This window comes from Dactylosporangium sp. NPDC000244 (genome assembly GCF_040300725.1).
In the GTDB taxonomy this organism is placed as follows: domain Bacteria; phylum Actinomycetota; class Actinomycetes; order Mycobacteriales; family Micromonosporaceae; genus Dactylosporangium.
Genome location: NZ_JBEPEH010000021.1, coordinates 1 through 115,343, shown reverse-complemented (window position 1 = coordinate 115,343; position 115,343 = coordinate 1). Strand labels below are relative to the sequence as shown.

Here is a 115,343-nt window from a genome sequence, read left to right as displayed (position 1 = left end):
CTCGTGGCGCATCATCGCCGGTGACCTCGCCACGGCCGCCGCCGGCCGTGAGCTGCCCCCGGTCGGGACGTCGCTGCGCACCTGGGCGACCGGCCTCGCCGCGCTGGACCGGACGGCGGAGCTGCCCCACTGGCGGTCCACACTGGACGGACACGCGGCCGAGCCGGTCCGGGCCACCGCGGGCGACCAGCGGGAGCTGACCCTGCGGCTGCCCGCCGAGGAGACCCGGCCGCTGCTCACCACCGTGCCCGAGGCGTTCCACGCCGGCGTCCAGGACGTGCTGCTGGCCGGGCTCGCCCTCGCCGTGCGGCAGTGGCGGCCGGCCACGGCCGAGTCCGGGGTGCTGCTGCGCCTGGAGGGCCACGGCCGCGAGGAGCACCTCGTCCCCGGCGCCGACCTGTCCCGCACCGTCGGCTGGTTCACCGTCGACTACCCGGTGCGCCTCGACGCCGGCGGCGACGACCCCGCCACGGCGCTCAAGCGGGTCAAGGAGCAGCTGCGGGCGGTACCGGAGCACGGCATCGGCTACGGCCTGCTGCGCGACCGCCTCCCGGCCGCGACCCCGCCGATCCTGTTCAACTACCTCGGCCGGCTGGCCGCGGGCGCCGACGACGACTGGGTGGCCGCGCCGGAGGGCGACGCGCTCGAATCCGGGCTCGACCCCTCGTTCCCGGTCGCGCACGCCCTGGAGCTCAACGCGGGGACCCTCGACCTGCCGGGCGGCCCGGAGCTGGACGTGCGGCTGACGTACGTCCGCGGCGTCCTCGACGAACAGGACGTGCACCGCCTCGGCGAGCTGTGGCGCGCGGCCCTGCACCGCCTGCGCGCCGCCGCCCCGGACGGCGGGTTCTCCCCATCCGACCTGAGCCTGGTCTCGCTGAGCCAGGACGAGATCGACGAGTTCGAAGACGAGTGGAGGCTCTTGTGACCAGCCCGGCCGGACTGCAGGACATCCTGCCCCTGTCGCCGCTGCAGGAGGGTCTGTACTTCCTGTCCGCCTACGCCGACGGCGAGCCGGACGTGTACGTCGTCCAGCAGGTCCTCACCCTGGACGGCCCGCTCGACGTGGACCGGCTCCGGGCCGCGGCCCAGGCCGTGCTCGACGGGCACGCGAACCTGCGCGCCGCGTTCCGCCCGCGCAAGGCCGGCCAGCCCGTCGCGCTGATCCCGGCGCACGTGCCGGTCTCCTTCACCGTCTCGGACTCCCCGAGCGCGGCCGACGACGAGCTGCGCAAGCCGTTCGACCTGGCCCGGCCGCCGCTGCTGCGCTGGGTGCTCGTCCGCGAGGCGCCCGAGCGGCACCGGCTCGTCCTCACCGCGCACCACATCCTGCTCGACGGCTGGTCGGCCCCGCTGCTCGTGCGCGACCTGCTCACCCGCTACGCGGGCGGGGAGCCGCCCCGGACCCGGCCCTACAAGGAGTACCTGGCCTGGGTCGCCCGTCAGGACCGGGCCGCGGCCGAGTCCGCCTGGCGCGCCGCGCTCGACGGCCTGGAGGAGCCGACGCTCCTGCGCCCGGACGCCGGCCCGGTCGCGGCCGCCCCGGAGACGATCGAGCTGCGGGTCGGCGCGGCCGCGCTCGCGGCCCACGCCCGCGACCTGGGCGTCACCGTGAACACCGTCGTGCAGGGCGCCTGGGCGCTCGTGCTCGCCGAGCTGACCGGGCGCACCGACGTCGTCTTCGGCACCACCGTCTCCGGGCGCCCCGCGGGCCTGCCCGGCGTCGAGGACATGATCGGCCTGTTCATCAACACCGTGCCCGTGCGGGTTCGGCCCCGCCCGTCCGACACCTGGGGCGCCTACCTCACCCGTCTCCAGGCCGAGCAGGCCGCCCTGCTCGACCACCAGCACACCGGCCTCGCCGCCGTCCAGCGCCAGGCCGGGCTCGGCCCGCTCTTCGACACCCTGCTCGTCTTCGAGAGCTACCCGCTCGACGAGGAGGGCGTCCGCGACCTGGAGCGCGCCGCCGGGCTCCGCCTCGCCGGGGTGACCGGCCGCGACGCCACCCACTACCCGTTCACCCTCACGGCGGTCCCGGGCGAGACGCTGATCCTGGGCGCCGAGTTCCGCCCCGACGTCGTGGACCGCGCGACCGCCGGACGCATCCTGGCCCGCCTCGCGGAGCTCCTGCCGACCGCGCCGGACACCGTCCTGGGCCGGCTGTCCACTGTGGAGCACGTGGCGGGCGATACCGCGATGGACGTCCCGCCGGGCACGATCCTCGACGAACTCGCCGCGACCGTTGCCCGCACGCCCGGCGCGACCGCGCTGGTCTGTGACGGCGAGCGGCTGACGTTCGCCGAGCTGTCCGAGCGCGTCGACCGCCTGGCCCGGGTGCTGGTCGCGCGCGGTGCCGGGCCGGAGCGGACGGTCGCGGTCCTGCTGCCGCGCACCGCGGATGCGGTCGTGGCCTGGCTGGCGGCCCTGCGGTCGGGCGGCGTATACCTGCCGATCGACCCCGGCTACCCGGCCGAGCGCGTCGAGCTGCTCCTGGCCGATGCCCGCCCGGCCGTCGTGGTGACCCCGGAGCTGCTGACCGAGGACGCCGACGCCGACCTGCCCGCGATCCACCCGCGGACGGGCGCCTACCTGATCTACACGTCGGGGTCGACGGGCCGGCCGAAGGGGGTGGTGGTCGAGCACGCGAGTCTGATGAACCTGTTCCACCATCACCGTGAGCACGTGATGCCGGGCCACCGGGTGAAGGCCGCCCTGTCCGCCGCCACGGTGTTCGACACGTCGTGGGAGGGTGTGCTGTTCCTGGTGGCCGGGCATGAGCTGCATCTGCTGGACGATGAGACGCGGCGGGATCCGGAGCTGTTCGTCGGCTATGTGCGTGAGCATGGGATCGGCTTCCTCGACGTGACGCCGTCCCTGGCCGGTCCGCTGGTCGCGGCGGGGCTGCTGGACGAGCCGCCGTCGCTGGTCGCGCTCGGTGGGGAGGCGGCCGACCCGAAGATCTGGACGGCCCTGCGCGAAGCCACGACGGCGATCAACCTCTACGGCCCCACCGAGTGCACCGTCGACACGCTCATGGCCCGGGTGTCGGAGAGCGCCGCCCCGCTCGTGGGGCGGCCGATCGGCAACACCCGCGCGTACGTCCTCGACGCCTGGCTTCGCCCCGCCTCCCACGGTGAGCTGTACCTGGCCGGCGCCCAGCTCGGCCGCGGCTACCTCGGCCTCCCCGGCCTGACGGCGACCCGGTTCGTGGCCGACCCGTTCGTGGCGGGCGAGCGCATGTACCGCACCGGCGACGTGGTCCGCCGCACCGACTCGGGTGCCCTCGACTTCGTGGGCCGGGCCGACGACCAGGTGAAGATCCGCGGCTTCCGGATCGAGCCCGGCGAGGTCGCCGCGGTGCTGGCCGAGCACCCGGACGTGTCCCAGGCCGTCGTCGTCCCGCACGACGGCCGCCTGGTCGCCTACACCGTCGGCCCGGCCGGGAACCTGCGCGAGTGGGCCGCCGGGAAGCTGCCCGAGCACCTGGTGCCCGCCGCCTTCGTGAGCCTCGACCGCATCCCGGTCACCGTCGCCGGCAAGGTGGACCGGCGCGCCCTGCCCGCGCCCGACTTCGCCGCCCTGACCGGCGACGCCGCCCCGCGCACCGCGGCCGAGGAGATCCTCTGCGGCCTCTTCGCCGAGGTCCTGGGCCTGCCCGGCGTCGGCGTCGACGACGGATTCTTCGCCCTCGGCGGCGACAGCATCGTGAGCATCCAGCTCGTCGCCCGAGCCCGCGCCGCCGGGCTGCGCATCACCCCGCGCCAGGTGTTCGAGCTGCGCACCGTCGCCGCCCTCGCCGCCGTGGCCGCCCCGGCGACCGCCACGGCCGCCGCGAACGCCGGCGGGACCGGGGACGTGCCGCTCACCCCGGCCGTTCGCTGGCTGCTCGGGGCCGGGCCGTGGCGGCGGTACAGCCAGTCGATGGTCTTCCACGCCCCGCGCGACGGCCTGCGGCACGCGGTCCAGGGCCTCCTTGACCGCCACGACCTGCTCCGCGCCCGGCTCACCCCGGCCGGCCTGCACGTGCCGCCGGCCGGAACCGTGGACGCCGCGACCCTCATCCGCACCGGCACCCGGACCCTCGGCGAGGAGCTGGAGGCCGCGGCCGACCGCCTCGACCCCGAGGCCGGGATCATGCTCCAGGTCGTCCGGCTCGGCGACCGGGTCGCGTTCGTCGCGCACCACAGCGTCGTCGACGGCGTCTCCTGGCGGATCATCGCCGACGACCTCGCGAACCCGGCGCGCACCGCCCCGGCCGGCACCTCCTTCCGCGAGTGGGCCGTGGGCCTCGGCGCCGTGGAGACCGGGAGCCAGCGCGACTACTGGCGGGCGGTCGTCGGCACCGAGGCGGAGCCGCCGCTCGGCGACCGCCCCGTCGACCCGGCCCGCGACACGGTCGCGACCGCCCGCACGGTCACCGTCGACGCGGACGCCGGGCCGCTCGGCGCGCAGGTGGCCGACCGGCTGCTGACCGGCCTGGCGCTCGCGCTCACCCGGCGCTCCGGCCGCGACTCGGTGCTCGTCGAGCTGGAGGGGCACGGCCGGGAGGAGGAGCTCGTCCCCGGGGCCGACCTGTCGCGCACGGTGGGCTGGTTCACCACCGAGTACCCGGTCCGGCTCACCCCCGGCGATCCCGCCACCGCGCTCAAGCGCGTCAAGGAGCAGCTGCGCGCGGTCCCCGACCACGGCGCCCGCTACGGGCTGCTGGACCTCGGCGGCCCCGAGCCCCAGGTGGTGTTCAACTACCTGGGACGGTTCGACGGCGGCGACCCGGAGCCCGGCGACTGGGCGCCGGTCGGCGGGCTCGGCGGCGCGGCCGACCCGGCGATGCCGCTCGCCCGGGCGCTGGAGATCAACGCGTCCGTGACCGGCGGCCGGCTCACCGCCACGCTGACCTGTCCCGGCGGCGTCCTCACCGAGGCGGCCGTGCGGGCCATCGCCGCCGACTGGTTCGCGGCCCTGGCCGAGCTGCCCGCCGGGGACCCCGGGCTCACCCCGTCGGACCTGCTGCAGCCCGGCCTCGCCCAGGACGAGATCGAGGCCCTGGAGCGGCGCCCGGGCGGGCTCGCCGACGTGTGGCCGCTGACCCCGCTGCAGGAGGGCCTGGTCGTCCTGGCCGCGCTGGCCGAAGACGTCGACCCGTACGTGGTGCAGCAGGTCCTGGAGCTCGAGGGCCCGCTCGACGCGGCCCGGCTCCGGGCCGCCGGGCAGGCGCTCCTCGACCGGCACCCCGCCCTGCGCATCGCGTTCCCGGCCGGGCCCGGCGGCGTGCTGCGCCAGGCCGTGTCCGCGCGCGCCGAGCTGCCGTGGGCCGAGGTCGACCTGCGCGACCACCCGGAGATCTTTGAGCAGGACCGCACCCGCGCCTTCGACCTGGCGCACCCCCCGCTGCTGCGCCTCACGCTGGTGAGGCTGGGTGCCGAGCACCACAAGCTCATCCTCACCAACCACCACGCGCTGCTCGACGGCTGGTCCACGCCGCTCGCCGTCCGGGACCTGTTCGACCTCTACGCCGGGCGGACGCTCGCCCGGCCGCGGCCCTACGAGGAGTACCTGCGCTGGCTGGCCCGCGCCGACCGCGGCGCCGCCGAGCGGGCCTGGCGGGACGCGCTCGCCGGCCTCGACCAGCCGACCCTCGTGGCGCCCGGCGCGGGCGCGGTCCTCGACGCCCGCCCGGGCCGGCTGGAGCGCGAGCTGCCGGCCGAGCTGACCGCGCGGCTCACCGCGCTCGCGCGGGCCCGGCAGGTCACGCTCAACACCGTCGTCCAGGCCGCCTGGGCCGTGCTGCTGGTCCAGCTCACCGGCCGCACCGACGTCGTCTTCGGCACCACCGTCTCCGGCCGGCCCGCCCAGGTCCCCGGCGTCGAGGACATGATCGGCTTCTGTATCAACACGCTGCCGGTCCGGGTGCCGCTGGACCCCGCGGAGGGCTGGGACGCGCTGCTCGACCGGCTCCAGGCCGGCCAGGCGGCGCTGCTGGAACACCAGCACCTGCCGCTCGCCGCCATCCAGCGCCAGGCCGGGATGGGGGAGCTGTTCGACACGCTCACCATCTTCGAGAGCTACCCGCTCGACGGCGACGCGCTGCGCGACGCCACCGGCGCCGGCGGGCTGCGGATGACCGAGGTCACCGGCGACGACGCCCCGCACTACCCGCTCACCCTCGCCGTCGCGCCCGGCGACCGGCTCCGCCTCGGCCTGGCCTTCCGCGCCGACGTGTTCTCCGCGGCCGGGGCCGAGGACATCCTGGATCGGTACGCCGCCGTCCTCGCCACCCTCGCCGCCCGCCCGGCCGCCCCGATCGGCCGCGCCCTGGCCGAGTTCGGCGACGCGGGACTGTCCGGGGCGGAGTCCGGGCCGGCGCACCCGGTGCCGGAGACGAGCCTGCCGGACCTGTTCCGCGCCGCCGTGGCCGCGCACCCGGACGCCGAGGCCCTGCGCTTCGAGGACGCCTCCCTGACCTACGCCCAGCTCGACCGGAGCGTGGACCGCCTCGCCTCCTGGCTGCACGCCCAGGGTGTGCGGCCGGAGAGCGTCGTCGCCGTGGCCCTGCCGCGCTCGCTGGAGCTCGTCGTCGCGCTGCACGCCGTCCACCGGGCCGGCGCGGCCTATCTGCCGCTCGACCCCGCCCACCCGCGCTCGCGCAACGAGATGCTGGTCGCGGAGGCGGGGGCTCAGGTCGTACTGACGCCGGAAAACGTGCACGAGCACGGCCCGGAGTCGTGGGAGGCGCCGCGGGTCCGGCCCGGCTCGGCGGCGTACGTCATCTTCACGTCCGGCTCGACCGGCCGGCCCAAGGGCGTGACCGTCGAGCACCGGGCGATCGTGAACCGGCTGCTGTGGATGCAGGACACGTACGGCCTCGAACCGGGCGAGCGCGTCCTGCACAAGACGCCGGCCGGCTTCGACGTGTCGGTGTGGGAGTTCTTCTGGCCGCTCCTCGCGGGCGCCACGCTGGTCGTCGCCCGCCCCGACGGCCACCGCGACCCCGCCTACCTCGCGGCCCTGATCCGCCGCGAGTCCGTCACGACGCTGCACTTCGTCCCGTCCATGCTGCGCGCCTTCCTCGCGGAGCCCTCCGCGCACGGGGTGCCGCTGCGGCGGGTGATCGCCAGCGGCGAGGCCCTGCCCGGCGACGTGGCCGCCCGCTTCGGCGCGCTGCTGCCCGGGGCGGAGCTGCACAACCTGTACGGCCCGACGGAGGCCGCGGTCGACGTCACCTTCCACCCCGTCGACCCCGCCGCGACCGGCCCGGTCCCGATCGGTCGTCCACTGTGGAACACCCGGGCCGTGGTGCTGGACCCGTGGCTGCGGCCGGTCCCGGCCGGGGTGACCGGCGAGCTGTACCTCGGCGGCGTCCAGCTCGCCCGCGGTTACCGCGGCCGGCCGGGCCTGACCGCCGAGCGCTTCGTCGCCGACCCCTTCACCCCCGGCGAACGCCTCTACCGCACCGGCGACCTGGCCCGCGTCACCGCCGGTGGGCTCCTCGAATACGCGGGCCGGACCGACGACCAGGTGAAGATCCGCGGCCAGCGCGTCGAGCCCGGCGAGATCGCCGCGGTGCTGTCCGGGCACCCGGCGGTCCGCGAGGCCGTGGTGGTGGCCCGCGAGGGGCGGCTGATCGCCTATGTGGCCGGGGACATCGACGGCCTGGGCGAGTGGGTCGCGCGGCGGCTGCCCGAGCACCTGGTGCCGGCCGCGTTCGTGCGGCTCGACGCGCTCCCGGTCACCGCGAACGGCAAGCTCGACCGGGGCCGCCTGCCCGCGCCCGACTTCGCCGCCCGGGCCGGCGACGACGAGCCGCGCACCGAGGCCGAGGCGGTGTTCGCCGCGCTCGTCGCCGGCGTGCTCGGCCTGCCCCGGGCCGGGGTCCGCGACGGCTTCTTCGCCCTCGGCGGCGACAGCATCCTCGCCCTGCAGCTCACCGCCCGGGCCCGCGAGGCCGGCTGGCGCATCACCGCCCGGGACGTCTTCGCCCGCCCGACCGTCGAGGGCCTCGCCGCCGTCGCCACGCCCGTGGAGCGGGAGCGGCGCGACGCGTCGGCCGGCTGGGGCGACATCCCGGCCACCGCGATCATGCGCGAGCCGGGCGCGGCCGACCCGCGCCTGTCGCAGTCGATGCTGCTGCGGGCGCCGGAGGGGCTCACCGACGCCGAGCTGACCCGCCGCGTGCAGGCCCTGCTCGACCGCCACGACGTGCTGCGCGCCCGCTGGACCGGCGCCGGGCTGCACGTGCCGCCGCCCGGCACCGTCGCCGCCGCCGCGCTCGTCGGCGCCGCGGACCTCGACCCGGCCGCCGGGCGCATGCTGCGGGCGGTCCGCCGCCCCGACGGCGTGCTCCTGGAGATCCACCACCTGGCCGTCGACGCCGTCTCGTGGCCGATCCTGCTCGACTTCGACGCCACCGCGGAGCCGGGCACCTCGTTCCGCGAGTGGGCCCTGGCTTTGGCGGGCACGGACCGGACGGACGAGCTGCCCTTCTGGCGCTCCGTCCTGGCCGGGACCCGGGAACCGGCCGAGCCCGTCGCCCTCGACCCGGCCCGCGACACGCTCGGCACGCTGGAACAGGTCACGGCGACGGTGCCGGCCGTCGCACTGCCCGCCTTCGGGGCCAACCAGCAGGACGTCCTGCTCGCCGCCCTCGCCCTCGTCGAGCGGGACGTGCTCGTCGAGCTGGAGGGGCACGGCCGCGAGGAGGCGCTGCTGCCCGGCGCCGACCTGTCCCGCACCGTCGGCTGGTTCACCACCGTGCACCCCGTGCGGCTGTCCGCCGCGGGCGACGACCCCGCGGCCACGCTCAAGGCCGTCAAGGAGCAGCTGCGCGCCGCCCCCGACGGCGGCATCGGCTTCGGCCTGCTCCGCGACCGCCTGCCGGCCGCGACCCCGCCGATCCTGTTCAACTATCTCGGCCGGCAAGACGACGGCGGCGACGACGGCCCGTGGCGCCCGCTCGACGGCCTGCGCGGCGACGCCGGCGACCACCTCCCGGTCCGGCACCCGTACGCCGTCGAGGCCTCCACCGTGGACGGACGCCTCCACCTCTCCATCGCCTACCCGCGCCACGCCGTCGCCGAGTCCGACGCCCGGGCGCTGCTCGACGCCTGGACGGCCCAGCTCGAACGGCTGGCCGCCCTGGCGGACGGGCCCGGCGCGCTGACCCCGTCCGACGTCCTCGCCGACGTGGACCAGGCCGCCCTCGACGAGCTCGCCCGGCGGTTCCCGGGCCTGAGCGACGTGCTGCCCCTGACCCCGCTGCAGGAGGGCCTGTTCTACCTCCACCAGCTCGACCCGGCCGGGTACGCCGTGCAGCAGTCCCTGGACCTCGACGGCGAGCTCGACCCGGAGCGCCTGCGGGCCGCGGCGGCGACGCTGCTGGACCGTCACCCCAATCTGCGGGCCGCGTTCACCACGACCGAGCAGGGCCGCCCGGTGCAGCTCATCGCGCCGTCGGCCCCGGTGCCCTGGCGCCTGGTCGAGCAGGACGCCGAGGGCGAGGCCGACCGGGAGCGGTCCCGCCCGTTCGACCTGGAGCGGGCCCCGCTGCTGCGCATGCTGCTGATCCGGCGCGGCCCCGACCGGCACACGCTCGTGCTCACCCAGCACCACCTGCTCGTCGACGGCTGGTCCGGGCCGCTGGTCGCCCGGGAGCTCTTCGCCGCCTACGCCGGGGCCCTCCCGGCGCCCGCGCGCCCCTACCGCGACTTCCTCGCCTGGCTCGCCGCCGCGGACCGGGCCGCCGCCGAGACCGCCTGGCGCGACGCCCTCGCCGGGATCGCCGAGCCGACCCTGGTCGCGCCCGGCGCCACCGGCCGGCCCGGCGGACGGCCGGGCGAGCTGAGCGCCGAGCTGCCCCCGGCCGCGGCCGCGTTCGCCAAGGCGCGCGGGATCACGCTCAACACCCTGGTGCAGGGCCTGTGGGCGGTGCTGCTGGGCCGGCTCACGGGCCGGGCCGACGTCGTCTTCGGCGCCACCGTCGCCGGCCGCCCGCCGGAGCTGACCGGCTCCGCGGAGATGATCGGCCTGTTCATCAACACCGTGCCCGTGCGCGCCCGGCTGGCCGGCGACGAGAGCTGGGCGGCGTTCCTGACCCGGCTGCAGGCCGAGCAGGCCGCGCTCCTGGAGCACCAGCACCTCGGCCTCGCCCCGATCCAGCGCCTCGCCGGGGTGGGCGAGCTGTTCGACACGCTGGTGGTGTTCGAGAGCTACCCGGTCGACGAGGACCGGCTCGAGGACAGCCAGCGCGCCGCCGGGCTGAAGCTCGCCGAGGTGACCGCCCGCGACGCCACCCACTACCCGCTCACCCTCGTGGCCGCGGACGACGACGGGCTGCACCTCACGCTGGAGTACCGCCCCGACGTCTTCGACGCCGCGACCGCCCGGCTGCTGCTCGACCGGCTCGTCGCGCTCGCGGCCGAGGCGGCCGCCGATCCGGCCCGGCCCGTCGACCGGGCCGACGCCCTCACCGCGGCCGAGCGCCACCGGATCCTCGTGGACTGGAACGCGGGGCCGGTGGACGTGGTGCCGGCGACGCTGCCCGGGCTCGTCGCCGGCTGGGCCGCGCGGACGCCGGACAACACCGCCCTGGTGGTGGGGGAGCGGCGCTGGAGCTACGCGCAGCTGGCCGCGGAGGCCGAGGCGCTGGCCGGCGTGCTCGCCGCGGCCGGGGCCGGGCCCGGGAGGATCGTGGCGCTCGTGCTGCCCCGCGGGGAGCACATCGTGCCGGCGATCCTCGGGGCGATGGGCTCCGGGGCGGCGTACCTCCCGATCGACCCCGACTATCCGCCCGCCCGCATCGCGGCCATGCTCGCCGACGCCGGCCCGGTCCTCACTCTCGCCGTGCGGTCCACAGTGGACCTGCTGCCGCCCGGCACCGAGACCCTCGTGCTCGACGGGCGCCTGCACACGGCCGCCGCGACGCCGGAGCCGATCACGCCGGAGCACCCCGCGTACGTCATCTACACCTCCGGCTCGACCGGCCGGCCCAAGGGCGTGCTCGTGCCGCACCGCGCCGTGGTGAACCTGCACGCGAGCCACCGGGCGCGCATCCTGGGCCCGGCCGCCGAGCGCCTCGGCCGCCCGCTGCGCATCGCGCACAACTGGTCGTTCGCCTTCGACGCCTCCTGGCAGCCGCTGCTGGCCCTCCTCGGCGGCGACGAACTGCACCTGGTGACCGACGAGCCGCGGCGCGACCCGCGGCTGCTCGCCGCGCTCCTGCGCGACCGCGCGATCGACGTCGTCGAGGTGGCCCCCTCGCACCTGGAGCAGCTGCTCGCGGCGGGCTTCGACGCGGCCGGGCTGGCCGTGCTCGGCGTCGGCGGGGAGGCGGTGCCCGACCCGCTCTGGGCGGCGCTGGCGGCGCTGCCGGACACCGAGTCGTACAACTTCTACGGCCCGACGGAGTGCACCGTCGACGCGGTCGTGCAGCGGGTGAAGGAGGCGCCGCGGGCGCTCATCGGCCGGCCGGTCGCCAACCTCGCGCTCTACGTCCTCGACGCCCGGCTGCGGCCCGTCCCGCCCGGCGTCGCCGGTGAGCTCTACATCGGCGGCGCCCAGGTGGCGCTGGGCTACCTGGGCCGGCCCGGCCTGACCGCCGAGCGCTTCGTCGCCGACCCGTTCGCCGCAGAGCCGGGCGCGCGCATGTACCGCACCGGCGACGTGGCCCGCTGGACCGCCGACGGGCGGATCGACTACCTGGGCCGCGCCGACGACCAGGTGAAGATCCGCGGGCACCGGGTCGAGCCGGGGGAGGTCGCGGTCGCCCTGGCCGAGCACCCCGGCGTCGGCCGGTGCGTCGTGGTCGCCGAGAGCGGGCGCCTGATCGCCTACCTGGTCGCCTCCGTGGCCGGCGACGTCGACGGGCACGAGGTGAAGGCCTGGGCGGGGCAGCGACTGCCCGCATACCTGGTGCCGGCCGCGGTCGTCGTGCTCGACGCCATCCCGCTCACCGTCAACGGCAAGCTCGACCGGGCCGCGCTGCCCCGGCCGGAGCACGTGGCCGCCGGTCGCCCGCCGCAGGGCCCGGCCGAGCGGCGCCTGGCCGCGCTCTTCGCCGAGGCGCTGGGCGTCGCCGAGGTGGGTGCGGAGGAGAGCTTCTTCGACCTCGGCGGGGACAGCATCGCCGCGATGCGGCTCACCAGCGCGGCCCGGGCCGCCGGGGTGGAGCTCAGGCTGCGCGACCTGCTCGAGCTGCGCACGGTCGCGGCCCTCGCGGGGGTGACCGCATGAGCGGTCCGGAGCGAAGCGGAGGGGCCGCTCATCGTGAACACAGTTTCCTCATGCCGGCGCCGGAGCCTGCGGAGGTGACGGCATGAGCGGTCGGGAGCGAAGCGGAGGTGACGGCATGAGCCCGGTGGTGTTGCTGCGCTGGTGCCTGCGCCACGCGGCCCGCGGGGTCACGGCCTCCTGGGTGGGCGGGCTGGCGTACCAGGGCGGCCTGATCCTGCTCCCGTGGTGCCTCGGCCGCGCCCTCGACGAGGGCATCACGGCCGGCGACCGGCCCGCCCTGTTCCGCTGGGCCGCCGCGACCCTCGCCGTGTCCGCCGCGCTCACCGGCGCCGAGTTCGCGATGCGGTGGTGGGCCGCGCTCGCGGGCGTGCGGGCCGGCAACGCCCTGCTGCTGCGGCTCGCCGGGCGGGTGCTCGGCTGGGACGCGCGCACGGCCGGCGGCTTCTCCGCCGGGGACCTCGTCACCCGCGGCACCCGCGACGTCGAGACGATCATCGTGTGGATCGCCACCGTGCCGTCGCTCGTCAGCGGCGTGCTCGGCCTCGTCGCGGTCATCGCGGTCGTCGCCACGCTCGGCCCGGCCCTCGCGGCGGTCGGGCTGGCCACCGTGCCGCTGCTGGTCGCGGTGAACCTGTGGTACCCGCGGCGGTACGAGCGGGCCAACAGCGCCCTGTCCGCGGCCCACAGCGCCCGCGCCGACGCCGTCGAGGACCTGCTCTCGGCCAGCACCGCGGTCCGCGGCCTCGGCGGCGAGACCGAGCTCGTGCGCCGCCACCGGGCCGCGAGCGACACGGTCCGCGAGCGCACCCTGGCCCTGGCCCGGGTCGCGGCCTCCTGGGCCGCGCACGCGCCCTTCGTGCCGTGGCTGGCGACCGCGGCCGGCGTCGGCGTCGGCGGCCTGATGGTGCTGGACGGGGCGTTCTCCGTCGGCGGCCTGGTCTCCTTCGCCAGCTGGATGACGCTGCTCGGCCGCCAGGTGATGATGCTGACCTTCCGCTTCAGCCAGCTCGGCGACGCCTGGACGGCCGCGACCCGCGTCGGAGCGGTGCTCGGCGCCGGGGCGGGCGAGCGGCCGGGCACGGGCCGGGCGCCCGAGGACGGCGAGCTGGCCGCGACGGACCTGGTCGTCGAGCGCCCCGGCCGGGCGCCGCTGCGGCTGCCCGGGCTGACGGTCCACAGTGGATCCTTCGTGGCCGTGGTCGGTGGCGTCGGTACGGGCAAGACGACGCTCCTGCGCCTCCTGGCCGGACTCGAGGAGCCGAGCGCGGGCACGGTCCGGTTCGGCGGCACCGAGCTTCGGGAGCTGGACCCGGACGGCCTGCGGGACGCGATCACCATCGTCGGCCAGCGCCCCCTGCTGCTGTCCGGCACCATCGCCGAGAACCTGCGCCTCGGCCGCGACGGGCTCACCGACGACACCCTGCGCGAGGCGTGCCGGACCGCGGCCGTCGACGCCTTCGTCGACGAGCTCCCCGACGGCCTGGCGACCGAGGTGGGGGAGCGCGGCAACTCCGTCTCCGGCGGCCAGCTCCAGCGCCTCGCCCTCGCCCGCGGCCTGCTGCGCGGCGCCCGGGTGCTGCTGCTGGACGACGTGACCTCGGCCGTGGACGCCGCGACCGAGCGGCGCATCCTCGACGGCCTGCGCGCCCTGGACGTCACGATCGTCTTCGCCACGTCCCGCCCCGCGGTGGCCGCGGCCGCCGACCGCGTGATCGATCTCGGCGAGGCCGTGACCACGACGACCGGCAAGGAACTGGTGAGCAATGGCTGACGTCAGAAGGCTCGCCGAGGAGCCGGACCTGCGCCGGGTCCTGCGCCGCGCCTGGCCGCACCTGCGCGCGCACCGCGGCATCGTCGCCGCCGGGATCGCCGTCAACCTGGTGTCCACGCTCGCCCTGACCCTTGTGCCGGTGCTCATCGGCCGGGCCGTCGACCGGCTGCTCGACCACGACCGGCACGGGCTGCTCGTCACCGCGGGCGCCGTGCTCGGCCTGGTCGTCGCCCGGACCCTGCTGCTGCGCTGGTCGGAGCTGCTGCTCACCCGGGCCGGCGAGCGGGTCGTGCAGGGGCTGCGGGACCTGGTGGTGGAGCGGCTGGGCGCCACCCCGCTGCGCTTCCTCGAGGCGCACCGCGGCGGCGACCTGCTGCGCCGGGCCACCGTCGAGATCGCCGAGCTGGCCACCTTCGTGCGCAGCCAGCTGCCGGACCTGATCTCGCTGGGCGGGTACCTCGTCTTCACCGCGCTCGTGCTCGTCGGCTCCTCGTGGTCGCTCTTCGTGGTGCTGCTGGTCGTGTTCGGCCCGCCGATGTGGTGGATCACCCGGCGGTTCCGGGGCGCGGCCGAGCGCGCGTACCCGGCCGAGGCCGCCGCCCAGGCCGACCTCGCGGCCACCTTCACCGAGAGCCTGCAGGCCCGCGAGCAGCTGCGGATCGACGGCGCCACCGGCACCTGGCTCGGCCGCATGGAGCGGGAGACCGACGCCTACCTGCGCACGGCCCGGGCCGCCCAGCGCGCCGCGACCTGGATCGACGTCACGTGGGTGATCCAGGGCCTGACGAGCGCGGCCCTGCTCGTCGGGGGCGGCCTGCTGGCCGGCGCGGACCTGGTGACCGTCGGCGTGGTGGTGACGTTCGTCCTGGCCAGCCGCGACCTGTTCAGCTCGGTCGACGACTTCACCCTCGTGGCCGGCGAGATGCTCGAGTCCCGGGTCGGCCTGGCCCGCCTGCTCGACCTGCTGGAGGCCGCCGAGCCTCCGGCCCGGGTCAGCGTCGGCGCGGACGCGCCGCGGCCACCGCACCGGGGGCTCGTGGCGGAGGCGGTCAGCTACGCCTACCGCGACGGCGAGCCGGTCCTGCACGACGTCTCGGTGTCGTTCGCGCCCGGGGAGCACGCCGGGCTGGTCGGTGAGACCGGCTCCGGCAAGACGACCCTGGCCAAGCTGCTGTGCGGGCTCTACCGGCCCGACGGCGGCGCGGTCCGCCACGGCGGCGACGACCTCGCCGCGCTCGACCCGGCCGAGCTGCGGCGGCGGCTCGTGCTGATCCCGCAGCAGGTGCACGTCATCGCCGGCAGCCTCGCCGACAACCTGGCGCTCACCCCGGGCCGGCCGACCCGGGCCGGCTTCGCCGCGGCCGCCGACCGGCTCGGCCTCACCGGCTGGGTCGAGGGGCTGCCGGGCGGGTTCGACGCGCCGCTCGGGCGGCGGGGCGAGCGGTTCTCGGCCGGCGAGCGGCAGCTGGTCGGCCTGATCCGGGCCGCGATGATCGACCCGGACGTGCTCATCCTCGACGAGGCCACCGCCGACCTCGACCCGCGCACCGCGCACCGCATCGAGGCCGCCCTCGCCCGGCTGCGCGCCGACCGCACGGTCCTCGTCATCGCCCACCGCACCAGCACCATCGAGCGCCTGCCGAGGGTCGTCCGCCTCAGCGCGGGCCGGGTGGAGGAACCATGCCCCTGATCGACGTCGACGGCGTGCGGCTCAACGTGCAGGTGTCGGGCGACGGGCCCGCGGTGCTGATGCTCGCGGGCACCGGCGCGCGCGGCCGGACGTGGCATCTGTACCAGGTCCCGGCCCTCGTCGCGGCCGGCTACAAGGTGATCACGTTCGACGCCCGCGGCATCCCGCCCAGCGACACCCCCGGCCTGGTCACCGTCGAGGACCTGACCCGGGACGCCATCGCCCTTGCCGAATCTCATGGCCCGGTCCGGCTCATCGGCTCGTCGATGGGCGCGCGGGTGGCCGCCGAGGTGTGCCTCCGGCGGCCGGACCTCGTCGACCGGGCCGTGCTCATGGCCGCCTTCGGCCGCGAGAGCGTCTACCTCAGGGCGATGAGCGCGGCCGAACGGGCCGTGGCCGGCCTGGACCTGCCCCCGCAGTACCGGGCCGTGGTCCGCGCCGCGTTCAACCTCTCCCCGCGCACCCTCGCCGACGACCGCCTGGCCCGCGACTGGCTGGACGTGTTCGAGGCGCCGCTGGGCACCGCCGAGGAGAGCGACACCGAGCCGGCCACCGCGCCGGACCGGCTCGGCGACTACGGCCGCATCCGCACGCCCTGCCTGGTCGTCGGGTTCGCCGACGACCTGATCGCCGCCGCGGCGCTCGGCCGCGAGGTGGCCGCGGCCATCCCCGGCGCCCGCTACACCGAGATTCCCGACGCCGGGCACTACGGGTACCTCGAACAGCCCGGCCGCGTCAACGCCGAGCTCCTCCAGTTCCTGTCCACCAAGGAGACCGCATGACCCCCGCCCGCGACGTCGAGCTCGTCTGGCACGACCTGACCCCGAGGCTGCTCGAGGTCCGGCGCGTGCACCGGCTCAGCCCCGGCATGGTCCGCGTGACCTTCGGCGGCGAGCAGCTCGACGGCTTCTGCCACGCCGCCCCCGACGACCACGTGAAGGTGTTCTTCCCCGAGCCCGGCGCCGAGCTCCCGGTCATGCCGACGCTCGGCGAGGACGGCCTGGAGCCGCCGCCGCCCGGCTCGCCGCTGCCCGTCTACCGCGACTACACGGTGCGGTTCCTGCGCCCCGAGCGGCGCGAGCTCGACATCGACTTCGCGCTGCACGGCCACGGGCCGGGCGGGTCCTGGGCGGCGCAGGCGCGGCCGGGGCAGCGGCTGGGCATCCTCGGCCCGCGCGGGTCGAACCTGGTGCCGCTCACCTTCGACTGGTACGTCCTGGGCGCCGACGAGACCGCCCTGCCCGCGCTCGCCGCCTGGCTGGAGCGGCTCCCCGAGGACGCGCGGGCCATCGCCCGCATCGAGGTCGCGAACGCCGCCGAGGAGCAGCCGCTCACCACCCGCGCGGACGCCGACGTCCGCTGGCTGCACCGCGAGCGCGGCGAGACCCTCGCGGCCGAGCTGACCGGGCTCACGCTCCCGGCCGGCGACGGCTACGTCTGGGTCGCCGGCGAGGCGGGCGGCCTCAAGCCGATCCGCCGCCATGTGCGCAGCCTGGGTCATCACAAAGCATGGACAGAGATCGATGGTTATTGGAAGTGTGGGGTGGTGAACCTCGACCACCACGAAGGGGATGATCGTGAGTAGTCCGCTGCCCAGCCTCGCACCACACGTCCTGCTGGTCTTCCTGCTGCAGATCTCGCTGCTGCTGCTGGTCGCCCTCGCGCTCGGCCGCGTGGCGGTCCGGTGCAAGCTGCCCGCCCTCGTGGGCGAGCTGCTGACCGGCGTGATCCTCGGCCCGTCACTGCTCGGCAACTGGTCGCCCGGCGCGCTGCGGTGGCTGTTCCCCGACGACGCCAACCAGCTGCACCTCGTCGACGCCGTCGGCCAGATCGGCGTGCTGCTGCTCGTCGGGGTCACCGGCGCCCAGCTCGACGCCGCGATGATCCGCCGCCGGGGCATCACCGGCGTGCGGGTCAGCCTCTCGGGCCTGCTGCTGCCCCTGGCGCTCGGCATCGGCGCCGGGTTCCTCGTCCCGGTGGCACTGCTCACCGGCAAGACCGACCGGTGGGTGTTCGCGCTGTTCCTCGGCGTGGCCATGTGCGTGACGGCCATCCCGGTCATCGCCAAGACCCTGGCCGACATGGGCCTGCTGCACCGCGACATCGGGCAGCTGACCCTGGCCGCCGGCTCGGTCGACGACGCCATCGGCTGGTTCCTGCTCTCGGTCGTCGCGGCCGCGGCCACCACCGGGGTGCACGCCGGCGGGGTGGCGCTGTCGGTGGTGTACCTGCTGGGCTTCCTCGCCGCCGCGCTGCTGATCGGCCGCCCGCTCGTGCGGTGGGTGATGCGCCACGCCGCGCGCTCGAGCGAGGGCGGGGTCCGGGCCACCGCGGCCGTCATCCTGATCCTGCTCGGCGCGGCCGCGACCCAGTCGATGGGCATGGAGGCCCTCTTCGGCGCCTTCATCGCCGGCATCCTCATCGGGCAGACCCGGGAGCGTCCGGGGGAGCTCGACGCCGACCCGGGCCGCCCGCTGTGGACCGACCTCGCGCCGCTGCGCACGATCGTGCTCTCGGTGCTGGCGCCGATCTTCCTGGCCACCGCCGGGCTGCGCATCGACATGCGGGCCCTGGGCGACCCGAAGGTGCTCCTGGCCGGCATCGCGCTGCTGCTCATCGCGATCATCGGCAAGTTCGTGGGCGCGTACGCCGGGGCCCGGGCCAGCCGGTTGTCGCACTGGGAGGCGCTCGCCCTCGGGGCCGGCATGAACTCGCGGGGGATCGTCGAGGTCGTCGTGGCCACCACCGGCCTGCGGCTCGGGGTGCTGAGCATCGCCACGTACACGGTCGTCGTCCTCATCGCCGTCGTCACCTCGGTGATGGGCCCGCCGATCCTGCGCTGGGCCATGAGCCACGTCGACGTCACGGAGCAGGAGCGCTCGCGGGAGCAGTCGCTCGCCGCGACGACGGTCTAGGAGGGAGGAGCACCATGGACGGGATCGTGCTGGTGACCGGCGCTGCCCAGGGCATCGGCCGCGCCGTCGCCCGGGCGTTCGCGGCCGGCGGCACGCGGGTGGCGGCGCTCGACCGCGACGCGGAGGGCGTCGCGAAGCTCGCCGCCGAGCACGACGGCATCACCGCCTTCCCCGCCGACGTGCGCTCGGCGGCCGAGGTCGAGGACGTCGTCGCGGCCGCCGAGGCCGGGCTCGGCCCGATCACCGTCCTGGTCAACGTGGCCGGGATCCTGCGCACCGGCCCGGTGCTCGGCTACGCCGACACCGACTGGGCCGACACGTTCGCGGTCAACGCGAGCGGGGTCTTCCACGTCAGCCGCGCGGTGGCCCGGCGGATGCGCGTCCGCCGGGCCGGCGCCATCGTCACCGTCTCCTCGAACGCGGCCGGGGTGCCGCGGGCGGGCATGGCCGCGTACGCCGCGTCGAAGGCGGCCGCGACCCACTTCACCAAGAGCCTCGGGCTGGAGCTGGCGGAGTACGGCATCCGCTGCAACGTCGTCGCCCCCGGCTCGACGGACACCCCGATGCAGCGGGCCATGTGGGCCGGGCACCCCGGCGGGCCCGCGGCCGGGGCGGCGGCGGTCGTCGCCGGTGACCCCGCGGCCTACCGCACCGGCATCCCCCTCGGGCGCATCGCCGAGCCCGAGGACATCGCCGACGCCGTGCTCTTCCTCGCCTCCGAGCGGGCCCGGCACATCACCATGCACGAGCTGTACGTCGACGGCGGCGCCACGCTGCGCGCCTGAGCGCCATCCCGGCACACCCTGCCGGCCGAAGGGAGCACCACCCGTGACCACCGACACCGCCGCCGCGTCCGGCACCGAGACCGCCGCCGACCTCGTCGCCGCGTACCGGCCCGGCCGAAGTTCGCTGTTCGCGTCCCCGCGCGGCACGCTGCTGGCCGAGGGCACGTACTTCGCCGTCCCCCCGTCCGGCCGCCGCGACGCCCTCGCCGACCTCGACCGCCGGGTGCGGGCCGTGCTCGGCGTCGCCGAGGCGGCCGGGCACTCGGTGCGGGCCGTGGTCGGCGCGGTGCCCTTCGCCCCCGACGCCCACGCCCACCTCGTGGTGCCGATGCACCTGCGCCGCGGCGGCCCCGCCGGCCCCGAGCGGCCCGTGAGCCTCGAACGGCACGGCATCACCGGGCTGCACGCGGTGCCCGCGCCGGACCGGTACGCCGCCGCCGTCGGCCGCGCCGTCCGCCAGATCGGCGACGGGCACTACACGAAGGTCGTGCTCGCCCGCTCGCTGCGCGCCGACTCGCCCGGCTTCGACCCGGCCCCCGTGGTGCGGGCGCTCGCCGCGCGGGAGCCCGGAGGGTACACCTTCGGCGTCGACCTCGGCGCCGGGCGCACCCTGCTCGGCGCGAGCCCCGAGCTGCTCGTGTCCCGGCACGGCCGGCGGGTCGCGGCCCACCCCCTCGCCGGCTCGGCCGCCCGCAGCGCCGACCCGGCCGAGGACGCCCGCCGGGCCGCCGCCCTGCTGCGCTCCGAGAAGGACCGGCACGAGCACGCGGTCGTGACCCGGGCCGTCGCCGACGCGTTACGCCCGTTCTGCGCACAGCTCACGGTGCCCCCGGAGCCCTCCCTGGTGCGCACCGCCACCATGTGGCACCTGGGCACCCTGGTCACCGGGGCGGTCGCCGACCCGGCGACGAGCGCGCTGACCCTCGCGACCGCGCTGCACCCGACGCCGGCCGTCTGCGGCACGCCGACCGCCGCCGCCCGCGCCGCGATCGGCGAGCTCGAGCCCTTCGACCGCGGCTTCTACACCGGCATGGTCGGGTGGGTCGACGCGGCCGGCGACGGCGAGTGGGCGGTGACCATCCGCTGCGCGGTCGCCGATCCCGGCGGCCTCGACCTCTTCGCGGGCGCCGGGATCGTGGCCGGGTCCGACCCCGGGGCCGAGCTCGCCGAGACCTCCGCGAAGCTCGGCACCATGCTGGCCGCCCTCGGGCTGTCGACGGAGCGGGCCGATGTGGCCTGAGGACTTCCAGCGGGTGTACCGCGAGCGCGGCTACTGGACCGGACAGACGTTCGACGACCTGCTGCGCGAGCGGGCCGAGGCGCATGGCGACCGGATCGCGATCGTCGACGGCGAGCGCCGGGTCACCTACGCCGAGCTGCGGGACCGGGCGCTGCGCCTGGCCGCCGGGCTGCACGGCATCGGCATCCGCCGCGGCGACCGGGTCGTCGTGCAGCTGCCGAACACCGCCGAGTTCTTCGACGTCGTCTTCGCGCTGTTCCGCCTCGGCGCCCTGCCGGTCTTCGCGCTGCCCGCCCACCGCTCGGCCGAGATCGGCTATTTCTGCGCGCACACCGAGGCCGTCGCGTTCGTGACCACCGACGTGCGCGAGGGCTTCGACCACCGCACGCTCGCGGCCGCGGCCGAGCCCGCGACCCTCGTCGTCGCCGGGGACCCCGGTGGCCACGCCGGCCTCGCGACCCTCTACGGCGATGCGGACGACGTGGCCCGGCTGCCCGCGGGCCCGGCCGCGGACGAGGTCGCCTTCCTGCAGCTCTCCGGCGGCAGCACCGGGTTGCCGAAGCTCATCCCGCGCACGCACGACGACTACCTGTACAGCGTCCGCGCCTCCGCCGAGATCTGCGGGCTGGGTCCCGGCAGTATTTACCTGACGGCGCTGCCGGTGTCGCACAACTTCACCATGTCCTCGCCGGGCGTGCTCGGGACCCTGCACGCCGGGGGCCGGATCGTGCTCGGCCGCCGGCCCGACCCCGCGACCGTCCTGCCCCTCATCGAGCGGGAGCGGGTGACGATCACGGCGGTCGTACCCCCGCTGGCCCTGCTGTGGCTCGAGGCGGTCGAGTCCGCGACCACCGGGGGCTCGACCCGCCCGGACCTCGGCAGCCTCGAGGTGCTGCAGGTCGGCGGCGCGAAGCTGGCCGATACGGTCGCGGCCCGGGTCGGCCCGGTGCTCGGCTGCCGCCTGCAACAGGTGTTCGGCATGGCCGAGGGCCTCGTCAACTACACCCGGCTGGACGATCCCGACGAGATCGTGCTGCACACCCAGGGCCGGCCGATCAGCCCCGACGACGAGCTGCGGATCGTCGACGACGCCGACCGGCCGGTGCCGCCGGGGGAGGTCGGGCACCTGCTCACCCGCGGGCCGTACACCATCCGCGGCTACTGGCGCGCGGCCGCGCACAACCGCACCGCCTTCACCGCCGACGGCTTCTACCGCACCGGCGACCTGGTCCGCCGCCGGCCCGACGGCTATCTCGTGGTCGAGGGCCGCGCCAAGGACCAGATCAACCGCGGCGGCGAGAAGATCGCCGCCGAGGAGGTGGAGAACCACCTGCTGACCCACCCGTCGGTGCACGACGCCGCGGTCGTCGCGGTGCCCGACGCCTACCTCGGGGAGCGCAGCTGCGCCTTCGTGGTCGTCCGGCCCGGCGCCGCCCCGCCGACCCTGCCGGCCCTGCGCCGCCACCTGCGCGAGCGGGGCCTGGCGGCGTTCAAGATCCCGGACCGCATCCGGGTCGTCGATGCGTTCCCGGTCACCGGCGTCGGCAAGATCAGCCGGCGCGAACTGCGAGCCGCGCTGGCCGCGACTCAGAAAGGCTGAGCCCCGTGCTGCCCCGAATCACCCCGTACCCGGTGCCGACCGGCTTCGGCATCGCCCAGTCCAAGGTCGGCTGGCGCCCCGACCCGGCCCGCGCCGCGCTGCTCGTGCACGACATGCAGCACTACTTCCTGGCCCCGTTCGGCACCTCGGACCAGGCGCTGCTCGGCCGGGTCGTGGACAACATCAACACGCTGCGCAAGCACGCCGCCGAGCGCGGCATCCCGGTCGTCTTCTCGGCCCAGCCGGGCGGGCAGAGCCGGGCCGAGCGCGGGCTGCTGCAGGACTTCTGGGGCGACGGCCCGCCGCCGGACGAGCGGGCGCTCGCGATCGTCGACGCGCTCACCCCGGCCGAGGGCGAGCTGTGCGTGACCAAGCGCCGCTACAGCGCCTTCGCCGGCACCCCGCTGGCCGACATGCTGGCCGGGCGCGACCAGCTGATCATCACCGGCGTGTACGCCCACATCGGCATCCTCGCCACCGCGCTCGACGCGTTCGTGCGCGACATCCAGCCGTTCGTGGTCGCCGACGCGGTCGCGGACTTCAGCCCGGCCCACCACCGCGACGCCCTGCGTCACGTGCGGGACCGCTGTGGCGTCGTGGCCACCGCGGCCGAGATCACCGAGGGGCTGCAGTGAACCGAGTGAAAGGCGAACCCATGGACTCGACCGTGTACGACGTCGTCGGCATCGGCTTCGGCCCGTCCAACCTGGCGCTGGCGATCGCGATCGAGGAGTACAACGCCGGCCGCCCGGCCGCGGAGCACATCCGCGCGGTCTTCCTCGAGCGGCAGGACACCTTCGGCTGGCACCGCGGCATGCTGTTCGAGGACGCCACGATGCAGGTGTCGTTCCTCAAGGACCTCGTGACCCTGCGCAACCCGGCCAGCGGCTACAGCTTCGTGTCCTACCTGCACGCCAAGGGCCGCCTCGCCGACTTCATCAACTACAAGACGATGTATCCGCTGCGGGTCGAGTTCCACGACTACCTGGAGTGGGCCGCGAACCGGGTCGGCGAGCCGGTGCGCTACGGCCACACGGTGACCGACGTCGCCGTGGCCGCGGGCGGCGAGCTGCTCGAGATCGTGGCCGCCCATGCCGGCGGCGTGGTCCGGCTGACCACCCGCAACGCCGTCGTCGCGGCCGGGCTGGAGCCGAGCCTGCCGGCCGGGGTGGAGCCGGGAGAGCGGGTGTGGCACAACCTCGACATCCTGCACCGGGCCGAGACGTTCGCGGTCGATCCCGACGCGCCGCCCGAGCGGTTCATCGTCGTCGGGGCCGGGCAGAGCGCGGCCGAGTCGGTGGCGTTCCTGCACGAGCGGTACCCCTCCGCCGAGGTCTGCTCCGTGTTCTTCCGCTACGGCTACAGCCCGGCGGACGACAGCAACTTCGCCAACCGCATCTTCGACCCCGAGGCGGTCGACCTCTACTTCGACGCGCCCGCCGACGTGAAGCGGATGCTGTTCGACTACCACCGCAACACGAACTACTCCGTCGTCGACTCGGACCTCATCGAGGACCTCTACCGCCGGTCGTACCGTGAGCAGGTCCTCGGCCGCCGCCGGCTGCGGATGCTCAACGCCTCGCGGCTGACGCAGCTGCGGGCCCGGCCCGACGGGGTGACCGCGGTCGTCGAGCACCTGCCCTCGGGCGAGCACCTGACCCTGGAGGCGGACGCGATCGTCTACGCCACCGGGTACCGCCCCGTCGACGCGGCCCGCCTCCTCGGCGCGGCCGGGGCGCACTGCGACCGCGACGAGGAGGGGCTGCTGCGGGTCGGCCGCGACTACCGGGTTCGCACCGGCGACGGGCTGCGGGCCGGCGTCTACGTCCAGGGCGGCACCGAGCACGCCCACGGCATCACGTCGACCTTGCTCTCGGCGGTGGCGGTCCGCTCGGGCGAGATCGCCGCATCGATCGGCGCCGCGGTCGCGGACCGGTTGGCCGTCGGGCCGGAGGTGGGGCGACCGCTCGTGGGCACGGCGAAATAGCGGGGCGCGAACGTCCCGAATCCGAACCTAGCAGCCGGATCGCGACATGGCCGCGCGTTTCCCGGCCGGCAAAGGTCCGACCTCGGTCCTGACCTGTCCAATGTGGATTCGTCAGAGCAATAACGGCGCGAATATACGCACCTGAATCATCCGATCTGGGTGATCCTCTGGTTTGAAAGCCGGAGGAGGGATGCGCCGGAATGGCTGCGTGCGAGCGAATCGCGATGCGGCGGACCGTCATGCTGGGTTCGTTCATCGCCGTCGGAATCGGGTTCGTGCTGCTGGCCCTTGCTGATCGCGCGGAGGCGAAGACCACCGCCGATGCGAGCAAGGGCCCGGCCGCCGTCTCGGCACCGGCGAAGAGGGCCACGGCGGTCGCGACCAGGCCGGCCGCGCCGCCGAAGCCCGCGGCATCGAAGGCCGTCCCCGCCAATGCCGCCGAGCCATCGAAACCGATGCCATCGAAACCGATGCCCGCGAAAGCGGACACCGCGGCGACAACCGCCGCCGTCGCGAAGACCGTGAAGGCCGCGCAGCCGTCGCCGGCCGCCACCGTCGCGAAGACCGCGAGCCCCAAGGCGACGCCGCCGCCGGGCGGGGGCGTCGGGCACATCGAGGCCGCGCCGAACCCGCCCACGGGCCCCGGCGCGTCCGGCGGCGTCAACTCGATCACCGCCACCTGGGCCGGCTCCTCGGGCGCCTCCGGCTACACCGTGACGGCGACCATGGGTGCGACCACGAAGCAGTGCACCTCGCTCCTGCTGACGTGCACGATCTCGAACGTCCCGGCCGGCAGCTGGGTCGTGACCATCACGGCCACCGGCGTCGGCGGCACCTCGACCCCGGCCGCGGCCGGCACGGTCACCGTCGTCGATCCGGCCAACCCGCCCGGCATCCCGACCGGCGTCTTCGCCACCTCCGGCAACGGCCAGGCCGTCGTCGCGTGGACCGCCCCGGGCAACGTCGGCGCCGGCATCGCCTACTACACCGTGACGACCGTCCTCGGCACCGCCACGTGCACGACGACCGGCACCTCCTGCACCGTCGGTGGCCTGACCCCCGGCGGCTCGTACTCTTTCCAGGTCACCGCCACCGCCATCAACGGCGCCGGCTCCTCGCTGCCGAGCGTGGCCTCCCCGCTGGTCAACATCGGCCCGCCCAGCCCGCCGCTGTCCGTCGGCGCCGTGGCGCTGGCGAACTCGGCCCAGGTCTCCTGGCTCGGCCCGCTCAACGGCGGCGCCGGCATCGACCACTTCACGGTGACCGCGAGCCCCGGCGGCCAGACCTGCACCGCCCTCCTGCTCAGCTGCACCGTCACCGGGCTGGCGAGCGGCACGACCTACACCTTCTCGGTCGTCGCGAACGGCGTGGGCAACACCGGCAACTCGACCGCCGCCGTCACCAACGCGGTCACCCCCGGCCCGCCCGGCGCCCCGACGAACGTCACCGTCACCCCCGGCCTGCTGACCGCCACGATCACCTGGACGCCCCCGGCCTTCGCCGGCGCCGGCATCGACCACTACGTCGCCTACGCCAACCCGGGCCTGCTGCCCTGCGGCACCCTCACCGCCACCGACACCAGCTGCACGATCCTGAGCCTGCTGCCGGCGACCAGCTACACGGTGACCGTCGTCGCGGTCGGGGTCGGGCTCACCGGAACCTCGGTGGCGAGCGCGCCGTCGGCCGCGTTCACGCCCGGCCCGCCCGGGGCACCGACCGGCGTCGTCGCGACGCCGGGCAGCGCCTCGGCGACGGTGTCGTGGGCCGCGCCGGCCAACCCGGGCGCCGGCGTCAGCGGCTACACGGTGACCGCCTCCCCGGGCGGCGGGACCTGCGTCGCCGCAGGCACCTCGTGCACGGTGCCGCTGCTGACCCCCGGCACGGCGTACACGTTCACCGTCGTTGCCAACAGCCTCGCGGGCGCGTCCCCGGCCAGCGGCGCCTCCAATGCCGTGCGCCCCGGCCCGCCCGGCCGGCCGGCCACCGTGACCGCGGTCGCGGGCGACGGCGACGCGACGGTGTCGTGGACCGCGCCGGCGTCGACCGGCGCCGGCATCGACCACTACACGGTGACCGCCGTGCCCGGCGGGGCCACGTGCACCACCACCGGCACCGGCTGCGTGGTGGGCGGGCTGTCCAACGGCACCGCCTACGCGTTCACCGTCGTCGCCTACGGTGCGGCCGGGAGCGGCAACTCGCTCGCGAGCGTCGCATCGAGCCTCGTCGTGCCCGGGCCCCCGGACGCGCCGACGCTCGTCAGTGCCTCGCCGGGCGTCGGCACCGCGACGGTGTCGTGGACCGCGCCGCTCATCACCCGGGCCGGCATCACCGGCTACACGGTGACCGCCTCCCCGGGCGGGGGCACCTGCACCACGAGCGGCACCTCGTGCACCATCACGGGGCTGACCGCGGGGTCGCAGTACACCTTCGGCGTGGTGGCCACCGGGCCGGGCGGCACCTCGCCGTCGGCGTCGACGGCGGCCTCCACGACCGTCGGGCCGCCCGGCGTGCCCCAGGGCGTGCACGCCACCGCACTCGCCGGCGCGATCACGGTGTCGTGGACCCCGCCGCTGCTGTCCGGCAACCTGATCAGCGCGTACATCGCGACGGCCACGCCGGGCCTGAACACCTGCGTCACGGTGAACCTCTCGCAGCAGTGGTGCACGATCACCGGCCTCGACGACGGCACGCAGTACACCGTCGCGGTGGTCGCGGTCGGCCTGCTCGGCAGCGGCTCCTCGGCGCCGAGCGTCCCGAGCGCCCCGGTCGTGCCCGGCGCGCCCGACGCGCCCACGGCGGTGACCGCCACCGCCGGCGCCCGCAGCGCCGTGGTCTCCTGGACCGCCCCGGCCGTCGCCCGCGCCGGGGTCGACACCTACACCGTGACCGCGAGCCCCGGCGGCGCCACCTGCACTGCGGCCACCACGTCGTGCACGGTCACCGGGCTGGTGCCCGGCACCGCCTACACCTTCGGCGTGGTGGCCACCGGTGCCGGCGGCGCCTCGGCCGCGGCCACCACCGCGACGCCGGTCCGGCCCGGCCCGCCCGGCGTGCCGACCGGCGCCTCCGCCGTGGCCGGCCCCGGCTCGGCGACGGTGTCGTGGACCGCGCCGGCCAACCCGGGCGGCGGCATCGACCACTACACCGTGACCGCCGTCCCCGGCGGGGCCACCTGCACCACGACCACCACCGGCTGCACCGTCACGGGCCTGACCGACGGCGTGGGGTACACCTTCGTCGTCACCGCCAACGGCGTCGCCGGCACCGGCGACTCCGCCGCGAGCACCCCGACCACGCTGGTCGCCCCGGGCGCGCCCGACCCGGTGACGCTGGTCGTCGCCACGGCCGGCAACGCGTCCGTGAACGTCTCCTGGCTGGCCCCGCTCATCACCCGGGCCGGCGTCACCGGCTACACGGTGACCGCGAGCCCCGGCGGCGCCACCTGCACCACGGCGACCACCGGCTGCACCGTCACCGGGCTCACCGGCGGCACCGCCTACACCTTCACGGTCGTCGCGACGGGCCCCGGCGGCTCGTCGACGGGCGTCACGACGAGCGCGGTCACGCCCGGCCCGCCCGGCGCGCCGACCGCCGTCACGGTGACGCCCGGCGGCACCGCCACGACCGTGTCCTGGACCGCGCCGGCCAACCGGGGCGCGGGCATCGCCACCTACACGGTGACCGCCGCGCCCGGCGGGGCCACGTGCACCACCGCGCTCACCAGCTGCACCGTGAGCGGCCTGACGGCCGGCACCCCGTACACGTTCACCGTCGTGGCCAACGGCCTCGGCAGCACCGGCGCCTCGCCCGCCAGCGACCCGTCGAATGCCTCCACGCCGGGTGCGCCCGACGCGCCGACGGGCGTGAGCGCGACCCCGGGCGCCGGGATCGCGGCGGTGTCGTGGACCGCGCCGGCCGTCACCCGGGCCGGGCTCACGAACTACACGGTGACCGCCTCGCCGGGCGGGTCCGCCTGCACCACGGCCACCACCGGCTGCACGGTGGCGGGCCTGGCCAGCGGTACCGCCTACACGTTCACGGTGGTCGCGAACGGCCCCGGCGGCACCTCCGCCGGCGCCGCCTCGTCCCCGGTGGTCCCGGGCCCGCCCGGCGCGCCGACCGGCGTGACGGCCACCGGCGGCAACGGCACCCTGGCCGTGTCCTGGACCGCGCCCGCGAACCCCGGCGCCGGCATCGACCACTACACGGCGACCGCCACCCCGGGCGGGGCCACCTGCAGCACCGGCGGCACCTCGTGCACCATCACGGGGCTGACCGGCGGGGTGACGTACACCGTCGGCGTCGTCGCGGTCGGCACCGGCAGCACGGGCGCCTCCGCGGCCGGCTTCACCGGCCCGGCCACCCCGGGCGCGCCCGACGCCCCGACGCTCGTCGTCGCCACCGCCGGCAACGCGTCCGCGACCGTCTCCTGGCTCGGCCCGCTCATCGTGCGGGCCGGGGTCACCGGCTACACGGTGACCGCCTCGCCCGGCGGCGCGAGCTGCACCACGAGCGGCCTGTCGTGCACCGTCACGGGCCTGACCGGCGGCACCGCCTCCACGTTCACGGTCGTGGCGAACGGCCCCGGCGGAGCCTCGCCCGGCACCACCACGACCGCGGTCACGCCCGGCCCGCCCGGCAGCCCGGCCCAGGTCGCCGTCACCGGCGGCAACACCACGGCGACCGTGACCTGGAGCGCGCCGGCGAACACGGGCGCGGGCCTCGCGGGCTACACGGTGACCGCCTCGCCCGGCGGGGCCGCGTGCGTCGCCGGGCTCGTCGTGCGCTCGTGCATCCTCACCGGCCTCGCCAACGGCACCGCCTACCAGGTGACCGTCGTGGCCAACGGCGTCGGCCTGACCGGCGACTCGCCGCCGAGCGTCGCCGCCTCCGTGCAGCCCGGGGCGCCCGACGCGCCGAGCGCGGTCACCGCGACCGCGGGCAGCGGCGCCGCCACGGTCTCGTGGAGCGCGCCGGCCAACGTCCGCGCCGGGGTGAGCGCCTACACGGTGACCGCCGCGCCCGGCGGGGCCACGTGCACCGCGACCACGACGTCGTGCTCGGTGCCGGGGCTGTCCAGCGGTACGGCCTACACGTTCACCGTCGTCGCCACGGGCCCGGGCGGCAGCTCGCCCGCGAGCGCCCCGTCGCCGTCGACGGTGCCCGGCCCGCCCGGCGCGCCCGCGAACGTCACGGTGAGCGCCGGCAGCGGCAGCGCCACGGTGTCGTGGACGGCGCCGGCCAACGTGGGCGCCGGGATCGCCGGCTACACGGTGACCGCCTCCCCGGGCGGGGGCACCTGCACCACCGCCGGCACCTCGTGCACCGTCACGGGGCTGGGCAACGGGGTGGCGTACACCTTCTCGGTCGTCGCCAACGGCACCGGCTCGTCCGGCACCTCGGCCCCGGGCACCAGCGGCGCCGCCGTCTCCGGCCCGCCGGACGCGCCAACGCTCGTCGTCGCCACGCCCGGCAACGGCGCCGCCACGGTCTCCTGGCTCGCCCCGCTCAACACGCGGGCCGGCGTGACCGGCTACACGGTGACCGCCTCGCCCGGCGGCGCGACCTGCACGACGAGCGGCCTGTCCTGCACCGTCACCGGCCTGACCGGCGGCGCCGCCTACACCTTCGGCGTCGTCGCGAACGGCCCCGGCGGCTCCTCACCGGCCGGCGGCCCGTCCAACGCCGTGCGCCCCGGCCCGCCCGATGCCCCGACCGCCGTCACCGCGGTGGCGGGCAGCGGCAGCGCCGCGGTGTCCTGGACCGCCCCGGCGAACCCCGGAGCGGGTGTCGTCACCTACACGGTGACCGCCGCGCCCGGCGGGGCCACCTGCACCACGATCCTGCTCACCTGCACGGTCACCGGGCTCAGCGACGGCACCGCGTACACCTTCGGCGTCGTGGCCAACGGCGCCGGCGGCACCGGCTCGTCCGCCGCCGGCGACCCGTCGCCGGCGGTCACCCCGGGCGCGCCCGGCGCCGCCGGTGCCGTCACCGCCGTCGCCGGCTCGCGCTCGGCCACGGTCACGTGGACCGCGCCCTCCGACGCGCGGGCCGGGGTCACCGGCTACGTGGTCACCGCGAGCCCGGGCGGGGCCACCTGCGTCACGACGGGCCTGTCCTGCACCGTCGGCGGGCTGCTCGGCGGCACCGCCTACACGTTCACCGTCACGGCCACCGGCCCCGGCGGCTCCGGCACCCCGAGCGCGCCGAGCAACCCGGTGACGTCCGGCCCGCCGGACGCCCCGACCGGCGTCACCGTCACGCCCTCGGGCGGCACCGACGCGGTCATCGCCTGGACCGCGCCCGCGAACGCGGGCGCCGGCATCGACCACTACACCGTGACCGCGCTGCCCGGGGGCGCCACCTGCGCCACCCCGGACGCGACCACCACCACCTGCACCGTCACCGGTCTCACGGCCACCGTCGGCTACCTGTTCACGGTCGTCGCCTCGGGCGTCAGCGGTACGGGCGACTCGCTGCCCAGCATCGCGGGCTCGCTGTCCCCGGCGACCGCGCCCGACCCGCCGACGGCCGTGAACGCGGTGGCGGGCAACCAGACCGTCACCGTGTCGTGGGCCGCGCCCGCGACCGTGCGCGGCGGCGTGTCCGGCTACACCGTGACCGCCTCCCCCGGCGGGGCGGTGTGCGCGACCCTCTCGGCCGCGGCCACCTCCTGCACCGTGCTCGGGCTCACCCCCGGCACCGCCTACACGTTCACCGTCGTGGCCGACGGGGCCGGCGGCAGCTCCCCGGCGAGCGACCCGTCCAGCGCGGTCGCGCCCGGGCCGCCCGGGCAGCCCCAGGACGTGACGGTCGCGGCCGGCAGCGGCCAGGCCACCGTCTCGTGGACCGCGCCGGGCAGCCCCGGGGCCGGGATCGACCACTACACGGCCACCGCGAGCCCCGGCGGCGCCTCCTGCAGCACCGGCGGGACCTCGTGCACCATCACGGGGCTGACGGACGGGGTGGCGTACACCTTCTCCGTCGTCGCCAACGGCGTCACCGGCACCGGCGCCTCCCTGCCGACACTTCCCGTCGGCGGCCTGACCGGCGCCCCGGGCGCCCCGACGGCCGTGTCCGCGACGGCCGGCGACCGCTCGGCGACCCTGTCCTGGACCGCGCCGGCGAGCGCGGGCGCGGGCATCACCGGCTACACCGTGAGCGCCTCGCCCGGCCTGGGCGCCTGCGCCACGCTGTCGGCCGCGGCCACCTCCTGCACCGTGCCCGGGCTGATCCCCGGCACCGCCTACACCTTCACCGTCAAGGCCGTCGGGCCCGGCGGCCTCTCCGCCGCCAGTGCCCCGTCGAACAGCGTGAACCCCGGCCCGCCGGGCGCGCCGGGCGGCGTGACGGCCGCGGGCGGCGACGGCAGCGCGACGGTGTCGTGGACCGCGCCGGCGAACGCCGGCGGGGCGGTGGACCACTACGTGGTGACCGCGGTCCCGGGCGGGGAGACCTGCGCGACGAGCGCCACCACGTGCACGGTGCACAACCTGACCAACGGGGTGCCGTACACCTTCGTGGTGACCGCCGTCGGCCCGAACGGCACCGGCACCTCGCTGCCGACCCTGCCGAGCCAGGTCGTCACGCCCGGCGCGCCGGACGCGGTCACGGGCGTCAGCGTGGTCGCCGGCGACGGCAGCGTCACGGTCTCGTGGCAGCCGCCGGGCATCCTGCGCGCGGGCGTCACCGGCTACACGGTGACCGCGAACCCGGGCGGGCTGTCGTGCACCACCACCGGCACCTCGTGCACCGTCGCGGGGCTGACCACGGGGACGGGCTACACCGTCACCGTCCAGGCCACCGGCCCCGGCGGCGACGCCCCGCTCAGCGCGCCCACGGTGAGCGTGCTCGCCGGGCCGCCCGGCGCGCCCACCGGCGTGACGGCGACGGCGGGCCCCGGCACCGCGGCCGTGAGCTGGAACGCGCCGGTCAACGTGGGCGCGGGCATCGACCACTACACGGTCACCGCCTCGCCCGGCGGGGCCGCGTGCGTCGCGACGACCCCGTCCGGCTGCACCGTCACGGGGCTGGACAACACCACCGCGTACACGTTCACCGTCGTCGCGGTCGGCCTCGGCGACACAGGCGTCTCGGCCGCCGCGTCCACCGGCGCGGCGGTCAACCCCGGGCCGCCCGGCGTGCCCGGCACCGCGACCGCCGTCGCCGGCAACGCGAGCGCCACGCTCACATGGACCGCGCCGGGCACCGGGGCCGCCGTCGACCACTACGTCGTCACGGCCGCGCCCGGCGGCGCGACCTGCTCCACCGGCGGGCTCACGTGCACCGTCGGCGGGCTCACGCCCGGCACCTCCTACACGTTCACGGTGACCGCGGTCGGCACCGCCCTGACCGGCTCGTCGGCGCCCTCCTCGGTGTCGAACGCGGTCGTGCCCGGGCCGCCCGCCGCGCCCACCGCGGTCATGGTGACCCCGGGCACCGGCTCGGCCGTGGTGTCCTGGACCCCGCCGGCGGCCGGGGCGGCGGTCGACCACTACACGGTCACCGCCTCGCCCGGCGGGGCCACCTGCTCCACCGGCGTCACGCAGTGCACGGTCACCGGCCTGAGCGACGGCACCGCCTACACGTTCGGCGTCGTGGCGGTCGGCGTGGGCGGCACCGGCAGCTCCGCGCCGGCGTCGTCGTCCGGCTCCTCGGTGCCCGGCCCGCCCGGCGCACCCACCGCGGTCGTGGCCACCCCCGGCGGCGGCGCGGCGACCGTCACCTGGGTCGCCCCGGTCCAGCTCGGCGCGGGCGTGAACCACTACACGGTCACCGCCTCGCCCGGCGGGGCCACCTGCACCGCGACGACCGGCACCACGTGCACGGTGCCCGGCCTGACCGGCGGCACCAGCTACACGTTCACGGTCGTGGCCAACGGTACGAGCGGCGACTCGGGCGCGAGCACCGCGTCGGTCGCCGTGATCCCGGGCCCGCCCGGCGCGCCCGCGAACGTCACCGCCGTCGCCGGCGACGGCACCGCGGACGTGTCCTGGACCGCGCCCGGCAACCAGGGTGCCGGCATCGCCCAGTACGTCGTCACCGCCTCGCCGGGCGGCGCGACCTGCACGAGCGTCGGCACCAGCTGCACGGTCCCGGGCCTGGCCAACGGCACCGGCTACACGTTCGGCGTCGTGGCCACGGGCGTACCCGGCACCGGCACCTCGGCGGCCGGCCTGAGCGGCGCCGCGGTGATCCCCGGGCCGCCCACGGCGCCGACCGGCGCGACCGCGACGGCCGGCGACGGCACGGCCGTGGTGAGCTGGACCGCGCCGAGCGGCGGGGCGAGCGCCACCGGCTACGCCGTGACCGCCGCGCCGGGCGGGGCGACCTGCACCAGCGCGACGACCTCGTGCACCGTCACGGGGCTGAGCAACGGCACGGCGTACACGTTCACGGTCGTCGCGGCCGGCGCCGGCGGGGCCTCCGTGGGCGCGGTCACCGACCCGGTCACGCCCGGGCCGCCGAGCGCGCCGGTCAACGTCACCGCCGTCGTCGGCAACGGCGAGGCGAACGTCTCCTGGGACGCCCCGGCGGCGAGCCGGGCCGGGGTCGCCCGCTACCGCGCGGTCGCCGCGCCGGGCGGCGAGGCGTGCGAGACGACGGCCACCAGCTGCGTGGTCGACGGCCTGGACAACGGCACGAGCTACACGTTCCAGGTCTGGGCCGTGGGCCCGGGCGGCGCCTCCGACGGCAGCACGCCGTCGGCCACGGTGACGCCGAGCGCCGGCCTGCCCGGCTCGCCGTCGGACGTGACCGCGGCGCCGGCCGCCGCCACCGGCACGGTGACCGTCTCCTGGACCGCGCCGGTCGTCACCGGCGACGGGGTCACGAGCTACACGGTCACCGCCTCGCCGGGCGGCGCCACCTGCACCACGAGCGGCACCTCGTGCACGATCTCGGGGCTCGGCGACGGCACGGCCTACACCTTCGTCGCCGTCGCCACCGGCCCGGCCGGGCAGTCCGCGCCGAGCACGCCGTCGCCGCAGGCCGTCACCGGCCCGCCGCCGGCCCCGGCCTCGGTCACCGTGACCCCGGGCGACACCCGGCTCGCCGTGAACTGGACCGCGGGCACCACGGCGGCCGGCGGCGCGGCCACGACCAGCTACCGGGCCACGGCCGCGCCCGGCGGGGCGAGCTGCGCCAGCACCGGCACCACCCACTGCACGATCACCGGCGTGGCCAACGGCCTCGCGTACACCGTGACCGTCGTCGCCATCGGCCCGTCGGGCTCGTCGGCGCCGACCGCCGCCCCGCCCGCGACGGCCGGCCCGCCGCGCACCCCGTCGGGGGCCACCGCCGTCGCGGCCGCGTTCGGCGCGACCGTGTCGTGGGCCGCGGCCACCACCGGCAGCGCCGTCACGTTCTACACCGCGACCGCGGTGCCGGGCGGCCAGACCTGCACCACCACCGGCACCAGCTGCCCGATCACCGGCCTGAACCCGGGCGACCCGGTGACCTTCAGCGTCGTGGCCAACGGTCCCGGCGGCGCCTCGAACGCGGCCGCCACCGGGCCGGTCGTGCCCGGCCCGCCGGCCAAGCCGGTCAGCGTGACCGCCACGCCGGGCAACAGCGCGGCGACGGTCACCTGGGACACGCCGTCGCACTCCGGCGCCGGGCTGGACGTCTACACCGTGACCGCCTCGCCGGGCGGGGCCATGTGCACCACCACCGGCCACACCTGCACGGTGACGGGGCTGACCAACGGGGCGGCGTACACCTTCACGGTCGTCGCCCACGGCGCCGGCGCCACCGGCTCGTCGCCGGCCAGCGACCAGTCGGCCGCGGTCACCCCGCAGTCGGACCTGCCCGGCCCGGTCGGCGCGGTCACCGTGACCGTCGGCAACGGCTCGGCTCTGGTCAGCTGGACGCCGCCGATCATCACCGGCGGCGGCATCGACCACTACGAGGTGGTCTCCGACGACGGGCAGACCTGCACCACGACCGGCACCAGCTGCACGGTCACGGGCCTGACCAACGGCCGGCAGTACCACTTCATCGTCCGGGCGATCAGCTCGGTCTACCCGGGGGTGTCCGGGGCCGGCTCGGTCAGCCGGTCCGTGACCCCGCTGGACACCGCGGCCGGCGTGCCGAGCGTGGTCCTCGCGACGGCCGGGAACGGCTCGGCGGCGGTCAGCTGGACCCCGCCGCAGACCGGGCCCGCGGTCACCGGCTACACGGTCACCGCCGCGCCCGGCGGGCTCACCTGCGAGGCGACGGGCACGACGATGTGCCTGGTGAGCGGGTTGACGAACGGGGTGGCGTACACGTTCACCGTGGTCGCCCACACGGCCGGCGGCGCTGACTCGGCGGCCAGCCTGCCGTCGAACACCGTGGTCCCGGCGGTGCCGTTCGACCCGAGCGGCACCGTGCCGGCCGGCCCGGCCGGGGTCACCGCGGTGCCGGGCCCGGGGCGGGCGACCGTGAGCTGGACGGCGGGCACGGGCGGGCCGGCGGTCACCGGCTACACCGTGACCTCGGTGCCCGGCGGGTTCACCTGCACCACGGCCGGCGCGACCAGCTGCGTCGTCACCGGCCTCACCGACGGGCTGGCGTACACGTTCACCGTCGTCGCGCACGGCTCGCTCGCCGACTCCGTCCCGAGCGCGCCGAGCACGCCGGTGTACCCGAGCACGGCGCCCGGCCCGCCGGGGAGCGTGACGGTGCAGCCGCGCTACAGCGGGCTGGTCGTGCGCTGGTCGCTGCCCGCGTTCACCGGCACCGGCATCAGCCACTTCACCGCCTGGACGCACACCGGCAACGGCCGCTGCGTGACGACCTCGGCGACGGCGACGCAGTGCACGATGTTCGTGCCGATCGACAGCGACTACAACGTCGACGTGGTCGCCAACGGCCTGCACGGCGCCGACTCGGCCGCGGTGCCGGCGACCCTGACCGGCCGGCCGACGTTCCCGCCGATGCCGACGTGGCCGCCGGACCTCCACCAGGCCGGTCAGCTCGCCAGCGACCTGGGCGTCAACCACATCACGATGCGCCCGGGGGAGCCGATCACGCTCACCGCGACCGGCTTCGCGCCGAACTCGTCGGTCCGCTTCGCCTCCTACGTGACCAGCGGCTCGGCCGACGGCAACCCGACCAGCGACGCCGACGTGCACAAGCGCCCGATCGGGCTGTCGGCGCTGGCCGCCGCGGGCGGGCCCACCGTCACCGTGGCCGTGCTCGGCACGCCGACGGTGGGCAACGACGGCACGGCGAGCCTGACGACCTCGGCCCCGATCACGATGTCCGCCGACGACCTGGACTTCGTCGCCGAGGGGGTGGCACCGGACGGCTCGATCCGGACGCTGGTGCTCGAGGTCCAGCCGCTCGCGGCGGACTCGGCCACGCCGACGACGCCGGTGGTCGTGCCGCCGGTCGCGCAGCCGGCGTCGCCGGTGACCACGCCGGTCCGGCACGGCACCGGGTCCACGGGCACGACGTCGTCCGGCACCGGCTCGGGCACGCTGGCCGCGACCGGCGCCCCGATCGGGACGCTGGCCCTGGTGGGCCTGCTGCTGATGCTGCTCGGCGGGGCCGCGAGCCTCGCCGGGCGGCGCCCCTGCTAGGCCCGGTCGATCACGTAGCGGCCTTTGCCGCTGGTCTTCGCCGCGTACATCGCGGCATCCGCCCGGCGCGTTGAGCATCCGGCGCCGCTCGTCGGGCGCCGCTCGCGTCGAACCCCGCATATCCATGGCATCGGCGTGCGCGGCCCCGACATGCGCCAAGGCGGCTCGCGGTCCTAGGTCTGGGCGTCCGTGGCCGTGGCCGTGGTTAGGTTGCGCCGGATCGTGTTCAGCTCCGCCCCGCACTGGTCGAGCCCGGCCCGGACCCCGGCGGCCTCCAGGGGCGACCAGCCGCACTGCACCGCGCAGCCCAGCAGCGCCTCGGTCAGCCGCAGGTGGGCCCGGACGATCTCGACGAGCGGCCCGACGTCGACCGTGAGGCAGTCCGGTGTCGGCTGTTGCATGCCCTCACCGTAACCGGCCTCGGTTGCAAGGTGCGGTGTTCGCGTCTGACCGTGCCGGGATTCGACTTACGGTGCATTTTGGTCGCCCCGAGCGCTGTGGAAGGACCGGACAAGGCGCATGCACGATGTGGAACCGGCCCGGAAGCGGTCGTGGATCGGACCTGTCGGCAACCGGCGCGTCGGTACGAAGATTCTGCTCGCGGTGCTCGTCGTCGCGCTGTTCAGCCTCGGCGACGGGATCACCGCGCTGAGCAGTCTCGGCATGATGAACGACCAGGTGGGCAAGCTCAACGGGTTCAGCCGCCAGCTGCAGGCCTCGGGCGGGCTGCGCGACCTGGTGACGCAGGCCATCGTCGCCGTCGACGAGCACGTGCTCGCCGCCGACGCCACGGGGCGCGCCAAGGCCAGGACCACGCTCGACGGGCTCGACACACGGGTCGCCACGTCCACCGGCGCCGTGCGCGGGCTCGGGCTCGACGCGGCGCAGACCCGGGCGCTGGACGACTTCGGCTCGGGCTGGCAGCGGTACCTCGACACCGTCAACGGCTCGCTCCTGCCCGCCGACGACCGGGGCGACCGCGCCGCGGTCCTGCGGGCCCGGACCGAGGCGAGCTCGATGGCCACCGCCGTGCAGGGTTCGCTGTCGGCGCTGGAGTCCGCGACGGTCTCGCGCGCCGACGGGGAGGACGCCTACGCCGAGGGCCGCTACAACGGCACCCGCAACGAGGTCGTCGTGATGCTGGCGGTCAGCTTCGTGTTCGGCGTCGCCCTCGCGCTCGCCATCAGCCGGCTCATCACCGGGCCGCTCAAGGCGTGCGTGGCCGCGCTGGGCCGCATCGGCGACGGCGACCTCACGGCGCGGGTGGCGGTGCGCTACGACGACGAGATCGGCCAGGTCGCCGCGGCCCTCAACGGCACCGCCGGCTCGGTCGCCGAGATGGTGCGGCAGGTCGGCTCGGCGTCGGATCAGGTGGCGGCCGCCTCGGAACAGCTCTCCACCGTCTCCAACCACCTGGCCTCGGCCGCCGAGGGCACCAGCGCGCAGGTCGGCACCGTCGCCCACGGCGCCGAGGACGTGTCCCACCACGTGCAGGCCGTCGCGGCCGCGACCGACGAGATGACGCTGGCCATCAGGGAGATCGCGAGCAACGCGGCGGAGGCGGCCGGGGTCGCGTCCGCGGCCTCGCAGACCGCGCAGCGCACCAACGACAGCGTCGAGCGCCTCGGCGACGCCTCGGCCCAGATCACCTCGGTCGTCGCGCTCATCACCCAGATCGCCGAGCAGACCAACCTGCTCGCGCTCAACGCCACGATCGAGGCGGCCCGGGCGGGGGAGGCCGGCAAGGGCTTCGCGATCGTCGCGAACGAGGTCAAGGAGCTGGCCCGCGAGACGGCCAAGGCGACCGAGCAGATCTCCGGGCAGGTCGAGTCGATCCAGTACGAGACCACCGGCACCGTCTCCGCGATCGGCGAGATCGCCACGGTGATCGGCACCATCAACGACTACACGGCCACCATCGCCTCGGCGGTGGAGGAGCAGACCGCGGTCACCGGGGAGATCGCGCGCCGCGTGGGGCAGGCCGCGGACGGCTCGGCCGGGATCGCGTCCACCGTCGGCGGCGTGGCCGAGAGCTCGGCCATGGTGAGCACGAGCGCGACGCAGACCCAGGCGACCGCGGCGGAGCTGGCCCGGATGGCGTCCGAGCTGCGCAAGACCGTCGCGGCCTACCAGGTCTGAGCCGCTGTCCGAGGCCACCACCACCGCCGCTACGGGTGAAGTTCGACGACCAGTTCGACCTCGACAGGAGCGTCGAGCGGCAGCACGGCGACCCCCACGGCGCTGCGTGCGTGCCGTCCCCGCGGCCCGAACGCCAGCTCCAGCACTTCGCTCGCGCCGTTGGCGACCTGCGGTTGCGCCGTGAACGAGGGGTCGCTCGCGACGTAGACGACCGCCTTCACGACCGCCGCGACGCGGTCGAGGCCACCGGCCACGGCCGCGACCGCGGCGAGTGCGTTGACCGCGGCCTGCCGGCCGCACTCCCGGCCCTCTTCCAGCGTCACGTCCCCGCCGAGCTTGCCCCGGTGCAGCAGCTGGCCCTCACGCAACGGGAGCTGGCCCGAGGTGTGCACCAACAGGCCGTTGCGGGTGGCGGGCACGTAGTTGGCCAGCGGCTCGGGAGGGACCGGAAGTTCGATGCCGGCCGCGGCCAGCCGGGACACCGGATCGATCTGCTCGTCCACGCTCAGCCCCGCTCGAAGACCAGCGCCGCGCCGATCCAGGTCTGCGCGACGGTCAGGGCGGCCAGATCCGTCGGCTCGGTCTCCAACGGGTCCTCGGACAGGATGACGAAGTCGGCGAACTTGCCCACCTCGAGCGAGCCGACCCGATCCTCCCAGCCGATCGAGAACGCCGACCATTCGGTGTACATCCGCAGCGCCTCCTCGACCGTGACCGCCTCCTGGGCATCCAGCACGGCGCCGTCGTTGGTGCGCCGGGTGACGGCGGCCTGCATCGCCGGGAACGGGTTGTGCTGGTCCGCGGTGATGCCGATCGCGTCGGAGTTGCCCGGGATCGGCAGGCCGTGGTCGATCAGCGTGCGGAACGGCATCACGGTCCCGATCCGGTCGCTGCCCAGGTGCGCGACGTATCCGGTCGCGGTGGTCAGGATGAAGGCCGGCTGCGGGACGGGGACGACTCCGGAGGCGGCCAGCCGCTTGATCCGCTCGTTGGTCATGAACATGTTGCCCGCGTGTTCGATGCGGTGCCGCACGACGCCGTGGCGCGCGGCCGGCAGTGCCAGCGCGCCGTCGATGGCCTGGTCCAGGGCACGGTCGCCGATCGCGTGCATGGCGATCTGCAGCCCGGCCGCATCGGCGGTGGCGACCAGGGCGGCGACCTGGCCGTCGACGAACGCGAGCTCGCCGCGGTAGCCGGGCTGGCCGGGGTAGTCCTCGTGGAGGGCCGCCGCCCCGGCGGTGAGCCCACCGTCGAGGAAGACCTTGAAACCGACCATCGCGACATGGTCGGGGTCGAGGGCGTCGATGCGGGCCTTGGCGCTGCCGGTGCGCACGTCCTCGGCCGACACCACGGCCTCCAGCTTCGGGTACAGGGCGGCGCGCAGCACCAGGTCACCGTCGGCGGCGATCGAGCAGATCGCTTCCAGCCCGGCGTGGTGCAGCGGGATGTCGCCGACCGTGGTGACGCCGACGGCGAGGTACCGGTCCTGCACTCGCTTGATCGCCGCCGCGAGGTCCGAGACCGCCGGCTGCGGGCCGCCGAGCGGCTCGAACATGTCGTAGGTGCGGCCGGTGGCGACGCCGGTGGCCGGGTCGCGCTCGATCCGGCCACCGGGCGCGTCCGGAGTGTCGTCGTCGACCCCCAGCAGCTCCAGGCCCAGCGAGTTGAAGACGTTGAGGTGGTAGCTCGCCCGATACATCACCGGGTGGGTGGTGCTGACCCGGTCCAGGTCGTACCGATCGGGATAGCGCCCCTCGGCGAGCTTGAGATTCTGGTAGTGCTCCCCCTGACCGAGGATCCACTCGCCGGCGGTCGTGGAGCCGGCGCGCTCCGCGAGCGCGGACACGATCTCCTCGATGCTCGACGCCCGCGACGAGCGGCAGTCGACGGCGAGCTCCCAGGAGTAGGCGAGCAGCTCCAGGTGGGAGTGGCAGTCGATCAGCCCGGGGATCACCGCCGCGCCGCCCAGGTCGACGACCCGCGCATCTGCGGCCCCGGCGAGAATCTCCTCCGTCGTCCCGATCGCCGTGATCCGGCCGTCCTCGGCGCGAAACGCCTCCGCGACGGTTCCGGCCCGGTCCATGGTGCGGACCCGGCCACCGACGAAGCACACCGTCTCTCCTGGCACTGCTCTACCTCTTTCTGGGTGTGGTTGTGAAGCCGCCGTCGCGGCCGAGGCCGGCGATGGCGGGTCAGGCTGTGATTCAGCGGACGGCAGGCATCTGTACGGTCTTGGTTTCCAGGTACTCCTCGACGCCGAGCCGCCCCCGCTCCCGTCCGAGGCCACTGGCGCGCATGCCACCGAACGGCAGGGCCGGCTCGCTGACCAGCGGCGTGTTGACGCCGACCGAGCCCGCCTTGAGCTTGCGGGCAACCGCGGTCGCGGCGGCCTGGTCACCGCCGAACACGTACGCCGCCAGGCCGTACTCGGTCGCGTTGGCCAACCGGACAGCCTCGTCGACGTCGGCACAGCGGATGACGCTGAGCACCGGGCCGAAGAACTCCTCGCCGAGCACGGCGGGCTGGCTGCGTCCCTCGGCCGTGAGCAGCGTCGGCGCCAGAAACGCGCTCGTCTCGTTCTCGGCAGTCCTGGCGCCGCCCGCGACGACGGTCGCGCCGCCCGCCACGGCCTGGGCCAGCTGCGCCTCGATCCTGCTCACGGCCGCGTGGTCGATGAGCGGGCCCATCGTGGTCGCCGGGTCGCGCGGGTCGCCGAGGACGATCTGCTCGACCGCCGCGGTGAGCTCGGCGACCAGATCGCCGGCCTTCGAGTCCACGACGTACACCCGGTTCGCGGCCATGCACGCCTGCCCGGAGTTGAGGAACCGGGCCCGGACCAGGTCACGCGCGGTCTGGGCGACATCCGCGTCGGGCAGGACCACGGCGGCCGCGTTGCCGCCCAGTTCGAGCAGGACCCGCTTGATCGACGACGCGGCCTTGCGCATGACGAGCTCGCCCACCGCGCGTGACCCGGTGAGGCTGATGCAGGCAACCTCGGGGGCCTCCAGCAAGACGTCGCTGACCCGTCGCGGATCGCCGGCGACGACGACGTTCAGGACGCCGGGCGGCAGACCCGCCTCCCCGAAGCAGCGTGCGATGGCCAGCGCGGTGAGCGGCGTCTGCGGGGCCGGCTTCAGCACCACCGCGCAGCCGGCCGCGAGCGCGGCGCCGACCTTGCAGGCCACCATGAACGCCGGGAAATTCCACGGCGTGATCGCGACGACGACCCCGATCGGTTCGTGCAGGACCAGGGCGTCGCGGCCGGGCGCGACGTCGGCCCAGGCCTCGCCGGGAAGCCGCAGCGTCTCGTGGCTGAACCACTCGAAGAAGCGGACCGTGTTGCGTGCCTCGCCGATCGCCTCGGCCAGCGGCTTGCCGGTCTCGGCGCTGATGAGCTCACCGAGCGCCTCGACCCGCTCGCCCAGCAGGTCGGTCGCGCGGCTGAGGACCTCGAAGCGCTGCCAGCCGGTCGCCGACGACCACCCGTCGAGGGCGGCCGCGGCCGAAGCGACCGCCGCGGCGGCCAGGTCGGCGTCGGCGTCCCCGACCGCGCAGATCGTGGCCCCGGTCGCCGGCTCGTGGACGTCGAACGTGTCCGGGGCGCTCACCCAGGTGCCGCCGATCCACGAGCCCGGGCTGTCGCCCACGAGCTGTGCGACCAGATCGGCCGGCCGGCTGCTCATCGCGCGCCCTCGGCACCGCAGGCGGTGTAGTCGGCCTCGCCGACCTCACCGGTCCACTCGACGTCGCCGAAGTGGAGCACCAGCTGGATCAGCTGGGCGGTCGCGGTGGCACCGTGCCAGTGCTCGACCCCGGGCTCGGTCCAGACGACGTCGCCCGGGCGCATCACCACCACCTCGCCGCCGCGCTCCTGGATCCAGCCCTCGCCGGAGACGGTGTAGAGCATCTGGCCGCCCGGGTGCCGGTGCCAGTGCGTGCGCGACCCGGGCGCGAAGAACATGTTGAGGGCGCGGGTCCCGCCGTCGGCCAGGACGATGTCCGACCAGACCTGTCCGGTCGTGGTCGCCGGCCGCATGGCCGACACCCGGTCCGCCGGAATACCTCGTCCGATGATCATCGTGCTCCTCTGGTTCGTGGGGTCGGGTCAGTCGGTGGAACGGCGGACATCGCTCAGCACGCGGTTGCTCGCGTTGTAGCCGGTGACGCCGCTCATGAAGTTGCCCGGCCAGTTGCCGACCCCGGTCAGGTAGAGCCCCTCGACCGGGGTCCGGTAGTCGGCGCAGCCGGGGATCGGGCGCGAGTCGAAGATGTGCCCGGGCACGATGTCGCCGTGCGCACCGTTGCCCTCGACCAGGGCGAATTCGCGCTCGAGGTCCAGCGGCGTGTAGACGTGCACGCCGGCCAGGATCTGGGACAGGTTCGGGATGTGCTCCTCCAGCGTGCTGACCACGGCCTTGCCCAGGTCGTCGCGCTGCTCGTCCCAGGTGCCCTCGGCCAGGTGGTACGGGACGCCCCGAACGCTGAGGCTCATGAAGTGGCATCCCGGCGGGGTCAGCGAGGGGTCGTGCGCCGAGTCGACCATCGCGGTGACCGTGGGCCGATCGGTCCAGCGCCCGAGCACCGCCTCGTTGTAGGCGTTCTGGAGCACGTCGATGCTGGCCGCGATCCGGAAGTTGGTGCCGAGGAAGAGACGGTTCTCCTCCTCGTCCTGCGCGGCGGCGAACCGTGGGGTGCCCTCGAGCGCGAGGTGGACCTTGGCGGAGGTGCCCTTCATGCTGACGGACTTGGCGAGGTCGTACAGGTCCTCCCCGATGTCCTCGGGTCCGACCAGCTTGGTCAGGGTCAGCTTCGGGTTCGCGTTGGAGACGACCCGGGGTGCGCGGAACTCGCGCCCGTCGCTGAGGACGACACCGAGGACCCGCTGGTCCTTGCAGAGGATGCGCTCGACCTGCGCGCCGGTGAGGATCGTGGCTCCGTGGGCACGGGCGGACGCCGCCATCGCGCCGGTCACGGCGCCGATGCCGCCCATCGGCGCGGCGTTGCGCATCATCAGCTCGTTGTCGTCGTGGCTGCCGACGCTGCGCATCGACTCCTCCCACAGCGGCCGTTGCAGCAGCAGGTAGCCGCTGCCCGGCGTGCGCGGGCCGACGAAGTTGGTCGCGACCGCGGTGCCGGCGAAGAACGCCTGCAGCTGCGGGGACGAGAGCCGCTCCTCGAGGATGTCCGCGACCGGACCGAACATGATCGACTCGAAGTCGCGGCGCTGGCGCGGGGTCGTGAAGCGGGCGGCCACCTCGGCGAACGACGGCGGCGGGTCGTAGAAGGAGACCTTCATCTGCCGGGCCACCGAGGCGTACAGCTCGATGACCGAGGCGTAGCCGTCGAGGTCCGCGTCCCCGTGCGCGAACTGCCGCATGACCGCCCGGCGCTTGACCCGGTCCGGCCAGGCCGGCAGGGCCCGGCCGTCCGTGAAGAGGGTCAGCGATCCGAGCGGCGGGTGGGCGAAGCGGAGCCCGTGCTTCTCCAGCTCCAGCTCCGCGGCGATGCGCGGATCGAGGCTGTGGCTCGCATTGGCCACGCTGCTGCCGCGGTAGCCCGGGAACACCTCTTCGGTGACGCAGGTGCCACCGACGACGTCGCGCCGCTCCAGGGCCAGCACCTTCAACCCCGCCCGAGCCAGGTACCCGGTGGCCACCAGACCGCTGTGCCCGGTTCCGACGACGATCACGTCGTACGCCTGTTCCATCCGCTTCCTCCCGTTCCGTCGCCGTTGCCGGTCAGCCCAGCGGGCTGATCCGTCGAGCCGAGACGCGCCATCCCGCGTCGGTGCGGGTCACGGTGTCGCGGTAGATCGCCGCGGTGATCTTGCCTTCGGCCCGCAGGGCGAGCGCCTTGCTCTGGCATTCCGCGGTGTCCTCGCCGGCGCCGGCCACGACCACGTTCGTGATGTGGTGACTGACCGCGGGCGTCGCGATCGCCTTGAAGCTCGCGATCACGTCATCGAGCCCGTTGGCCGTGAGACGGCCCGGGTTGTCGAAGAAGATCTCGGGCGCGAACACCTCGCCGAGCCGGTCGTACTCATGGGTGTCGAGGAGGTAGGCGACCCGGTTGAGGACTTCCTCGATCGCTCGGGCATCGGCCGGATTCACGGGTTGGTTGGTCACGGAATTCCTTTCAATACTTCCATACAGTGGAAGTCCAACTTCCGTACCATAGGATGCCTTTGGATTCGAACACGGTCAAGCGCCACCACGGCATCCGCGAGAGCGGTCGGAAGCAGCCCCGAAGGAGAGCTCGAATGACGATGCGCGACCAGGCCTGTGCCGACCGGACCTGGGTCAACGAGGCGATCCGCCGTGTCGAGGCCGATGCCAACCGCAGTTCCGACACCCACCTGCTGCCCTTCGACCTGCCCGGCCGGCACGGCGTCGACCTCTACCTGAAGGACGAGTCCTCGCACCCGACCGGAAGCCTCAAGCACCGGCTCGCCCGCTCGCTCTTCCTGTACGCGCTCTGCAACGGCTGGATCGGCCCGGCCACGACGGTGGTCGAGGCGTCCAGCGGCTCGACCGCGGTCTCCGAGGCGTACTTCGCCCGCCTGCTGGGCCTGCCGTTCATCGCGGTCGTCCCGGCCTCGACCAGCCCGGCCAAGCTCGAGCTGATCGAGTGGCACGGCGGGCGCTGCCAGCTGGTGGACCATGCGGGACAGGTGTACGACGAGGCGCGGCGCCTCGCCGCCGAGCTCGGTGGCCACTACCTCGACCAGTTCACCTACGCCGAGCGGGCCACCGACTGGCGCGGCAACAACAACATCGCCGAGTCGATCTTCGAGCAGCTGTCCGGCGAGGCGCAGCCGGTGCCGGCCTGGATCGTGGCCAGCGCCGGCACCGGCGGAACGGCGGCGACCATCGGGCGTTACCTGCGCTACCGGCGGCACTCGACCCGGCTGCTGGTGGCGGACCCCGAGCACTCGGTCTTCCTCGACGCCTGGCGCCTCGGCGATCGCGGACTGCAGTCGGCCCGAGGCTCGCGGATCGAGGGGATCGGCCGCCCGCGCGTCGAGCCGTCGTTCATGCCCGAGGTGATCGACGAGATGGTCCGAGTGCCGGACGCGGCGTCGGTCGCGACCATGCTGTGGATCTCGCGCCGCCTGGGCCGCCGGGTCGGACCCTCGACCGGGACGAGCATGTGGGCGACGCTCGGGCTCATCGCCGAGCTGGAGCGCAACGGCGAGCGGGGCAGCGTGGTGAGCCTGATCTGCGACGGCGGCGAGCGCTACACCTCGACGTACTACGACGCGTCCTGGCGCATGGAGCAAGGCATCGACGTGGCGCCGTACGCCGCCGTGCTGGACGAGTACGACCGTTCGGGATCACTTGCCCGCGTGATCGCGGGAAAGCCCGGCCACAGCTCTTGACAGCCCGCCGCTTGAGCCACAGCATCTCTGCAATGGAAGTCACACTTTCACTCTGTGGAAGTGCAACTCGGGTGGGTCCACGTACCCAACCGGCCGTTCTGACCAAGAAGGAACCCTTATGCGAACAAGTCTCGGCGTGACCGGGGGCCGGCGTCGCGTCAGTGCCGTGCTGGCCGCGGTTGTCGTGGCCCTGGGCATCACGGCCTGCTCGGGCGGCGGGGATGAGAAGGGGTCGATCACGTACGCCGGCTTCGGCGGCACCTACCAGGACGCCGTCAAGGCCACGCTCTTCGACCCGTACTCGAAGGACAGCGGCGTCAAAGTCCTCTACGACAGCAGCGGCTCCGACGTCGCGAAGCTGGTGCAGATGTCCAAGTCCAACTCGATGAGCGTCGACCTGATCGACGCCGAGGACTCCTCGCTGGCCCAGTTCATGGCCGCCGGCGTGCTGCAGCCGATCGACACCAAGAACCTCACCGGATTCGCCGACCCGAGCGCGGTCACCGAGTACTCGGTGCCGTGGTACACGTTCTCACGCAACCTGTTCTGGAATAAGGACAAGGTTCCCGGTGGCCTGCAGTCCTGGGCCGACCTGTTCGACACGAAGCGAATCCCGGGCAAGCGCGGCATGGTGGGCCTGCCCTGGGGCATCATCGAGGGCGCCCTGATCGCCGACGGTGTCAAGCCCAGCCAGCTCTACCCGCTCGACCTCGACCGCGCCTTCGCCAAGCTCAACACCATCCGCGGCGACACCATCTTCTTCAAGTCCAACGGCGACCTGCAGAACGCCATCTCACAGGGCGAGATCACGCTGGGCTACGGGAACCTCGCGCGGATCAAGAGCATCGCCAAGAGCGGCGCGGTGCCGCTGGACTACACCTGGAAGGGCGCCGTCCTCTCCGTGCAGCAGCTCGTCATTCCCAAGGGAGCGCAGCACGAGCAGGACGCGTACAAGGCGATCGAGTATTCGCTGAAGCCCGAGGTCCAGAAGGCGATCATGGACAAGCTCGGCTACACGCCGTCGCTGAAGTCGGTGGTCGACGGCCTCGACGCCAAGGCGCGCGCCGACCTTCCCGGCACTCAGGAGACGGCCAGCGACGAGACCTTCCGCATCGACGTGAACTGGTGGGCCAAGAACGGCGCGGACGTGCTCAAGCGCTGGCAGGACTGGCAGAACGCGTGACCACCACTCCGGCATCCCCGAAGGTGGACCGTCCGGGGCCGGCCTCCCGCACCGCGGGAGGCCGGCCCCGCCGGCGCGGCTGGGACCTGGGCGGGGTTCCCGCGGTCGTCGTCGTGACCCTGATCTTCGTCCTTCCCGTCGCGATCCTCTGCCTGCGCAGCGTGACGGAACCGACCTTCGGCCTGCAGAACTTCACCCGGCTCCTCGGGCACTCCGGCTACGTCGCCAACATCGTGCGGACGATCCTGATCTCCGCGGCCTCGACATTCGTGGCACTGCTCCTCGGCTACCCGATCGCGTACCAGATGGTCCACGGCGGCCGCTGGCTGCGCACCTTCCTGACGGTGGCGATCATGGCGCCCTACCTGACGTCGATCCTGCTGCGGTCGTTCTCCTGGCTGGTGATCCTCGGACGCCAGGGCCCGATCAACAAGCTGATCGAGCAGTTCGGACTGGAGCCGATCGCGATGGTCTTCACACCGATCGCGGTCGTCGTCAGCCTCTCCCACTATCTGCTGCCGCTGATGATCCTGCCGCTGGCCGCCACGATGCGCTCGGTCGACAACTCGCGGATGCGGGCCGCGACCAGTTTGGGCGCCGGGCCGGCCCAGGCGTTCATCCGGGTCTATCTGCCGCTGACCAAGCCCGGCATCCAGGCGGGATCGGTCCTGTGCTTCGTGTACGGCATCGGCGCGTTCGTGATCCCCGCGCTCCTCGGCGGCTCCAAGGGCAGCATGCTCGGCCCGCTGATCCACAGTGCCATCAAGGAGAGCGGCGACTACGGCCTCGCCTCCGCCGCCGCGCTCGTGCTCGGCGTCCTGGTCCTGGTCATCGTCCTGGGCTTCCAGCGGCTGACCGGGATGTCGACGACCGAGATCGCCGGCCGGTCCGGCGCCACGACCGCCCGCTTTGGCCGGGCCAAGCGCGGCGGCGGACGCGTCCTCAGGCTGGCGGGGCGCGCGGTCGGCGGACTCGACCGCCTCGGCGTCACCCGCAGCCGCAGGCTGCCGAAGGTCGTGGCCGCCGTCCTCGGCGTCCTCGTGCTGGCGCCCCAGTTCATCGTCATCCCGATCTCGTTCGCCTCCACCGAGGCGCTGGTCTTCCCGCCGGTCGGCTACTCGACCCAGTGGTACTCGGAGTTCTTCACCGCGGACTGGCTCGATCCGCTCGCGGTCAGCGTCCGGATCGCGCTCTTCGTGACCGTCATCGCCGGGCTGCTCGGGACGCTCGCCGCGATGGGCGTCGTCCGGGGAACGGTCCGCCGGTGGGGGGCGCTGACCTCGACCCTGATGATGCTGCCGCTGCTGTTCCCGACCGTGGTCGCCGCCGCCGGCTTCTACGTGGAGTTCGAACGGATCGGCCTCGTCGACACCGAGCTGGGGATCGTCCTGGCCCACGTGACGCTGGCGCTGCCGTTCGTGTTCAGCGTGGTCAGCGCGGGGCTCCGCTCGCTCAACCCGGCCTACGAGCGAGCCGCCTCCAGCCTTGGTGCGAACCGGGCGGTCCAGCTGCGCCGGATCGTGCTGCCTCTGATCGCCCCGTCCGTCGTGACCGCCGCCCTCTTCGCGTTCCTGACCTCCTTCGACGAGTCGACGGTCGCGATCTTCCTGTCCGGCGTGCACGTCAAGACGCTCCCGAAGCGGATCTTCGAGGCGCTCTCGCTGGAGACCAACCCCACCGTGGCGGTGATCTCCGTCTTCGTCATGGCGTGCGCCGCTGTCATCTGGCTCGGCTATGCGCTGTTCCGCCGCTTGACCCGGACCTCGAGGAGCACCTCATGACCGCCAGCCACGGCGCGATCCAGTTCGACAACGTCCGCAAGGAATACGCCGACCACGTCGCCGTCGACGACCTCACCCTCACGATCGAGCCCGGTGAGTTCTTCACGGTGCTCGGCCCGTCAGGATCGGGCAAGACCACGACCCTGATGATGCTTGCCGGGTTCACCGACCCCACCTCGGGGACCATCCGCGTCGACGGCGTCGACATCGCGCACACGCCGAGCGACAAGCGCAACATCGGCGTCGTGTTCCAGGACTACGCGCTCTTCCCCCACATGTCGGTCCGCGACAACCTCGCGTTCCCGCTGGAGATGCGCAAGGAGCGGCGCGAGGTCATCGCCGAGCGGGTCGACCGGGCGCTCGAGCTCGTCGACATGACCGCCGCGGCCAACCGGCTGCCCGACCAGCTCTCCGGCGGTCAGCGACAGCGGATCGCGGTGGCGCGGGCGGTCGTGTTCGACCCGGCGTTCCTGCTCATGGACGAGCCGCTGGGCGCCCTCGACCGCAAGCTGCGGCAGCGTCTGCAGGTCGAGCTCCGGCAGCTCCAGCAGGCGCTGAAGGTGACCATGGTCTACGTCACCCACGACCAGGAGGAGGCGATGTCGATGTCCGATCGCATCGCCTTGATGAACCACGGCCGGATCGAGCAGATGGGGACGCCGCGGGAGCTCTACGAGCACCCTCGCTCCGCCTTTGTCGCGGACTTCCTCGGCACCAACAACATGCTCGCGGTCCGTCCCGAGGCCCCGGGGCGGCTGAGCGTCGAGAACGGCGGGCTGCTGCCGGTCGACGACGGCAGGGTCGTGCCCGCCGACGCGTCCGTGGCCGCGGTGCGCCCGGAGCGGATCGCGCTGACGAACATCGCGGCGACCCCGCCTCCCGGGTTCAGCCACTGCACCGGGAAGATCACGCACCGTCTATACCTCGGCTCGCACACGATGTATACAGTCCACTCCGAGACATTCGGCCCCGTGCGGGTGCAGATGCAGCACGATGACGGCGAACATCCCTACCGTACCGGCGAGACAGTAGGCATGATCTGGCGGACACGTGATGTGAACGTCTTCGGCTCGAAGGCCGAACGATGAAGGGGGCCACCTTGACCGAGCTGGAAGACGAGCCCACCGAGCAGCGCGGCGTCAGATCGGTGATCCGCGCGCTCAACCTGCTCTCCGCGGCCGCTCGCGGGAGCCGGACCCTCACCGAGCTCGCCGGCCAGGCCGGTGTCAGCCTGAGCACCGCATCGCGGCTCCTGGCGACGCTGAAGATGGCCGACTTCCTGGAACAGCACGCGGACGGCCAGTTCTTCCCCGGACCCGAGCTGACCGCGCTGCTGTACGCCGGCGACCAGTGGTCGGGCATCCGCAAGCTCGCGGGAGAGGTCGCCTCCAGCCTCCGCGACGAGCTCGACGAGACCGTGGCGTTCTTCGTCCGCTCCGGCAACGACCGTGTCTGCATCGAGTCGGCCGAGTCCCGCCGGCTGGTGCGCAGGGTCTGCCACCCTGGTGAGCGCGGGCCGGTGTACCTGGGCGCCGCGGGTAAGGCCCTTCTCGCGTTCAGCAACGCCGAGCACGGCTACCTCGGTCTGCCGCCGGGCACCGACGAGTTCAAGACGGAGTCCGGGGCCGTGCGCACCCTGGCGGATCTGCGGGCCGAATGCGCCGTCATCCGGGAACGGGGCATGGGCTACAGCGGTCGCGAGTCGACCGAGGAATCGTGGGCGGTCGCGGCGCCGATCTTCCAGGGCGGCCTCCTGCTCGGCGTCCTGGCCGTGGTCGTCCCGATGACCCGGTCGGACGAGCAGTACGTCGCGAAGATCCAGGCGGCTCTGCAGCGAGCGGCCGAGGCCAGCAGCCGCTGAGCGCCCGACGGAGTCGAGGCCCCGCGTCGATTCGAGGCCGAGCCCGCGCAGGAAGGCCGCCACCGCGCCCGGGCGGAGAGGCATCTCGAGGTCGTACGCGCGCGACTCCACCTGCCCGTTGGACTCGGCCGCCCAGTTGCGCACCGCGGCCTCGATGGCGACCGACCGCTGCTCGGTCGTCGTCTCCCGCGCGGCCGGCACCGGGCCGCCGTCGCCCTCGACGGGCGTCGACACCTCGGCGGGCAGGCCGCCGCTGCCGCCGCTCAGGCTGTAGCGGGTGACCGCGGGGCGGCCCTCCAGCGGGGTCTCTTCGCGCACGCCGCGACTGTACCCAGGCATGCGAAAGGGGCCGCCGGGATCGCCCGGCGGCCCCTCCTCGATGCGTCAGACCCGGCGGATGCGGCCGGCCCACAGCAGGCCGGTGCCCGTCATGGCCATCGCGCAGCCGATGAGCAGCTGCAGCATGACGCCCGCGCCGGTGACCGGCAGCGTGCCCGAGCCCGTGGCGCGCTCCGCCACGGTCAGGGCCAGCGCCATCGAGCGGGTCGTTCCGTCCGGGGCCGCGCCCTGGGCGAGGGCCGTGTGCGCCCCCGCGGCGAGGTCGGCCGGGATGGTGATCCGCTTGCTGAACGAGCCCGTGCCGTCGGTGACCGCGGTGCCGAGCGTGCGCGGCGCCGAGTACATCGTGATGACCACCGTCGAGTAGGGCGCGAACCCGTTGCCGATGAACGTGATGTCCGCACCGGGGACCGTGGTGCTGATCTGCCCCTTGTCCGTGGTGAGGGTCAGGTTCGTCGACGGCGGCGTCGCGGGCGCGACGGGCGCGGGCGCGGCCACCGGCGCGGACGGGCCGGCGGCGGCCGACTGCGCCTCGCCGGCGAGCGCGACGACGGTGACCGTATAGGAGGTGCCCGCCTGGGCGCCGAGCACGCAGGTGGTCGCGCCGGTCGTCGTGCACGTGGCCGGGCCCGGGTTCGCGATCGCCTTGTAACCGGTGATGCCCGTGACCGGCGACGCCGCCGTCCACGACACCGTGATGGAGGAGTCGTTCGCGGTCGCCGTGACCGCGCTCGGGGCCGGCGGGAGCGCCGCGAACGTGCGGGTCACCGGGGTGGCCGGGGCGAAGTACCCGTTGCCCGCCTGGGCGGCGGTCAGCGAGCAGGTGCCGGGCTTGCGGATCTGCACCTGCTTGCCCGACGTCTCGACCGGCACGGCGGTGCACACGTCGGTCGTGTTGCTGGTGATTGTCACGTACAGGCTCGCCGACGAGGTCGGGTCCACGCTGATCCAGCTCGTCGACGACGGCACGTCCGCCGGCTGGGCGAAGGTGATCGTCTGCGGGTCGGGCACGGCCGGGTACACCTCGATGCCGGCCGTCGTGACCCCGTTGACGAGGCCGGTGAGCCCGGTGACGTCGGTCTGCCCGGTGATGGTCTTCACGCCCGTGCCCGAGAACGCGAGCGGCACCGAGGTCGTGCAGCTCGCGACGCTCGTGGCGAGCGTCGCGCCGGCCAGCTCGATGGTGGACTGCCCGGTGCCTGCGGTGAGCGTGCCCCCGCAGTCGCTGGTCGCCGAGCCGGATCCGACGGCCACGCCGGTCGGCAGGGCGACGGTGTACCCCATGCCCGACTTCGCGTCGGTGTCCACGCGGTCCAGCTTGAGGTCGAGGCTCGCCGCGCCGCCGGCCACGACGGTCGCGGCCGAGAAGGCGGCGGAGAGCGTCGGGACCGGGATCGCGGTGAACGTGGCGCTGTAGTCGTAGGTCTGGACCTGGGTGTTGTTCGCGATGCCCGTGCTGGCCGCGTACGTGCCGGCCTGGGTCGCGTGCACCGGCATGCTGTAGACGCACGTCGCCTGCGAGTTCGACATCGACGCGCCGGCGACGATGAGCGTGCGGCTGCTGATCGCGATGAGGGTGGCGCCGCAGTCGGTCGTGCCCGAGGCCGCCTCGGCGTCGACGCCGGTGGGCAGGTACAGCGTGAAGTTGACGCCGGTGTAGCTCCCGCCGCCGGTCAGGGTCAGCATCGCGGACCACGTGAGCGTCTGGCCGACGGCGGCACTGGCCGTGCTGTAGTCCGCCACGAGCGAGATGCCGGTGACGTTCTGGACGCCGCCGCCCGCGCTCGGGCTCGGGCTGACGCTCGGGCTCGCGCTGATGCTCGGGCTCGGTGCGGGTTCCGCCGCCGCGGCCGTGACGGCCTTCTTCTTGACCGAAGCCTTGTCGTGCTTGGCCTTGTCCTGTTGCTTGTGGTGTTGCTTCTGGTGCTTCTTGTGATGTGCAGCGGCCTTCGCCGGCTGCTCGGCGTGCTCGGCGGCGAAGGCCGCGGGCGCCGCGACGCCCGGGCCGGCGACGAGCGCACAGAGCACCGCCGCCCCCAGCAGCGCCAGGTTGGAGCGTTGAACTCGCACAAATCCCCCCGTGGTACCTGACGAGCCACGATTCAGCCCGTCATTACCACAAACTATGACAATTGGGTTCACCTCGGAGGGGAACTGCGAATGATCTGCGCAAACACCGCGATGTGTCCGATAGTCGTTGGTGTGGAAGGGTTCGGCCGATGACCATCGCACGACGGGCCAATGTGGCCTTGGCGGTGGTGTTCGCCATCGCCCTCACCGTGGCGATCTCCGTGTCCGTGCTGGCCGCGTCGGCCGAGCGCGAGGTGTCGGACTACCGCGGACGCATGCACCTGCTGCAGACCGCCGTCTGGGAGCTGCGGTCGGACTTCTACAACTACGACGACCAGATGAACATGTACGTCGCGGTGCTCCTCGGCGGCGACACCGGCAACGCCGACCTGGCCGAGACGACGTTCCAGCAGGCGGCCGCGGCCCGCAAGCAGATGGCCGAGGACCTGGCCACGGCCCGCCGTCTCGGGTCCGGCGCGAAGCTCGGGGAGCTGCTGACCCGGCTCGGCCGCGACTACGACAGCTACAACGGCTTCGCCGACCAGGTCCGGGCCGCGGCGCAGCAGGGCGACCTCAAGCGCGCGGTCTACGTGATGACGGTGGGCAACCTGGAGCCGTCCAACGACATGATGCCGACCCTCGACGAGGTCAGCGCGCTCGTGGACACCGAGGTGACGGGCTCGCTGGGCACCCTGCAGCGGCACCAGGCGACGATGTACCGGCTCGCCGCCGCGTTCGGCGGCTTCGTCATGCTCCTCGTCGTCCTGATCGCGGTGGCGCTGAACCTGGTCATCCTGCGGCCGATCGGGCGCCTGCGCGACCGGATGGCGGGCATCGCCAGCGGCGCCGTCGGCCGGCACGAGCGGCTGCCGGCCACCGGGCAGGACGAGCTGAGCCGCGTCGCGGCGGCGTTCAACGCGATGCTCGACGCGCTGGCCGAGCAGGAGGCCGACCTCGCCCGGGAGCACGCGGCCCGCGACGCGGAGACGCGCGCCAACGCCGAGCACGCCCGGGCGGGCGAGGCGAGCCTGCGCGACCGGGCGCAGCAGGCCGTCGCCGACAGCTCCGTGCAGGTCCGGGAGGAGCTGCATCAGGTGATGCGCGACGTCGAGCAGGTGCTGGCCGCCGCCGCGGCGATCGACGAGCGGGTCGACGCGGCCGGGCGGCGCACCACCGACGCGGTCCGCAGCGCCGGCGACGCCGACCGGGTCGTGGGGCAGCTCGGCGAGAGCCTGCAGCGGGTCAGCGGCATCACGGCGCTGATCGCGGGGGTCGCGGACCAGACGAAGCTGCTGGCGCTCAACGCGACCATCGAGGCGGCCCGGGCCGGCGAGGCCGGGCGCGGCTTCAGCGTCGTCGCCGACGAGGTCAAGCAGCTGGCCGGCGCGACCACCGAGTCGACCGCCGAGATCTCCAGCACCATCACGTCGCTGGAGGCGAACACGGCCGCGATGGGCGGCGCGATCGCGACCGTGACCGCGGGCATCGGCGGCATCGACGAGGTCACCTCCTCGCTCAGCGCGGTCGCCGACGAGCAGCGCCGCGTGGTCGAGGCGCTGCGCAACCGGGTCGTGGCCACCATCGAGCGGATCGAGTCGATGGTGGACCTCGGCGACCGGCTGGAGCGCCGCCGCCACCCGCGCGCCCATGTCCCGGCGGCCGCCACGATCGGGCAGGGCGGGCAGACCTACCCGGCCGACATCACCGACCTCTCCGAGAGCGGCGCGCGCTGCCGGACGGACGCGGCCGGGCCCCGGGGCGGCGACGTGGACCTCGTGCTGACCGTCCACGGCGAGCGCCTCGCCCTGCCCGGGCGGATCATGCGCGCCGACCTCACGCCGGACGGCCTGGAGCTCGGCATCGAGTTCACCGGCACCGGGACCGCCGCCCGCGGGCGGCTGCGCGACTACGTGCGCGAGCTCACCGAGGCGCGCGGGTCCGAGGCCGTGCCGCACTGAGCACTGACACGAAACCGTCATGGTCCGTGTGTATGGTCTGCCGGCATGAATGAGCCGTTGGCGAAGCGGCTGCGGACGGCCACCGTGGTGCTGTGCGCCGCCATCTGGGCCTCCGGCTACGCGGGCGCGTCGCTGGAGCTGGTGTCGTGGGAGCGGATCTTCGCGGTCGGCACCGCGGGCTGCGCGCTGCTCATCCTCACGACGTGGTTGCTGACGCGGGAGTGAACCGGGCCAGCAGCACGGTGTCGTGGCGGTGATGGGTGCCGGGCGGCGCGGGGGCGGTGCGCGGGCGCGTCCCGTCGGCCAGAATCGTCCACTGTGGACCGAGTTGCTCGGCGACGTCGGCCGGGTGGTAGTAGTCCTCGGGCCGGAACCCGCTGTCGGCCGGCACCTCGGAGACGTCGTGCCCGACGTAGAGCAGCAACCCGCCCGGCGCGACGGCGTCGAGCAGCCCGCGCAGCGCGGCGTCGCCCGCCTCGCGCCGCAGCGGGAAGTACTGCACCGACACGAGGTCGAAGGCGCCCGCCGCCGGCCGGCTCGTGCTCAGGTCCGCCTCGGTCCACGTCACGCGGCCGTCGGGGTCGAGCGCGGCGCCGCGCCGCAGCGCCGTCGGGGCGATGTCGACGGCGGTGACCCGCCACCCGCGGTCCGCCAGCCACAGCGCGTCGCCGCCCTCGCCGCAGCCGACGTCGAGCGCCCGCCCCGGCTCCAGCGCGCTCGCCTCGGTGACGAGCACGCCGTTCGGGTTGCCGCTGAAGAGCCGGTCCTGCGCGCGGTACCGGTCGTCCCACTCCTGTGCGTCCATGCCCACCACCATGACCCGAACCCGTCCGGCGCGGCGAATCGCTTTGCCGTTCCGGCAAAACCTCACTGCATCGCGGTGGCGACCGGGTGCTCGAACGAGGCCGGGCAGCGGAACACGTACAGCGAGTAGCCCCGCCCGATGACGATCCCGGTCGGCGTGACCGGCGCGTCTTCGAGCGGCTGCCAGCTCGCCGGCCCCTCGCTGGAGGCGGCGGTGAACAGCAGCGTCATCGGGGCCCCGCACGCCTCGCAGTCCATCGGCAGCGGGTCGGTGAGCGACCAGTTCGCGAACCCGCCGAGCTTCCAGCCCGGGGCGAGGGAGAGGTCGTACTGGTACCGCGAGCCGAACCGCTCCCGCACCCGCGCGGCGAGGTCCCCGGGCAGCGAGCCGATGTAGTCGTACTCGCGCACGCGCTCCGGGTGCACCACGCACGGCGCCGGGACGTACTCCTCGTGCACCTCGGCCGGCGCGGGCGGCTCGGCGAGGACCCGCGTGACGCCGGCCGCGCGCCGCCAGAAGACGCGCACCAGCGGGTTGTACCCCTCGTCCAGGTGGTCGAGCGGGCACCACAGCACCTGCAGCACGTCGGTGCCGTCCGGGCCCGCGAAGTCGGGGGCGTCGTGGCGGTACACCTGGGCGACGGGGATCATCGGGGTCGGCAGCGGAACCGGGTCGTCGTGGTCGTCCACGTCGCACACGGGCCACGGCTCGCCGGCCGGCCAGAGCAGCGGCCCGCCGATCGAGCTCTGCGTGACGGCGGGGGCACCTGGCCGCGGGTGCAGCCGCGTCGCCGTCGTCGTGTGCGCGTTCAGTTCGGGGAAGCCGGCCGTGACGTCCAGCGGCCGGGGCGGGGTGGTCCGCGTCATGTCCCCGAGCCTAGGCTCGGGCGATGCGGACCGGGGCGCGGCCCGGCCGCAGGGCTCGAGCCCGGCCTTAGGGCAGCGAGGGGGCGGTCGTGCGCAGGCGCTCGGCGTCCTGGCCGGGCGGGGTGCCGAACAGGCGGCGGTACTCCCGGTTGAACTGCGAGGGGCTGTCGTACCCCACGAGATGCCCGACCCCCGCGACGTCCCCGGCCCGGGCGGTCAGCAGCGACCGCGCCTCCTGCAGCCGGATGCGCTTCTGGAACTGCAGCGGGCTCATCGCCGTGATGGCCCGGAAGTGCCGGTGGAACGCCGACGGGCTCATCCCGGCCAGCCGCGCCAGGTCGGCCACGCGCATCGGCTCGGCGTAGTGCTCGTGCAGCCAGCGGATCGCGCGCCCCACGTGGTCGAGGCCGCTGCCGGCCCGGCCGATCTCGCGCACGACGGCGCCGTGCGGGCCGGTCAGCAGGCGCCACAGGATCTCCTGCTCGATGAGCGGGGCCAGCACCGGCGCGTCCGCGGGGTGCTCGAGCAGCCGCAGCAGCCTGACCGCCGCGTCGAGCAGCTCCGGGCCGGCCGGTCCGGTCGCCATCGCCGGGGGAGTGGCGCCGCTTTTGTGCAAGGCGCGCAGCAGTAGCGGCGCGATCGCCTCCGGCCGCAGCACAAGGCCCATCCCGAGCGCGGGCCGGCCGGGCGTGGCGCGCAGGAAGTGGCCGCTCACCGGGAGCGTGGCGGTGACGACGAGGACCTGCCCGGCCCGGTACTCGAACACCTCCGACCCGAGCACCAGCCGCTTGCCGCCCTGCGCCATGATGACCAGCAGCGGCTCGGTCAGCGAGTGCTCGGGCGGCGAGGCGTCCACTCGGGACAGCAGCAGCCCGTCGATCGGGGTGCGCAGGTCGGGCCGCGCGTGGGTGGCGATCAGCCGCCGCATCTCCTCCAGCACCTTGCCCACTCTTGCCGAACTCGGCAGGATCGTGCAAGAGGTCGCGCGGATCGGTCTACCTCGCGAGCGCCCGCGCGCCGAGACTTGTGCCATGACACTTGACCACTACGTCACCCTCGGCCGGTCCGGCCTGCGCGTCAGCCCGCTCGCCCTCGGTGCGATGACGTTCGGCGAGGACCCGGGCGCCGCCGGCTGCGGCGTCGAGGAGTCCGAGAAGATCCTGACCGCGTACCTCGAGCGGGGCGGCAACTTCGTCGACACCGCGAACTTCTACACCAACGGCCACTCGGAGCGGATTCTCGGGGACTACTTCGCGGCCCGGCCGGGCGCCCGCGACCGCGTGGTGCTCGCGTCCAAGTTCTTCGCGAACATGCACCCGGGCAACCCGAACGCGGGCGGCGCCGGGCGGTCCGCGATCCGCCTGCAGCTGCACGAGACCCTGCGCCGGCTGCAGACCGACCACCTCGATCTCTACTGGCTGCACAACTGGGATCGCAACACCCCGATCGAGGAGACCATGCGCGCGCTGGACGACCTCGTGCGGGAGGGCCGCATCCGGTACATCGGCTTCTCCAACACCCCCGCCTGGCTCACGGCCCAGGCGCAGACGACGGCGCTGCTGCGCGGGTGGACGCCCCTGGTCGCGCTGCAGGTGGAGTACTCCCTGCTGGCCCGCACGGTCGAGGGCGAGCTGGCCCCGTTCGCGCTGGACCAGGGCCTCTCGCTGGTGCCGTGGAGCCCGCTGCGCAACGGGTTCCTGTCGGGCAAGTACCGCCGCGGCGCCGGCGTCACGGACTCGGCCCGCACCGCCTTCGTCGGGCAGCCCACGGACGCGGACCACGTGGTGATCGACGCGGTGCACGCGATCGCGGACGAGCTCGGCACGTCGGCCGCGGCCGTCTCCCTCGCCTGGCTGCGCTCCCGCCCGGGCACCGTCGTCCCGATCGTCGGGGCCGGGCGCCTGGAGCACCTCGACGGCAACCTGGCCGCCCTGGAGGTGGCCCTGACGCCGTCGCACCTCGCGGCCCTGGACGCGGCGTCGGCGCCCGACCTGAACTACCCGGCCCCGCTGCACGGCCCGCTGCGCGCGATGCTGCAGTTCGCCGGGTCCACTGTGGACGGAGAGCCTTCCGAGGTGTACCCGCCGTTGCTGCAGAGCACCGTGCGCTACTGATCTCGCCGGGCTCGGTCGGCCCCGGAGCCGAGCAGCGCGGCCAGGCCGTCGAGGATCAGCTCCAGGCCGAAGCCGAACTGGTCGCCGAAGGAGTACCCGGGCCTGGTGATGTGCTCGACGGCCATCTCGACCAGGTGCGGATAGGCGCCCGGGTCGAAGCCCTCCATGATGTCCTCGGCCACGTCGCCGGCGCTCTGCTGCTCGTCGAACGGCAGGGACGCCTCCTGGACGGCGAATCCGTACACATAGCTGTCCAGCACCGTCAGCGCGTGCGCGGTCTGCGGCACCGTGAAGCCCGCGCCGCGCAGGCATCCGAGCGCCGCGTCGTGTGCCCGCAGGGTGGCCGGGCCCGGCGTCGTGCGCGACTCCAGCAGGCCGATCGCCCACGAGTGCCGGCGCAGGGCCAGGCGGGCCGAGCCGCAGCGCCGCCGCAGCTCCGCCCGCCAGTCGCCGCCGGCCGCGGGGACCTCGATCTCGGCGAAGACGCGGTCCACGATGCCGTCGAGGATCTCGTCCTTGTTCGCGACGTGGTGGTACACGGACATGGGCTTGACCCCGAGCTTGTCGGCCAGCGACCGGATGGTCAGCGAGGCGATGCCGCCCGCGTCGGCGAGCTCCACGGCCGCGCCCAGCACCCGCTCCCGGCTCAGCGGGGGGCCGTCCGTGATCCGTCTCGACATATCAGGGTCTCCTCAGGGTTCCGCCTTTCGTACTTAGTACGGTACCGTCACCTTACTAAGTACGGTTCTCGCTGGGGGAGTGATTGTCATGGCCGCTGCGCGCACGATCGGCGCGTTGTTCCTGGCCGGGTTCCTGACCTACGGCATCGGGTTCGCCCTGGTCACCTCGGCCATCGGCGCCGACGGCGGCCTGACCGCCCGCACCACACTGGTCGTCGGCGCGCTGCTCATGCTGCTCAACGTGCTGATCGACGTCGGCAAGGGCGTGCTGTTCTTCGGCGTCCTGGAGCGCCACGGCCGCCGCACGGCGCTGTTGTACCTCACGATGATGGCCGCCGAAGCGGTGCTGCTCGGCCTGGGCGTGCTGTTCCTGCTGCTGCTGGTGCCGCTGCACGACCGCGGCGCCGACCCCGTGTTCGGGCTGCTCGCGACGGACGCGAACAACCTGCTGTACCAGATCGGGGAGTTCCTGCTCGGGTTCACCGGCGTGTTCCTGTGCGCGCTGCTCGCCCGGGCCCGGCTCGTCCCGCGGGTCCTCGCGTGGTGGGGCGCCGCCGGATACGTCGTGTTCGCCATCGGTACCGTTGCCGAACTGTTCGGCGCTCATGTCGGGCTCGCGCTGTCCATCCCGGGCGGGCTGTTCGAGGTGGCGCTGGGAATCTGGTTGATCGTGCGGGGGTTCGCTCGCGTACCCTCCCAGGGTGCTGCCGGTCCCGTTCCGCTGGTTGACGAGCGCCTCGTGGGTCACGAATCTCGGTGACGGGATCGCGGTCGCGGCCGGCCCGCTGCTCGTCGCCTCGCTGACCGACGACCCCTTTCCGGTGGCGCTCGCCGCACTGCTGCGGTGGGCGCCGCCGCTGCTCTTCGGGCTGCACGCCGGGGTGCTCTCGGACCGCGTCGACCGGCGGCGGATCGTGCTCGTCGCGCACACCTCGCGCGTCCTGGTGCTCGCCGCCCTGATCGCGACCGTCGTCACCGGGGTCGTCACGGTCGCCGTCGCGCTCGTGGGCCTGGCGCTGCTGGCCACGGCCGAGGTCTTCGCCGACAACACCACGCAGACGCTCGCGCCGATGCTCGTGCCCCGCGAGGACCTCGCCACCGCGAACGCCCGGCTCACCACCGGGTACATCACCATGAACCAGCTCGTCGGGCCCTCGCTGGGCGCGACCCTGTTCGCCGCCGGGCGGGTCTGGCCGCTGCTGGCCCAGGCCGTGCTGATCGTGGCGGGCGTGCTCATGCTGCTGCGCATGCGCCTGCCGCCGTTGCCGAGACCCGACCGGGACTCCGCCGGCATCCGGCGCGACATGGTGGAGGGCTTCCGCTGGACCGTCGCGCACCCGGCGGTCCGCACGCTCGTGCTGACGATCCTGGTCGTGAACCTGGCGTTCGGCGCGGCGTGGTCGGTGCTGGTGCTGTACTGCGCCCGGCAGCTCGGCCTCGGCCCGGCCGGCTACGGCGTGCTGACCACGGTGTCGGCGGCGGGCGGGCTGATCGGCACCGCGATGTACGGCTGGCTGACCCGGCACGTGAGCCTCGGCAACATCATGCGGGTGGGCCTGCTCATCGAGGCGGCCACCCACCTCGGCCTGGCGCTGACGCACTCGGCCGTGGTCGCGGGCGTGATCCTGTTCGTCTTCGGCGTGCACGTCTTCATCTGGGGCACGACCTCGGTGACGGTGCGCCAGCACGCCGTACCGGACCATCTGCAGGGCCGCGTGAACAGCGTGAACACGGTGGCCATCTTCGGCAGCCTGGTGATCGGCTCGGTCATCGGCGGCGCGCTGGCGACGCGGCTGGGCATCGCGGCCCCGTTCTGGTTCGCCTTCGCCGGGACCGCGGTGTGCGTGGCCCTGCTGTGGCGCTCGCTCACGCAGATCGCCCACGCCTCATGAGACCGGCAGCGTCCGCGTCATAGGCCGGGCAGCGCGGGCTGGGCGTCGTACACCGGCCAGCCGTCCTCGCCGCGGCGGACGCCCGGGCTGAGGCGGTGCGGCTCGCGCGCGACGCCGAGGTGCTCGACGCGCGCGCCGCGGATGGTGAGCGCGTCGGCGATGAGCATCCGGTGGCACTGCGTCCAGTGGGACTCGGCGCATATCACGGCGAGCAGCGGCGGGGCGGCGACGAGCGCGTCGATCGCGTCCCGGAACGCGGGGGAGTCCATGTGGTCGGCGTAGCCGGCGAGGGCGGGACTCGGCACGGCGGTGTGCCGCGAGCCCGTCCGGGCGGTGCGGTGCCCGCCGAGCGTTTCGCCCTGCCAGGTGTACTCCAGCCCGGCGGCGCGGATCGCCCCGGCGAGCGCGTCCCGCCCGAACTGCGGATGCCGCCGGGAGCCGGGGAACCGCCGCACGTCGACGAGCGTGCCGACCCGCGCCTCGGTGAGGATCGCGACGAGCTCCTCGACGGTGCGTGCCCCGTGCCCGACGGTGCAGATCACGTCATGGCCTTGCTCCGATGCGGGTGCCCGGCACCCGGACCCGGCCGCGCCTGCGTGGCATGCCGCCACGGTAACGCGAGACGGCCGGGACGCGAAGCTCGCGTCCCGGCCGCTTGCGGTGCCGCCGCCGTCGACGGGCCTCGACGGCGGCGGTGGGTGGTGCTTAGCGGTGGTGGTGCCGGCGGCTGTTGTACTCGTGGGCGACGAGCACGTACTTGTTGCTGCGGCCGACGCGGTAGCAGTCGGAGTCGTCCCACATGCCGGCGCGCTCGCCGACCCAGCCGGCGGCGGTGCAGGCGCGCTTGTTCTGGAACGTGCGCACGACCCACGACTGGTCCCAGTCGCGGTTGTCGCGGTGGCCGTCCCACGAGCCGTGCCAGCGGCCGTCGCTGCCCGGGCCGCGCCGGTCGCCGGGGCGGTTGCCGGGGCGGTTGTCGCCGCCGGGGTGGTTGTCGCCGCCCGGGCGGGGCTGGGCGACGCTGCCCTTGCCGTCCTGGACGGTGCTGGCCGACGCGGCCGACGCTCCCATCCCGACGACCGCGGCCGCGGCCATGGTCATGCCGGCCAGCGTCAGCATTCGCTGAACATTGCGCATCTTCACGATCCCCCTCGTTGTTGTGACGATGCGACTACGTTAGGTAGTTTTCCGCCCGGAAGTTGCCGAAACCACTCGTACGTTTGGTTTGGTTATCAAAGCCCTATAGCCGGGCAAATCGGACGGGCCGCTACCCGCATCGGGCCCAGCGGTTGATCGCAAACCGACCCAATCGACCTGCTGCGGGTGTTCATGGTGCCTGCGCGGGCGGAGGGCCTTGCGGGCGCTGCCTAGTCTGGCGCGGTGATGGTCGTCGGGGTCGTCGGCGTGGTGCTGGGGTTGCTCGCGTTCGGGGCCGATGCCGCCGACGGGATTCCCGGGCAGGTGCTCGTCGCGCTCACCAGCAGCGGGTTCTCCTGGGGCCTGGCGGCGTTCCTCGTCGGGCGTTTCGCGGCCGTACGCAAGCAGGCCATCGCCCGCGCCACGGTGCTCCTCGTGGTCGCGACGCTCGTGTACTACGCTGCTGGGGCTCGCCGACGCGCCTGGGGCCGAGTTCGTGCGCGGGGTGGTCGCCGGCGAGGTGCTGCGGATCGCGCTGCCGGTCGTCGTGCTGCTGTGGCTCGCCTTCCGGCACCGGCTGTGGGGTGCGTGGCCCGTCCTGCTCGGCGCGTTCGTGGTGAGCGGCGGGATCGGCGCGTTGCGCTGGTACGCCATCTATCGGATCTGAACCGGGCGCCGGTCCAGGACCACGGACACCGCGACCGACACGGCGATGAGGGCCGCGCCGATCGGCCAGAGCAGCGGCACCCACGACTCGATCCCGGCCACCGGCACCCGCAGCCGCACGACGGCGATCACCACCAGCGCGAGCGGCAGCACGGTGCCGAGCACGCTGATGCGGGTGTAGCCGAACCGGATGAACAGCGGGAACTGGACCGCCACGTTGACCGCGAACATGCCCCACGCCACCGCGAGCACGATGCCGAGCGCGTGCCCGCCGAGCGGCTTGGACTCGGCGTGCGCGAGGGCCAGGGTCACCGCCGTGCCGCCGGCGGCGAGCGCGAGGAAGGCGCTCACCGCCCAGGCGTAATGGCCGAGCACGACCGAGCGGCGGCGCAGCGGGAGCACGGCGTACAGCGTGTCCAGGCCCGCCTTGTCGGCGACGCTGAACGGGTAGCTGATGACGGACGGGGCGACCAGCAGCACGAGCGCGGGCACCAGCGTGGTGGGCCGGTTGGCGAGGATCGCGGTCACCACGACCAGGAGCAGAAGACCTTGGCGGCGGTACGGCGCGATCGTGCGCAGATCCAGCAGGGCCACGCGGGCGACGGCGGTCATGCCAGGCTCCTCTGGGCGGGGGCGCCGATGTGCACGGCGATCTCCTCGAGCGTCGGGGGTTCGATCAGCGCGTCGGCGTCGAGCAGGGCCGCCTCGTCGGTGCGCACGAGGGCCTGGACGCCGGCCGCCGTGCGCCGCGCGCCGATCAGCCGCACGCCGACGCCCTCGGCGAGGTCCGGGCCGGCGCGCACGATCCGGAAGCCGTCCATGAGCTCGTCCTTGGTGCCGGTGGAGACGATCCGTCCATCGTGGATGATCGTCACGTAGTCCCCGATGCGGTCGAGGTCCGTGGTGATGTGCGTGGAGAACAGCACGCTGTGCCGCTCGTCGAGCATGAAGTCGCCGATGATGCCGACGAGCTCGTCGCGGGCCACGGGGTCCAGCCCGCTGGTCGGCTCGTCGAAGACCAGCAGCCGGGCCCGGTGGGAGAGGGCGATGGCGATCATGAGCTTCATCGCCATGCCGCGGGAGAGGTCCTTGACCCGGGACCTCGGGTCCAGGGCGAAGTCGTCGAGCAGCTGACGGTACCGATCGCTCTGCCACCGGTCGTAGAACGGCCGCAGCGTCCGCTCGACGTCGCTCAGGCGCCAGTCCCCGACGAGGTAGGTGTGGTCGAGCACACGCCGATGTCCTGGCGCAGGTCGACCGGCCCGGGCACCCGGTGGCCGAGCAGCTCGGCCTCGCCGGACTCGATGCGCCGCAGGCCCAGCAGGCACCGGATCGCGGTGGTCTTGCCGGCCCCGTTCGCGCCGATCAGCCCCATGACGTATCCGGTCGGCAGCTCGAAGCTCACGTCCCGCAGCGCGAACCGGTCGCTGGTGGCGACGCCGACGCCGCGCAGCGCGAAGGCCAGGTCGCTCAGCCGGGCCCCCTCGGTCGCGATGAGGCCGTCGAGGATCGTCACCAGCTCGTCGCGCTCGAGGCCGGCCCGCCGCGCGGCGTCGAGGGCCGCCTGCAGGCCGTCCTCGACCTGACGCAGCAGCTGCTCGCGCGGCGGGGCGGACTATATACAGTCGGTACGGCCCCCGCGCAAGGGCGCCGCGCGCAGGCTCGCCACGCCCCCGATCAGCGCGGTGACCAGCGCGGCCAGGCCGGCCGCCGCGAAGCCGCCCGCCGGCCCGGTGAGGTCGATCGCCAGCCCGGCCAGTGGGGAGCCGACCGCGAAGCCCCCGCTCTGCGCCGAGGACTGCAGGCCGGTCGCCTCGCCCCGCACGGCGGCCGGCACCAGGCGGCTCACGGCGTCGGCGATCGCGGACAGGGTCGGCGCGGTGAGCAGCCCGATGCCGACGACCGCCACGCACAGCCAGGGCCAGGTGCGGGCCAGCCCGGCGGGCACCGTCACGAGCGCGAGCAGGCCGAGCAGGACCCAGGTGGGCAGCGACCGGGGCAGCGCGCCGTAGAGCAGGCCGCCGGTCACCGACGCGACCCCGAACACGGCCACGACGCCGGCCGCCCAGGACATCTGGTCCGCCTCCCGCAGCACGGCGACGATGGCCAGGTCGACGCCGCTGAGCAGCGCGGTGGCGCCCACTCCCATCATCAGCACGGCGACCAGGCCGGCGCCCAGCCACTGCCGGCGCGGGGGCCGCTCGCCCGCGCCGGCGCCGGCCTCCTCCGCCGTGCGCACGGGCGGATCGAGGCGGGCCAGCCCGAACCCGCCGGCCGCGATCGCGGCGCCGACCACGCCGGCCACCAGCCCCGGGGACGTCTGCGCGGCGCACACGATCACGAGCGCCGGCCCCACGATGTAGGACACCTCGCCCTGCACCGCCTCAAGCGCGAACGCGGGCCGCCGCTGCTCCGGCGTCGTCATGGCCGCGATCGCCTGCCTGGTCACCGACTGGGCCGGCACCATCAGCAGACCGGCGACGACGCAGGAGCAGACCAGGATGTCGTACGGCATGAGCGGCACCCCCAGCCAGAAGACGACCTGCAGCCCGCTCGTGACCACCAGCACCTTGCGCACGCCGCGCCGGTCGATCGCCCGGCCGAGCAGCGGCCCGCCCAGCGCGATCCCGGCGGTCAGCGCCGCGGCGACCACGCCGGCGGCCGCGTAGCTGCGGTGCAGCCCGAGCACGACCACCATCGTCAGCGCCATCACGTCGGCCGTCATCGCGGTGCGGGCGAGCAGCGAGACGCCCAGCAGCGGGGCCATTCCTGGCACGGCGAGCACCCGCCGGTATCCGGTCACCAGCCCGACGCTAGATCAGCCGCCCCGCCAATAGCAGACGGACATCTGTTGGGGCCGCCATAATGATTGTTTATGCCCAGGGACCTCGAGATCGGGTTGCTGCGATCGTTCGTCGCCGCCGTGCGGGCGGGCAGCATCAGCCGCGCCGCGACCTCGCTCGGCCAGACCCAGCCCGCGCTCAGCCAGCAGCTGCGCCGGCTCGAGGGCGTGGTCGGGCGGCCGCTGCTGCACCGCTCCTCGTCCGGCGTCTCACCGACGCGGGCGGGCGCGGAGCTGCTGCCGTACGCCGAGCGGATCCTCTCCCTCTCCGCCGAGGCGCTCACCGAGACCGGGCGCGCGCTGACCGGCCACTGCGGCGTCGGGCTGCTCGAGGACCTCGCCGCGACGCACCTGCCGCAGGCCCTCGCCGACCTCGCCCGGCTGCACCCCGCCGCGACGCTGGAGGTGCTCAGCGTGTCGAGCACGGCGATGCGCGAGGCCTACGACTCCGGCCGTGTCCATCTCGTGCTCGACGAACTCCCGTGCCTGCCCGCGCGGCCCCGCTGGACGGTGCGCCGCCCGCTGGTGTGGGCGGTCGGCCGGGGCGTGGACGTGGCCGCCGACCCGCTGCCGGTCGTGCTGTTCTCGAACACCTGCGCCTGGCGGACGGCGGTCCTGGAGGCGATGGACCACAGCGAGCGGCGCTGGCGGGTCGCGTTCGAGAGCAACAGCCTGGTCGGGGTGCTCGCGGCGCTGCGGGCCGGGCTCGGCGTCGCGGGCCTGCTGCCGGCGAACCTCGACCCGGGCATGGCCTGCCACGACTCGGACGCCCTGCCCGCGCTGCCGGACGTCGAGCTCGGCCTGGCCCGGCATCCGCGCACCGCGGGCGACCCGCTGGTCGACGCCGTGGAATCCGCGCTGCGCCGCACGATCTGACCGCTACGCGCGCCGGGTGACCGCCGACATCGCGAACCGCCTGCCGGGGTTCGGGCCGGGCGTGGCGGTGATGCGCAGCGGGCGGCCAGGCCTCGCCGGCGTGAGCCGCAGACGACGGACCAGCATCGCGATCGTGGCCACGGCCAGCACCTGGGTCATGCCGGCGCCGAGGCACGTGTGGCCGCCGACGGAGAAGGGTGCGTACACCGCCGCCTTCCGCGCGGCCGTGAAGTCCCGGTCGATGTCGAAGCGCTCCGGATCGGGGAAGTGCTCCGGGAGCTGGTGGGGGACGCAGGTGGCGACGAGCACCCGCTCGCCGCGCTCGATGCGGCAGCCCTCGAAGTCGAACGCCTCGACGGCCGTGCGCGCGGAGCCCGGGGCCGGCGGGTAGACCCGCAGCGTCTCCATCACCAGGCCGTGCAGGGCGGGCAGGTCGCGCAGCCGCTCGAACGTGAGCGGGCCGTCCCCCTGCACGGCGTCCACCTCGGCAGTGACCCGGGCGAGCACCTCGGGATTGCGCAGCAGGACGTCGATCATGAAGCTGTAGAGGTACGCGACCGTGTTGACGCCCGCGAAGTAGCCCTGCAACGCCATGCCGGCCCGCACGTCGAGCGCGTACGGCTCGCCGTGCTCGTCGACCGCGTCGAGCGCCTGGTCGAGCAGATCGCGCGGCCCCTCCCGGCGCGCGGCGGCCCGCTCGGCCAGCGACTCGCGGGCAAAGCGGTGGATCTCGGCCCGGGCCCGGCGGTCGGCGGGCCACCGCAGCGTCGCGGCCGGCCACTTCCCGGCGATGGTGACGTCGAGGACCAGCTCGAAGGCCGAGCGCAGCGTCTCGAACCGCGCGGCCGAGCTGGCCCCGGTGTACGCGATCGACAGCTGGGCCGCGGCGAGCCGCTGGCACCCGTCGACCACGCCCAGCGCGGGCCGCTGGGCCCACCCGTCGAGGATCCGCTCGGTCTCGGCCGTGACGGCGTCCCAGCGCGCGGCGAGCAGGTCCCGCGACAGCCCGGCGCCGAGCAGCTTGCGCAGGTGCCGGTGGGGCCGCCCGCGCAGCACGTGGACCCGCATCCCGAACTCGCGGTTCAGGCCGCCGAAGCTCTCCTCGCTGGTGAACACCGCCTCGCCGCGCTCGAGCAGGAACCGGTTCGCGGCCGCGCCGGCCATGATGACGAAGGCCTGGTTCAGGGCCCGCACGCGGAACACCGGGCCGACCTCGCGATAGGCGTCCACGAAGAACCGCTGGACGTCGCCCATCATCGCCAGCGCGTTGCCCAGCACCGGGACCCCGGGCACGGCGGGCGGTCTCTGCGTCACAGCAGGGAATTGTCCGCCATGGATGTCACGAAAGCCAGCGCAGCCCCGGCGGCAGCAGCTCCCCGGGGATGCCGTCCGGGCGTGGTGCCTCGCCCCGCCCGATGACGTCGAGGCCGGCCGGGGTGACCAGGGACCGCGCGAACGAGAGCACGACGACGTCCCGCTCGTCGCTCACGTGCTCGACCCGCCAGCGGCTGCTGAGCACGCGCAGCACGCCCCGGCCGCGCCAGGTGAAGGACCCGGTCGCCGGGTCGAACCGGTCGACGCCCTCGATCCGCTTGGCGCGGCCGTCGCGGGTGCGGTACGCGACCTCGTCGCTGAGGGTCAGCGGGTCGTCGTGCAGCAGGCCGTACCGAAACATGGGTTGCAATCGCCGGCCCGAGAGCCACATCGGGAACGTCGTCGCCAGGACCCGCCACTGTCCGGGGAGCACATCGCGCAGCGTCCGCTGGTCACGCACGCGGGCAGCGTAGCAACCCTCACGCGCCGGGGACGCCGACCTCCACCGCGAGGACCTGCCCGCTGCCGGGCGCCACCATCTCGGCCTCGGTCATGCCGTTCCAGGTCGCGGCCGTGATGAACAGCGTCGAGCCGCCGAGCGCGCAGGCGAACGCGCCCCGGTCGAGCTCGACGGTCGCCAGCACCCGGCCGCCCTCGGCGACGCGCACGCAGCGGCGGTGGGGCACGTCGGCGTACCAGGCCGCGCCCTCGGCGTCGAGGCAGATGCCGTCCGGGACGCCGTCGCCGAGATCGGCCCAGACGCGGCGGTTCGACAGGCCGCCGTCCGCGCCGATGTCGAAGCCGAGCAGGTGGTGCCGGTACGAGTCGGCGACGACGAGCGTGGCGCCGTCGGCGGTGACCGCCATGCCGTTGGGGAACGCGATGTCGTCGGCTTCCTGGCGTACCGAACCGTCCGCCGCGGCCACGAAGACCGTCCCCGGCTTCGCGTCGGCCCCGCGCATCACGTCGAAGTCGACGCGGTTCACGAACACGTTGCCCCGGTGGTCGACCGCGATGTCGTTCCAGCCCGGCTGCCCCAGGTCGGCGTGCTCGACGAGCGAACCGTCCGGCTCGCGGCGCAGGAGCCGGCCGTTGGGGGAGTCGACGACGATCAGCCGCTCGCCGCCCGGCGGCCACGCGATGCACAGCGGCAGCGAGGGCACCCGGGCGATCACCTCGCTCGCGCCGTCCTCGCCGACCGCGATGACCTCGCCGGCGGTCCAGTCGCAGAAGTACAGCCGCCCGTCGTGCCAGCGCGGCGACTCCACGAGCCCGAGTCCGTCCATGAGCACCCGCATCGCGTCCCACCCTTCCCTCGTCAGGATTCTGCCCCTGACACGAACGACGACCCGCCCGGATCGACAATCGAGCGGTGACGAGGGGGCGCCGGGAACTGCCGGGCCGGTGACGCGGCCCGCGCATCCGCCCGGGCTACTGCGTCATCGCGGCGACGGCGGTGTCGACGTCCTCGGTCAGCAGGTCGGGCAGGAAGCCGATCAGGTCGAGGGTGAACCGCACCATCCCGTCGGCCGGGGCGGCCACGCGCACCGGGGCGCCCCGGTCGCCGAAGGCGGTCACCATCCGGTCCAGGCACAGCAGGCCCGCGCTGTCGAGGAAGGTGGTCGCGGTCAGGTCGACGACCACGCCGGTCGCGGCGCGCACGCTCGCGAGCACGTCGCGCTCCACGAGCGGCGCCGTCGCATGGTCGATCTCGCCGATCAGCGCGACGACCTCGCAGCCGCCGGTGGAGTACACCCGGACCTGACGCTCTGCGCTCATCTCAACGCCCCCCGCCGGCCGCGCGGCGGCGCATCAGGACCGTGGTACCGCCCGTACCTCGGTCGATCACGAGCTCGTCCATGAGGCGCCCGATCAGCGCCAGGCCCCGGCCCCGCTGCAGCGCGGTGCGCGGCGGGCGCCACTGGCCGGTGTCGCTCACGCGCACGGAGACGGCGCCGCCGTCGACCTGGGCGAGGACGCCCACGGTGCGGGCGTCGTCGTGGCCGTACCCGTGCTCGATCGCGTTCGCGACCGCCTCCGCGGTGGCCAGGACCACCCCGAAGCGGTCGTAGTCGCCGACCCCCTGCTCGCCGAGCCAGGCGTCGAGGGCCGCGCGGAAGCCGGCGAGGGCCTGCATGCGCGCCGGCACCTCGGTCCGGAACGGCGGCGCGTCGGTGTAGTCCAGCGCCAGCAGGCACATGTCGTCGTGCCCGCCGCCGCCCGGCAGCATCGCGTCGCTGAGTTCGGTCGCGAGCAAGCCCAGCGGCGTCTGCCAGTGCGCGGCGGCCGCCGACGCGAGCCGGTCCAGGCCGTGGTGGAAGCGCTCGCCGCGGCGCTCGACGAGGCCGTCGGTGTAGAGCACCAGCCGCGACCCGCGCGGCACGGTCAGCATCGCCTCGCTGCGCGCCCGCCCCGCCGCGCTGGCGCCGAGCGGCCCGGAGCGCGCCTCCCACAGGAAGCTCGGCACCCCGCCCGGCTCCACGAGCAGCGGCGGCGGGTGCCCGGCGCACGCGTACCGCAGCACCCCGCTGTCCAGCGCCAGCTCGGCGTAGGCGAGCGTGGTCATCTGCCCGGCCGCGAAGTGCGAGACGAAGTCGTCCATGTGCCGCAGGACCTCGGCCGGCCCGTCGTGCGCCGTCGCGAGCGCGCGCACGGCGCTGCGCAGCTGCCCCATCGCGCTGGCCGCGTGCAGGCCCCGGCCCACCACGTCGCCGACGACGATCCCGACGCTCTCGGCCGACGTCGCGAACACGTCGTACCAGTCCCCGCCCACCTCGAGCGTGTGCACCGCGGGCCGGTACGCGGTCACCACGTGGTAGCGCGGATCCGCCGGCCAGTCGCCGCTGAGCATGCTGCGCTGCAGGGTGTGCGCCACCTCGCGGTCCCGCTCGGCCAGCCGCGCGTTGTCCAGCGACAGCCCGGCCCGGTCGGCGAGGTCGGCGAGGAACTCCGGCCCGACGTGCCCGGCCCCGGACACCTCGCCCCCGGCCAGCAGCAGCGTGCCGAGCATCGCGTTGCGCGCCCGCAGCGGCAGTACGAGCGCCCGCTCGCCGTCGATGGTGATCAGTAGTGCCGCCGCCGGTGCCGCTCCCGACCGCCCGGCCGCGTGCACCGTGGCGAGCACGTCGTTCGGGATCGTCCAGCCGCCGCCCGGCCGCGCGGGCGCGGATGCCCGCCAGGCCGGCTCCCCGGCCGGGTCGCCGGCGGCGTCGAGGTCGATCTGGGCGTAGCCGGCGACGTCGGGCACGAGCAGCTCCACGAGCCGCATCGCCCGCCCGGTGAAGCCGACGGTCTCGTCGAGGTCGCGGCTGAGCCGGGCCAGGAAGCCCGACTGCCACGCCCGGCGCGTCGTCTCCTCCAGCAGCCGGATGCGCTCGAGGGCCTGCCCGGCCTGCCGGCCGACGGTCCGCATGAGCTCGATCTCGTCCTCGCCGAACGCACGCGGGCGCGGGCGCGCGGGCTCGTCTTCGCCGTACGCGCGCGGGCGCGTGGGCCCGGGCTCGTTCTCGCCGTACGCGCGCGGGCGCGCGGCCTGCGGCTCGGAGGGGTCGGGCCGGTCGGTCGCGAACACGAACGACACCACCCCCAGCACCCGCTGATCCGCCAGCATGGGCGAGACCAGGCGCAGGCCACCGTCGTCCTCGGCGTGCCGGACGACGTCGAGCAGGGCCGCGGCGCGCGCCTCCGGGGCCTGGTCGTCGAGCGAGAGGAGCTCGTCGGCGACGCCGAGCGGGCGCAGCGCGGCCTGCGCCGGATCGAGCAGCCACACGCGGGTCGCCGTGGCCGCGAACGCCTCGTCGCCGACCCGCACGATCGGCGCGACGATCTCCTCGACCCGCTCGATCGCGGCGCAGCGCACCACCATCTCCTGCAGCAGCCGGACCCGGGTCGCGTTGCGCTCGGCGCTGCGCCGCTCCTCGAGCAGCTGCCGCTCGTACGTGCGGCGCTCCTTCGCGTCGAACACCGTCATCCGCACGAGGGCCTGGCTCCCGGCCGGACCCGCGCGCAGCACCGCGTTGACGAACGCGTCGAGCCGGGAACCGTCGGCCCGGCGGAACTCGGCCGCCGCCTCCCGGACCTCGCCCTGCATGTGCAGCAGCGGCGCCAGGTGCGTCTCGTGCCAGATCCGGCTCCCGACGGCGTAGAACTCGTGCACGCGCCGGCCGGCCAGCTGGTCGCGGCGCCACCCGGTCCACTGCAGGAACGTCCGGTTCACGCGCACGATGGTGCCGTCCGGCAACAGCGTGAGATACCCGCAGGGGGCGCTGTCGTAGAGGTCCTCGGCGTTCTCCTCGGGCAGCGGCTCCGGCACGTCAGCCCGTCCGCAGGAAACCGTCGATCGCCGCGAAGGTCTCGTCCGGGGCGCTGAGGTTCGGGCAATGGCCGGTCGCGTGGAGGACGATCAGGGTGCTGCCGGGGATGTTCGCGTTGCAGTACGCGCCCACCTCCCGCGGCGCGATGACGTCCTCGGAGCACTGCAGGATCAGCGTCGGCACGCTCACCTTGCCCAGATCCGCGCGGTTGTCCGAGCGGAAGGTCACCTCGGCGAACTGTCGCGCGATCGCCGGATCGGTGCGGCAGAAGCTGTTGCTCAGCTCCTCGCCGAGCTCCGGCCGGTCGGCGTTGCCCATGATGACCGGGGCCATCGCCGCGGACCAGCCGAGATAGTTGCTGTCGAGGCTGTCCAGCAGCTCGTCGATCTCGCCGGCGCTGAAGCCCCCGTAGTAGTCGTGGTCGTCGATGTACCGAGGGGAAGGCCCGACGAGCACGAGCTTGGCGAACCGGTCCGGCTCGGCGTTCGCCGCGAGCAGCCCGATCATCGCGGCGACGGAGTGCCCGACGAACACGACCCCGCGCAGGTCGAGCTCGCGGAGAATCTCGAGGAGGTCATCGGCGTAAGCACCGAGCGACGCATACCGCTGGGCGTCGTAGGCGCCGAGGTCGGAGTTCCCGGCACCGACGTGATCGAACAGCACGACGCGATGATCGTCGGCGAACCGCGGCGCGACGAACCGCCACATGTTCTGATCGCAGCCGAAGCCGTGCGCGAAGACGATGGCCGGGGCGTCCTCGGGGCCAAGCAGCCTGATGTTGTTACGCTGCACTGCGCTCACGGCCCGTGACGTTACTCGTGCCCGGCGTGTGCGAACAAGGGCCTAAATGGCCTCATGGCCGCAGGCGGGCCGGCCGAATCCGGCCTTCCTGTGCGCATTTCGGCTGCTCGCGCCCACCGGCCGATCCGCTGCGGGGCAATCCGGGTACACCCGTTCGCCTGAATGCCGGCTCCGCTGTCTACACAGGACACGCCGGTCGCCGGGCACGGGCAGTGTCCACTTCGGAGCGTCGCCGGCCGGCGCGAGGACGGTGGCAACGCGGTCGCGCGGCCGTGGCATCATGCGCGGCATGGAGATTCTTCCGGGCGAGGGCGTGGCCCTGGTGAAGGTCGGCGAGCATCGCGACGTGGTCGAGAGCCGGATCGGGCCGCCCGTCCATCCGGGCCGGAGCAGCCGGGCCGTGTACGAGACGAGCCCGATGCTCGTGCTGACCTACACCGGCGACGAGACGGTCGAGCTCGTCGAGCTCGCCGATGGCGACGGCGACGGCGGCGAGGAGGTGTTCTTCGACGGCGTGCAGCTGACGTCCCGGTTCATGGACGACGTGGTCGCGGACCTGGAGGCGAAGGGCTACGAGTACGAGGAGACGGACATCGGCTACCGGTTCGAGCCGGGCTTCGCCGTCTTCTCGATGGGGTCGCGCTGGGCGCGCGATCTGGACCCGGACGCGGCCGAGGACGACCCGCGCCGGGTGGTCGAGGGGGTGTCCGTCGCGCCCTACGAGTACTTCGCCGAGCCGGCCGAGGAGGAGATCGAGGCGTACATCAGCAGCCGCCAGTCCGGAGGGAACCGCTGACCGGCGACGACGTCGCGCCGTCCTCACCATGTGCGACGGCGCCCTCGTCGTCGAACGCCCGCGGCTGCGCGCCGCGGACGTGGCCGGCCTGCCCGCCGGGCTCGGGCCGCTGCAACGCCTGCGGCTCGCCGCCGTGCCGTCACGCAGCGGCGACCGTAACCATCCGGACCGCCTCGACTGGACCGCCTCGACCGGACCACCGCGGCTCATGCATAGCTCGACTCCGCACGGCGCCCTCGGACCGAAGGGGACCCGGCCGGGCCGCCGAGGCGATCGGGAGCAATCGGGCGATAATGGATTCCATCGGCGCAACGTGATCTTTGAATCCACGTTAAGTGTTGCTTAGGGCGGTTCCGCCACCGAGACCTCGCCGATACGTTTGGTGCGGCCTGCCAGGTCACAGCCGCTCACCGAGGGCGGCCCGGGCAGGCTCCGTCGAGTCGTACGACGGCCCTGGCAACAGGCGCCGGCGCATGAGCCGGGGACCCACCCGGGGCTAGCCCCAGGGGTGAATCCGCGACCGTCACGGTCGTGGTAGGGCGAACCTTCTTCTCGCCCGAACCCGTCAGCTAACCCGGTAGGCGGATGCGAAGAAGGACACTTGCCGTGTTCATCCGACGGACGGCGCTGCGCTCGTTACTCATCGGAGTGGCGGTCGCGGCGATGGTCGCGCCGGCGTGTGCCGCACATGCCGACCCGACGCACGACGAGCTCCAGGCCCAGATCGACAAGGGCAATGCGGAGCTCGAGCACATCGTCGAGGACTACAACAAGATCAACGGCGACCTCGAGGCCACCCAGGCCTCGATCAAACAGCGCGAGACCGACCTCCAGCCGCTCGAGGCGAGCATGGACGCCGCCCGCGCCACCGCCGACCAGATCGCCGTCAACGCCTACAAGTCCGGCGGCAACCTGAGCTCCTGGTCACTGATGCTGGGCGCCACGTCGTCGGACGGCTTCTTCGACCGCGTCGGCACGCTGCAGCAGATCTCCCGCAACCAGCAGGCCGATCTCGCCAAGTACGCCTCGGCCAAGGCCGGCGTCGACGCCGAGAAGCAGCGCCTCAACGAGACCCTCGCGGCCCAGAGCCGGCAGAAGGCCGACCTCGAGGCGCGGCGCAAGCAGATCGAGGGCAACATCGCCAAGCTCGACGAGATGCAGCGCAAGGCCGACGCGGCCGCGGCCGCCGCGGCGGCGAAGGCGAAGACCCCGGTGAAGACGGCCAACCCGACCACGAACCCGGGACCGCCGCCGGCCGTCTCCGGCTCGGCGGGCAAGGCGGTCAACTACGCGTGGGCCCAGCTCGGCAAGAAGTACGTCTTCGGCGCCGCCGGCCCGGACACGTTCGACTGCTCGGGCCTGACCATGATGGCGTGGAAGGCGGCGGGCGTCACGCTGCCGCACAACGCCGCGCAGCAGTGGGGCAAGGTCAAGCACATCTCGCGGAGCCAGCTCGCCCCCGGTGACCTGGTGTTCTACAACGGCCTCGGGCACGTGGGCATCTACATCGGCAACAACCAGATCATCCACGCCCCCAACAGCCGCACCGTCGTGAAGGTCGCCCCGATCGACATCGACTCGCTCTACGGCTACGGCCGCGTGTAACCCCACAGGCGGGACCCGAGCCCGGCCGGGCACGTCGTAAGATCGCCGCCCATGGGCGACGTCGACGTGTTCGCCGGGCTCGATGCCGTCGCGTGGAAGCGGCTGCGGCACGCCTACGGCTCCGCCGCGGGCGTCCCCGCGATCCTGCGCGATCTCGTCGACCCTGACCCGGCCGTGCGCGAGGTGGCGCTCGACCAGTTCTACGGGGTCGTGCACCACCAGGGCGACGTCTACCGCTGCACCCTCGAGACGCTGCCGTTCCTCACCCGGATCGCCACCACGCCGGGGCTGCCCGGCCGGGCCGCGGCCGTCGAACTGCTGGCGAGCGTCGGCGGCGCGAAGTGGGACCAGCCGCTCGCCGGGCGGACGCGGACGGCCAACGCCACCCTCGCCGCCGACCGCCCCCGCTTCCTCGCGCTGCTCCAGGACGCCGACGCGCAAGTGCGGGCGGCAGTCGTACCGCTCGTGCGCACGATCTCCGCCGAAGCCCCCGAAGCCACGGTCGACCTGCTCCGCCGGCACGCCGACGCCGAGCCCGACCCGCTGGTGCGCCGGGCGATCGTCACCGCCGTCGCCGGGCTCGCCACCACCGACCCGGCCGCGATCGCCTGGCTCGAGGGCCTGACGACCGCCGAGCCCGACGCGGGCCTGCGCCTCGGCGCGCTCGCCGCCCTGGCCCGCCTCGGGGTGCCGGCCCCCGCGGAGACGGCCGTCGCGCTCATCGCCGCCGGGTACGCGGTGCCGCCCGAGCCCGCGACCCCGGCCGGCTTCCAGACCGACACGCTCATCGGCAAGGTCCGCGAGCTGCGCGAGCACTTCAGCGCCGGGCGCGGGCACCCGCAGATGGACAGGCTCGTGCGCGCGGTCAGCGACGCCTACGGCGACCGGGTGGACAGCCGGATCACGGTGCTCCTCGCCGGCCTGCGCTCGGCCGATGCCGAGTGGCAGCTCGATGCGCTCTATCCCGCGAGCAACCTGGTGCACGGCTGGCGCGGGCAGTACACCCACATCCTGCGGCGCATCGCGGACCTCGCCCTGGCGGGGGAGCCGGTGGTCGGGCCGCGGGCCGCGGGCATCCTGGCGGACCTCGGCCGCTTCGCCGCGCCGGTCGCCGACACGCTCGCCGAGGTGCTCGGGTCCGCGGAGCGCCGCGCGCCCCACACCTCCGAGCGCCGCGCCGTGCCGCCCTGGATCATCGAGTGGCCGACCGAGCCGCCGACCGTCGGGCGCCTCCTCGCCCTGCTCGCCCGGCTCGGCGACCCCCGCGCGGTGCCGATGCTCGCCTGGGTGCTCGAGCAGGAGCCGCTGCCCAGCGACGCCGGCTGGGCGATCGCCGGGCTCGGCCCCGTCGCCGCCCCGCTCGCCCCGGCCGTCGCGGCCCGCCTGGACGGCCCGCTGCCGCCCCGCCACCGCGACGGGCTCGTCGCCGCCCTGCGCGCGATCGGCCCGGCGGCCGCCCGCGAGGCGCTGCCGGTGCTGCTTGCGGCGGAGCGCGACGCGGCCAACGCCGAGGCGCTCGGCCGGCTCGGCGCCGCCGACCCGGCGACGGCCGAGCTCGTCCTGCCGGTCCTGCGAGGCTGGGCCGCCGGGCCCGATGCCCGCGGCGCGGTGGCGGCCACCCTCGCCGCCTGGACCGTCGACGCCGACACGGACACCGCGGTCGCCGCCCTGACCCGCCACCTCGGCGACGACGACGCCGCCGTGGTCGCGGCCCGCGCCCTGCGGACCGTCGCCGCCGCGGTTCCCGCAACGCTCGACCGGCTCCGGGCGCTGGTCCGGCGGCGGGACAAGTACGGCCACACCACCGTCGCGGCCGCCCACGCCCTCGCGGTCATCACCGGCGACGCCGCCCCGGTCCGTGCGCCCCTCGAGGACGCCTGGGCACGGCACCCGCTGACCCGCCCGGCGGTGGTCGCGGCGTGGGCCGGGCTCGGGCCGCCGGACACCCGCATCCAAGCGCTGCTGGCCGCGGAGCTCGCCGAGCCGCGCCGGCTGTACCGCCGCGGCGACAACCCCGGCTTCTCCTACGGCGAGCTGGACCAGGACGAGGCCTTCGTCGCCGCGGTGCGCGCGCTCATGCCCGGCGGGGGAGGTGATCCGGCCCCGGCGCGATGACCTTTGCAGGGCAAGCACCGGCACACACCAGGAGGCATCATGAGCGATCTCGTGGCGATCGGCTATCGCGACCTGGCCACCGCCAACCAGGCCCGGGACAAGATCATCGAGTTGCAGCGGCAGGGTCTCATCACCGTGCGCGACGCCGCGGTGGTCGAGGCCGGCGAGGACGGCCGGGTGCGGCTGCACCAGAAGCACGGCACGACCGGCGTGGCGGCCGCGGGCGGCGCGCTGTGGGGCGGCCTCATCGGGCTGCTGTTCTTCGCGCCGTTCATCGGCATGGCGGTCGGTGCGGCCGGTGGGGCGGCCGCCGCGCGGCTCACCGACACCGGCGTGGACGACAGCTTCATGCGCGACGTCGGCGCGGCGCTGGAGCCGGGCTCGGCGGCGCTGTTCCTGCTCGTCGACCAGGTCACCGTCGACAAGGTCGTGGCCGAGATGGCGCCGTTCCAGCTCGGCGGCCGGCTGCTGCACAGCTCGCTCAGCGCGGAGGCGGAGCAGCGCCTGCGCGACGCGATCGAGGCCGTCCAGCTCGCCCGCATCTGACGTTCACCAGGTAGTTGCGTGCGGCTGGGCGCTCCCGCGCCGGTCGCACGCTCACCGGTCGCGCGCGGCCCGCAGGATCAGGCCGGCCAGCCGGACGACGAGGTCCGGCACCGGCAGGCCGCCGAGCGCGACGGCCAGCAGCCAGCCGAGCCGGCGGTGCAGGGTCACGGTGACGTCGACGCGCACGTGCTGCGCCGGGGGCGGCGGATCGTCGGACACCACGATCAGCCGTCCCCGCGCCGGGCGCCGGTCGGCGAGACCGCGAACGCCTGCCGGAAGTCCCTCGCGAACTGGTCGCGGCGGCGGTACCCGCCACTGCGCCGCGATCGCGAACACCGGCACGGCGCGCTGGCCCGGGTCCGTCAGCCGCCGGTGGCACTCGTCCAGGCGCATCTGCTTCACCAGCTGCATCGGCGTCATGCCGGTGCCCGCGAAGAGCCGGTGCAGGCGACCGGCACCAGCGTGCGCGGGAACGTCAGCATCGCGACCCGCAGCTCGCCCGTCTCCTCGACCGGATGGACGGCCCGCCACGGCCGGGACAGGTCGAACAGGCCGATGTCGCCGGCCCGGAACCGCAGCCGCCGATCCTCCTGCTCCAGCCGGATCTCGCCGGCCAGGGGCATGATGAGGTTACCGCTCCGGGTCCCCGATCCGCACCAGCCGATCGGTCCGCCGGGTCGCGATCTCGGCGTCGGCCAGCCAGGTCAGCCCCTCCACGTCGAAGTCGCCGACCCGGCTGACCGACATCGACACGACCAGCCTCGTCGGCGGCCGCCCGTGCACATCCACCGGTGCCTGCTCACTCGCGGCGCCCGTCCGGTAGTGCTCGTACCGGTCGAGCGGGTGGACCGCGGCGGTGTCGTACAGCATCCGCATGGATCGATTCTCGGCCACCCGGAGCGACCCGGAGTTGACTGTGCGCGCACAACCTGCGAGGGTCGGCGGTGACGAGTTGATGTCCCAGTCCGGCCTGTCTGGCAGCTCGCGGTTGCACTAACCGCTGGAGCGCCATCGTGACACCAGGTCCATACCCATGCCGCCGTCGATACCGTCGAGCGTTTGCCGTCCCCGGGGCCCTGCGCTTCTTCGTGCCCGCCGCCGTCGCGCGGCTCGGCGTGGCGACGACCGGGCTCGCGGTGCTGTGGACGGTCGCCGGCACGCAGGGCTACGGCCGCGCCGGGGCCGCCGCCGGGGCGTTCGCGATCGCCGACGCCGTCGCCGGGCCCCAGCTCGCCCGGCTCATCGACCGCTGGGGCCAGCGCCGGGTCGTGTCCGTCTCCGGGGCGGTGTTCGTCGCCGCCGGGCTGGCCCTGGCGCTCGCCGATCGCGCCGCGCCCGCCGAGGTCGTGATCGGGCTCGCCGCGGCCGCGGGCGCGACGCTCCCGCCGGTCGGCGCGCTCGCCGCCGCCCGCTGGCGCGCCGTCGCCCCGGCCGAGGTGCTGCCCGCGGCCCTGTCCGCCGAGGGCGCGGTCAACGACGCGGCCTTCCTGATCGGCCCGGTCCTGGCGACCACGGGCGGCCTGCCCGTGGCCATGGGCCTGGTCGCGGCCGGGCTGCTCGGGCTGCTGACGGCGAACACCGGCGAGCCGCCGCCGGCCGGGCAGCGGGGCCGGCGCCCGCGAGCGGTCCTGTTCGCCGTGAACCTCGAGATGGGGCTGTACTTCGGCGGGATCGGTGTCGCCGTCACCGCGTCCGCGGGCGCCCTCGGTGGGCCGGTCATGGCGGTCGCCAGCGTCGTGAGCCTCGGCGCCGGGCTGGCCTACGGCGCGTTCGAGCGCGGCCGTCCCGCGCGCGTGATGCTCGCCGCCGGCCTGGCGATCACGGCCGGCTGCGCCCTGCTGGCCCTGGCCTCGAACCTCGCGACCCTCCTCGCCGGGTACGCGCTCGTCGGCGGCTGCGTGGCCCTGGTGCTGATCCCGGCCTCGGTGCTGCTCCAGCCGGCCACCGTACGGACGATGACGTGGATGAACTCGGCGAGCGCGCTCGGCATCGCCGTCGCCGCGCCCGTGATCGGCCGCGTGGTCGAGCGCCACGGCCCGCCCGCCGGATTCCTCGCGCTGGCCGGGCTGACCGCCACGCTGCCCCTCACGCTGCTCATCACCCGCAGGTTCCGTCGGTGGACTTGGCGCCGCCGGGGCAGACCGAGTTCACGAACGTCACGCCGGTGAGCTTGGCGCCGTCGAGGCGGGCGCCGCGCAGGTTCGACGCCTCGAACGAGGCCCCCGTCAGGTCCGCGCCGCGCAGGTCGGCCGCGCCGAGATCGGTGCGCAGGAACGTCACCGAGCGCAGGTCGGCGCCGCGCAGGGTGGCCTGCTGCAGCCCGACGTCGGTCAGAGAACCGTCGCGCAGGACGGCGCCGTCGAGATCGGCCCGCGTCAGCTTCACCTGGCTCAGCTGCGCGTCCCGGGCCGTGGCCCGGCTGAGGTCGGCCCCGTAGAGGTCCGCGCTCGTGATCGCCGCGTCCTCCAGCGTGGCCCCGTGCAGGTCGGCGCAGCGCAGCGGGCGGCCCTCGAGGTCGAACGCGGTGACCGTGCGACCGGCGAGCTTGGCCGGGCTGCTGACGGTGCACCGGGGGCCGTGCCGCGGATCGGCGTCGTCGCCGCCGCCGCGGCAGGTCACGACGGCCGCGGCCAGCGCGAGGCCGATGAGCGACAGGCCGGCGACGGTCCGCGCGGTCCGCATGACTCCATGGTCGCCGCGTCCGGCCGGTGTGCCGGGTGAGGCAATGGGTTACCGTCCGGTCATGACGAGAGCGCTGGTGCTCGGCGGCGGCGGGATGACCGGCATCGCCTGGGAGTTCGGGATCCTCGGCGGGCTGGCCCGCGCCGGGGTGACGGTCAGTGACGCGGACGTCATCGTCGGCACCTCCGCCGGGTCGGTGGTGGGCACCGTCGTGGCCGCGGGCATCTCGCTCGAGGACGCGGTCCTGGCCCAGCGCGGGCCCTCGTCCGGCGCTGCGGCCGTGGACGGCGCCCCGGCCGTGGACATCGCGCCCGCCATGGCCGCGTTCGCCCTTCTCGCCGACCGCTCCCGCCCGCGCTCCGAGATCATGGCAGAGATCGGGGCGATGGCCCTAGCCACGCCCACCGGCGACGAGGGGGTCCACATCGCCCGGCTCGCGGCCCAGCTCCCGGTGGCCGACTGGCCCGACCGGGACCTGCGCATCACCGCGGTGGACACCGACGGCGGCACGCCCGCCGTGTTCGACCGGGCGGCGGGGGTACCACTCCCGCTCGCCGTGGCCGCCAGCTGCGCCGTCCCGTGCGTGTTCCCGCCGATCACCATCGACGGGCGGCGGTACATGGACGGCGGGGTGCGCTCGGGGACCAACGCGGATCTCGCCGCAGGCGCCGGTGCGCTGCTCGTCGTCGCGCCCGTCGGCGGCCTGATCCGCCCGCTCATCGACCGCGAGATCGCCGCCTCCGGCGCCGCCCGGAGCCTGGTCGTCGAGCCGGACGAGGAGGCCCTCGAGGCGATCGGGCCCAACGTGCTCGACCCGTCCCGCCGCGCCGCGGCCGCCGAGGCCGGACTGCGGCAGGGGGCCGCCCTCGCCGACGCGGTACGCGCCGTCTGGCTGTAACTTTCCCGGTCAAGTCCCAGGACAGCGGCGGTGTCGTGGTCGCGGCGTTGCCCTGCGTGGCGGCGCGATCCTAGCGTCGCAGCGCATGAGCCACTTGAGAAGGGTCTTTGCGGCGGCGGCGACGTCCGCCGCCGCTGTATTCGTCGCCGTCGGCGCGCTGTCCGCCCCGGCCGCGGCGGCCGGGGCGGGCGCGGCGAGCGTCGCGGCCGGCTACGCCCACACCTGCACGATCCGCACCGACGCGACGCTGTGGTGCTGGGGCAGCAACTGGAGCGGCGAGGTCGGCGACGGCAGCGGCGTCGACAAGGCCACCCCGACCCGGGTCGGCACGGCCACGAACTGGGCGACCATCGACGCCGGCGCCAGCCACACGTGCGGGGTGAAGACCGACGGCACGCTGTGGTGCTGGGGCCGCAACTTCCGCGGCCAGCTCGGCGACGGCACCACGCTCAACAAGACCACCCCGGTCCAGGTCGGCACCGCCACCACCTGGGCGAAGGTCAGCGCCGGCGACAGCCACACGTGCGCGACCCGCACCGACGGCACGCTGTGGTGCTGGGGCTTCAACCGCCTCGGCCAGCTCGGCCTCGGCTCCTCCGTCTACACCGTGACCACCCCGCAGCAGGTCGGCACCGCGACGACCTGGGCGAGCGTCACGACCGGCTACGCGCACAGCTGCGCGACCCGCACCGACGGCACCATGTGGTGCTGGGGCGACAGCTCGTCCGGGCAGCTCGGCCTGGGCAGCGTGGCCTACGCGATCTCGCCGGCCCAGGTCGGCACGGCCACCACGTGGAGCGGCGTCTCGGCCGGCTTCGCGCACACCTGCGCCACCCGCACCGACAAGACCCTGTGGTGCTGGGGCGAGAACGGCTACGGCCAGCTCGGCGCGGCCGGCGCGCTGCAGAGCGCCCCGGTGCAGGTCGGCTCGGTCAACACCTGGACGCGCGTCAACGCCGAGGTCGACACCACCTGCGGCTCCCGCACCGACGGCAGCCTGTGGTGCTGGGGCAACAACATGACCGCCCAGATCGGCGACGGCACCACGACGAACCGCTCCACCCCGACCCGCGTCGGCACCGCCACGACGTGGACGACCGCCTTCGTGGCGAGCTACCACACCTGCGGCGTCCGCACCGACGCGAGCCTGTGGTGCTGGGGCAACAACGCGAACTCCCAGCTGGGCGACGGCACCACGACCCAGCGCTCGGCCCCGGCCGCGGTGACCCTGCCGTAGCCGGCCCCGGGGCCGCCGCCGCCCGTCAGGCGGCGGCCCCGTCCGGGGCGGGATCGTCCCGGCGGATACGGCGGACCGCGAGCCAGACGATCCCCGCCGCGGCCAGCAGGTAGATCGTGCGGCCCGCGATGTCGAGGACCGGCGGCTTGGAGTAGTCCATCGCGAACGCGTGCCACCCGGAGGTCGCGAGCGCTCCCGCCGCCACCGCCAGCCGGTGCCAGCGGCCCCACCCGTCGAGCCGGCTCCACCGCGCCACCAGGACCGCGAGCACGGCCAGGCAGGCCAGCGCGATCGCGATCGAGGCGGGCCACGACGGCAGCGAGGTCGCGCCGGCGAGCAGCCCCCACCCGATCCCGGCGACCAGCGTGGCGCCGAACACGATCCAGGGCGACGGCGCCGAACCGTCCAGCGGCCGGCGCTCACCGTGCGGCAGCAGGAACGCGAGGGCGACCAGCGCGACCACGACCGCGACGCTGATCCCCAGCTGGGCCGGCGAGGCCGAGAACGGGGCCTCGGCGTCCTCCGCCTTCGTGACCGCGAACGTCATCACGCAGCCGAGCACGAACAGCACCGAGGCCACGACGAGCCCGGTCCGGCCGAGCCACGGCGTGGTCCGGCGCGACCGGGTCGCCTCCTCGACGATCGCGACCGGGGCGCCGATGCTCCACAGCACGTGCCCGCCCAGCACGAACACCGTCCACAGCGCGCCCATGCCCAGCGCCGGGACGTGGCCGGGTTCGAGCAGGTGCAGGTCCTCGGCCAGGTAGTTCGGGTTGAACAGCGACTGGGTGAGCACGCCCTCCTCCAGCACCCCGAACGCCAGCCCGAGCGTCAGGATCGCGGGCCAGCCGCGGCCGGTGCGCCGGACCGCCTCACGGATGAGGATGGCGCCGCTGCCGTAGTACAGCGAGAGCGGCACGATGAGGAACAGCAGGAAGATCGGCAGCGTGGTGCCGGAGAAGTACTCGGCGACCAGCGGGCTGAGGAAGAACAGGGCGAACACCGGAGCATGACGACGCATGATCGGGACCGTAGACGGGAGTCGATGTCCTGTCCGGCCCGAACTGGCGAATCAAGCTCGGAGTTTGCTCAGAGTCACGCGGCCGGGGTGGTGGTGCAGGCCCAGCTCTCCTGGGCCGCCGGGGTGTAGGGCGAGACGCCCGCGGCGTTGAAGGCGCGCACCTTGAAGCACATGTAGGTGCCCGGGGTCAGGCCGTCCCAGGTGTACGAGCTCACATTGGCCCCCGTCGTGCGCGACGCGGTGCCGTTGATGACCGTGAAGCCCGTCTCGTCGCTCGCGTTGTCGGTCCACTGCAGCCGGATGCCGGTCGGGCCCAGCGGGGTCGCGGACAGGTTGGACGGGGCCGCGGGGCCGGTGCCGGCCAGGCTCGTCGCGCACACCCAGTCCTGCTGGGCGGCCGGGAACCAGGCCGACGGGCCCGCGGCGTTGACCGCGCGCACCTTGAAGCACATGTACGTGTCCGGCGCCAGGCCGTCCCAGGTCAGCGAGGTCGCGCCGGCGCCCGCCGTCCGGGTCGCGGCGCCGTTGAGGACCTCGAAGCCGGTCTCGTTCGCCGCGGTGTCCGTCCACTGCAGACGGATCGCCGAGGCGCTGACCGGGGTCGCCCGGAGCCCGGACAGCGCGGCCGGTGCCCCCGCCGCCGCCTTCGCCGAGCCCGTCGGGGGCAGGACCGGCACCGAGCCGGACGGGCGCGCCGACGCGGCCGCGCTCGACGCGACGGGACCCGCGCCGAGACCGCCGAGCCCCCCGGCCTCGGCCGCGGCCTCCACCGTCGCGCCCGTCGCCGCGCCGGGCGTCTTCGGGTCGTCGCCGCTGAGCAGCACGGCCGCCGTGGCGATCGCGACCACCGCGGCCGCGGCCACCCCGCCGACGAGCAGGCCGCGAGCGCGGCTCCCGGCCGGGGCCGGCGCCTCCTGGGCCACCGTCTCCGGGATCAGCGCCTCCCGGGCCGCCGCGGCCATCGCCGGGCCCGAGGGCCAGCGCGCCCCCGGGTCCTTCGCGAGGGCCCGCAGCACGACCGCGCGCACGGCCGGCGGCACGTCGTCGGGCAGCGGCGGCGGCTCGTCGTTCGCCTGCCGCAGCGCGATCTGCAGCAGGCTCTCGCCCGCGAACGGCAGGCGGCCGGCGAGGCACAGGTACGCGACGATGCCGAGCGAGTACAGATCGGACTGTGCGGTCGCGGGTTGCCCGCCGGCGCGCTCGGGGGCGATGTAGGAGGCGGTGCCGAGCAGCAGCCCGGTCGACGTGCGATGGGTGGCCGCGGCCGAGCGGGCGATGCCGAAGTCGGTGAGCACCGTGCTGCCGTCGGGCCGGATGAGCAGATTGCCCGGCTTGACGTCGCGGTGCATGACGCCCTTCTCGTGGGCCGCGTGCAGGGCCTCGGCCGCCTCGGCGACGAGCCGCATCGTGACCGCGGGGGAGAGCCGCTCCTCGCGTTCGAGGGTCCGCGCCAGCGACTCGCCGTCGATGTACCGCATGACGAGGTACACCCCGGCCGCGGGATCGTCGCCGAAGTCGTACACGTCCACGACGCCGGGATGGCTGATCGTCGCCATGGTGCGCGCCTCGGCCCGGAACCGCTCGACGAACTCGGGCTCGCCGGAGGGCGCGCGCAGCAGCTTGACGGCGACCGTGCGCCCGAGCACCCGGTCGTGCCCGGCCCACACGTCGCCCATGCCGCCGCCGGCGATGTGCCGCTCGAGCTCGTACCGCTCGGCCAGCACCGTTCCCGCGCCGATCAACCGTGCCCCCTCAGCCGGCGTACCTGGACGGACTGTTCCTAGCCTGCCGCCGGTCGATCCGCAAGGCCACGATCGGGCAGTAAGGCCGCCCGCATGGTGACCGCCAGCCAGGCCCGGAAGGCATCCTCGGTCCAGCCGCGCTGCGACACCAGGGCCGCGAAGAGCCCGGGGTCGTTGTAGACCCACAGCACGTCGACCGCGATCTGCTCGTCGAGCCCGGGCGCGAGCGGGCCGAGGCTGCGGGCGTGCGCGACGACCATCCGCGCGCCGGCCCGGCGGTTGTCCAGCAGGGTCTGCCACAGCTCCGCCGCCTCCGGCGCGTCGTCGGCGGCCCGGCGGACCGCCTCGAACAGCGGCGCGGCCCGGCGCGCGATGACCAGACACACCCCGGCGTACGCGTCGAGGACCGCCGCCGGGGTGGCGGCGTCCCACACCGGCCGGAACCACGGCCGCTCGGCAACGGGCACGGGAGCGTCGTCGCCGGCCAGCGCCTCGTCCAGGACCTGCCGCAGGAGCGCCCCCTTGGAGCCGAAGGCGGCGAAGACCGTGGGGCGGGCGACCCCGGCCGCGGCGGCGATGTCCGCGAGCGAGGTGGAGGCGTAGCCGTGCTCGGCGAACATCGCGCTCGCCGTCGCCACGATCGCCTGCCGCGTGCGCTGCGCGCCCTCGCTGCGGGTCGCGGAGCTGTACCGCCGCCGGGGCTTGTTGTCGTTGACAGCACTCATGACGCTGCCCATACTAGGGCAATATTCAATAGACAGCGGTACGGTGAAATGGAGCCCGCGATGCGCGAGACGGTCCCGGTCCGGCCCTACGTTCGCGGCGACGGCGAGGGGGAGGCGCTGTGGTTCCTGGGCAGCCTGGTCACGGTCAAGGCCGCCGGGGCGGAGACCGGCGGCCGGCTCACCGTCGTGGAGTTCGTCAACCCGCCGGGCTTCGCGCCCCCGCTGCACCGGCATCTCGAGGAGGACGAGATGTTCTACGTGCTCTCCGGCACCGCCGAGTTCCGGTGCGACGGCGAGGCGTTCAAGGCGGGCCCGGGCGACTTCGTGCTGCTGCCGGCGCGGCTGGCGCACACGTTCATCGTCGGGGCCGGGGAGCCGCTGCGCACCCTGCAGATCACCACGCCGTCGGGCTTCGAGCACTTCGCGCGCGAGGCGGGCGAGCCGGCCGGTGAGCGGCGGCTGCCGGACCCCGGCCCGGTCGACCCGATCGCGCTGGGGCACGCCGCGGCCCGGCACGCCATCGAACTGCTCGGTCCGCCGCCCTCCGCCTGAGCCGGCCGGCGGGGGTCCGCTCAGCCTCGCGCGGCCCCTGACCGCCCGCGCGAGGCCCGCGGCGCCGAACCCGGCGAAGGTGCGGATCGGGCGGAGCGCCTTCCGCCCGGCGATCCGCACGGTCTACCCGCCGGTACGGGATAGCCTGCGCGAATGTTCTCGCACATCGGAGTCCAGGCCGCCGACGTCGAACGTTCCGCCGGCTTCTACACGTCCGTCTTCGCCGCGCTCGGCCTGCGCGAGGCGGTGCGCTTCGACTCGCCCGGCGGGCCCGTGGTGGGCCTGGCCGGACCGGCCGGGAAGCCCGACCTGTGGTTCTCGCCCGCGCGGCGGCCCGACGACCGGGAGCTGCACATCGCCTTCGACGCGCCCGGCCGCGAGGCCGTCGACGCGGTGCACGCGGCGGCGCTCGCGGCCGGGGTCGAGGTCCTGCACGCACCACGCGAGTGGCCCGAGTACCACCCCGGCTACTACGCGGTCTTCCTGCGCGACCCGGACGGGCACAACGTCGAGGCCGTCCACCACGGCCGGTAGCCGCTCAGCGCCGCGCGGCCCGGACCACCCGCGCGACGCCCGCGGCGCCGAACCCGGCGATGAGCAAGGCGACGGCCAGCAGGACGAGGCCGCCGTAGAGCATCACCGCCGGACCGGCGAACAGGGCGAGGACGGCGAGCGCGAGGAACTCCCCGGCGACGGCGAGCAGCACCCAGCGGCCCAGGCGAGCCAGGGTGGCCACGTTGTCGCCGCGGCTGCCGGCGAGGACGGCCAGGCGCCGGCCGCCGAGACCGCCGGCGAGGGCGAACACCAGGCCCGCCACGGTCCAGGCGATGCGGACGTACGTCGGCATGTCAGGCCTGGCTGTGCGGTCTGCGGGTCGCGGCGACGACCCAGACGGCGATCTGCACGACGCTGATCCCGGCGAGCGCTAGCACCACCGCCGTCAGGTCGCGGCGCCACTCGGTGAGCAGCTGCGCGCAAAAGAACCAGGCCAGGCCGAGCACGCCGAAGTACACGAGGAAGGGGGCCGGCGGCAGGGCCGACATGCGACCCCAGATGCGCCCGGCGGGGCTGGCGCGCCTGCTGAGGACATAAGCCGTGCAGTAGGCGGCCAGCGCGCCGCCGGGCGCTCCGGCGACGTAGAGAAGAGCGTTGATGACGGCGCGCGCGGTCATGATGATCGGCCTGTCGTCGGACCTGCACCACTCGGACCACGCGTTGCGGCAATCCTGTCTAGCCACGGAGCTCCGCGCACGAGCTCGCCCTCCCCGCTGGTTGGTTTCGGCAGCGAGCGCGACGCTACGCAGCGGTGGCGGTCCCAGTCCATGACGATCTCATGTCGTTCCCAGGCCGCTTTGAGGGAACTCTGAGGTTTGTCGGACCGGACCCGATCAAGAGCCGATGCGGAAGGTCGCGTCCTGTTTGTCCGTGGTCGCGGAGCTGCTCGTGATCGGGTCGATGCGCAGCACGTAGTTCGAGTGGCGCAGGTAGCGCTCCGGGAAGTTGTACGAGCGGAACGAGGTCCACGAGGAGTCCGCGAAGCCCGCGGCCTTGTAGAAGGTGGCGTCGCCCTTGAAGGCGCTCGAGCCGTCGTTCGCCTGCAGTTGGATCGCGTAGTTGTAGTGGCGCAGGTACCGGTCCGGGTAGTTCACCGACCGGAACGACACCCCGGCGGAGTCGGCCAGGCCCGGCACCAGCGTCCACAGCTGGTCCTGGTACGGGTCGAACGGGTAGGCGTCGATGCGCCCGACGCTGTTGGCGTGGCGGATGTAGCGGTCCGGGAAGTTGTACGACTTCACGCGGTTCCACGCCGGGGCGCCCCACGTCGCGGTGAGGTTCGACAGCTCCGCCGACGTGATCGGCGTGATCCCGGGGTGCTTGGAGTTGAGCGGCTGGGTGTACGCGCGATCGTTGAGCAGGCTCCACGAGCCGCTCGCGACGTCGCTCGTCTGCCAGCAGAAGAAGCGGCCGTTCGGGCTCCAGGTGTCGCCCCACATGTACCAGGTGTTCGCCGTGTTCGACTTGACGATCTGGGGCGCCTCGACGCCGCGGCCCGGGCCGATGCCGGACGTGTAGACGCTGAAGCTGCCCGGGTTCAGGCTGCTCGAGCGGGTGCCGAGCAGGGTGCTGTTCGTGTTGTTCTTGAAGTACATGTAGTTGACCCCGTTGACGCTCACGAAGTCGCCGTCGATGGCGTCGTAGCCGGGGTCGAAGAACGTCTGCGGGCTCGACGCGGTCACGAAGTCGCTGGTGTAGTTCACCATCAGCACGTTGTGGCCGCCGGTCACCGCGGAGTAGACGACCGCGTACTGCCCGCGGCCGGCGTCCCAGTAGGCCTCGGGCGCCCACGCGTGCGTGGCGAGGGAGTGCACCTTCAGCAGCCGGTACCCGGTGAACGTGCGCAGGTCGGCGGAGTCCCAGACGTGGATGTACTGACTCTGGTAGTTCCAGTCCGTGCCGTTGAGATCGGTGGCCAGCACGACGAATCCGCCCGTCTGCTTGCGCAGGATGAACGGGTCGCGCAGGCCCTTGCTGCCCAGCGTCGGCGTGACGACCGGGTTGTTCTGGTTCAGCGGGGTCCAGTTCAGCCCGTCGGGGCTCACGGCCAGGTGCAGGCCGTAGTTCGCGGCGGACATCGTGGGGGACTCGGTGAAGTAGGCCATGGCGTAGCCGGCGTAGGTGGCGGCGAACGCGGATCCGGGACGCAACAGGGCGCCGCCGGCGACGGCGGCGCCCGCGGCGGACAGCAGGGTGCGACGCTTCAAGAGGTCACCTCGGAGGCTTGTGATCGCTAACAATCGGCGGGATGCCAGCGGGTGACACGGATGTTATCGCTCACATAGATGATGTCAAGTGCACCGCCTCGGCGGCCAGCCGCGTGACCGCCGCGAAGTCGCCGGCCGCGATGGCCGCCCGCGGCACCATCCAGCTCCCGCCGACCGCGAGCACGGACGGCAGCCGCAGATAGTCCAGCGCGTTCGAGGCGTCGATGCCGCCGGTCGGCACGAAACGTACGTTCGCGAACGGTGCCGCGAGCGCCGCCACCGCCTTCGCGCCGCCCGACGTGCCCGCGGGGAAGAACTTCACCACGTCGACGCCGAGCTCGAGCGCCGCCATGATCTCGGTGGCCGTGGTGGCCCCGGGGAGCGCGGGCACGCCGTGGAACCGGCACCGGGTCACCACCGCGGCGCTGAGGCCGGGGGAGACCACGAACGACGCGCCCGCATCGACGGCGGCGTCGACCTGCGCGGGGGTCGTGACCGTGCCGGCCCCGACCGTCACCCCGCCGTGCTTGCTCATGCGGGCGATCGCCTCGGCGGCCGCCTCGGTGCGGAACGTGACCTCGGCGACCGGCAGGCCGCCGGCGACCAGGGCGTCCGCGAGGGGCGCGGCGGCGGCCGGGTCGTCGAGCACGACGACGGGGACGATGCGGTTGGCACCCAGGAACGTGCTCACGCGGGTGAAGTCCTTCCGGAACAGCCGAGCTCGGCCAGGGCGGCCACGCCGAGGACGGTGGCCTCGGGCTCGGTGACGAAGTGGAGATGGCGGGTCGTGGCGTCCTGCCGGAGCCGGCGCCAGGGTTCCCAGCCGGCGGCGACGCCCGCGACGGTCACGTCCGCGATGCGGGTGCCGCCGAGCGCGCCGAGCCGGGTGGTGACCGCGTCGGCCTCGACCGCCAGGCCCTTGAGGAGGGCGGCCATGGCCTGTCCGCGGGTGACGTCCATGGGCAGGTCGGGCGGGCGCACCGTGCGCGCGTCGGCGTCGATGCCCGCCGGGGCGACGGAGTCCAGCGCCGCGGCGACCTCGGACCACATGAGGTCGTCGGGCTGCCCGTCGTACAGCATCCGCCGCCACGCCTGGTAGAAGCGGCCGGACGGGGTGGCGCGGTGGACGTACCGCAGACCCGTCACGAACACGCCCACGTCGATCCCGGCGTCGACCCGCTCGGGCAGCGCGTCGACGAGCAGCAGCTGCGCCTCCGAGGTGCCCGCGGAGACGTAGACGTCGCCGGGCTTGCGCACGCCGGCGCCGAACGCGCCGCACATGTGGTCGTGGCCGCCGGTCACCACCGGGACGCCCGCGGGCAGGACCCCGGCGCCGGAGGTGAGCCCGACGACGGTGGCGCTGCCGACGAGCGCGGGAAGCCGCAGTGCGCCGAGCCCGAGCGAGGGCAGCGCGCCCTCGTCCAGGGTGCCGGCCCGCACGTCGAGCAGGCCGGTGCGCGACGCGTGCGAGATGTTCAGGAACACCGGCGCGGCCGGGTCCGCGAGCAGGTCACGGGCGACGAAGTCGGCGAGCGAGGTGAACGTGCGCGCGGCCCCGAGCAGCCCGGCGCGCTGCAGCCAGAGCAGCTTGAACACGGAGAACGTGTCGTCGACGCCGGCCCAGTCCGGGCCCGCGTGCGGCTTGGCCTCGCGGCCGTGCCCGGCGAACCAGGCCGGCACCGGCGAGGTGACCGCGCCGTCGGCGTCGAGGAGCACGACCTCCTCGCCGACCGAGCCGACCGCGATGCCGGCGATGGCCTCGGGCCGGACCGCCGGGTCGGCGAGGAGCCGCGTGAGCAGGCCGGCGACGGCTGCGGTGAGCCGACCGGCGTCGCGCCGGCCGCCCCACTGGTCGTCGTCGGCCTCGGTCGGCGCGGAGTACAGGGCGACGAGGGTCCGGTTCGCGGCGTCGTAGCAGCCGACCTTCGTCCGTGTGGTGCCGATGTCCACACCCAGGAACAACCTCATGCCGGGCCTACCGTCACGCGCTCGCGCAGCTCGGCGACCAGGGCCGGGTCCACGTCGGGGGCCAGCGACGCGGCGTTGGCCGCGCCCATCGCCGCCGCGAGGGCCATGGCCGCCGCGGGCTTCTCGCCGCGGCCCAGCGCCACCGCGAGCCCGGCCAGGAACGAGTCGCCGGAGCCGGTGGCGTTGACCGTGTCGACGACCGGGCTGTCCGCGACGAGCCGCGAGCCGTCGCCGACCCAGACGGCGCCGTGCGCGCCGTTGGTGACGACGAAGGTCGCGCCGGTCTCGGCGTGCAGGGCGTCCACCGCGGCGAGCAGGTCGGCCGGGTCGGACAGGTCGCGGCCGAGGATGCCGGCCAGCTCGTGCGCGTTGGGCTTGACGACCAGCGTGCCGTTGCCGATCCCGTTGAGCCGCGCGTCGTCGATGACCCGCGCGAGGGCGTCGCCGTGCGCGTCGACCAGCGCGGTCGCGCCGTGGCGCAGGGCCAGGCGGGCGACCGTCGCGTGCAGGTCGGGCGCACACCCGGGCGGGAGGCTGCCCGTGGACACGACCACGTCGCGGAGCCGGACGACGGCGGTCAGACCCGCGGCGAGCTGGTCCTGCTCGTCGGCGGTGACCTGCGGGCCGCGCTCGTTGAGCACCGTCGAGCGCCCGGTGGACCGCTCGATGACGACCGGCGTGACGCGGGTTTCGCCGGCGATCTCGATGTGCCGGTCGGCGACCCCCATCTCCTCGCAGCCGCGGCGGATGACCTGGCCGACGAAGCCGCCGACGAAGCCGTGGGCGGCGACCGTGGCGCCGAGGCGGCGAGCGCCCCGGCACACGATCATGCCCTTGCCGCCCGGGAGGCTGCGCACGTCGGCGACGCGGTTGACCTCGAACGGGGTGAAGTGCTCGACGACCTGGAGCCGGTCCAGGGCCGGGTTGGGGCAGACGACGTGGAGGGTGAACCCGGCCACTAGTCGCCGTCGATCTGGTACAGCGCGAACAACTCCTCGTCGGAGGCCCCCAGGACCTCCTCCTCGCGCTCGCGGAAGGTCTCGGCGGTCACCCGCACGAGCTCGTCGAGGCGCTCGGCCTGCGGCGGCAGGTTCATCGCCGCGTACGGGTTCCCGCCCGCGCCCAGCGGCTCGGCCGAGCAGTAGTTGTCGCCGCGCTGGTAGCCGATCGCGTACAGGGCCATGATGATCACGTCGAGGTCGAGCAGGCCGTGCCCGAGCGCGCGCCGGTTGGTGTCGGCCAGGTGCAGGTTGAGCATGCGCCGGCCGTGGTCCAGCAGCGTCGCGCCGATGTGCAGCTCGCCGCTCAGCATGTGGTAAGTGTCGCCGTTGAGGTGCGAGATCGCCGGGTGGTCGACGAGGTCGAGCAGCCGCAGCGCCTGCTCGAAGGTGTGCACGACGCTGGTCTCCTCGGGCCGGATCGGCTCGACGGCCCCGCGGATGCCGGCCCGGGCGAAGTCCTCGGCGACGTGGCGCATGGTGGCCGCGGAGCGCTCCAGCTCGTAGGAGTCGAACGCGACCGGGCGGCCGACCGAGCCGGCCCCGAAGAGCAGGTAGCTGCCGCCGACGGCCTGGGTGAACGCGGCCTGGCGGCGGAAGTACTCGACCGCGCGGGCGCGCACGTGCGGCTTGTTGTGCGCGAACTCCTGCTCCGGGGTGACCATGCCGCAGATGCCCGACACCGTGATGCCGTGCTCGCCCAGGGTCTTGAGGGTCTCGTCGGGCTTGTAGCCGAAGTCCTCGGAGTAGAGGTTGCCGTGCAGCTCGATGTACCGCACGCCGTGCTTCGCGAGCCGCTCGGCCGACACCCCGAGTTCCTCGGTGCCGAAGCCCCAGTTGCTCCAGCCGAACTTCAGGCGCGGCTCCTCGGCGGTGTGCGCGCGGCGGGCCTCGACGAACGCCTTGACGACACGCTGGTCATGAACACGGAACGGTTGGGGCTTCATGGCTATCAGTACCTTTCTCAGCGACCGGAGAGGAAGCGGGAGCGCAGCGCGGACGGGCTCAGGTGGCGCAGGTTGCCCTGGCGGCCCTGGTCGAACAGCGCGGCCAGGACGATGACCAGGCCGATGCTGAGCTGCTGCAGGAAGGGGGAGAGGGCGAGCAGGATGAACGCGTTGCGCAGGACGCCGAGCAGGCAGGCGCCCAGGAACGCGCCGATGATGGAGCCGCGCCCGCCGGAGAGGCTCGCGCCGCCGATGACCGCGGCCGCGATGACGTCGAGCTCGTAGCCGGTGCCCGCCTGCGCCTCGGCGACGCCGACCTGCGTGGAGAAGATGATGCCGGCCAGCCCGGCGAGCACGCCGATGAGCACGAACGTGAGGATGCGGGTGCGCCCGACCGGGATGCCGCCGGTGCGCGCCGCGGCGTCGTTGTCGCCGATCGCGGTGACCCGCAGGCCGAAGATCGTGCGGGTGAGCAGCAGCTGGCCCAGGATCACCAGGACGATGAAGATGATGACGCTGACCGGGATGCCGCCGAACACCCGGCCCTGCCCGATGAAGGACAGCTGCGGGGGCATCGACTGGGGCAGGCCGCCGGTGACGAGCTGGGTCAGGCCGCGGGCGATGGACAGCATGCCCAGCGTCACGATGAACGAGCTGACCCGGCCGAGGACCACGACGGTGCCGACGGCCAGGCCGCAGGCCGCGCCGACGGCGATGCCCGCGAGCATCGCGATCCACGGGTTCGCTCCGCTGCCGTAGACCGAGCCGGCGGTGACCGCGGACAGCGCCAGCACCGAGCCGACCGACAGGTCGATCTCCTTGGCGATGAGGATGTACGTCTGGCCGACGGCGATGACGCCGACCACGACGACGGTCTGCAGCACGTTGTAGAGGTTGTCGGCGCGCAGGAAGTTGCTGTTGATGAGGCTCACGACGAAGCCGAGCAGGATGATCACGCCGAGCAGGCCGGTCTCCTGCCGCTTGAAGACCGCGCGGGCGACGTCCTTCGCGGAGCGCGTGCGCTCCGGGGCCGGGGCGGTGACGGTGGGAGCAGACATGATCATCCTTCGGTCGATCCCATGGCGGCGGCCACGATGGGCTGCGGTCCTGCGGTGTTGGGGGCGTCGAGGGTCAGCCGGCCCTGGCGGACCACCACGACGCGGTCGGCGAGCTCGACGACCTCCTCGAGCTCGGAGGAGATGAACCAGACGGCGAGGCCCTCGGTGTGCGCGAGCTCGCGCAGGGTCGCGTAGATCTCCGCCTTGGTGCCGACGTCGACGCCCCGGGTCGGCTCGTCGAGGATCAGCACCCGCGGCTTCGCGGCCAGGGCCCGGGCCAGCAGGACCTTCTGCTGGTTGCCACCCGACAGCGAGGTGATCGGGGCCTCGGTGGAGGCGGTCTTCACCCCGAAGCGCCGGGTCAGCTCGCGGGCCGCGTCGTTGGTGCGCCGGGCCGAGACCCAGCCGAGCGGCCCGAGCGTCGACAGGATGCGGACGGTCAGGTTGTAGCCGACCGTCTGGGCGTGGAAGACCTCGGTGCGCCGCTCCTCGGCGACGTAGGCGATGCCGAGCTTCTGGGCGGCGCCGGGGCCGGAGATGCGCACCGGGCGGCCGCCGACCAGCACCCGGCCGGCGGTGGTGCGCCGCACCCCGATGACCGCCTCGGCGATCTCGGTGCGCCCCGCGCCGACCAGGCCGGACATGCCGAGGATCTCGCCGCGGCGCAGGGTGAAGCTGACGTCGTCGAAGCCCTCGCCGGACAGCCCGCGCAGCTCCAGGGCGATCTCGGCGTCGTCGGCGTGCGCGACGGCCTCGCGGCGCTCGGCCACCGTCTCGGCGACCACGGCCCGCTTGCGCTCGCCGGCCATGAGCGCCACGGCCCGCGGCTCGTCGATCTCGACCGGGTCGCCGGCCGCGACGAACGTGCCGTCGCGCAGCACGATGACGTGGTCGACGATGGAGAACACCTCGGCGAGGCGGTGGCTGACGAGCACCACCGCGACGCCGTCGGCCCGCAGCCGGCGCACGACGCTGAAGAGCCGCTCCGACTCCTCGTGGGTGAGGCTGGAGTTGGGCTCGTCGAGGAAGAGCACCTTCGGCTGCCGGGACAGGGCCCGCACGATGTCGACCATCTGCCGGGAGGCGGCGGACAGGTCGCGGCACAGCGTCGAGGGGTCCGGCAGGTAGCCGGTCATGTCCAGGCGGCGCAGCAGCTCGCGGGCCCGGGCGACGTTCTCGCCCCGGCGGGCGGCCGCGTAGGCCGGCCGCTCGCCGAGGTCGTAGAGGAAGAGGTTGTCGGCGATGGTGAGCTCGCTGATGAGCAGCGGCTCCTGGTGCACGACGACGACGCCGGCGGCGATCGCCTCCAGCGGTGAACCGAAGCTCACGTCCTGCCCGGCGAGGGTGAGCGTCCCGCGGTCGGGGCGCATCTCACCGGAGCAGAGCCGGATGAGGGTGGACTTGCCGGCGCCGTTCTCGCCGAGCAGCCCGGTGACCTGCCCGGCCGGGAAGGCCAGGGACACGTCCCGCAGGGCCCGCACGGGGCCGAACGACTTCGCCAGGCCGGCGACCGCGAGGGCCGCCGGCGTCGCAGTGTTCGTCATGCTCGCCACAAACTTCCGAAGAGAATCCGAAGTGGAACCGGTCAGGATGCGCCCGGGGTGCCCAGCGGCAAGGAGGACGGGTCGTGCTGGGCCAGGTTCTCCTTGGTCACGAACGGGGCTTCGGCCTCCTGGGCGACCTGGTCCGGGTTCTTGCCGGTGACGACCGCGTTGTAGAGCTGGATGGCCACGTTGTAGCCCTGGCCGAACGCGTCCTGGCCGATCACGCCGTACATCGAGCCGTTCTTGATCGCCTCGATGTTCTCGGTGGTGATGTCGAAGCCGATCACCTTCACGCTGCTCTGCTTGTTGGCCGCGGCCACGGCCTGCGCGGCGCCGAACGGGCCGCCGGCGGTGGCGTAGATGCCGACCAGGTCCGAAGTGGACTGCAGGTAGTTCTGCGCGGCGGTGAAGGTGTTGGAGGCCGAGTCCTTGGCCTCCACGCCCTGCCCGACCAGGGTCAGGCTGGAGCCCTGCAGGCCGTCGACGAAGCCCTTGCGGCGCTGCTCGGAGCCGGGCGCGGTGAACTGACTGACGATGATGCCGACCTTGCCGGCCTTGCCGCCGGTCGCCTTGATCATCTCCTTGGCCGCGGTCTGGCCGGCCTTGTACTGCTCCTGCGCGTAGTTCACCGTGCCGCCCGACGAGCCGACGCAGTCGAACAGCGTGTTGTAGGCGCCGAGCTTGTCGCCCTTGGCCGAGAGCGTCTTGATGTCGGCGCAGTTGCCCTCGCCGGCGATGAAGAAGCCGATGCCCTTGTACCCCTGCGCGTCGGCGCCCTTGATCGCGCTCGACACCGTCTGCACGTCGATGTTGTCCCCGGCGACGATCCAGTCGACCTTGCCGTTGCGGGACGACAGCACGCGGTTGGCGTAGTCCGCGCCGGACTTCACCGACACCCAGTACGGGTTGTTGGCGAAGCCGATCATCGCGACCTTGACCTGGCTGCTCGGCTTCTGGTCGGTCGGCGAGGGCCGGCCGTTGATCAGGTCGGACGGGCCGGAGGCGGCCTTGTCGTCGCCGCCTCCGCAGGCGGCGGCGAGCATCGCGACCGCCACCAGCACGGTCGTGCCGCGGGTGAACGACCGGATCCCGGTGCGTAGCTTCATGTGGTCCTCCAAGGGGGGTGTGTGCGCCGTGCGGTGTTTCAGCCGTTGGCGAGGCGGATCTCGGTGCCCAGGGCCCGGATCTCCTCGGCGGCGGTGGGGTCGAGACCGGGGTCGGTCACGACCAGGTCGATGTCCTTGACCGAGCCGTAGCGGCAGGCGGCCCGAAGGCCGAACTTGGTGTGGTCGGTGAGCAGCACCGACCTCTGCGCGGAGGCGAGGATGGCCGCCTTGACGGCCGCCTCCGCGGGGTCCATCGTCGAGAGCCCCCACGCCAGGTCGACGGCGTTGGCGCCGACGAACGCGACGTCGAAGCGGAGCGCGGCCAGGCGCTCCAGGGCCCAGGTGTCGACCTCGGCGTAGCTGGCCGGGCGCACCCGGCCGCCGATCGTCATCACCGTGGAGTGCCCGAGGTCGGTCAGGGCCAGCGCGATCTGCAGGGCGTTGGTGACGATGAGCAGGTCGCCACGGTCCGGCAGCAGATCGGCGAGGTGGCCCGTGGTCGAGCCGGCCTCGATGAAGATGGCCCCGAAGGGCGGGATCTCCTCGGCCGCGGCCCGGGCGATGGCGAGCTTCTCCTCGCGCCGCTCGGCCATCCGGCTGGAGACGCGCCCCTCGACCGTGAGCGTGCCGCGGGCCACGGCGCCGCCGTGCACCCGATCCAGCTCGCCCGCGGCCTCCAGGGCCGTCAGGTCGCGGCGGATGGTCTCGGCGTTGACCGAGAAGCGGGCCGACAGCTCGGCTGCCTGCACGCGTCCGCCGATGCGGACGAGCTCGACGATCTCGCGCCGCCGGTCACTGGCCTGCATGTGTGCTGTCACCCCCACCGCTGATGTGGACTCCCACACGACTTGTGGAGCCACACTACATCCGGGCCGGAAGTTGTCAACGCAAGATTTGCGGATCGTTACAGACGAGTGTCGACGGGTCTTGCCTTTGCGCCCGAATTGACCGCTTAATGACCGGGCATCCGCTTCCAAATCGGGAAGTTCGCTACATGGATGCCATGAGGGCGTGACAGGTTCTTGTAAGTTTGCTACAAACAATGGGACCACAGCACGACGGAGGAGCACGGTGAGCGAACCGCTGAGCGGCCCCGAGCTGGTCGTCACGCCCACGGGGCTGACGAACCGCACGGGGCGGTACGAGAAGAGGCTGGCCGACCTCGACGGCCTCTTCGCCGACGCCGGGGCGTTCGCCGCCCGCCTGGCCCAGGAGGCCGACCGGGTCATCTACCACGTCGACGAGTTCCGCCCGTCCGAGGCGGCCGGCGACCTCATCACCGGCATCTCGACGCTCTCGCCGGGCAAGGTCGGCGACGAGTTCCACATGACGCGCGGCCACATCCACGCCAAGCACGACCGCGCCGAGATCTACCACTGCCTGGCCGGGCACGGCCTCATGCTGATGGAGACGCTCGACGGGCAGACCGTCGTCACCGAGCTGCGCCCGGGCGTCATCGCCTACGTCCCGCCCGTGCACATCCACCGCAGCGTGAACGTGGGCGACACCGACCTGGTGACCGTGTTCTGCTACCCGGCCGACGCCGGGCAGGACTACGGCATCATCGCGCGCGCCGGCGGCATGCGGCACCTGGCCGTCGGCGGAACCGGGGCCGAGCCCTGGCGCCTGGAGGAGAACCCGAACTATGTCGCTCGATGACCTGACCGGCCACGCGCTCGCCCGCATGGTCGACATCAGCGCGGTGCAGGCCCAGCACGGCCGCGCCGACGTGGAGGAACTGGCCCGGCACGCCCTCGAGGGCGACTTCGTGGCCGCGCACGTGCTGCCGTCCTGGCTGCCGGTGCTGCGCCCGCTGCTCGAGGGCTCGGCCACCAACGCCGGCTCGCCGGTGGGCTTCCCCTCCGGCGGCTCGGCCACCGCGGTCAAGGTCGCCGAGGCCCGGTGGCTGCTGGAGCACGGCGTGCAGGAGATGGACGTCGTCATGAACATCGGGCTGGTCCGCTCCGGCGAGCTCGCGGCGGCCACCGAGGACGTCGCGGCGGTCCTGGCGGCCGTCGACGGCGCCGTCCCGGTCAAGGTGATCCTCGAGGTCGGCCTGCTCGACGAGGACCAGGTGCGCGCCGCCGCCCAGGCCGCCGTCGACGCCGGCGCCACCTCCCTCAAGACCGGCACCGGCTGGCAGGGCGTGGCCACGACCCCGCGGCACGTCGAGCTCATCCGCGCGGTCGCCGGCTCCGGCCGCGAGATCAAGGCCTCGGGCGGTGTGCGCTCCCTGGACCAGATCCGCGCGCTCATGGCCGCCGGCGCCACCCGCTTCGGCATCAACACCGCTGTCGCCGTCCGGCTCGTGGCCGAGGCCGGCGCCTGATGCCCACCGTGCTCACGCCGGCCACGCTGGCCCCCGCCACCGCGCCGACCATGTACTTCATCGGCGTCACGACCGGCTCCTCCGCCATCCACCGCGTCTTCGCCGCCTGGCGCCCGCTGCTCGGCCTCGACGGCGTCGAGCTGACCGGCATCGACATCCCCGTCGGCGCGCCGGCCGCCGACTACCGCGCGGTCGTCGCCCACCTGCGCGACGACCCGCTGTCCCGCGGCGCCCTGGTCACCACCCACAAGCTCGACCTCTACGCCGCCACCCAGGACCAGCTGCGCGGCGTCAACGGCGACGCCGCGCGGCTGCACGAAGTCAGCGCCCTCGTCGCCGGCGACGGCGTCATCGAGGGGCTGGCGCTGGACACCATCACCAGCGAGCTGTCGCTGCACGCGATCGTTCCCGTGCTCGCCGGGCGCGACGTGCTGGTGATGGGCTCGGGCGGGGCCGCCCTCGCGCTGTGCGACTACTTCGCGCACCGCGCGGGCGCCAACGCTCCGGCCCGGGTCGTCGTCACCGACATCGCCGAGGACCGCCTGGCCGCCATCGCGAAGGCGACCGCCGCCGGCGACCCGGGCATCGCGTGGCAGACCCGGCTGCTGGCCCGCGGCGACACCCACGACGCGCTGCTGGCCGGGCTCGGCCCCGGCGCGCTCGTGGTCAACGCGACGGGCATGGGCAAGGACCGGCCGGGCTCCCCGCTCACCGACGCCGCCGTGTTCCCGCACGGCGGGGCGGTGTGGGAGTTCAACTACCGCGGCGAGCTCGGGTTCCTGCGCCAGGCGCGGGCCCGCGCGGCCGCCGACGCGCTCACGGTCGAGGACGGGTGGCGGTACTTCGTGCACGGCTGGACGCGCGCCGTCGACGCCGTGTTCGGCCTGAACCTGCCGACGGAAGGCCCCGGGTTCGACCGGCTCTACGACGCCGCCCAGGCGGTCCGATGACGCTGCCGGCGCGCTGGCTCGGCCAGGCGGGATTCGTGTTCACCGCGGGCGCGGCGAACCTCGCCGTGGACCCGTACCTCTCGGACTCCCTGGCCGAGAAGTACGCCGGCCGCCTGTTCCCGCACACCCGCCTGCGCCCGGCCCCGCTCGCCCCGCGGGAGCTCCCGCCGCTCGTCGCCGTCGCCTGCACCCACGCGCACACCGACCACATGGACCCGGGCACCCTCGCACCGCTGCTGGCCGCGCAGCCCCGCACCCGCCTGGTCTGCCCGCGCGCCGTCGTCGGCGAGGCCCTGCGCCGCAGCGGCGCGCCCGCGTCCCGGGTCGACCCGCTGCGCGCCGGCGAGGAGGCCGGGTTCGGCCCGTTCACCCTCAGCGCGGTGCCCTCCGCGCACGAGGAGCGCGCCTTCGACGAGCGCGGCGACGACCGGTACCTCGGCTACGTCATCGACGCCGCCGGCACCCGCGTGTACCACTCCGGCGACTGCGCCCCCTGGGACGGCCTGCCCGAGTGGCTCGCCCGGATGGCGATCGACGTGGCACTGCTGCCGGTCAACGGCCGCGACGCCTACCGCCGCGACAACGGCGTGCCGGGCAACTTCACCTTCGACGAGGCCGTCCGGCTGTGCGCCGCCGCCGGGATCGGCACCCTCGTCCCACATCATTGGGGCATGTTCGCTTTCAACACCGCCGACCCGGCCGGGTTCGACCTCGGCCTCGCCGAGCGCCTCGGCGTCACCGTCCAGCTCCCGTCGCACGGCGAGACGATGATCCTGCGAGGCCGCCGATGAGCGTCGCCATGGGTGGACCCGTGCTGGAACGCATCAGCCGCAGCCTCGACCAGCTGCGCCGCTCCGAGCGCAAGGTCGCCGACGTCGTGCTGGCCGACCCGCGCCGCGTGGTGCCGATGACGCTGGCCGAGCTGGCCGAGCTGGCGGAGGTCAGCCAGCCCACGATCGTGCGCTTCGCCAACGCGATCGGCTGCGACGGGTTCCACGACTTCCGCATCCAGCTCGCGCAGAGCGTCGCGCTCGGCGTGCCCGCGACCCAGTCGGTCATCGAGGCCCAGGACGACACCGCCACCACCGTCGGCAAGATCTTCGACTTCTCCATCACCTCGCTCGACCACGTGCGCCGCCACCTCGACCTCGACGCGATCGCGCGGGCCGTGGACACCCTCGCGTCCTGCTCGCACATCGTGTTCATCGGGCTCGGCGCGTCCGGGATCGTGGCCATGGACGCCGAGCAGAAGTTCCCGCTCTTCGGCGTGCCGTGCTCGGCCCCGATCGACACGCACCAGCAGTTCCTGGCCGCCTCGACCAGCCGGCCCGGCACCGCGTTCGTGGCCATCTCCAACACCGGGCGCACCGTGTCCATCCTCGACACCGTGCGCGTCGCGCGGGAGCGGGGCGCCACCGTCATCGGCATCACCGGCGGCCCGTCCCCGCTGGCCGAGCTGTCCAACATCGCGCTGGTGGTCGAGTCGCTGGACAACACCGACGTCTACACGCCGACCATCTCGCGCCTGGCCCAGCTCGTGGTCGTCGACACGCTGGCCACCATGGTGCTGCTGCGCCGCGAGGAGCCGGCCCTGGAGGACATCCGCACCATGAAGTCGCGGCTGTCCCGGATGCGATCGGGGATGCCGCGCTCATGACCGACGTCGTACTCGCCTTCGACCTGGGCACCGGCGGTTGCAAGGCTGCCCTCGTCGACGCCGCCGCGCGCGTGCGCGCCACCGCGTTCGTCGCCTACCCGACCGCCTACCCGGCCCCGGGCCTGCACGAGCAGCGCCCCGCGGACTGGTGGGACGCCCTCGCCGCGGCGACCCGCGAGCTGCCGCTGGGCGAGCACCGGGTCCGGGCCGTCTCGCTCTCCGGGCACAGCCTGGCGATGGTGCCGGTCGACGCCGGCGGCGCGCTGCTGCTCGAGTCCGTCCCGATCTGGTCGGACGTGCGGGGCAGCGAGGCCGCGCGGCGGGCGTTCCGGCACATTCCCGAGCGGGACTGGTACCGCCGCACCGGCAACGGCTTCCCGGCCGGCATGTACACCGTGTTCAAGGCGGCCGGGCTGCGCGAGGAGCCCCGGGTCGCCCGCATCCTCGGTAGCAAGGACTGGATCAACGCCCGGCTCACCGGCGTCGAGGCGACGGATCCCAGCTACGCCTCGGGATCCGGCGCCTACGACCTGCTCACCCGCGCGCTGCGGCCGGACGTGTTCGAGACCCTCGGCGTGCCCGCGCACTGGTGGCCCCGGATCGTCGCGTCGAGCGCGGTCATCGGCGAGGTGACCCCGGCCGCGGCGGAGCGGACGGGCATCCCGGCCGGCGTCCCCGTCGTGGCCGGCGGCGTCGACAACTCCTGCATGGCCCTGGGCGCCGGCCTGGACCGCCCCGGCGCCGCGTACCTCTCGCTCGGCTCGTCCAACTGGGTCACCGTCGCCGGCGCCGAGCCGGTCCTCGACGACGTGCAGCGCCCGTTCGTCTTCGACCACGTGCTGCCGGGCCTCTACGTGTCGGCCCTGTCCACCTTCGGCGGCGGCAGCAGCCTCACCTGGCTGGCCGGCCTGCTCGGGCGCGACGGCGACCTCGACGCGCTGCTGGCCGAGGCGGCCGCGATCCCCGCCGGCGCCGGCGGGCTCACGTGCGTGCCGACGCTTGCCGGCGGTACCGTCGCGGAAGGCGGCCCCGGCGTGCGCGGCGCGTTCCTCGGGCTCGACCTCGCCCACACCCACGGCCACCTCGCGCGCGCGGTGGTGGAGGGCATCGGCTTCAGCCTCGCCGACGCCGCCGCGACCATGCTGCCCGGGCCGTCCCGCGCGCCGATCACCGCGGTCGGCGGCGGGGCCCGCGGCACCCTCATGCTCCAGGTCCTCGCCGACCTGCTCGAGCGGCCCGTCACCCGCCCCGCCGACGCCCAGCACTGCGCGGCCCTCGGCGCGGCGGCCCTGGGCTGGCTCGGCATCGGCGCCTGGGATTCCACCGAACCCTTGCACACCAGCGGTTCCGGCGCCGAGACGGTGTCACCCGGAGCCGACGGCTACGCCCTTGCCCGGGCCCGCTTCCACGCCGCCCGAGCGGCCGTGCGAGCCCAGTCCGAAGTCACATAACGCTCTTGGAGTTCCCCCGTGCCCCTCGCTGACCCACGCCCCATCCTCGCCGCCGCCCGCACCAGCGGGTACGGTGTCGGCGCCTTCAACACCACCCTGCTCGAGCACGGCGAGGCCCTCGTCGCCGGCGCCGAGGCGGCCCAGGCGCCGCTCATCATGCAGATCAGCGAGAACGCGGTCCGCTACCACGGCTCCCTGCGCCCCCTGACCCAGGCCTGCCTGGCCCTCGCCGAGGCCGCGACGGTCCCGGTGGTCCTGCACCTCGACCACGCCGAGGACGTCGAGCTGGTCCGCGAGGCCGTCCGCCTCGGCTTCACCTCCGTCATGTACGACGGGTCCAAGCTCGACGACGCGCGCAACCGCGCCGTCACGCGCGAGGTCGTCGCCTTCTGCCACGCCGCCGGGGTCGCCGTCGAGGCCGAGCTGGGCGAGGTCGGCGGCAAGGACGGCGTGCACGCGCCCGGCGTGCGCACCGACCCCGGCGACGCCGAGCGCTTCGTCGCCGACACCGGCGTCGACTCCCTGGCCGTGGCCGTCGGCACCTCGCACGCCATGGCCACCCGCGACGCCGTCGTCGACCTGGAGCTGGTCGCGGCGATCGCGGCCCGGGTCGCCGTACCGCTCGTGCTGCACGGCTCCTCCGGCGTCGACGACGCGACCCTGGCCCGCGTGGTGACCTCCGGCATGACGAAGGTCAACATCGCCACCCACCTGAACAAGTGCTTCACGGCCGTGGTCCGCGACCGCCTGGAGTCGGACCCGTTGGTCATGGACGCGCGCAAGTACGTGGCGCCCGCCCGCGACGCCATGGCCGGCGAGGTCGCCCGCCTGATCCGCGTGCTCAACCCGCAGGCCCTGGGCGTGGCGGCATGAGGATCCTGGTCACGCCGCGCAGCATGTCCGCGGCCGGCTCGCCCGCGCTGGACCGGCTCACCGCCGCCGGCTACGAGATCGTCACCCCGGCCCCGGGCCGCCAGCCCACCACCGAGGAGCTGCTGGACGCGGTGCCCGGCGTCGTCGGCTGGGTCGCGGGCGTCGAGCCCATCGGCGCCGACGTCCTGGCCCGCGCCGACCGCCTGCGGGTCATCAGCCGCAACGGCGCCGGCAGCGACGCGATCGACGCGCGCGCGGCCGCCGACCGGGGCGTCCTCGTCCTCACCGCGCGCGGCGCCAACGCCCAGGGCGTGGCCGAGCTGGCCTTGGCCCTCACCCTGATGGGGCTGCGCGGCCTGCCCGAGGCCGCGGACGCCCTGCGCTCGGGCGCCTGGCGGCGCAGCACGGGCCGGGAGGCGGCCGGCCGCACGCTCGGCATCGTCGGCTACGGCGCCATCGGGCGCCGGCTCGCCGGCCTGGCCCGCGGCCTGGAGATGACGGTCGTGGCCCATGACCCGTTCGTGACGGCGGCGGACGTACCACTGCTGCCCCTGGACGAACTCCTGCGCACGAGCGAGGTCGTCTCCCTGCACGTGCCCCCGTCCCCGGACGGACCCCTGCTGGGCGCCCCGGAACTGGCGCTGCTGCGCGATGACGTGGTCCTGCTGAACACGGCCCGCTCGACGCTGGTCGACGAGGCCGCGCTGCTGGCCGAGCTGCGGTCGGGGCGGATCGCGTTCTACTCGGTGGACGCCTTCGACCGCGAGCCGCCGGCCCCCTCCGAGCTGCTGCGCGAGGCGCGCGTCCTGCCGACCCCGCACCTCGGCGCGGCCACGGCGGAGAGCTCCCGCCGCGCGGCCGAGGCCGCGGTGGACAACCTGCTGGCCGCGCTGGCCGCGTGATCGCCCGCAACGGCCGTGCTGGAGCGGATCGTGCGCAACGTCGAGGCCGGCGCCTACCGGCCGAACGTCGACCGGGTCTTCGGCCTCGACGACATCGCCACGGCCCACCGGTACATGGAGGAGAACCGGGCCGCCGGCAAGGTGGTCATGCGGCCAGGCGGCGCGTGCTGAGTGCGGCCACGGCACCCGGGCGGGTGCCGTGGCCGCCGCGGGTGTTACGGGCAGCGCTTCCAGGCGAGCTGGTACACGGTGCTGAAGCTGGCGTCCGTCGAGTCCATGCTCATGAAGCTCGTGGTCGTCCTGGGGTTGGAGCGGCCCGCGTTGACCCGCAGCTCGGTGTTGATGTTGAGGTTGCGCTGCTGGCCGCAGGGCTCGAAGACCAGGGCGGTCACCCCGACGGCGTCCTTGGTCTGCCAGTTGTCGTCCATCGGGCCGTTGAAGGGGTGGCTGGCCCGCGCGGTCTGCGCGTTGCCCTGGAAGTAGTAGCTCGCCACCGCCGTGCCGGTCGCGCCGCGCTCGAGGTGGGCGTAGCCGCGGTAGTCGGCCTCCGCGATGGCGTACGTGAAGCCCTGCGGGATGTGCACGTCGAGGGCGAGCTGGCAGTTCTTGCGGAAGTCGGTGGGCTTGGTCCCGACCCCGACCTGGGCCATGTACTCGCTGTAGGTGACCGTGAAGGCCTTCTTGTCGGGCGAGACGGCGACCGCGGCGCTGCCGACCGGGCAGCCGGAGCCGTTGGCGGTGACCACGCTGATGCTGACCTCGTTCGGCGGTGGCGGCGGCGTCGCGGCCGCGGCGGGCGCGGTGAGCGAGGACAGGAGCATGGCACCGGCGGTGACGGCGTGGAACATGAAACCCCCCGAAGATCCAAGCGCACTGAGTGCGTTGTCACCGTCACTCTATGGAGTCAAGGCGGCGAGGGTCGCGGGTCCGGCCTGGCCGCTCAGGTCGTTGTCGGGCGCTGCTCGACGGATCGCCCCCTCGTCCGTTCGGTCAGGGGCGTCCGGGTGAAGGGCCGGGTCTATGCTCGGCGCGTGATCAGCTTCCGGAGCGCGGTCGAGGCGCGCGATGCCGAGGCCATCGCCGCGACGCTGGCCGCCGGCGTGGTCTTCCACAGCCCCGTGGCCTTCCGGCCCTACGAGGGCAAGCCGATGGTCGCGGCGATCCTGCGCGGCGTGCTGCGCGTCTTCGAGGACTTCCGCTACGTCCGGGAGCTCGGGGGCGCCGGCGACCGGGACCACGCGCTGGTCTTCGAGGCCAGGATCGGCGACGTGGCCGTCGAGGGCTGCGACTTCCTGCACCTGGACGAGGACGGCCTGATCGACGACTTCACCGTCATGGTCCGCCCGCTGTCGGCCGCGCAGGCGTTGGCGGCCGCGATGGCCGCGCAGTTCGACCAGATCAAGCGCGAGGCCGCTGCCTAGGACGGCGCCTGATTCGGCAGTACCCCGGCGGCGGACGGCGGCTTCGATGTCGTGGACGGTGAACCCCGGCGAGTACCTGTTGTCCGACAGCGTCTGGTCTGGGCTCCTCGCCCTTGCTGCGGTTCCTGCGCGTCGAAGGCCACTACGGCGCGCTCGATCCGTACGGCGCCGAGGGGGCGCCCGGCCTGCGGGAGCTGGAACTCATCGACGTGACCGTCGCGTCGCTCGCGGCCCTGCGCGAGCTGCCCGCGCTCCGGGCGTGGTCGTGCCCAACGTCATGGCGACCGAGCCCTTGTCGCTCGAGCCGGTCGCCGCGCTGCCGGAGCTGGAGGAGCTGCGGGTCGGGCCGGTGCGGTCGGCGGCGCCGCTGGCCCGGGCGACGAACCTTCGCAGGGCCCACCTCGGCGCCGTGGCGGACGGTGACCTGCGGCCGTTGATCGGGCTGCCCGGGCACGTCGTGGTGGACGTCGGGCACGACGCGCAGCGGCGCGAGCTCCAGCGGGCGCGGCCGCCGCTGACGTGATGGGGCCGCGCGCCGGCGCCGAGATCATCGCCGGAGAAGGCATCGGCCGCCCCGCCGCGATGACGGGGCGGCCGCGGCCCGGGGCGGCTCACACGGCGGTGCGCGACCAGAGCTGGTTGTTGCCGCCGTTGCACGTGTACTGCGAGATGTCCACCCCGTCGCCGGTGCCCGAGCCGACGACGTCGAGGCACTTGCCGCTGTGCCGCGCGACGAGCTGGAAGGAGGCGCCGCTGGCCTGCCACTTCCACTGCTGGTTGGTGCTGCCGCTCGTGCAGGTGTACTGGATGACGTTCGCACCGTCGGCGCTCGACGCGCTCGCGACGTCCAGGCACTTGCCGCTGTAGGCGTTCACGACGCGGAAGTAGCCGCCGCCGGCGTCCTCGAAGGCCCACTGCTGGTTGCCGCCGCCGTTGTTCGAGTACTGCTTGACCTCCGCGCTGTTCGCGATCGAGGAGCCCACGACGTCCATCACCTTGCCGCTGTTGCGGTTCGCGACGCGGTAGTGGGTCAGGGTCGTGTTCCCGCCGCCGTCGAGTCCCCACGAGTAGCGCAGCTGGTCGCGGCCGGAGGCGCTCGTGGTCGACAGGCTCAGGCTGCTGCCGCTGCCGGAGATCTCTTGCAGACGGTAGGGATCGGCGATGCGCACGCCGGGCCAGTAGACGGTGCCGAGGCCCTCGGTGCGCGCCTCGGCCGCCGTCCCGCGGATGAAGGCCACGAAACTGTCCGAAGTGGATGGTGCGTCGTAGTTGCGGCCGTCGGTCATCGGAGCGCCGAACTCGGTGATGAGCGTGCGCGAGGCGTAGGGGCCGATGCTCGTGCGCAGGCTCTCCCGCCACGAGTCCTCGGTGAGGCGCCCGGTGTCGAAGAACTGGTAGGTGTGCCGGGAGATCAGCGTGCCGGAGAAGCGGCTGTCGTCCCCGATCGTCGTGATCCGCTGGTTGTACCCCGCCCCGCTGACGACGATCCGCCCGCGCGGCACCCCGGGGTAGTTCGACAGCCACTGGGCCGCGAGGTTCTTCCAGTCCGCGTCGCTGTAGCCGTGCGGCTCGTTCATCGGCTCGAAGTACACGTTGGCGTTGCCCTGGTATTTGGCGACGATCGTGCCCCACATCGACCAGAACTGGGTGAGGTTGTCGACCAGCCCGTCCCGCGAGTTGTCGGCCTCCCAGTAGCTCAGGATGACCCGCATCCCCTTGCTCGTGGCCTTGTCGACGGCGCCGGTGTAGGAGTTCCAGTAGGCGCCCGACACCGTCGGATAGTTCACCGGCATCCGTACGGTGTTGGCGCCGAGGTTGTTCTGGAAGCCCGTGAGGATCCGGTCCGCCTTCGTCTGCGTGGTCGCGTAGCTGTCGGACGTGCTCAGCCCGCCCAGCACCAGCGTGTCGTTGACGAAGTTGTCCCGCTGGTCGGCCCAGTTGACCCCGCGGAAGTCGCTCGTCGCGGCGTGCGCCGGCGTGGCGAGCGCCGCGAGGGAGCCGGCGGTGAGCAGGGCCGCCGCCAGGGTGGCGGTGAGCGAGCGGCGCCTCGTGTGCATGGGTTCACCCCTTCGTTCCATCGCTGTCGATGTCTGGATGACATCGCAATGGTGCGGGGGCGGCTCGCGCCACGAAGCGAACGCAGAAGGTCAGGAACGTTCAGAACCGAACATGCCCGGCCGCCGGACCAGCGACAGCGAGGAGTGCCGCACCACCAGTTCGGGCGCGACCAGCACGCGCTGGGAGGGCCGCCGGTCGCCGTCGAGGAGGCGGGACACCATGAGCTCGACGGCCAGCCGGCCGACGTGGTGCTTCGGCGGGCGCACCGCGGTCAGGGCGGGCTCGGCGAGGTGGGCGGCCTCGTCGTCGTACGACACCAGGGCCAGCTCGTCGGGGACCGCCACCCCGTGCTCGGCGCACCACCGGGCGACCGGCACCGCGTCGGGGTCGCTGTGCACGATCAGCGCGGTGACGCGCGCGCGGCGGCACTCCGCGAGGAGGTCGCGGACCCTGCCGGGCTGCTCGCGGGCGGTGAGCGCGACGACCATCGCGTCGGAGATGTCCAGGTCGGCGCAGGCGGCCCGCCACCCCTGCACCAGGTGCTCGGAGGTGGGGCTGCCGCGCGAGAGCACCAGCCCGATGTGCCGGTGGCCCTGCTGGTGCAGGTGGTGCACGGCGATCTCGGCGCCGAGCGCGTGGTCGCTGCGCACCCACTCCAGCTGCCGCGGCGTCGCCGTCCACCGGTGCGGCTGGCGCTCGACGAGGATCGCCGGCACCGGCAGCCGCCCGATCCAGCCGATCATCCCGGCGTCGAGGCTGGGCGCGAGCAGCAGCCCCTCGACCCGGTCGGCCTCGACGAGCCGGCCGATCTGCCGCCGGTCCTCGTCGGGGTCGTAGGAGGAGCCGCGCAGCCGCAGCGCGACCCCGAGCGCCGCGGCGGCCGCCCGCGCCCCGGCCACGATCGGCGGCCAGTAGAAGTCCAGCGAGGGCACGACGATGCCGATGGTGAACCGCTGGCCCTTCGACGGCCGGGGCGGGTCGAGGGCGGGGGCCTGGCCGGGCAGCGTGGCCCCGCCGTGCACGCGGGTGACGAGGTTGCGCTCGGCCAGGGCGGCGATGTCGCGGCGGATGGTGAGCTCGCTGACCCCGAGCTCGCGCGCCAGCGCGGCGACGCGCACCGATCCGGATCGGCGCAGCTCGCTGAGCAGCCGCTCGTGGCGCTGCACGCCGAACAGCCGATCCGCCATGGTGCCCGTTAACATAGATGGCGGATGATGCCTCGTCAACCGGCGTGTGAGCGCTCCCGCTGGACGAGCTCGGCGAGGCGGTCCAGCGACGCCCGCAGCTTGTCGGCCGTCGTCGCCCGCGCCCGCACGAGACGGTGCTCGTCGGTGAGGTCGGTCCAGTCGTACGTGTGCGTCACCCGCGTGTTCCCGTCGTCGACGGGCTCGAGCTCCCACCGCCACAGGTGCCCGGGCTGGGGCCGGCCCGGCTCGCTCGGCCGCCACGCGATGCGGCGCCCCTCGGTGAACTCGACCACGTGGTTCTCCCGGACGCCGCCGGTGGTGAGCGTCGTGGCGAAGACGTCGCCGACGGCCCGGACGCGCTGCCCGGCCGCCGCCTCCTGCAGGTTCTCGTTGCCGTCCCAGCGCGGCTGCTGCGCGGGATCGGCGATGAGCTCGAAGATGACGGCGGCGGGCGCGGCGATGTCACGGCCGGCGGAGACGACTCGGGTCATGCCACTCAGGCTAGCGGCCGGTACGGCAACGGCCGGGGGCCCGCGTCCGGCCCATGTCAGGCGGCGAGGTCCACCGGGCGGCGGTCGCGGCGCCCGGCACGAGCCCGGTCGTGCTCGCCGTGACCTTCGCCCTGCTCGCCGTCCCGGTCGCGGCCGGCGCGCTGCTCGGCGTGCGGGCCCGCACCAGCCCGGTCGGGCCGGCCCTGGCCTGGGTCGGCGCGGCCCCGGCGGCCGCCTTCTGGATGGAGGGGTGGGGCTCGTTCGGCGGCGGGGCATGGGTCTGGAACCTCGCCGGCTTCGTCGCGCTGTGCCTGGTCTTCCCGTCGGGCCTGCCGCCGGGCCGGCGCTGGCGGGTGGCGGCCCGGGGCACCCGGCCTGCGGCTGCGGCTGTGGCGGCCGGGCGCGGAGGCCACCGGCGGCGGCCGTGCCACCGGCGGCGGCCGTGCCGACGGCGGAGGCGGCGCCGATGGCGGAGGCGGCCCGGTGGTGCCGCTGCGCACCGCTACAGCGGCGACCGGCACCGCCGGGTGCTGGCCGTGCTGACCTACCTCAGCTAGCGCGTCACGCTCACCAGCCGCCGTCGAAGAAGGCGAGCAGGGCCGGCGCCGGGTCGTTCGCGGTGCCCGCGTTCGCGATGACGACCACGAGCGCCGCCAGCGCCGCCAGCGATGTGACCGCGGCGAGCACGCGGGTCGCAGCCGCCGGGCGCGCCCGCCACAGCGCCACCCCGGCGCCGACGAGCCCGATCGCGGCGAGCGCGGCGACGACGGCCATGGCCTCGTGGTACAGCCCGAAGTCCCCGACCATCGCCCGCAGCACCGGGCCGTGCTCGCCGCTCGCGAGCTGCCCGCGGATCTGTCCGAGCACCTCGGCGAGCGCCGCGTCCGGGGCGGTCTCGGTGAGCATCGGCAGCAGCGACGAGAACGGGGCGACGGCGCCCTGGATGTTGGCCATCACGGTCGCGAGCGCGAGCAGCCCGACGCCGGCGACGCCGATCGTGGCCCAGCGGTGGCCGGCGGCGAGGAGGCGGCGGCCGAGCAGCGCGAGCACGACGAGCAGCAGCGCGGCGAGGACGCCCTTGACGAGGTGGTACCGCAGCCAGAAGTCGACGACCCGCGTGAGCTGCGGGCCGCGCTCGCCGGTGTGCCAGTAGTCGACGAATCCGGCCCGGAGCCGGTCGGCGAGGTGGTCCGGGTCGGCGAGCGCCCGGTCCGACCCGATGGCCGCGACCGGCCCGGGCACGAGGAGGAAGGCGGCGACGAGCACGACGACGAGGGCGATCAGCTTGCGAGGCATGGCACCGAGCCTCGCTTTCCGCGCCCACGACGGCCATGGCGCTGGGGCGAGTCTGCGGGGTAACGCGGGCTATACAGTGCACGCCTTCCGGAGCGCGCGCTCAGCGGAGCGGGTGTGCCGCCGCTCCCGCGCGGACCGGGGCGCTGGCGTCGCCGGACGTGGTGGCGCGCGCTCAGAGGAGCGGGCGGGCCGCTCCCGCGAGGACCGCCGCCGGGCCGAGGGCGGGGGAGCGGACCGGGACGCCGGCGATGCCGGGCAGGGCCGCGGCCCGCAGGGCGTCGAGCACCGCGGCGCGGAACGGCTCGCCGAGGCCGAGCACGCCGCCGCCGAGGACGATCGCGTCCGGGTCGAGGAGGTTCGCGGCCGCCGCCAGGCCGTGGCCCAGGATCTCGGCGGCGAAGGCGATCGCGGGGCTGCCGGCGGGCACGTCCTCCAGGCGCGGGGCCGTGTCCAGGCCGGTCCGGCGCGCGTGGTCGGCGGCGATCGCCGGGCCGGCCGCGTACGCCTCGACGTGGTCGACGCCCCCGCAGCCGCAGCGGCGGCCGAGGGACGCGGTCGCCGGGAGGTGGCCGATGCTGCCGGCCAGGCCCAGCCGGCCGGTCAGCAGCGAGCCGCCGGCGACGAGCGCGCCGCCGATGCCCGTGCCCACGGCCACCACGAGCGCGGTGCCGGCCCCGGCCGCGGCGCCCCAGGCGGCCTCGGCGACGGCCATCGCGTGCACGTCGTTGCGGACGAGCACGGTGACGCCGAGGGCCTCGGTGAGCGCGGCGCGCACGTCGGTCCCGGTCCAGCCCGGCAGCGAGTCGGTCGCGTGCGAGATGCGGCCGTGCGGGTCGACGGCGCCGGCGGTGCCGACGCCGCAGCCGGCCACGGAAGCGTCGCCGACGACCCGGCGGCCGAGGTCCGCGGCGGCGCGCAGGACGGCGGCCGGGCCCTCGCGCGCGGGCGTGGGCACGCGGTGCAGGGGGCCGGTGGTGCCGTCGGCGTACACGAGCGCGGCGGCGATCTTCGTGCCGCCGATGTCGATGCCGAGCGCGGTGCTCGTCCCCGGCCGCGCCGGGTTCATCGCTGGGTGGCGGCGACCAGGCCGCGCGTCAGGGCGAGCGGGTCCGTGATCGCCGTACCGACGACGACCGCGAAGGCACCGAGGGCGAACGCGTGCCGCAGGTGCGCCGTGGTGGCGAGCCGGCCCTCGGCGACCGTGCGCACCCCGCTCGTGGCGAGGTCCGCCACGAGCGCGAGGTCCGGCTGCGTCCCCTGTGGACTGTCCGCGGTGTAGCCGGACAGCGTCGTCGCCACGAGCTCCGCGCCGGCCGCCCACGCCTCGAGCCCCTGCGCCTCGGTGGCGACGTCGGCCATGAGCGGGAGCCCGAGCCCGTGCACGCGGCGCACGAGCTCGGCCACGGGCAGGTCGCCGCGCCCGGTCGCCTCGGCGGCGATGACGTCGGCCCCGGCTGCGGCGAGGTCCTCGACGAGGGGCCAGTGGGGCGTGATGAGGTACCGATCCGGCGCCTTGACCTTGTGCAGCCCGATCACCGGCAGGTCGACGACGGCCTTGACGGCCCGCACGTCCCCGGGCGAGTTCACCCGGACGGCCACCGCCCCGCCGAGCGCCGCGCACTGCGCCAGCCGCGCGATCACGTCCGGCGTGCGCAGCGGATGGCCGTCGGGCGCCTGACACGACACCACGAGCCCGCCGGCGATCGCGTCCAGCATGCGGTACCTCCATAAATGGTCTAGTCCATTCACGCTAACATCATGCGGTGACCAAGCACGAGCGGCTCCACGCACATCTCGAAACGCTCATTCAGGGCGGGATTGGTCCAGACCAACGCTTACCGCCCGAGCGCGAGCTGGCCGAGGCGTTCGGCGTGAGCCGCATGACCGTCCGGCACGCACTGGATCGCCTGGAGCGGGAGCGCCGGGTGTACCGCGTGCAGGGCGCCGGCACCTTCGTGGCCCGCCCGCCGATCGCGAAGACGATCGAGCTGACGTCCTTCACCGAGGACATGCGCCGCCGAGGGCTCGTCCCCGGCTCGGTGCTGCGCGTCTTCGAGACCGTCGCGGCCGGCCCGGAGATCGGCTACGCCCTGTCGCTGAGCCCCGCGGACGAGGTCGTGCACGTGGAGCGGGTGCGGACGGCGGACGGCATCCCGATGTGCCTGGAGCACGCGTACCTCCCCGCCGCGCTGGTGCCGGGCCTCACGACGCTCGAGGGTTCGCTCTACTCGGAGCTGCACCGGCGGTACCGAATCCGGATCACGCACGCGGAACAGTCCATCCGCGCGACCGTCCTGGACCAGGAGGCGGCGGCCCGGCTCGACGCCCCGCCGTTCAGCCCGGCCCTGCTCGTGGAGCGCACCGCGTTCGACGAGCGCGACCGCCCCGTCGAGCGCGCGATGTCGACGTACCGCGGCGACCGCTACTCCTTCGAGATCGCCGTCACGACAGCGGCGGCCGGCTCTCCTGCGAGAGCCGGCCGCCGATCGGGGGGCGAGTAGCGTTCAGATGAGCCAGCGGTTGCGCTGGACGATGGGGAGCTTGGCCCAGCGCTTGCCGAGGCCCCAGGTCTGGCCGGCGTAGGCGGCGGCGAGGACGATCATCGCGATGGCGTAGACGACGTGGTAGT

97 protein-coding genes, 1 pseudogene and 1 riboswitch (1 of these 99 running past the window's edge) are annotated in these 115,343 nt (G+C 74.4%); of the genes and pseudogenes, 48 read left to right on the top strand and 50 right to left on the bottom strand.

The genetic code is table 11. The features are described from left to right. The 13 genes from ABT369_RS28900 to ABT369_RS28840 form a co-directional block, all read left to right on the top strand. A protein-coding gene (locus ABT369_RS28900; RefSeq protein ID WP_350616593.1) for a non-ribosomal peptide synthetase crosses the window boundary here: on the top strand, positions 1-928 show its end. The gene continues 13,727 nt to the left of window position 1, outside the view; 928 of the gene's 14,655 nt are visible here — the last part of the coding sequence; the start codon falls outside the window, past its left edge; the stop codon is at positions 926-928. Beyond that, positions 925-12,225 (top strand): non-ribosomal peptide synthetase, encoded by an 11,301-nt coding sequence (locus ABT369_RS28895; RefSeq protein ID WP_350616591.1) that lies wholly within the window; start codon positions 925-927, stop codon positions 12,223-12,225. The genes ABT369_RS28900 and ABT369_RS28895 overlap by 4 nt, the downstream gene beginning before the upstream one ends. Before the next feature lie 115 nt (positions 12,226-12,340). Beyond that, a complete protein-coding gene (locus ABT369_RS28890; protein ID WP_350616590.1) occupies positions 12,341-13,996 on the top strand; it encodes an ABC transporter ATP-binding protein in 1,656 nt (551 codons plus the stop codon). After that, positions 13,989-15,686: an ABC transporter ATP-binding protein gene (locus tag ABT369_RS28885; protein WP_350616588.1), complete on the top strand. Its 1,698-nt coding sequence runs from the start codon at positions 13,989-13,991 to the stop codon at positions 15,684-15,686. The genes ABT369_RS28890 and ABT369_RS28885 overlap by 8 nt, the downstream gene beginning before the upstream one ends. Next, positions 15,677-16,468 (top strand): alpha/beta fold hydrolase, encoded by a 792-nt coding sequence (locus tag ABT369_RS28880; RefSeq protein WP_350616586.1) that lies wholly within the window; start codon positions 15,677-15,679, stop codon positions 16,466-16,468. Before ABT369_RS28885 ends, ABT369_RS28880 begins: the two co-directional genes overlap by 10 nt. Further along, positions 16,465-17,271, top strand: a complete 807-nt coding sequence (locus tag ABT369_RS28875; RefSeq protein ID WP_350616584.1) for a siderophore-interacting protein — start codon at positions 16,465-16,467, stop codon at positions 17,269-17,271. Before ABT369_RS28880 ends, ABT369_RS28875 begins: the two co-directional genes overlap by 4 nt. Continuing rightward, the gene (locus ABT369_RS28870) at positions 17,258-18,601 is read left to right on the top strand and encodes a cation:proton antiporter (RefSeq protein ID WP_502891836.1); all 1,344 of its coding nucleotides are present in this window, start codon (positions 17,258-17,260) and stop codon (positions 18,599-18,601) included. Before ABT369_RS28875 ends, ABT369_RS28870 begins: the two co-directional genes overlap by 14 nt. Positions 18,602-18,615: 14 nt before the next feature. Further along, positions 18,616-19,386: a 2,3-dihydro-2,3-dihydroxybenzoate dehydrogenase gene (locus ABT369_RS28865; protein ID WP_350616582.1), complete on the top strand. Its 771-nt coding sequence runs from the start codon at positions 18,616-18,618 to the stop codon at positions 19,384-19,386. Between the two features lie 43 nt (positions 19,387-19,429). Next, positions 19,430-20,626 (top strand): isochorismate synthase, encoded by a 1,197-nt coding sequence (locus ABT369_RS28860; RefSeq protein ID WP_350616581.1) that lies wholly within the window; start codon positions 19,430-19,432, stop codon positions 20,624-20,626. Then, positions 20,616-22,226 carry a (2,3-dihydroxybenzoyl)adenylate synthase gene (locus tag ABT369_RS28855; RefSeq protein WP_350616579.1) on the top strand — a complete coding sequence of 537 codons (1,611 nt, stop codon included), beginning with the start codon at positions 20,616-20,618 and terminating at the stop codon, positions 22,224-22,226. Before ABT369_RS28860 ends, ABT369_RS28855 begins: the two co-directional genes overlap by 11 nt. Before the next feature lie 5 nt (positions 22,227-22,231). Continuing rightward, positions 22,232-22,861 carry an isochorismatase family protein gene (locus ABT369_RS28850; protein ID WP_350616578.1) on the top strand — a complete coding sequence of 210 codons (630 nt, stop codon included), beginning with the start codon at positions 22,232-22,234 and terminating at the stop codon, positions 22,859-22,861. Between the two features lie 20 nt (positions 22,862-22,881). Beyond that, on the top strand, positions 22,882-24,213 hold the full coding sequence (locus tag ABT369_RS28845; RefSeq protein WP_350616577.1) for a lysine N(6)-hydroxylase/L-ornithine N(5)-oxygenase family protein: 1,332 nt from the start codon (positions 22,882-22,884) through the stop codon (positions 24,211-24,213). 470 nt (positions 24,214-24,683) lie between these two features. Beyond that, a complete protein-coding gene (locus ABT369_RS28840) occupies positions 24,684-36,782 on the top strand; it encodes a fibronectin type III domain-containing protein (protein ID WP_350616576.1) in 12,099 nt (4,032 codons plus the stop codon). A 173-nt stretch (positions 36,783-36,955) separates the two neighbouring features. On the opposite strand, the gene ABT369_RS28835 is transcribed toward ABT369_RS28840, so the two are convergent. Next, a complete protein-coding gene (locus tag ABT369_RS28835) occupies positions 36,956-37,183 on the bottom strand; it encodes a hypothetical protein (protein ID WP_350616574.1) in 228 nt (75 codons plus the stop codon). A 118-nt stretch (positions 37,184-37,301) separates the two neighbouring features. Between ABT369_RS28835 and ABT369_RS28830 the strand changes: the two genes are divergently transcribed. Beyond that, positions 37,302-38,921: a methyl-accepting chemotaxis protein gene (locus tag ABT369_RS28830; RefSeq protein ID WP_350616572.1), complete on the top strand. Its 1,620-nt coding sequence runs from the start codon at positions 37,302-37,304 to the stop codon at positions 38,919-38,921. A 29-nt stretch (positions 38,922-38,950) separates the two neighbouring features. Here ABT369_RS28830 and ABT369_RS28825 read toward each other — a convergent pair whose 3' ends face one another. The 6 genes from ABT369_RS28825 to ABT369_RS28800 all read right to left on the bottom strand — a co-directional run bounded on the left by ABT369_RS28825 (position 38,951) and on the right by ABT369_RS28800 (position 45,046). Then, on the bottom strand, positions 38,951-39,424 hold the full coding sequence (locus ABT369_RS28825; protein ID WP_502891835.1) for a RidA family protein: 474 nt from the start codon (positions 39,422-39,424) through the stop codon (positions 38,951-38,953). Between the two features lie 2 nt (positions 39,425-39,426). Next, positions 39,427-41,049: an amidohydrolase gene (locus tag ABT369_RS28820; protein WP_350616570.1), complete on the bottom strand. Its 1,623-nt coding sequence runs from the start codon at positions 41,047-41,049 to the stop codon at positions 39,427-39,429. A gap of 76 nt (positions 41,050-41,125) precedes the next feature. Then, entirely contained in the window at positions 41,126-42,604 is a 1,479-nt protein-coding gene (locus ABT369_RS28815) for an aldehyde dehydrogenase family protein (protein WP_350616569.1), read from the bottom strand. Continuing rightward, complete coding sequence (locus ABT369_RS28810) at positions 42,601-42,999, bottom strand: cupin domain-containing protein (protein ID WP_350616567.1); 399 nt, start codon at positions 42,997-42,999, stop codon at positions 42,601-42,603. Before ABT369_RS28810 ends, ABT369_RS28815 begins: the two co-directional genes overlap by 4 nt. Positions 43,000-43,026: 27 nt before the next feature. Beyond that, entirely contained in the window at positions 43,027-44,628 is a 1,602-nt protein-coding gene (locus tag ABT369_RS28805) for a phytoene desaturase family protein (protein WP_350616565.1), read from the bottom strand. A gap of 31 nt (positions 44,629-44,659) precedes the next feature. Further along, positions 44,660-45,046, bottom strand: coding sequence for a nuclear transport factor 2 family protein (locus ABT369_RS28800; RefSeq protein ID WP_350616563.1), 387 nt, complete (start codon positions 45,044-45,046; stop codon positions 44,660-44,662). A gap of 134 nt (positions 45,047-45,180) precedes the next feature. Here ABT369_RS28800 and ABT369_RS28795 point away from each other — a divergent pair, with 134 nt between their 5' ends. The 5 genes from ABT369_RS28795 (at position 45,181) to ABT369_RS28775 (ending at position 51,124) form a co-directional block, all read left to right on the top strand. Then, entirely contained in the window at positions 45,181-46,299 is a 1,119-nt protein-coding gene (locus ABT369_RS28795) for a PLP-dependent cysteine synthase family protein (RefSeq protein WP_350616562.1), read from the top strand. Between the two features lie 118 nt (positions 46,300-46,417). Continuing rightward, entirely contained in the window at positions 46,418-47,482 is a 1,065-nt protein-coding gene (locus tag ABT369_RS28790) for an ABC transporter substrate-binding protein (RefSeq protein ID WP_350616561.1), read from the top strand. Beyond that, on the top strand, positions 47,479-49,263 hold the full coding sequence (locus ABT369_RS28785; protein ID WP_350616559.1) for an ABC transporter permease subunit: 1,785 nt from the start codon (positions 47,479-47,481) through the stop codon (positions 49,261-49,263). The genes ABT369_RS28790 and ABT369_RS28785 overlap by 4 nt, the downstream gene beginning before the upstream one ends. Next, a complete protein-coding gene (locus ABT369_RS28780; protein ID WP_350616557.1) occupies positions 49,260-50,351 on the top strand; it encodes an ABC transporter ATP-binding protein in 1,092 nt (363 codons plus the stop codon). Before ABT369_RS28785 ends, ABT369_RS28780 begins: the two co-directional genes overlap by 4 nt. 11 nt (positions 50,352-50,362) lie before the next feature. Beyond that, entirely contained in the window at positions 50,363-51,124 is a 762-nt protein-coding gene (locus tag ABT369_RS28775) for an IclR family transcriptional regulator (protein ID WP_350616555.1), read from the top strand. Positions 51,125-51,196: 72 nt separating this feature from the next. Here ABT369_RS28775 and ABT369_RS28770 read toward each other — a convergent pair. Together ABT369_RS28770 and ABT369_RS28765 are read right to left on the bottom strand one after the other, a co-directional pair. Further along, positions 51,197-51,463, bottom strand: a pseudogene (locus tag ABT369_RS28770) (DUF6183 family protein); the annotation flags it as partial. 45 nt (positions 51,464-51,508) lie between these two features. Continuing rightward, positions 51,509-53,533 carry a fibronectin type III domain-containing protein gene (locus ABT369_RS28765; protein WP_350616553.1) on the bottom strand — a complete coding sequence of 675 codons (2,025 nt, stop codon included), beginning with the start codon at positions 53,531-53,533 and terminating at the stop codon, positions 51,509-51,511. 149 nt (positions 53,534-53,682) lie between these two features. Here ABT369_RS28765 and ABT369_RS28760 point away from each other — a divergent pair, with 149 nt between their 5' ends. Both ABT369_RS28760 and ABT369_RS28755 read left to right on the top strand, forming a co-directional pair. Beyond that, a complete protein-coding gene (locus ABT369_RS28760; protein ID WP_350616552.1) occupies positions 53,683-55,491 on the top strand; it encodes a methyl-accepting chemotaxis protein in 1,809 nt (602 codons plus the stop codon). Between the two features lie 45 nt (positions 55,492-55,536). Then, positions 55,537-55,716, top strand: coding sequence for a hypothetical protein (locus tag ABT369_RS28755; protein WP_350616550.1), 180 nt, complete (start codon positions 55,537-55,539; stop codon positions 55,714-55,716). On the opposite strand, the gene ABT369_RS28750 is transcribed toward ABT369_RS28755, so the two are convergent. The 3 genes from ABT369_RS28750 to ABT369_RS28740 form a co-directional block, all read right to left on the bottom strand. Continuing rightward, positions 55,688-56,296, bottom strand: coding sequence for a class I SAM-dependent methyltransferase (locus ABT369_RS28750; protein ID WP_350616548.1), 609 nt, complete (start codon positions 56,294-56,296; stop codon positions 55,688-55,690). The genes ABT369_RS28755 and ABT369_RS28750 overlap by 29 nt on opposite strands. A 62-nt stretch (positions 56,297-56,358) precedes the next feature. Then, a complete protein-coding gene (locus tag ABT369_RS28745; protein WP_350616546.1) occupies positions 56,359-57,162 on the bottom strand; it encodes a hypothetical protein in 804 nt (267 codons plus the stop codon). 67 nt (positions 57,163-57,229) lie between these two features. After that, positions 57,230-58,102 carry an AraC family transcriptional regulator gene (locus ABT369_RS28740; protein ID WP_350616544.1) on the bottom strand — a complete coding sequence of 291 codons (873 nt, stop codon included), beginning with the start codon at positions 58,100-58,102 and terminating at the stop codon, positions 57,230-57,232. A gap of 91 nt (positions 58,103-58,193) precedes the next feature. Here ABT369_RS28740 and ABT369_RS28735 point away from each other — a divergent pair, with 91 nt between their 5' ends. After that, positions 58,194-59,276, top strand: a complete 1,083-nt coding sequence (locus tag ABT369_RS28735) for an aldo/keto reductase (RefSeq protein ID WP_350616542.1) — start codon at positions 58,194-58,196, stop codon at positions 59,274-59,276. Here the strand turns inward: ABT369_RS28735 and ABT369_RS28730 are convergent. Then, positions 59,270-59,956, bottom strand: coding sequence for a TetR/AcrR family transcriptional regulator (locus tag ABT369_RS28730; RefSeq protein WP_350616540.1), 687 nt, complete (start codon positions 59,954-59,956; stop codon positions 59,270-59,272). The two genes, ABT369_RS28735 and ABT369_RS28730, sit on opposite strands and share 7 nt — an antisense overlap. 88 nt (positions 59,957-60,044) lie before the next feature. On the opposite strand from ABT369_RS28730, the gene ABT369_RS28725 reads away from it, so the two are divergent. Continuing rightward, positions 60,045-60,716: a DUF4386 domain-containing protein gene (locus ABT369_RS28725; protein ID WP_350616538.1), complete on the top strand. Its 672-nt coding sequence runs from the start codon at positions 60,045-60,047 to the stop codon at positions 60,714-60,716. Beyond that, complete coding sequence (locus ABT369_RS28720) at positions 60,658-61,848, top strand: MFS transporter (protein ID WP_350616536.1); 1,191 nt, start codon at positions 60,658-60,660, stop codon at positions 61,846-61,848. The genes ABT369_RS28725 and ABT369_RS28720 overlap by 59 nt, the downstream gene beginning before the upstream one ends. 17 nt (positions 61,849-61,865) lie before the next feature. Here ABT369_RS28720 and ABT369_RS28715 read toward each other — a convergent pair whose 3' ends face one another. Both ABT369_RS28715 and ABT369_RS28710 read right to left on the bottom strand, forming a co-directional pair. Continuing rightward, positions 61,866-62,390, bottom strand: a complete 525-nt coding sequence (locus ABT369_RS28715; protein WP_350616534.1) for a DUF488 domain-containing protein — start codon at positions 62,388-62,390, stop codon at positions 61,866-61,868. A 163-nt stretch (positions 62,391-62,553) separates the two neighbouring features. Then, positions 62,554-62,967, bottom strand: coding sequence for a hypothetical protein (locus ABT369_RS28710; RefSeq protein ID WP_350616532.1), 414 nt, complete (start codon positions 62,965-62,967; stop codon positions 62,554-62,556). A 514-nt stretch (positions 62,968-63,481) separates the two neighbouring features. Between ABT369_RS28710 and ABT369_RS28705 the strand changes: the two genes are divergently transcribed. After that, entirely contained in the window at positions 63,482-63,652 is a 171-nt protein-coding gene (locus ABT369_RS28705) for a hypothetical protein (protein WP_350616531.1), read from the top strand. Here the strand turns inward: ABT369_RS28705 and ABT369_RS28700 are convergent. The 4 genes from ABT369_RS28700 to ABT369_RS28685 form a co-directional block, all read right to left on the bottom strand. Continuing rightward, positions 63,640-64,263: an ABC-2 transporter permease gene (locus ABT369_RS28700; protein ID WP_350616529.1), complete on the bottom strand. Its 624-nt coding sequence runs from the start codon at positions 64,261-64,263 to the stop codon at positions 63,640-63,642. The genes ABT369_RS28705 and ABT369_RS28700 overlap by 13 nt on opposite strands. Continuing rightward, positions 64,260-64,883 carry an AAA family ATPase gene (locus tag ABT369_RS28695; protein ID WP_350616528.1) on the bottom strand — a complete coding sequence of 208 codons (624 nt, stop codon included), beginning with the start codon at positions 64,881-64,883 and terminating at the stop codon, positions 64,260-64,262. The genes ABT369_RS28700 and ABT369_RS28695 overlap by 4 nt, the downstream gene beginning before the upstream one ends. Next, the gene (locus ABT369_RS28690; RefSeq protein ID WP_350616526.1) at positions 64,844-65,167 is read right to left on the bottom strand and encodes an ATP-binding cassette domain-containing protein; all 324 of its coding nucleotides are present in this window, start codon (positions 65,165-65,167) and stop codon (positions 64,844-64,846) included. Before ABT369_RS28690 ends, ABT369_RS28695 begins: the two co-directional genes overlap by 40 nt. Before the next feature lie 99 nt (positions 65,168-65,266). Beyond that, a complete protein-coding gene (locus ABT369_RS28685; RefSeq protein ID WP_350616524.1) occupies positions 65,267-66,454 on the bottom strand; it encodes an MFS transporter in 1,188 nt (395 codons plus the stop codon). Positions 66,455-66,526: 72 nt separating this feature from the next. Between ABT369_RS28685 and ABT369_RS28680 the strand changes: the two genes are divergently transcribed. Beyond that, the gene (locus ABT369_RS28680) at positions 66,527-67,369 is read left to right on the top strand and encodes a LysR family transcriptional regulator (RefSeq protein WP_350616523.1); all 843 of its coding nucleotides are present in this window, start codon (positions 66,527-66,529) and stop codon (positions 67,367-67,369) included. A 3-nt stretch (positions 67,370-67,372) separates the two neighbouring features. On the opposite strand, the gene ABT369_RS28675 is transcribed toward ABT369_RS28680, so the two are convergent. The 6 genes from ABT369_RS28675 to ABT369_RS28650 form a co-directional block, all read right to left on the bottom strand. After that, positions 67,373-68,683 (bottom strand): cytochrome P450, encoded by a 1,311-nt coding sequence (locus ABT369_RS28675; RefSeq protein WP_350616522.1) that lies wholly within the window; start codon positions 68,681-68,683, stop codon positions 67,373-67,375. A 25-nt stretch (positions 68,684-68,708) separates the two neighbouring features. Beyond that, a complete protein-coding gene (locus ABT369_RS28670) occupies positions 68,709-69,143 on the bottom strand; it encodes a hypothetical protein (protein ID WP_350616520.1) in 435 nt (144 codons plus the stop codon). A gap of 19 nt (positions 69,144-69,162) precedes the next feature. Next, positions 69,163-69,981 carry an SMP-30/gluconolactonase/LRE family protein gene (locus ABT369_RS28665; protein ID WP_350616519.1) on the bottom strand — a complete coding sequence of 273 codons (819 nt, stop codon included), beginning with the start codon at positions 69,979-69,981 and terminating at the stop codon, positions 69,163-69,165. Between the two features lie 133 nt (positions 69,982-70,114). After that, positions 70,115-70,462 carry an STAS domain-containing protein gene (locus ABT369_RS28660; protein WP_350616517.1) on the bottom strand — a complete coding sequence of 116 codons (348 nt, stop codon included), beginning with the start codon at positions 70,460-70,462 and terminating at the stop codon, positions 70,115-70,117. Position 70,463: 1 nt separating this feature from the next. Next, a complete protein-coding gene (locus tag ABT369_RS28655) occupies positions 70,464-72,995 on the bottom strand; it encodes an ATP-binding SpoIIE family protein phosphatase (protein WP_350616515.1) in 2,532 nt (843 codons plus the stop codon). Between the two features lies 1 nt (position 72,996). Then, positions 72,997-73,797, bottom strand: coding sequence for an alpha/beta fold hydrolase (locus ABT369_RS28650; protein WP_350616514.1), 801 nt, complete (start codon positions 73,795-73,797; stop codon positions 72,997-72,999). A 289-nt stretch (positions 73,798-74,086) separates the two neighbouring features. On the opposite strand from ABT369_RS28650, the gene ABT369_RS28645 reads away from it, so the two are divergent. From ABT369_RS28645 to ABT369_RS28630, 4 genes are all read left to right on the top strand, one after another. After that, the gene (locus ABT369_RS28645) at positions 74,087-74,593 is read left to right on the top strand and encodes a hypothetical protein (RefSeq protein WP_350616513.1); all 507 of its coding nucleotides are present in this window, start codon (positions 74,087-74,089) and stop codon (positions 74,591-74,593) included. Positions 74,594-75,047: 454 nt separating this feature from the next. Next, positions 75,048-75,192, top strand: a riboswitch (cyclic di-AMP (ydaO/yuaA leader). A gap of 7 nt (positions 75,193-75,199) precedes the next feature. After that, positions 75,200-76,198 carry a C40 family peptidase gene (locus ABT369_RS28640; protein WP_350616512.1) on the top strand — a complete coding sequence of 333 codons (999 nt, stop codon included), beginning with the start codon at positions 75,200-75,202 and terminating at the stop codon, positions 76,196-76,198. A 51-nt stretch (positions 76,199-76,249) separates the two neighbouring features. After that, positions 76,250-78,313, top strand: coding sequence for a HEAT repeat domain-containing protein (locus ABT369_RS28635; protein ID WP_350616511.1), 2,064 nt, complete (start codon positions 76,250-76,252; stop codon positions 78,311-78,313). 39 nt (positions 78,314-78,352) lie between these two features. After that, a complete protein-coding gene (locus tag ABT369_RS28630; RefSeq protein ID WP_350616510.1) occupies positions 78,353-78,859 on the top strand; it encodes a DUF1269 domain-containing protein in 507 nt (168 codons plus the stop codon). A 51-nt stretch (positions 78,860-78,910) separates the two neighbouring features. On the opposite strand, the gene ABT369_RS28625 is transcribed toward ABT369_RS28630, so the two are convergent. Genes ABT369_RS28625 through ABT369_RS28615 form a run of 3 tightly spaced genes read right to left on the bottom strand, consistent with a single transcriptional unit; the run spans position 78,911 to position 79,735 of the window. After that, positions 78,911-79,279 (bottom strand): hypothetical protein, encoded by a 369-nt coding sequence (locus tag ABT369_RS28625; RefSeq protein WP_350616509.1) that lies wholly within the window; start codon positions 79,277-79,279, stop codon positions 78,911-78,913. Beyond that, a complete protein-coding gene (locus ABT369_RS28620) occupies positions 79,276-79,482 on the bottom strand; it encodes a helix-turn-helix domain-containing protein (RefSeq protein WP_350616508.1) in 207 nt (68 codons plus the stop codon). The genes ABT369_RS28625 and ABT369_RS28620 overlap by 4 nt, the downstream gene beginning before the upstream one ends. A 7-nt stretch (positions 79,483-79,489) precedes the next feature. Further along, a complete protein-coding gene (locus ABT369_RS28615) occupies positions 79,490-79,735 on the bottom strand; it encodes a hypothetical protein (protein WP_350616506.1) in 246 nt (81 codons plus the stop codon). 212 nt (positions 79,736-79,947) lie between these two features. On the opposite strand from ABT369_RS28615, the gene ABT369_RS28610 reads away from it, so the two are divergent. Continuing rightward, complete coding sequence (locus ABT369_RS28610) at positions 79,948-81,027, top strand: hypothetical protein (RefSeq protein WP_350616504.1); 1,080 nt, start codon at positions 79,948-79,950, stop codon at positions 81,025-81,027. Here ABT369_RS28610 and ABT369_RS28605 read toward each other — a convergent pair. After that, the gene (locus tag ABT369_RS28605) at positions 80,957-81,541 is read right to left on the bottom strand and encodes a pentapeptide repeat-containing protein (RefSeq protein WP_350616502.1); all 585 of its coding nucleotides are present in this window, start codon (positions 81,539-81,541) and stop codon (positions 80,957-80,959) included. The genes ABT369_RS28610 and ABT369_RS28605 overlap by 71 nt on opposite strands. Positions 81,542-81,602: 61 nt before the next feature. Between ABT369_RS28605 and ABT369_RS28600 the strand changes: the two genes are divergently transcribed. Both ABT369_RS28600 and ABT369_RS28595 read left to right on the top strand, forming a co-directional pair. After that, positions 81,603-82,439, top strand: a complete 837-nt coding sequence (locus ABT369_RS28600) for a patatin-like phospholipase family protein (protein ID WP_350616500.1) — start codon at positions 81,603-81,605, stop codon at positions 82,437-82,439. Positions 82,440-82,524: 85 nt separating this feature from the next. Continuing rightward, positions 82,525-83,676, top strand: a complete 1,152-nt coding sequence (locus tag ABT369_RS28595; protein WP_350616498.1) for an RCC1 domain-containing protein — start codon at positions 82,525-82,527, stop codon at positions 83,674-83,676. Positions 83,677-83,701: 25 nt separating this feature from the next. On the opposite strand, the gene ABT369_RS28590 is transcribed toward ABT369_RS28595, so the two are convergent. The 3 genes from ABT369_RS28590 to ABT369_RS28580 all read right to left on the bottom strand — a co-directional run bounded on the left by ABT369_RS28590 (position 83,702) and on the right by ABT369_RS28580 (position 87,164). Continuing rightward, positions 83,702-84,697, bottom strand: a complete 996-nt coding sequence (locus ABT369_RS28590; protein ID WP_350616496.1) for a hypothetical protein — start codon at positions 84,695-84,697, stop codon at positions 83,702-83,704. Between the two features lie 74 nt (positions 84,698-84,771). Beyond that, the gene (locus ABT369_RS28585) at positions 84,772-86,439 is read right to left on the bottom strand and encodes a protein kinase domain-containing protein (RefSeq protein ID WP_350616494.1); all 1,668 of its coding nucleotides are present in this window, start codon (positions 86,437-86,439) and stop codon (positions 84,772-84,774) included. Positions 86,440-86,477: 38 nt separating this feature from the next. Continuing rightward, complete coding sequence (locus ABT369_RS28580; protein ID WP_350616493.1) at positions 86,478-87,164, bottom strand: TetR/AcrR family transcriptional regulator; 687 nt, start codon at positions 87,162-87,164, stop codon at positions 86,478-86,480. Positions 87,165-87,224: 60 nt separating this feature from the next. Between ABT369_RS28580 and ABT369_RS28575 the strand changes: the two genes are divergently transcribed. Continuing rightward, entirely contained in the window at positions 87,225-87,716 is a 492-nt protein-coding gene (locus tag ABT369_RS28575; RefSeq protein WP_350616492.1) for a quercetin 2,3-dioxygenase, read from the top strand. Positions 87,717-87,869: 153 nt separating this feature from the next. Next, complete coding sequence (locus tag ABT369_RS28570; RefSeq protein ID WP_350616490.1) at positions 87,870-88,250, top strand: VOC family protein; 381 nt, start codon at positions 87,870-87,872, stop codon at positions 88,248-88,250. A gap of 4 nt (positions 88,251-88,254) precedes the next feature. On the opposite strand, the gene ABT369_RS28565 is transcribed toward ABT369_RS28570, so the two are convergent. The 11 genes from ABT369_RS28565 to ABT369_RS28515 form a co-directional block, all read right to left on the bottom strand. Continuing rightward, on the bottom strand, positions 88,255-88,563 hold the full coding sequence (locus ABT369_RS28565; protein ID WP_350616489.1) for a hypothetical protein: 309 nt from the start codon (positions 88,561-88,563) through the stop codon (positions 88,255-88,257). Position 88,564: 1 nt separating this feature from the next. After that, a complete protein-coding gene (locus ABT369_RS28560; RefSeq protein WP_350616487.1) occupies positions 88,565-88,888 on the bottom strand; it encodes a hypothetical protein in 324 nt (107 codons plus the stop codon). 216 nt (positions 88,889-89,104) lie between these two features. Beyond that, positions 89,105-90,478 carry a glycoside hydrolase family 43 protein gene (locus tag ABT369_RS28555; protein ID WP_350616485.1) on the bottom strand — a complete coding sequence of 458 codons (1,374 nt, stop codon included), beginning with the start codon at positions 90,476-90,478 and terminating at the stop codon, positions 89,105-89,107. A 70-nt stretch (positions 90,479-90,548) separates the two neighbouring features. Further along, complete coding sequence (gene eda, locus ABT369_RS28550; protein ID WP_350616483.1) at positions 90,549-91,169, bottom strand: bifunctional 4-hydroxy-2-oxoglutarate aldolase/2-dehydro-3-deoxy-phosphogluconate aldolase; 621 nt, start codon at positions 91,167-91,169, stop codon at positions 90,549-90,551. After that, the gene (locus ABT369_RS28545; protein WP_350616481.1) at positions 91,166-92,446 is read right to left on the bottom strand and encodes an FGGY-family carbohydrate kinase; all 1,281 of its coding nucleotides are present in this window, start codon (positions 92,444-92,446) and stop codon (positions 91,166-91,168) included. The genes eda and ABT369_RS28545 overlap by 4 nt, the downstream gene beginning before the upstream one ends. Beyond that, positions 92,443-93,405, bottom strand: a complete 963-nt coding sequence (locus ABT369_RS28540) for a 1-phosphofructokinase family hexose kinase (protein WP_350616479.1) — start codon at positions 93,403-93,405, stop codon at positions 92,443-92,445. The genes ABT369_RS28545 and ABT369_RS28540 overlap by 4 nt, the downstream gene beginning before the upstream one ends. Further along, positions 93,405-94,391 (bottom strand): sugar phosphate isomerase/epimerase family protein, encoded by a 987-nt coding sequence (locus tag ABT369_RS28535; protein ID WP_350616478.1) that lies wholly within the window; start codon positions 94,389-94,391, stop codon positions 93,405-93,407. Before ABT369_RS28535 ends, ABT369_RS28540 begins: the two co-directional genes overlap by 1 nt. 17 nt (positions 94,392-94,408) lie before the next feature. Then, the gene (locus tag ABT369_RS28530) at positions 94,409-95,449 is read right to left on the bottom strand and encodes an ABC transporter permease (protein WP_350616476.1); all 1,041 of its coding nucleotides are present in this window, start codon (positions 95,447-95,449) and stop codon (positions 94,409-94,411) included. A gap of 2 nt (positions 95,450-95,451) precedes the next feature. Next, the gene (locus ABT369_RS28525) at positions 95,452-96,993 is read right to left on the bottom strand and encodes a sugar ABC transporter ATP-binding protein (protein ID WP_350616474.1); all 1,542 of its coding nucleotides are present in this window, start codon (positions 96,991-96,993) and stop codon (positions 95,452-95,454) included. A gap of 41 nt (positions 96,994-97,034) precedes the next feature. Further along, a complete protein-coding gene (locus ABT369_RS28520) occupies positions 97,035-98,099 on the bottom strand; it encodes a sugar ABC transporter substrate-binding protein (RefSeq protein WP_350616473.1) in 1,065 nt (354 codons plus the stop codon). Between the two features lie 38 nt (positions 98,100-98,137). Then, the gene (locus tag ABT369_RS28515) at positions 98,138-98,905 is read right to left on the bottom strand and encodes a DeoR/GlpR family DNA-binding transcription regulator (RefSeq protein WP_350616472.1); all 768 of its coding nucleotides are present in this window, start codon (positions 98,903-98,905) and stop codon (positions 98,138-98,140) included. A gap of 265 nt (positions 98,906-99,170) precedes the next feature. Here ABT369_RS28515 and ABT369_RS28510 point away from each other — a divergent pair, with 265 nt between their 5' ends. The 9 genes from ABT369_RS28510 to ABT369_RS28470 are packed head-to-tail and all read left to right on the top strand — an operon-like array spanning position 99,171 to position 106,432. After that, positions 99,171-99,758, top strand: a complete 588-nt coding sequence (locus tag ABT369_RS28510) for a glucose-6-phosphate isomerase family protein (RefSeq protein ID WP_350616470.1) — start codon at positions 99,171-99,173, stop codon at positions 99,756-99,758. Continuing rightward, complete coding sequence (gene deoC, locus ABT369_RS28505) at positions 99,745-100,428, top strand: deoxyribose-phosphate aldolase (protein WP_350616468.1); 684 nt, start codon at positions 99,745-99,747, stop codon at positions 100,426-100,428. Before ABT369_RS28510 ends, deoC begins: the two co-directional genes overlap by 14 nt. Beyond that, positions 100,428-101,378 carry a hypothetical protein gene (locus tag ABT369_RS28500; protein WP_350616467.1) on the top strand — a complete coding sequence of 317 codons (951 nt, stop codon included), beginning with the start codon at positions 100,428-100,430 and terminating at the stop codon, positions 101,376-101,378. Before deoC ends, ABT369_RS28500 begins: the two co-directional genes overlap by 1 nt. Continuing rightward, positions 101,375-102,169: an MBL fold metallo-hydrolase gene (locus ABT369_RS28495; protein WP_350616466.1), complete on the top strand. Its 795-nt coding sequence runs from the start codon at positions 101,375-101,377 to the stop codon at positions 102,167-102,169. The genes ABT369_RS28500 and ABT369_RS28495 overlap by 4 nt, the downstream gene beginning before the upstream one ends. Positions 102,170-102,189: 20 nt before the next feature. Next, a complete protein-coding gene (locus tag ABT369_RS28490; RefSeq protein WP_350616464.1) occupies positions 102,190-103,035 on the top strand; it encodes an SIS domain-containing protein in 846 nt (281 codons plus the stop codon). Continuing rightward, positions 103,032-104,486 (top strand): xylulokinase, encoded by a 1,455-nt coding sequence (locus ABT369_RS28485; RefSeq protein WP_350616463.1) that lies wholly within the window; start codon positions 103,032-103,034, stop codon positions 104,484-104,486. Before ABT369_RS28490 ends, ABT369_RS28485 begins: the two co-directional genes overlap by 4 nt. Positions 104,487-104,504: 18 nt before the next feature. After that, a complete protein-coding gene (locus ABT369_RS28480) occupies positions 104,505-105,359 on the top strand; it encodes a class II fructose-bisphosphate aldolase (protein WP_350616462.1) in 855 nt (284 codons plus the stop codon). Beyond that, complete coding sequence (locus tag ABT369_RS28475; protein ID WP_350616460.1) at positions 105,356-106,261, top strand: NAD(P)-dependent oxidoreductase; 906 nt, start codon at positions 105,356-105,358, stop codon at positions 106,259-106,261. The genes ABT369_RS28480 and ABT369_RS28475 overlap by 4 nt, the downstream gene beginning before the upstream one ends. A 15-nt stretch (positions 106,262-106,276) precedes the next feature. Next, a complete protein-coding gene (locus ABT369_RS28470) occupies positions 106,277-106,432 on the top strand; it encodes a zinc-binding dehydrogenase (RefSeq protein WP_350616459.1) in 156 nt (51 codons plus the stop codon). A 44-nt stretch (positions 106,433-106,476) separates the two neighbouring features. Here ABT369_RS28470 and ABT369_RS28465 read toward each other — a convergent pair whose 3' ends face one another. Continuing rightward, a complete protein-coding gene (locus ABT369_RS28465; RefSeq protein ID WP_350616457.1) occupies positions 106,477-107,109 on the bottom strand; it encodes a DUF4360 domain-containing protein in 633 nt (210 codons plus the stop codon). A gap of 183 nt (positions 107,110-107,292) precedes the next feature. Here ABT369_RS28465 and ABT369_RS28460 point away from each other — a divergent pair, with 183 nt between their 5' ends. Beyond that, complete coding sequence (locus tag ABT369_RS28460) at positions 107,293-107,682, top strand: nuclear transport factor 2 family protein (RefSeq protein WP_350616456.1); 390 nt, start codon at positions 107,293-107,295, stop codon at positions 107,680-107,682. A 259-nt stretch (positions 107,683-107,941) separates the two neighbouring features. Beyond that, positions 107,942-108,205, top strand: a complete 264-nt coding sequence (locus tag ABT369_RS28455; RefSeq protein ID WP_350616454.1) for a hypothetical protein — start codon at positions 107,942-107,944, stop codon at positions 108,203-108,205. 88 nt (positions 108,206-108,293) lie between these two features. On the opposite strand, the gene ABT369_RS28450 is transcribed toward ABT369_RS28455, so the two are convergent. From ABT369_RS28450 to ABT369_RS28440, 3 genes are all read right to left on the bottom strand, one after another. Then, the gene (locus ABT369_RS28450; RefSeq protein WP_350616453.1) at positions 108,294-109,739 is read right to left on the bottom strand and encodes an RICIN domain-containing protein; all 1,446 of its coding nucleotides are present in this window, start codon (positions 109,737-109,739) and stop codon (positions 108,294-108,296) included. A gap of 90 nt (positions 109,740-109,829) precedes the next feature. Continuing rightward, on the bottom strand, positions 109,830-110,927 hold the full coding sequence (locus ABT369_RS28445) for a LacI family DNA-binding transcriptional regulator (RefSeq protein WP_350616452.1): 1,098 nt from the start codon (positions 110,925-110,927) through the stop codon (positions 109,830-109,832). A gap of 35 nt (positions 110,928-110,962) precedes the next feature. Further along, positions 110,963-111,418, bottom strand: a complete 456-nt coding sequence (locus ABT369_RS28440; protein ID WP_350616451.1) for an SRPBCC family protein — start codon at positions 111,416-111,418, stop codon at positions 110,963-110,965. A 53-nt stretch (positions 111,419-111,471) separates the two neighbouring features. On the opposite strand from ABT369_RS28440, the gene ABT369_RS28435 reads away from it, so the two are divergent. Continuing rightward, entirely contained in the window at positions 111,472-111,975 is a 504-nt protein-coding gene (locus tag ABT369_RS28435; protein WP_350616449.1) for a hypothetical protein, read from the top strand. 10 nt (positions 111,976-111,985) lie between these two features. Here the strand turns inward: ABT369_RS28435 and ABT369_RS28430 are convergent, their stop codons facing one another. The 3 genes from ABT369_RS28430 to ABT369_RS28420 all read right to left on the bottom strand — a co-directional run bounded on the left by ABT369_RS28430 (position 111,986) and on the right by ABT369_RS28420 (position 114,430). Next, positions 111,986-112,714 (bottom strand): hypothetical protein, encoded by a 729-nt coding sequence (locus ABT369_RS28430; RefSeq protein WP_350616446.1) that lies wholly within the window; start codon positions 112,712-112,714, stop codon positions 111,986-111,988. Positions 112,715-112,886: 172 nt separating this feature from the next. After that, positions 112,887-113,780, bottom strand: a complete 894-nt coding sequence (locus ABT369_RS28425; RefSeq protein ID WP_350616444.1) for an ROK family protein — start codon at positions 113,778-113,780, stop codon at positions 112,887-112,889. Continuing rightward, on the bottom strand, positions 113,777-114,430 hold the full coding sequence (locus tag ABT369_RS28420) for an N-acetylmannosamine-6-phosphate 2-epimerase (protein ID WP_350616443.1): 654 nt from the start codon (positions 114,428-114,430) through the stop codon (positions 113,777-113,779). Before ABT369_RS28420 ends, ABT369_RS28425 begins: the two co-directional genes overlap by 4 nt. A 47-nt stretch (positions 114,431-114,477) precedes the next feature. Here ABT369_RS28420 and ABT369_RS28415 point away from each other — a divergent pair, with 47 nt between their 5' ends. After that, positions 114,478-115,215, top strand: coding sequence for a GntR family transcriptional regulator (locus tag ABT369_RS28415; protein ID WP_350616442.1), 738 nt, complete (start codon positions 114,478-114,480; stop codon positions 115,213-115,215). Positions 115,216-115,343: the final 128 nt, after the last annotated feature.

Excerpts from the sequence above, each read along its gene's own strand:
- ABT369_RS28890 (WP_350616590.1), top strand. The coding sequence starts at position 12,341 with ATGAGCCCGGTGGTGTTGCTGCGCTGGTGCCTGCGCCACGCGGCCCGC.
- ABT369_RS28885 (WP_350616588.1), top strand. The coding sequence starts at position 13,989 with ATGGCTGACGTCAGAAGGCTCGCCGAGGAGCCGGACCTGCGCCGGGTC.
- ABT369_RS28880 (WP_350616586.1), top strand. The coding sequence starts at position 15,677 with ATGCCCCTGATCGACGTCGACGGCGTGCGGCTCAACGTGCAGGTGTCG.
- ABT369_RS28875 (WP_350616584.1), top strand. The coding sequence starts at position 16,465 with ATGACCCCCGCCCGCGACGTCGAGCTCGTCTGGCACGACCTGACCCCG.
- ABT369_RS28870 (WP_502891836.1), top strand. The coding sequence starts at position 17,258 with ATGATCGTGAGTAGTCCGCTGCCCAGCCTCGCACCACACGTCCTGCTG.
- ABT369_RS28865 (WP_350616582.1), top strand. The coding sequence starts at position 18,616 with ATGGACGGGATCGTGCTGGTGACCGGCGCTGCCCAGGGCATCGGCCGC.
- ABT369_RS28855 (WP_350616579.1), top strand. The coding sequence starts at position 20,616 with ATGTGGCCTGAGGACTTCCAGCGGGTGTACCGCGAGCGCGGCTACTGG.
- ABT369_RS28845 (WP_350616577.1), top strand. The coding sequence starts at position 22,882 with ATGGACTCGACCGTGTACGACGTCGTCGGCATCGGCTTCGGCCCGTCC.
- ABT369_RS28840 (WP_350616576.1), top strand. The coding sequence starts at position 24,684 with ATGCCCGCGAAAGCGGACACCGCGGCGACAACCGCCGCCGTCGCGAAG.
- ABT369_RS28835 (WP_350616574.1), bottom strand. The coding sequence starts at position 37,183 with ATGCAACAGCCGACACCGGACTGCCTCACGGTCGACGTCGGGCCGCTC.
- ABT369_RS28830 (WP_350616572.1), top strand. The coding sequence starts at position 37,302 with ATGCACGATGTGGAACCGGCCCGGAAGCGGTCGTGGATCGGACCTGTC.
- ABT369_RS28815 (WP_350616569.1), bottom strand. The coding sequence starts at position 42,604 with ATGAGCAGCCGGCCGGCCGATCTGGTCGCACAGCTCGTGGGCGACAGC.
- ABT369_RS28810 (WP_350616567.1), bottom strand. The coding sequence starts at position 42,999 with ATGATCATCGGACGAGGTATTCCGGCGGACCGGGTGTCGGCCATGCGG.
- ABT369_RS28805 (WP_350616565.1), bottom strand. The coding sequence starts at position 44,628 with ATGGAACAGGCGTACGACGTGATCGTCGTCGGAACCGGGCACAGCGGT.
- ABT369_RS28795 (WP_350616562.1), top strand. The coding sequence starts at position 45,181 with ATGACGATGCGCGACCAGGCCTGTGCCGACCGGACCTGGGTCAACGAG.
- ABT369_RS28790 (WP_350616561.1), top strand. The coding sequence starts at position 46,418 with ATGCGAACAAGTCTCGGCGTGACCGGGGGCCGGCGTCGCGTCAGTGCC.
- ABT369_RS28780 (WP_350616557.1), top strand. The coding sequence starts at position 49,260 with ATGACCGCCAGCCACGGCGCGATCCAGTTCGACAACGTCCGCAAGGAA.
- ABT369_RS28760 (WP_350616552.1), top strand. The coding sequence starts at position 53,683 with ATGACCATCGCACGACGGGCCAATGTGGCCTTGGCGGTGGTGTTCGCC.
- ABT369_RS28755 (WP_350616550.1), top strand. The coding sequence starts at position 55,537 with ATGAATGAGCCGTTGGCGAAGCGGCTGCGGACGGCCACCGTGGTGCTG.
- ABT369_RS28750 (WP_350616548.1), bottom strand. The coding sequence starts at position 56,296 with ATGGACGCACAGGAGTGGGACGACCGGTACCGCGCGCAGGACCGGCTC.
- ABT369_RS28745 (WP_350616546.1), bottom strand. The coding sequence starts at position 57,162 with ATGACGCGGACCACCCCGCCCCGGCCGCTGGACGTCACGGCCGGCTTC.
- ABT369_RS28735 (WP_350616542.1), top strand. The coding sequence starts at position 58,194 with ATGACACTTGACCACTACGTCACCCTCGGCCGGTCCGGCCTGCGCGTC.
- ABT369_RS28730 (WP_350616540.1), bottom strand. The coding sequence starts at position 59,956 with ATGTCGAGACGGATCACGGACGGCCCCCCGCTGAGCCGGGAGCGGGTG.
- ABT369_RS28725 (WP_350616538.1), top strand. The coding sequence starts at position 60,045 with ATGGCCGCTGCGCGCACGATCGGCGCGTTGTTCCTGGCCGGGTTCCTG.
- ABT369_RS28710 (WP_350616532.1), bottom strand. The coding sequence starts at position 62,967 with ATGCTGACGCTGGCCGGCATGACCATGGCCGCGGCCGCGGTCGTCGGG.
- ABT369_RS28700 (WP_350616529.1), bottom strand. The coding sequence starts at position 64,263 with ATGACCGCCGTCGCCCGCGTGGCCCTGCTGGATCTGCGCACGATCGCG.
- ABT369_RS28680 (WP_350616523.1), top strand. The coding sequence starts at position 66,527 with ATGCCCAGGGACCTCGAGATCGGGTTGCTGCGATCGTTCGTCGCCGCC.
- ABT369_RS28665 (WP_350616519.1), bottom strand. The coding sequence starts at position 69,981 with ATGCGGGTGCTCATGGACGGACTCGGGCTCGTGGAGTCGCCGCGCTGG.
- ABT369_RS28660 (WP_350616517.1), bottom strand. The coding sequence starts at position 70,462 with ATGAGCGCAGAGCGTCAGGTCCGGGTGTACTCCACCGGCGGCTGCGAG.
- ABT369_RS28645 (WP_350616513.1), top strand. The coding sequence starts at position 74,087 with ATGGAGATTCTTCCGGGCGAGGGCGTGGCCCTGGTGAAGGTCGGCGAG.
- ABT369_RS28635 (WP_350616511.1), top strand. The coding sequence starts at position 76,250 with ATGGGCGACGTCGACGTGTTCGCCGGGCTCGATGCCGTCGCGTGGAAG.
- ABT369_RS28630 (WP_350616510.1), top strand. The coding sequence starts at position 78,353 with ATGAGCGATCTCGTGGCGATCGGCTATCGCGACCTGGCCACCGCCAAC.
- ABT369_RS28625 (WP_350616509.1), bottom strand. The coding sequence starts at position 79,279 with ATGACGCCGATGCAGCTGGTGAAGCAGATGCGCCTGGACGAGTGCCAC.
- ABT369_RS28620 (WP_350616508.1), bottom strand. The coding sequence starts at position 79,482 with ATGCCCCTGGCCGGCGAGATCCGGCTGGAGCAGGAGGATCGGCGGCTG.
- ABT369_RS28615 (WP_350616506.1), bottom strand. The coding sequence starts at position 79,735 with ATGCGGATGCTGTACGACACCGCCGCGGTCCACCCGCTCGACCGGTAC.
- ABT369_RS28605 (WP_350616502.1), bottom strand. The coding sequence starts at position 81,541 with ATGCGGACCGCGCGGACCGTCGCCGGCCTGTCGCTCATCGGCCTCGCG.
- ABT369_RS28600 (WP_350616500.1), top strand. The coding sequence starts at position 81,603 with ATGACGAGAGCGCTGGTGCTCGGCGGCGGCGGGATGACCGGCATCGCC.
- ABT369_RS28595 (WP_350616498.1), top strand. The coding sequence starts at position 82,525 with ATGAGCCACTTGAGAAGGGTCTTTGCGGCGGCGGCGACGTCCGCCGCC.
- ABT369_RS28590 (WP_350616496.1), bottom strand. The coding sequence starts at position 84,697 with ATGCGTCGTCATGCTCCGGTGTTCGCCCTGTTCTTCCTCAGCCCGCTG.
- ABT369_RS28580 (WP_350616493.1), bottom strand. The coding sequence starts at position 87,164 with ATGAGTGCTGTCAACGACAACAAGCCCCGGCGGCGGTACAGCTCCGCG.
- ABT369_RS28575 (WP_350616492.1), top strand. The coding sequence starts at position 87,225 with ATGCGCGAGACGGTCCCGGTCCGGCCCTACGTTCGCGGCGACGGCGAG.
- ABT369_RS28570 (WP_350616490.1), top strand. The coding sequence starts at position 87,870 with ATGTTCTCGCACATCGGAGTCCAGGCCGCCGACGTCGAACGTTCCGCC.
- ABT369_RS28565 (WP_350616489.1), bottom strand. The coding sequence starts at position 88,563 with ATGCCGACGTACGTCCGCATCGCCTGGACCGTGGCGGGCCTGGTGTTC.
- ABT369_RS28560 (WP_350616487.1), bottom strand. The coding sequence starts at position 88,888 with ATGACCGCGCGCGCCGTCATCAACGCTCTTCTCTACGTCGCCGGAGCG.
- ABT369_RS28545 (WP_350616481.1), bottom strand. The coding sequence starts at position 92,446 with ATGAGGTTGTTCCTGGGTGTGGACATCGGCACCACACGGACGAAGGTC.
- ABT369_RS28535 (WP_350616478.1), bottom strand. The coding sequence starts at position 94,391 with ATGAAGCCCCAACCGTTCCGTGTTCATGACCAGCGTGTCGTCAAGGCG.
- ABT369_RS28530 (WP_350616476.1), bottom strand. The coding sequence starts at position 95,449 with ATGTCTGCTCCCACCGTCACCGCCCCGGCCCCGGAGCGCACGCGCTCC.
- ABT369_RS28525 (WP_350616474.1), bottom strand. The coding sequence starts at position 96,993 with ATGACGAACACTGCGACGCCGGCGGCCCTCGCGGTCGCCGGCCTGGCG.
- ABT369_RS28520 (WP_350616473.1), bottom strand. The coding sequence starts at position 98,099 with ATGAAGCTACGCACCGGGATCCGGTCGTTCACCCGCGGCACGACCGTG.
- ABT369_RS28515 (WP_350616472.1), bottom strand. The coding sequence starts at position 98,905 with ATGCAGGCCAGTGACCGGCGGCGCGAGATCGTCGAGCTCGTCCGCATC.
- deoC (WP_350616468.1), top strand. The coding sequence starts at position 99,745 with ATGTCGCTCGATGACCTGACCGGCCACGCGCTCGCCCGCATGGTCGAC.
- ABT369_RS28500 (WP_350616467.1), top strand. The coding sequence starts at position 100,428 with ATGCCCACCGTGCTCACGCCGGCCACGCTGGCCCCCGCCACCGCGCCG.
- ABT369_RS28495 (WP_350616466.1), top strand. The coding sequence starts at position 101,375 with ATGACGCTGCCGGCGCGCTGGCTCGGCCAGGCGGGATTCGTGTTCACC.
- ABT369_RS28485 (WP_350616463.1), top strand. The coding sequence starts at position 103,032 with ATGACCGACGTCGTACTCGCCTTCGACCTGGGCACCGGCGGTTGCAAG.
- ABT369_RS28475 (WP_350616460.1), top strand. The coding sequence starts at position 105,356 with ATGAGGATCCTGGTCACGCCGCGCAGCATGTCCGCGGCCGGCTCGCCC.
- ABT369_RS28465 (WP_350616457.1), bottom strand. The coding sequence starts at position 107,109 with ATGTTCCACGCCGTCACCGCCGGTGCCATGCTCCTGTCCTCGCTCACC.
- ABT369_RS28450 (WP_350616453.1), bottom strand. The coding sequence starts at position 109,739 with ATGCACACGAGGCGCCGCTCGCTCACCGCCACCCTGGCGGCGGCCCTG.
- ABT369_RS28445 (WP_350616452.1), bottom strand. The coding sequence starts at position 110,927 with ATGGCGGATCGGCTGTTCGGCGTGCAGCGCCACGAGCGGCTGCTCAGC.
- ABT369_RS28440 (WP_350616451.1), bottom strand. The coding sequence starts at position 111,418 with ATGACCCGAGTCGTCTCCGCCGGCCGTGACATCGCCGCGCCCGCCGCC.
- ABT369_RS28435 (WP_350616449.1), top strand. The coding sequence starts at position 111,472 with ATGTCAGGCGGCGAGGTCCACCGGGCGGCGGTCGCGGCGCCCGGCACG.
- ABT369_RS28430 (WP_350616446.1), bottom strand. The coding sequence starts at position 112,714 with ATGCCTCGCAAGCTGATCGCCCTCGTCGTCGTGCTCGTCGCCGCCTTC.
- ABT369_RS28425 (WP_350616444.1), bottom strand. The coding sequence starts at position 113,780 with ATGAACCCGGCGCGGCCGGGGACGAGCACCGCGCTCGGCATCGACATC.
- ABT369_RS28420 (WP_350616443.1), bottom strand. The coding sequence starts at position 114,430 with ATGCTGGACGCGATCGCCGGCGGGCTCGTGGTGTCGTGTCAGGCGCCC.